The 92,057-nt window shown below is 44.1% G+C and carries 74 protein-coding genes and 1 pseudogene; 29 read left to right on the top strand and 46 right to left on the bottom strand.

Annotated elements, in window-relative coordinates; translation table 11 throughout:
• Positions 1-510: 510 nt before the first annotated feature.
• The 9 genes from RIB93_RS28970 to RIB93_RS28930 all read right to left on the bottom strand — a co-directional run bounded on the left by RIB93_RS28970 (position 511) and on the right by RIB93_RS28930 (position 17,144).
• Complete coding sequence (locus RIB93_RS28970; RefSeq protein WP_446378196.1) at positions 511-5,982, bottom strand: ATP-binding sensor histidine kinase; 5,472 nt, start codon at positions 5,980-5,982, stop codon at positions 511-513.
• Positions 5,983-6,118: 136 nt separating this feature from the next.
• Positions 6,119-6,679 carry a hypothetical protein gene (locus RIB93_RS28965; RefSeq protein WP_446378194.1) on the bottom strand — a complete coding sequence of 187 codons (561 nt, stop codon included), beginning with the start codon at positions 6,677-6,679 and terminating at the stop codon, positions 6,119-6,121.
• A 251-nt stretch (positions 6,680-6,930) separates the two neighbouring features.
• Entirely contained in the window at positions 6,931-8,028 is a 1,098-nt protein-coding gene (locus RIB93_RS28960) for an amidohydrolase family protein (RefSeq protein ID WP_446378192.1), read from the bottom strand.
• Between the two features lie 56 nt (positions 8,029-8,084).
• The gene (locus tag RIB93_RS28955; RefSeq protein ID WP_446378190.1) at positions 8,085-10,373 is read right to left on the bottom strand and encodes a TOMM precursor leader peptide-binding protein; all 2,289 of its coding nucleotides are present in this window, start codon (positions 10,371-10,373) and stop codon (positions 8,085-8,087) included.
• Positions 10,374-10,776: 403 nt separating this feature from the next.
• The gene (locus RIB93_RS28950; protein WP_446378189.1) at positions 10,777-11,916 is read right to left on the bottom strand and encodes a sensor histidine kinase; all 1,140 of its coding nucleotides are present in this window, start codon (positions 11,914-11,916) and stop codon (positions 10,777-10,779) included.
• Positions 11,917-12,254: 338 nt separating this feature from the next.
• On the bottom strand, positions 12,255-12,965 hold the full coding sequence (locus RIB93_RS28945; RefSeq protein WP_446378187.1) for a response regulator: 711 nt from the start codon (positions 12,963-12,965) through the stop codon (positions 12,255-12,257).
• A 432-nt stretch (positions 12,966-13,397) separates the two neighbouring features.
• Positions 13,398-14,303, bottom strand: a complete 906-nt coding sequence (locus RIB93_RS28940; RefSeq protein WP_446378185.1) for a CoB--CoM heterodisulfide reductase iron-sulfur subunit B family protein — start codon at positions 14,301-14,303, stop codon at positions 13,398-13,400.
• Between the two features lie 792 nt (positions 14,304-15,095).
• Positions 15,096-16,094 (bottom strand): MraY family glycosyltransferase, encoded by a 999-nt coding sequence (locus RIB93_RS28935; RefSeq protein WP_446378183.1) that lies wholly within the window; start codon positions 16,092-16,094, stop codon positions 15,096-15,098.
• Positions 16,095-16,175: 81 nt separating this feature from the next.
• Positions 16,176-17,144, bottom strand: coding sequence for a UDP-glucose 4-epimerase family protein (locus tag RIB93_RS28930; RefSeq protein ID WP_446378181.1), 969 nt, complete (start codon positions 17,142-17,144; stop codon positions 16,176-16,178).
• A gap of 294 nt (positions 17,145-17,438) precedes the next feature.
• Here RIB93_RS28930 and RIB93_RS28925 point away from each other — a divergent pair, with 294 nt between their 5' ends.
• Entirely contained in the window at positions 17,439-18,755 is a 1,317-nt protein-coding gene (locus RIB93_RS28925) for a protoporphyrinogen/coproporphyrinogen oxidase (RefSeq protein WP_446378179.1), read from the top strand.
• Positions 18,756-18,778: 23 nt separating this feature from the next.
• On the top strand, positions 18,779-19,960 hold the full coding sequence (locus tag RIB93_RS28920) for a glycosyltransferase (RefSeq protein ID WP_446378177.1): 1,182 nt from the start codon (positions 18,779-18,781) through the stop codon (positions 19,958-19,960).
• 412 nt (positions 19,961-20,372) lie between these two features.
• Here the strand turns inward: RIB93_RS28920 and RIB93_RS28915 are convergent.
• The 9 genes and pseudogenes from RIB93_RS28915 to RIB93_RS28875 form a co-directional block, all read right to left on the bottom strand.
• Positions 20,373-20,840, bottom strand: a pseudogene (locus RIB93_RS28915) (asparagine synthetase B family protein); the annotation flags it as partial.
• A gap of 88 nt (positions 20,841-20,928) precedes the next feature.
• A complete protein-coding gene (locus RIB93_RS28910) occupies positions 20,929-21,900 on the bottom strand; it encodes a class I SAM-dependent methyltransferase (RefSeq protein ID WP_446378175.1) in 972 nt (323 codons plus the stop codon).
• 237 nt (positions 21,901-22,137) lie between these two features.
• Positions 22,138-23,325 carry a glycosyltransferase gene (locus RIB93_RS28905; RefSeq protein WP_446378173.1) on the bottom strand — a complete coding sequence of 396 codons (1,188 nt, stop codon included), beginning with the start codon at positions 23,323-23,325 and terminating at the stop codon, positions 22,138-22,140.
• A complete protein-coding gene (locus tag RIB93_RS28900) occupies positions 23,318-24,580 on the bottom strand; it encodes an O-antigen ligase family protein (protein WP_446378171.1) in 1,263 nt (420 codons plus the stop codon). Before RIB93_RS28900 ends, RIB93_RS28905 begins: the two co-directional genes overlap by 8 nt.
• Complete coding sequence (locus RIB93_RS28895; RefSeq protein WP_446378169.1) at positions 24,577-25,398, bottom strand: glycosyltransferase family 2 protein; 822 nt, start codon at positions 25,396-25,398, stop codon at positions 24,577-24,579. The genes RIB93_RS28900 and RIB93_RS28895 overlap by 4 nt, the downstream gene beginning before the upstream one ends.
• Positions 25,399-25,411: 13 nt before the next feature.
• On the bottom strand, positions 25,412-26,296 hold the full coding sequence (locus RIB93_RS28890) for a class I SAM-dependent methyltransferase (protein WP_446378167.1): 885 nt from the start codon (positions 26,294-26,296) through the stop codon (positions 25,412-25,414).
• 52 nt (positions 26,297-26,348) lie between these two features.
• On the bottom strand, positions 26,349-27,092 hold the full coding sequence (locus tag RIB93_RS28885; RefSeq protein ID WP_446378165.1) for an FkbM family methyltransferase: 744 nt from the start codon (positions 27,090-27,092) through the stop codon (positions 26,349-26,351).
• Positions 27,093-27,097: 5 nt separating this feature from the next.
• Positions 27,098-27,946, bottom strand: coding sequence for an FkbM family methyltransferase (locus tag RIB93_RS28880; protein WP_446378163.1), 849 nt, complete (start codon positions 27,944-27,946; stop codon positions 27,098-27,100).
• The gene (locus RIB93_RS28875) at positions 27,940-29,409 is read right to left on the bottom strand and encodes an oligosaccharide flippase family protein (RefSeq protein WP_446378161.1); all 1,470 of its coding nucleotides are present in this window, start codon (positions 29,407-29,409) and stop codon (positions 27,940-27,942) included. The genes RIB93_RS28880 and RIB93_RS28875 overlap by 7 nt, the downstream gene beginning before the upstream one ends.
• A 342-nt stretch (positions 29,410-29,751) precedes the next feature.
• Between RIB93_RS28875 and RIB93_RS28870 the strand changes: the two genes are divergently transcribed.
• Positions 29,752-30,132, top strand: coding sequence for a hypothetical protein (locus tag RIB93_RS28870; protein ID WP_446378159.1), 381 nt, complete (start codon positions 29,752-29,754; stop codon positions 30,130-30,132).
• A gap of 110 nt (positions 30,133-30,242) precedes the next feature.
• Here RIB93_RS28870 and RIB93_RS28865 read toward each other — a convergent pair whose 3' ends face one another.
• The 8 genes from RIB93_RS28865 to RIB93_RS28830 form a co-directional block, all read right to left on the bottom strand.
• Positions 30,243-30,515: a UPF0175 family protein gene (locus RIB93_RS28865; protein ID WP_446378157.1), complete on the bottom strand. Its 273-nt coding sequence runs from the start codon at positions 30,513-30,515 to the stop codon at positions 30,243-30,245.
• 678 nt (positions 30,516-31,193) lie between these two features.
• Positions 31,194-31,634, bottom strand: a complete 441-nt coding sequence (locus RIB93_RS28860) for a DUF29 family protein (protein WP_446378155.1) — start codon at positions 31,632-31,634, stop codon at positions 31,194-31,196.
• A gap of 8 nt (positions 31,635-31,642) precedes the next feature.
• Complete coding sequence (locus RIB93_RS28855) at positions 31,643-32,335, bottom strand: Uma2 family endonuclease (protein ID WP_446378153.1); 693 nt, start codon at positions 32,333-32,335, stop codon at positions 31,643-31,645.
• A gap of 48 nt (positions 32,336-32,383) precedes the next feature.
• Positions 32,384-32,761 carry a DUF3368 domain-containing protein gene (locus tag RIB93_RS28850; protein ID WP_446378151.1) on the bottom strand — a complete coding sequence of 126 codons (378 nt, stop codon included), beginning with the start codon at positions 32,759-32,761 and terminating at the stop codon, positions 32,384-32,386.
• A gap of 119 nt (positions 32,762-32,880) precedes the next feature.
• Positions 32,881-33,156 carry a UPF0175 family protein gene (locus tag RIB93_RS28845; protein WP_446355435.1) on the bottom strand — a complete coding sequence of 92 codons (276 nt, stop codon included), beginning with the start codon at positions 33,154-33,156 and terminating at the stop codon, positions 32,881-32,883.
• 101 nt (positions 33,157-33,257) lie between these two features.
• Positions 33,258-33,701, bottom strand: a complete 444-nt coding sequence (locus RIB93_RS28840; protein WP_446378149.1) for a DUF29 domain-containing protein — start codon at positions 33,699-33,701, stop codon at positions 33,258-33,260.
• Positions 33,702-33,986: 285 nt separating this feature from the next.
• Positions 33,987-34,778, bottom strand: coding sequence for a DUF4058 family protein (locus RIB93_RS28835; RefSeq protein ID WP_446378147.1), 792 nt, complete (start codon positions 34,776-34,778; stop codon positions 33,987-33,989).
• Positions 34,779-34,971: 193 nt separating this feature from the next.
• Positions 34,972-35,604 carry a hypothetical protein gene (locus RIB93_RS28830; RefSeq protein WP_446378145.1) on the bottom strand — a complete coding sequence of 211 codons (633 nt, stop codon included), beginning with the start codon at positions 35,602-35,604 and terminating at the stop codon, positions 34,972-34,974.
• 545 nt (positions 35,605-36,149) lie between these two features.
• Here RIB93_RS28830 and RIB93_RS28825 point away from each other — a divergent pair.
• From RIB93_RS28825 to RIB93_RS28740, 18 genes are all read left to right on the top strand, one after another.
• Positions 36,150-37,004 carry a hypothetical protein gene (locus RIB93_RS28825; RefSeq protein WP_446378143.1) on the top strand — a complete coding sequence of 285 codons (855 nt, stop codon included), beginning with the start codon at positions 36,150-36,152 and terminating at the stop codon, positions 37,002-37,004.
• A 39-nt stretch (positions 37,005-37,043) separates the two neighbouring features.
• Positions 37,044-39,086 carry a polysaccharide biosynthesis protein gene (locus tag RIB93_RS28820; protein WP_446378141.1) on the top strand — a complete coding sequence of 681 codons (2,043 nt, stop codon included), beginning with the start codon at positions 37,044-37,046 and terminating at the stop codon, positions 39,084-39,086.
• A gap of 26 nt (positions 39,087-39,112) precedes the next feature.
• Positions 39,113-41,098: an O-antigen ligase family protein gene (locus tag RIB93_RS28815; protein ID WP_446378139.1), complete on the top strand. Its 1,986-nt coding sequence runs from the start codon at positions 39,113-39,115 to the stop codon at positions 41,096-41,098.
• A 552-nt stretch (positions 41,099-41,650) separates the two neighbouring features.
• Positions 41,651-42,940 carry an ABC transporter ATP-binding protein gene (locus RIB93_RS28810; RefSeq protein ID WP_446378137.1) on the top strand — a complete coding sequence of 430 codons (1,290 nt, stop codon included), beginning with the start codon at positions 41,651-41,653 and terminating at the stop codon, positions 42,938-42,940.
• Between the two features lie 167 nt (positions 42,941-43,107).
• The gene (locus tag RIB93_RS28805) at positions 43,108-44,376 is read left to right on the top strand and encodes a class I SAM-dependent methyltransferase (RefSeq protein WP_446378135.1); all 1,269 of its coding nucleotides are present in this window, start codon (positions 43,108-43,110) and stop codon (positions 44,374-44,376) included.
• Entirely contained in the window at positions 44,373-45,413 is a 1,041-nt protein-coding gene (locus RIB93_RS28800) for a glycosyltransferase family 4 protein (RefSeq protein WP_446378133.1), read from the top strand. Before RIB93_RS28805 ends, RIB93_RS28800 begins: the two co-directional genes overlap by 4 nt.
• Before the next feature lie 17 nt (positions 45,414-45,430).
• On the top strand, positions 45,431-46,345 hold the full coding sequence (locus tag RIB93_RS28795) for a class I SAM-dependent methyltransferase (protein ID WP_446378131.1): 915 nt from the start codon (positions 45,431-45,433) through the stop codon (positions 46,343-46,345).
• 3 nt (positions 46,346-46,348) lie between these two features.
• The gene (locus RIB93_RS28790; protein ID WP_446378129.1) at positions 46,349-48,739 is read left to right on the top strand and encodes a glycosyltransferase family 4 protein; all 2,391 of its coding nucleotides are present in this window, start codon (positions 46,349-46,351) and stop codon (positions 48,737-48,739) included.
• 8 nt (positions 48,740-48,747) lie between these two features.
• Positions 48,748-51,648, top strand: a complete 2,901-nt coding sequence (locus RIB93_RS28785; RefSeq protein WP_446378127.1) for a YfhO family protein — start codon at positions 48,748-48,750, stop codon at positions 51,646-51,648.
• A 19-nt stretch (positions 51,649-51,667) separates the two neighbouring features.
• Positions 51,668-54,496, top strand: a complete 2,829-nt coding sequence (locus RIB93_RS28780) for a YfhO family protein (RefSeq protein ID WP_446378125.1) — start codon at positions 51,668-51,670, stop codon at positions 54,494-54,496.
• A 244-nt stretch (positions 54,497-54,740) separates the two neighbouring features.
• Positions 54,741-55,730, top strand: a complete 990-nt coding sequence (locus RIB93_RS28775; protein WP_446378123.1) for a GDP-mannose 4,6-dehydratase — start codon at positions 54,741-54,743, stop codon at positions 55,728-55,730.
• Positions 55,727-56,458, top strand: coding sequence for a sugar phosphate nucleotidyltransferase (locus RIB93_RS28770; RefSeq protein WP_446378121.1), 732 nt, complete (start codon positions 55,727-55,729; stop codon positions 56,456-56,458). The genes RIB93_RS28775 and RIB93_RS28770 overlap by 4 nt, the downstream gene beginning before the upstream one ends.
• Entirely contained in the window at positions 56,455-57,372 is a 918-nt protein-coding gene (locus RIB93_RS28765; RefSeq protein WP_446378119.1) for an NAD-dependent epimerase/dehydratase family protein, read from the top strand. The genes RIB93_RS28770 and RIB93_RS28765 overlap by 4 nt, the downstream gene beginning before the upstream one ends.
• 17 nt (positions 57,373-57,389) lie before the next feature.
• A complete protein-coding gene (locus RIB93_RS28760; protein ID WP_446378117.1) occupies positions 57,390-58,337 on the top strand; it encodes a glycosyltransferase family 2 protein in 948 nt (315 codons plus the stop codon).
• Positions 58,330-59,172, top strand: a complete 843-nt coding sequence (locus RIB93_RS28755) for a class I SAM-dependent methyltransferase (RefSeq protein ID WP_446378115.1) — start codon at positions 58,330-58,332, stop codon at positions 59,170-59,172. The genes RIB93_RS28760 and RIB93_RS28755 overlap by 8 nt, the downstream gene beginning before the upstream one ends.
• Positions 59,173-59,226: 54 nt before the next feature.
• A complete protein-coding gene (locus tag RIB93_RS28750) occupies positions 59,227-59,634 on the top strand; it encodes a GtrA family protein (RefSeq protein ID WP_446378113.1) in 408 nt (135 codons plus the stop codon).
• A 15-nt stretch (positions 59,635-59,649) separates the two neighbouring features.
• Entirely contained in the window at positions 59,650-60,816 is a 1,167-nt protein-coding gene (locus tag RIB93_RS28745; protein ID WP_446378110.1) for a glycosyltransferase family 4 protein, read from the top strand.
• Between the two features lie 26 nt (positions 60,817-60,842).
• Positions 60,843-62,000, top strand: coding sequence for a glycosyltransferase family 4 protein (locus RIB93_RS28740; RefSeq protein ID WP_446378108.1), 1,158 nt, complete (start codon positions 60,843-60,845; stop codon positions 61,998-62,000).
• 73 nt (positions 62,001-62,073) lie between these two features.
• Here the strand turns inward: RIB93_RS28740 and RIB93_RS28735 are convergent, their stop codons facing one another.
• From RIB93_RS28735 to RIB93_RS28715, 5 genes are all read right to left on the bottom strand, one after another.
• Positions 62,074-63,045 (bottom strand): 30S ribosomal protein S1, encoded by a 972-nt coding sequence (locus RIB93_RS28735; RefSeq protein ID WP_446378106.1) that lies wholly within the window; start codon positions 63,043-63,045, stop codon positions 62,074-62,076.
• Positions 63,046-63,304: 259 nt separating this feature from the next.
• Positions 63,305-63,877, bottom strand: a complete 573-nt coding sequence (gene nrdR, locus RIB93_RS28730; RefSeq protein WP_446378104.1) for a transcriptional regulator NrdR — start codon at positions 63,875-63,877, stop codon at positions 63,305-63,307.
• 212 nt (positions 63,878-64,089) lie between these two features.
• Entirely contained in the window at positions 64,090-64,185 is a 96-nt protein-coding gene (locus RIB93_RS28725; protein WP_063712032.1) for a photosystem II reaction center protein T, read from the bottom strand.
• Positions 64,186-64,341: 156 nt separating this feature from the next.
• Positions 64,342-65,871 (bottom strand): photosystem II chlorophyll-binding protein CP47, encoded by a 1,530-nt coding sequence (psbB, locus tag RIB93_RS28720; protein ID WP_446378102.1) that lies wholly within the window; start codon positions 65,869-65,871, stop codon positions 64,342-64,344.
• A gap of 248 nt (positions 65,872-66,119) precedes the next feature.
• Positions 66,120-66,455 carry a hypothetical protein gene (locus tag RIB93_RS28715; protein ID WP_446378100.1) on the bottom strand — a complete coding sequence of 112 codons (336 nt, stop codon included), beginning with the start codon at positions 66,453-66,455 and terminating at the stop codon, positions 66,120-66,122.
• Positions 66,456-66,821: 366 nt separating this feature from the next.
• Here RIB93_RS28715 and RIB93_RS28710 point away from each other — a divergent pair, with 366 nt between their 5' ends.
• Together RIB93_RS28710 and RIB93_RS28705 are read left to right on the top strand one after the other, a co-directional pair.
• The gene (locus RIB93_RS28710) at positions 66,822-67,982 is read left to right on the top strand and encodes an AI-2E family transporter (RefSeq protein WP_446378098.1); all 1,161 of its coding nucleotides are present in this window, start codon (positions 66,822-66,824) and stop codon (positions 67,980-67,982) included.
• A 54-nt stretch (positions 67,983-68,036) separates the two neighbouring features.
• Positions 68,037-69,236, top strand: coding sequence for a homocysteine biosynthesis protein (locus RIB93_RS28705; protein WP_446378096.1), 1,200 nt, complete (start codon positions 68,037-68,039; stop codon positions 69,234-69,236).
• Positions 69,237-69,463: 227 nt separating this feature from the next.
• On the opposite strand, the gene RIB93_RS28700 is transcribed toward RIB93_RS28705, so the two are convergent.
• Positions 69,464-70,450, bottom strand: a complete 987-nt coding sequence (locus RIB93_RS28700; RefSeq protein ID WP_446378094.1) for a hypothetical protein — start codon at positions 70,448-70,450, stop codon at positions 69,464-69,466.
• 325 nt (positions 70,451-70,775) lie between these two features.
• Between RIB93_RS28700 and RIB93_RS28695 the strand changes: the two genes are divergently transcribed.
• From RIB93_RS28695 to sigC, 6 genes are all read left to right on the top strand, one after another.
• Positions 70,776-71,246 carry a tetratricopeptide repeat protein gene (locus RIB93_RS28695; RefSeq protein WP_446378092.1) on the top strand — a complete coding sequence of 157 codons (471 nt, stop codon included), beginning with the start codon at positions 70,776-70,778 and terminating at the stop codon, positions 71,244-71,246.
• Positions 71,247-71,707: 461 nt separating this feature from the next.
• Entirely contained in the window at positions 71,708-72,751 is a 1,044-nt protein-coding gene (locus RIB93_RS28690) for a S66 peptidase family protein (RefSeq protein ID WP_446378202.1), read from the top strand.
• Between the two features lie 65 nt (positions 72,752-72,816).
• Entirely contained in the window at positions 72,817-73,878 is a 1,062-nt protein-coding gene (gene hemE, locus RIB93_RS28685; protein ID WP_446378090.1) for a uroporphyrinogen decarboxylase, read from the top strand.
• 336 nt (positions 73,879-74,214) lie between these two features.
• Positions 74,215-75,192, top strand: a complete 978-nt coding sequence (locus RIB93_RS28680) for an NAD-dependent epimerase/dehydratase family protein (RefSeq protein WP_446378088.1) — start codon at positions 74,215-74,217, stop codon at positions 75,190-75,192.
• A 194-nt stretch (positions 75,193-75,386) separates the two neighbouring features.
• Positions 75,387-75,608, top strand: a complete 222-nt coding sequence (locus RIB93_RS28675; RefSeq protein ID WP_446378086.1) for a hypothetical protein — start codon at positions 75,387-75,389, stop codon at positions 75,606-75,608.
• 575 nt (positions 75,609-76,183) lie between these two features.
• Positions 76,184-77,434, top strand: coding sequence for an RNA polymerase sigma factor SigC (sigC, locus tag RIB93_RS28670; RefSeq protein ID WP_446378084.1), 1,251 nt, complete (start codon positions 76,184-76,186; stop codon positions 77,432-77,434).
• Between the two features lie 162 nt (positions 77,435-77,596).
• On the opposite strand, the gene RIB93_RS28665 is transcribed toward sigC, so the two are convergent.
• The 14 genes from RIB93_RS28665 to RIB93_RS28600 all read right to left on the bottom strand — a co-directional run bounded on the left by RIB93_RS28665 (position 77,597) and on the right by RIB93_RS28600 (position 91,573).
• The gene (locus RIB93_RS28665; RefSeq protein WP_446378082.1) at positions 77,597-77,872 is read right to left on the bottom strand and encodes a ribbon-helix-helix domain-containing protein; all 276 of its coding nucleotides are present in this window, start codon (positions 77,870-77,872) and stop codon (positions 77,597-77,599) included.
• Positions 77,873-78,079: 207 nt separating this feature from the next.
• On the bottom strand, positions 78,080-79,303 hold the full coding sequence (locus tag RIB93_RS28660; protein WP_446378080.1) for a glycosyltransferase family 2 protein: 1,224 nt from the start codon (positions 79,301-79,303) through the stop codon (positions 78,080-78,082).
• Between the two features lie 54 nt (positions 79,304-79,357).
• Positions 79,358-79,918 (bottom strand): serine O-acetyltransferase, encoded by a 561-nt coding sequence (locus RIB93_RS28655; RefSeq protein WP_446378078.1) that lies wholly within the window; start codon positions 79,916-79,918, stop codon positions 79,358-79,360.
• A 4-nt stretch (positions 79,919-79,922) separates the two neighbouring features.
• Positions 79,923-80,492, bottom strand: a complete 570-nt coding sequence (locus RIB93_RS28650) for a serine O-acetyltransferase (protein WP_446378076.1) — start codon at positions 80,490-80,492, stop codon at positions 79,923-79,925.
• 175 nt (positions 80,493-80,667) lie between these two features.
• Positions 80,668-81,660, bottom strand: coding sequence for a glycosyltransferase family 2 protein (locus RIB93_RS28645; RefSeq protein ID WP_446378074.1), 993 nt, complete (start codon positions 81,658-81,660; stop codon positions 80,668-80,670).
• A gap of 56 nt (positions 81,661-81,716) precedes the next feature.
• Positions 81,717-82,685 (bottom strand): sulfotransferase, encoded by a 969-nt coding sequence (locus RIB93_RS28640; RefSeq protein ID WP_446378072.1) that lies wholly within the window; start codon positions 82,683-82,685, stop codon positions 81,717-81,719.
• A 32-nt stretch (positions 82,686-82,717) separates the two neighbouring features.
• Positions 82,718-83,629 (bottom strand): sulfotransferase domain-containing protein, encoded by a 912-nt coding sequence (locus RIB93_RS28635; RefSeq protein WP_446378070.1) that lies wholly within the window; start codon positions 83,627-83,629, stop codon positions 82,718-82,720.
• 48 nt (positions 83,630-83,677) lie between these two features.
• Entirely contained in the window at positions 83,678-84,910 is a 1,233-nt protein-coding gene (locus RIB93_RS28630) for a glycosyltransferase family 4 protein (protein ID WP_446378068.1), read from the bottom strand.
• A gap of 292 nt (positions 84,911-85,202) precedes the next feature.
• Positions 85,203-86,024 (bottom strand): sulfotransferase domain-containing protein, encoded by an 822-nt coding sequence (locus RIB93_RS28625; protein WP_446378066.1) that lies wholly within the window; start codon positions 86,022-86,024, stop codon positions 85,203-85,205.
• Positions 86,025-86,372: 348 nt separating this feature from the next.
• Positions 86,373-87,197, bottom strand: coding sequence for a sulfotransferase domain-containing protein (locus tag RIB93_RS28620; RefSeq protein WP_446378200.1), 825 nt, complete (start codon positions 87,195-87,197; stop codon positions 86,373-86,375).
• A 383-nt stretch (positions 87,198-87,580) separates the two neighbouring features.
• Positions 87,581-87,790: a hypothetical protein gene (locus tag RIB93_RS28615; RefSeq protein ID WP_446378065.1), complete on the bottom strand. Its 210-nt coding sequence runs from the start codon at positions 87,788-87,790 to the stop codon at positions 87,581-87,583.
• 87 nt (positions 87,791-87,877) lie between these two features.
• Positions 87,878-88,699 carry a PEP-CTERM sorting domain-containing protein gene (locus RIB93_RS28610; RefSeq protein ID WP_446378063.1) on the bottom strand — a complete coding sequence of 274 codons (822 nt, stop codon included), beginning with the start codon at positions 88,697-88,699 and terminating at the stop codon, positions 87,878-87,880.
• A gap of 305 nt (positions 88,700-89,004) precedes the next feature.
• Positions 89,005-89,691 (bottom strand): class I SAM-dependent methyltransferase, encoded by a 687-nt coding sequence (locus RIB93_RS28605; RefSeq protein WP_446378061.1) that lies wholly within the window; start codon positions 89,689-89,691, stop codon positions 89,005-89,007.
• Between the two features lie 193 nt (positions 89,692-89,884).
• The gene (locus tag RIB93_RS28600; RefSeq protein ID WP_446378059.1) at positions 89,885-91,573 is read right to left on the bottom strand and encodes an alkaline phosphatase family protein; all 1,689 of its coding nucleotides are present in this window, start codon (positions 91,571-91,573) and stop codon (positions 89,885-89,887) included.
• Positions 91,574-92,057 lie beyond the last annotated feature (484 nt).

Raw genomic sequence — 92,057 nt, 5'->3', positions numbered from 1 at the left:
TTGTAGAGTGCTTCATTTGTTGAAAAGTCAATGTGAATTTCAATCTTGGCTTGTCTAATCTTTTTTCTAAATCGATGTCGCAACAACAACAAAAACTCTTTTTCATGATCGACTACCATTACTTTCATCATTTTTTTCTATCAATTCATCTGGAATGACATAAACTGTTCTGAATTTTCCCCCTCATCCCTTTGGAGATTCCCCTCCCGTCCCCCTTAGAAAGGGGGCAGCCAGTGGATGCTTCGCTTTTTTGGCACGGGGAAGCCAGCGGATGCTTCGCTTTTTGTTCCATGGGGGAAGCCAGCGGATGCTTCGCTTTTTTGGCACGGGAGAAGGGGAACCGGACTCTCTTGCTCCCCTCTTGCTCCCCTCTCCCAAGCTTGGGAGAGGGGCTGGGGGTGAGGGCTGGCGTGGGTGAGGGGTTGAGCTTAAGTTGACACTAATGTACAGCGGGTCGCCCCTACAGTACACTGTTCAAGACGCGCCATGATAGACGCGCCCTGGCTACTATTATCGCGGCAAAATAAGCTTAAACTCGGTATATGTCCCAATTTCGGTTGCTACCTGAATCTCCCCTTGATGCTCTCCCACAATGATATCGTGACTAATGGATAATCCCAAACCTGTTCCTTGACCTGTGGGTTTGGTGGTAAAGAATGGGTTGAATATTTTATCTCGAATGTCCGCCGGGATGCCATTGCCATTATCTCGAATCCGAATTTCAAGGGTATCGCCTAGATTTTTAGTCGTCACGGAGAGTGTGGGAGTAAAGTCTGCACCAATGGCTTTTTTCTTGTCATGGGCTGCATAACAGGCATTATTGATCACATTGAGAAAGACGCGACTGATATTCTGCGGCACAATATTAATTTGACCAATCGTGGGGTCATAGTGGGTTTCAATGGTAATGTTAAATGAGGAGTCTTTGGCACGCATCCCGTGATATGCCAGATTAACATATTCTCCTAGAAGTGTGTTGATATCAGTGAGTTGGCGTTCGTTCCCTTGACCCCGTGAATGCATCAGCATCCCGCGCACAATATTGTCGGCACGTTTGCCATGTTCGTTGATTTTTTTCACGTTTTGCCCTAAGTCACTGAGAATTTCTTCGATGTATTCGGTGCTTTCCGGGTCTAATCGTTCTTTTTGACTATCGAGTTCTTCTAAGAGTTCTTCAGTTAACTCAGCCGACAGTTCGGCGAAGTTATTCACAAAGTTTAAGGGATTTTTAATTTCATGGGCAATCCCGGCGGTTAATGCACCGAGGGAGGCAAGTTTCTGTTGGGCGATAATTTGGTCTTGGGTGGCTTTGAGTTTTTTCAGGGTGACGGAGAGTTCCTGATTTTTGTCTTGGAGTTCCTGGGTTCTTTCATCAACTTTAATTTCTAGATTGCGGCTGTAGGCTTCGAGTTGTTGGTAAAGGCGGGAATTTTCGATAGAGATAGCGGCTTGGGCGGATAGAATTTTTAAGGTTTCGACTCGTTCGGGTGTAAAGGCGTCGGTGGCGAGGTTATTTTCTAAGTAAATAATACCTGTCAGTTTGCCTTGATTGAGGAGGGGGGTGCAGAGGATGGATTTGGGGTGAGTGGTGACGATATAGGAATCGCGGGTAAATTGTCCTTCATGGGTGGCGTCATTGAGGACAATATTCTCCTTGGTGTGGATGACGTAGTTGATGATAGCGGTTGACAGCAGGGGCAATTGGGTGTCAGGATCGACCGTATCTACAGGACGCGATCGCAAAATATTAACGGCTTCTGAATCCACGATACCTTCGGCTTCAATTACCCATTTCCCTGGCTCAGTCTCTGGCTCAATTTGGGATTGTAAAATTAGAAAGCCTTTTTGTGCGCCTGCATTCTCTATGGCAATATTCATCAGTTTCGCCAGTACCTTATCCAGCAGAATTTCACTGGTGAGGGTTTGCGAAGCTTTCATCACCGTTGACAAATCCAAAGCTTGAGCATTACCCCCCGATGTAGAGATTCGGGTGCTAATCCCTTTACCCTCAGTTCGATGGGTTCCACCAACTAAAATTTGCGGATATTCTGCTTCCAAGGCTTTGACTTTAGCTTTAGCACCCCAGCGCGTGTAGCAATGGTGGGCGTTTTTCAGGTAGAGTTGACCGATTTCGTCTCTACTTAGGGAGAAATAGAACTCCGCCGCCCGTTCATAAGCGATGGCTTCTTCATGGATGAATCCTTGTTCCCTAGCCCCACGAATCGCGGAATCATAATGTTCCATGGCTGGGATTTGTTGACCCAAAACCCGCGCTCGTTCAGCTTCAACAAGTTCATATTTATTTTGATAATTGCTTGGCGCGTAGTGCGCCCATTTTTTCATCCGTTTCTGATTTGATGCTACTTTTTTCGAGAAGTTAGACTTATCCTGTTTTGTGGCTTGAGGATACAGAGCCATCAGTGAGAGAGAACCATAAAAGTTTTGCTGAGTCACAAACATAAATGCCGCCGCTGATTTCTCATACTTTTTCCCTAGACGGTAATTAGCCAAAGCTTCACCATAGTCTTTAAGTAAGTAGCAAACAAAGGATTGAGCAAAATAGAAAAATAATAATGTACAATCGTTTTTAGTTTGAATTAAAACAGGCAAACTTTCTTTTTGATTAAATGCATCGCCTGATACTATAAGTGGATTGGCGGATTGATTGATTAAATTTAATATTATTTGTCTACATATATTTATATAGTAGGCAGAGTAATATTGTTTATATTTGATTGCTGTATCAGCATAAACGGCTGATTCTTTATTTGTGAATTTTAAGTTATGTCCAGCGAAAAACAGATGAATGCAATAATTTATAGAAGCATAACAGCCATATTCTAAGTCTCCATTTTCAATTCCGTCATTAAATCCTTCCCGCAACGGCTCTATTGTGTTTTTTACGTCATCTTTCCAATGTCTAATCATCGAATTAAAATTATGAAAAACAAGGGCTTTTAATTGACGAGCATCAAACTTATTTAACAGGCTTAAAGACAATTGACCAAATTGATATCCAGAATCAATGTCTTCTACAACGCTGCATAAATATACACCATAGAGTACATAGCCTCCAGCCGATAGACCTGAATTTCCATGTTGGAGACAGAGATTGATTAAACTCAATACAACCAAAATAAACAGTTGAGGATTAGTAATATAAGTAGGAGAGGCAATATTGAGTAATATTCGTATCGCTGAGAGTTGATAGGGATCGGTCATTTCTGGTAAATTTGTTAAATCTTGAATTGATTTATCGCTCAAAAATAATTTTATAGATTTTTGTTCTTGTTCAATCCTACGTTGACTTGGTGTGTGAGGAAGGTTAATTCCTAGCATCTCCAGAACAGACAATGCCGTCTCGATTGCTGACTGTAGCTCAAGTTTTGATCGATCAGATTGAATCTTCAACTCATACACTTTAATTTTATCAAGGAGAGTTTTAGCCTGTTGGAGGACAACGGCAAAAAGCCTTTCTGCTTCTTCAAAGTTAGCGCTTAAATAGTGAGATTCGACAAGTTCTACATGGATAGATAGAGTCAAATTATATTGCTCTTGCCAGCTATCTATCGCCAATAATTCAATCGCCCTGGTTAAATACTTAACAGCTACTTCATAAGCTGTTGCTATTTTTGCTTTTTTGCCAGTCCTTAAATTTAATTGAGCTAATTCATATTTTTCTGTCTGTTCACTAATTAACTCAGCACCGATATTTAACTGATTAACAATATCAAAAATAGTTTCTTCCAGTTCATCTGACTTGGTATTCTTCCAGAGCAAGCGACCGATTTTTATGTGAATTTCTTTTTTTATCTCTCCGGGAATTAACGCATAAGCAGCTTGCTGTACTCGGTCATGTAAAAATTTGTACCTGATCGCGTATGACTCATTTTGAATAAAAGATTGCCATATATCTGAGTTAATCTTTGATTCCACCTCGGAGTGCCAAAGCAGGGGAGTTTTGTAATCGCCACTTAGAGGCACAATCAATCCGGCTTCTAGGGCTGACCATAGCTGAGTGGCTGTTTCTGATAAAGATGTGGCATTGACAACCGAGAGAACGTCCAAGTTAAATCGGTTTCCAATACAAGCAGCTAACTTTAATATAGTTTGCGTCTGACTGTCTAATTTTTCTAGCTTACCAACCATTAAGTCAACTACATTGTCCGTTATTTCGACTAATCGAATTTGCTCAAGATCCCACTGCCAACGGCTCACATTGACGTTAAATGACAATAATTTTTCTGTGTATAGTGACTGAAATAATTGAGTTATAAAGAAAGGATTCCCGTTGGTTTTGTTGAAGAGCAAGTCAGCTAATAGCCTTGAATCTTCTCTTGAATAGTTGAGCGTATCGGAAACTAATTGATTGACGTGGTTAATATCCAAGGGCTGAAGATTAATCGTACTCACCTGATCCCCAGTGTCCTGTATCTGCTCTAGGGTTTGAATTAAAGGATGGGTTGCATTAACCTCGTTATCTCGATAGGCTCCTATCATTAACAGATAATGGCTATCGCTATTATTCATTAGTAACTTAATCAACTTTAATGAAGCCGTATCCGCCCACTGAAGATCATCTAGGAAGATAACCAGGGGATGTTCCTGAGTGGTAAAAACACTAATAAATTTTTGAAACACTAAGTTAAATCGATTTTGAGACTCCACTGAACCCAACTGAGGAACTGGAGGCTGTATGCCAATAATCCGCTCGACTTCAGGAATAACATCAATAATAATTTGACCATTACTGCCAAGGGCAGCTAACAGCTTCTGTTTCCAATTTTGCAGTTTTGCTTCAGGTTCGGTCAAAAGCTGCTGAATTAACTCCTGAAAAGCTTGAGTTAGGGAAGCATAAGGAATATTGCGTTTAAATTGGTCAAATTTACCGGAAATAAAATAACCTCGCTGTCGGACAATCGGCTTTTGCACTTCATTCACTAACACTGACTTACCGATACCTGAATAACCCGCCACCAGAATGATTTCATTCGCGCCTTGACTCACACGCTCAAAGGTATCTAAAAGTTGGGCAACCTCTTCCTCTCTTCCATAAAGTTTTTGCGGAATTTGAAATTGATCTGAAACATCTTGCTGACCTAGAGGAAATTTACAAATATGACCGCTCGTTCGTAATTGATGCAAGCAAGTTTCTAAATCGGCTTTGAGTCCCCAAGCACTTTGATAGCGGTCTTCTGCTGTTTTTGCCATGAGTTTCATGACAATATCTGAAACTGGCTTCGGCACATAAGTGTTATGGCTCGTCTCTACATTATCTTCTGATTTCCCTCTCAAGAGATGAGGTGGAATCGGTTGTTTGGCAAGATGACAATGCACCAACTCCATTGCATCAGTGGTTGCAAAAGGAAGTTGGTGAGTGAGAAGTTCATAGAACGTAACCCCCAGAGAATAAAAATCAGTTCGATAATCAATCACTCGATTCATTCTACCTGTTTGCTCTGGGGAAATATAGGCTAACGTTCCTTCTAGGTGATCGGGATTCCGAATGGTTGGATTTTCCCGCGATAAAAGAGACGAAATCCCAAAATCGATGAGTTTCAGTTGTCCAGTTTTTGGGTTATAGACAATATTCGATGGGTTAATGTCCTTATGAATAATATTAGCAGTATGAATAGCACCTAAGCTATCCGTAATTTTCATAAAAATTGTCAGTAATTCTTCTAGGTTAAATTGCCCTTTTAATAGATTTAAGGATTTTCCGCCAAAGTCTTCAAATAAAATAACCAAGCTATTCTGATATCTTTGCAGGTCATACGCCTTAATCACACCCTCTACATTTAAGGCTTGAGTGATTTCATATTCCTGCTTATATTTGGTTATTTCGGTCAGACTAGGATAGTCGTTTTTCAGAATTTTTAGAATAATAGGTTGATGATTGTGTCGAAAAATAGCCTGATAGACTAAAGAATGAAGGCTTTCGTCAATTTTGGCGAGAAGCTGATAGTTAGCAACAGAAGTCATGGTTTAATTTTCCTAAATCAGTAACAATCCATAAGAAAAAACAACAGGGTTCATTTCTACCTGATCTAGAATGAACCCTGAACATTAAAAGTTGCAATACAAATGCAATTTGGACTGAACGACAATGCTGATTAAATTATGAACTTGTTGTCGGTATATAAGGATAGGGGGGAAAGGGGTTTTCAATTAAACCATTTCCATCCTCTTGTATGGGGGCGTTTACCCAACTTTGGATCTGATCAAGAGTTACGGTGAATTCACTCAATGCTGGTCGTGGTGGGAACGGCAAAACTATCGTGAAATAAGGAGGCTTTTGGTCTAAAACAGCTTGGTGATTATCGATTACCTTGCCATCAAATGTCTCCCAACTGACTTCAAAGCGATAGATTTGAATTTCATCAGGATCAAAAATGCATGTATCCCACAGATTGGGCTTTTGTCCTGTCAACAATGCTCTCAACTCAGAATCGTCGTGTCCTGTGGAGAAACTTGTGAATATTTCTCGAATCTGCGTCGCTTTCTCTCCCTCTAACCAGGCGCTAGCAATAAGCTGAGAAAGGAGTTTAGATTGCTTTAACCACTGATGGACAAATGACTCGTAGTTCTGGACATGTTTTTTTGATTGTTGAACTTTTTTATCACAGCTTGTTTTATGATTATGCCACCCTCTTAGCTGTTGTGCTGTCCATTCTGCCATTCGTTATTTCCTCCACGTCTATTTATTATTGCCTATTTTTGACTGGAATTCAATCATTTGTGCCAAGGAACACTTATAAATTTGAGTAATCCCCTGGCATGAGCATTCCAGACCAACTGAAAATTAGTTTGAGATAAAACATTATTTACTATAGCCGCAGCTATTGCAATATTTCGATACATTACTTCAAACTTATAGTCATATTCCCAAGTATTCCCAGAAACCGGGTTTCTTGACCGATGCCCTAGCAATTACCCATCAGTTGCACCAACCAGTCCATAGAAACGCACCGGATTTTCCCAGAGAATCTTTCGCACTGTTTCCTCACCCAATTGAGCCTCCAGCCCCACCGCTCTTTCTACAATATCCGGCTTGTGATCAATATGGGGATAGTCAGAGCCAAAAATCAAGGACTGACAACCGATAAATTTGATAATTTCACCTAGATACGGTTCAGACGGCTCTATCTCAATAAAGCACTGGCGACGGAAATACTCCGAAGGCTTGATTTTAACTGTCTCTTTCACCTCCCACCCTAACTCCTCATACTCTTGATCCAGTCGCCATAACCAATAGGGTAACCAACCACAACCCGACTCCAGAAACCCCACCCTCAGCCGAGGATGGCGTTCTAACACCCCTCCTTCAATCAGCGCCAACAGCGCCATCATCTGTTCCATCGGATGAGAACAGGCGTGCAGGGCAAAACGGGTATAAAATCGATCTGATCCAGTCGTGGGTAAGCGTCCGTGAGTGGCTTCATGAATGCCTACTGCGATCCCCAATTCCTCACACATTGTCCAAAACGGCTCATAATCGGGATCACTTAACAGCCGCCCTTTAATCGGGTTAGGGCGCAAATAAACCGCCCTCCAGCCAAATGCGGCAATCCGCTGCAATTCTGACACCATGTCTTGGGGATCATGGAGATTAATCGCTCCCACGCCTCTGAGCCGTTGGGGGTCATAACTGCAAAAGTCTCGTAACCAATTATTATAAGCACGGGTAAATGCCCCAGCCAATGGCGGCTCCATCTTATCTATGGCTAATAGCCACAATCCGTAAGTGGGATAGATAAACGCCACATCAATCCCCATTTGCACCATAGCTTGAACATGAGACTCCGGATCAAAATCACTCAATAACGATTGGGGATGAGCCTGCATCACTTGCTGATTTCCCACCTGGCGCACCTGATCCGAGAGTTTCTCGACAATCTCTTCCCCCTGAATTTTCATCTCCGGTGAGGGCGCAAAGCGTTTAAATGCAGGTTCAAGGTAGTTTTGCCACATTGAACTGGGTTCGTAAATGTGGGAGTCTGCATCAATGATTGGATAGCCGTTGAGCATGGGTTATTCGTTATTGGTCATTTGTCATTGGTCATTTGTCAGGGTTTGAGGCGTATTTACATCCACATCGGGAATGGATTCAGTTGATTTTCCGGAAGCGGCGCTGTCAGCCACCCTAATTCTACGGGAACCTGATATAACCGCCCCGAACCCAGCCGTTTCCAGAAGTGGCGCATTCCGGGAACGATCGCCTTGACAACCTTGAGTCCAATATCGGGACGAGTCTGATCCAGCACCAGCAGTTCCATCCCCCGGTTCTCGACAAGTTGCTGACAGCGAATCACATCATCTTTGAGGTCATCACTCCACACTTGCGGATAATCTGACTGTACCTTTACCGCCATAGTCTCATCCGCAACTAAATAGGGCTGATTCGCCACCGTTGCCATTTTCCACCAGTCCAGCGCCATCGGATCAGCCCCAGGATTATACAATGTACTGCCATCAGCATTTGCCCTTAACACCGAAGGGAGAATCTGATTCACCTCCGTCAACGCCCGTTGGATAGCAATTTTCGGGTCAAAATGAGCGCCGTACCCCAAAACGATATCTTCCACCGCGCGATCGCACCGCCGACTAATCGCCGCAAATACAGGAATATTCAAATCACTGGTAATATCCAGCACCCAGAGTTCCCGATGCAGGCTTTGGTAATACTCGTTTAACTGATAAAAATAGGGGTCATCAAAACTCTCTAAATCCACCTTGGGGCGTTGAATCCGGTTATACCACCATAACGCCACACTATCCCGTTCCACCAATTCCATAAACCCTTGCAGAATAGCTTCTTCCAGCGTATTTCCCGCCGCACACCCATTAGAATCTGCCCAACAATCTGCTTTTTTGGCTTGGGGATAGCCATAATAACAATAAGCTGTCGGCAGATACTTAAACGTTTGCTCCGTTAACGACCAAACTGGCGTCCATTCTCGCTCTCGTTCCTCATCAAAGGGTTCGGGAACCTTTTGAAACCACCCCGTACAGTTATCATTCCACTCCTGACGAGTTTCATATTGACTAGGGCTAAAATTCATACAGGTATTCGGATGAATCGCGCGATCGCCTAGGGTTTGATAACTCCCTGTTTCTCGAATTTCGTCCCCCTGAAACACCCCAGAATAGCGTTCAATCGCCTCACAAAACCCACTGGCTTTCGCTTGAGCATCGGTGCGACCTTTTCCCGCACTACGACCCCCAAGATTTTGGCGTAAGGTGTTGAGATCATCAAACAGTGTGGCAAAATGATGCTTGGCGAGATAAGTATGAGTTAAATGATTGACCCCTGTCTCTAACCGAGTCAATTCTCGCACAACACCTGTAATCGGACTCAGGTGATGGTGATAAGTTTTCAGGGTTTCTTCCGGTGAACAATAACGATGTCCGCCATCGGTGGTAAAACGCTTCTTCCGGTGTCCCAGAATAATCGGTAAAGGGTTTCGGTTTAACCTCTGATTCAATCCACAATGGGGACATTGCGGACGCTTCACTAAACGATGATTTCGGGTGTCTAAAGATAAGGTATCGTGAGTAACCAGAACCCCGGTTAACCGTTGATTTTCGCCCTGAACAATCCATTTAAAGAGTTCCGTTGCAGCCATTCCCCAAGCCGTTTGGACGCTAGCTGGAAAAGAGGTTAAAGGAATCGGTATCGGTGTAGAACAGTTCTGCTGGTTTTGGATAAAGCGTTCTATCGGTCTGTTATCCCGCAAGCGTTGCGCTAAACAGTGCCAGCAACCCGTTTTTCCTGGCTCAATAATCGGTCCGAGCCAAATCACTGTTCCCACGGGTTTAACTAGCATCCAGGGACGTTGAGATTGTAAGGCATTTTGATTGAATGCGTCTAAATCGACATGCAAGTAATCATCGGTTAAGACAACATCAATATCTCCCTGATCCGCTACTTGAATCTGTAGCGATGCCAGAGTCGATAGGAACTCATCAGTAGACAGAGAACCAAAACGTTTTACGGCTACTTTTATCGTTTGTAATCGCTGGTAAGCCTGCTGAATATCGACATTTAGCATCTCACAGAAGACGGCTAAATTATCGGGCAATAGAGACTCATTTTCAATAATATACCCCTTCTGTTCCATCTGCATCAAGGCATGTCGCGCCATGACGCTAGTATTGAGCATCTCTTGAAACGAAATAGTTTCCGCCGATAGATGCTGGAGAATTTTATCAATAATTTCCTCAACCGTATGATGCCCATCGATTAACGGGACTAATTGTTGATAGAGATGACGATTGAGTTGAATCGAACCTCGCTCTGATAACAAAAATACTGTTTCTGGTTCGACCATTTCCACCTGAAAGCACTGTTTAAATCTGGGCTTATTCAGCATATTTATTAAAGATAACTGTGACTCGTCCGTACTTGGATAGGAACCTACAAATCCGCACCATGAACGCTCATGATTCGACATGTTTACCCATTAACTGCGTTAATTATTAGATGGCGAAATAAATTTTGTCAAGAAATACCTTCTGACACAGGACGTTGAGGAGAGGGCGACCCGAGTAAATTAAGTGAATTAGAGTTGTTAATTAGTGCAAGCGGGTCGCCCCTACAGGGAGACCACAGGTATTTTTTTGATCATCTCCGGGGAAATTTATTAACCGATTTTCCGTTTTATAGCAATCGCCATAGCGGTTAGGACGTATCATTTTGTAGAGACGTTGCATGCAACGTCTCTACAACTTAAATGTAGCGAAGGAACTGAATCTCTGTTTACCTTGACACAAAAGTCACGCCAATGGCAGATAAAACCGAAACGTACTGCCTACCCCTAACTGACTTTCAACCTCAATCTCACCTCCTTGCAATTCCACCAATCGCTTTGATATCGCTAACCCGATCCCCGTTCCGCCAGTGTGCGGATTGCGCGACTTTTCCGCCCGCCAGAACCGTTCAAACACATGAGGAAGATCCTCTGGGGCAATCCCCATCCCTGTATCCGTTACCGCAATCCATAACCGAGAAATAATACCTTTTCTTCCATCCCGTTCTACCCACACCCGCACCGTAATCGCACCTGTTTGAGTATGGCGAATGGCATTGCCTAAAAGATTCACCAGTACCTGTTCTAATCGGTCACTATCCGCCAATACTTGCGGCAATTTTTCGGGACAATCTAGCTGCAATACGGGACCTTCTTCCAACACCTGATCCGCAAACTTTTGCACCAGTGATTCTAACAAGGGACGCACATTTACGGGTTCAACTTTGATCGGCAGATAACCCGCTTCGGCTTTCGAGAGTTCCTGTAAATCATTAATTAACCGTTCCAATCGGCGCGTTTCTTTTGCCAACTGCTGATACATCGCAGGCGTTGCGTCCATCCGTTGTGTAGCCAGTTCTTCTAAATAACCTCTTAGTACCGTCAAAGGCGTTCGCAGTTCATGAGTCAAATCACTGACTAAATCTCGCCGCCGCTGTTCCACATCTTCTAAACTCACTGCCATTTGATTAAAACTGCTGGCGAGTTGATTAATTTCAGGAATTTCACTGGGCGGAAGTCGTTTATCCAGCTTACCTGCGGCAAATTGTTGGGTAATGTCTTCAATTTGAGTCAGGGGTTTGACGATGCGACGAGATAACCAATAACTGAGTCCCCCCGCCGCCGTCGTGCCAACAATAACCGACCAAAATGTGCCGCGATTCCAGGCAGTTTGAAATCCTTTTAATAGAGAGGTACGGGCAACCCTGAAGATGACGCCTTTGCCTTCTAATTGTTGCAAATGCAAAATAAAAAAGCGCGGCGAAGACACTTTACTAATAATTAACAGGGAACCCACGCCGACAATCATTACCAACAGGTGGGAGAGAAACAGGCGTGAGACTAAGGGTAAGGATTTGCGACGGCGGCGTAAACCTGTTTTACTCATGGGGTTCGATAAAATTTTGGCTTTGTGAGCTTGGCTTAAGGCTTAAGTGAAGCCCTGAACTCAAGTTCGGGCTAAAAGCTAAAACCCGTTAAAACGGGTTGAAAGACCCTAGCCTAGTAGGTAATTCTTCATGAAGAGTCCCCTACAGACGGTCGGATTGCCCGCTTTGGTGTTTCTTTACAGGCAGGGGTTCTAAACTGTTGCGGGTTTGCATTGTAGAAAATTGTAGATATATAGTAAAGTATAAGGAAGCTTCTTGGGATATTGTCGGGGGCGACGCCGTGCAGCCGATACGGGTTAACCCAGTATGAAAGACTAAACTACAAGTTTCTATAAGTTTAGTCTACACGGTTATCTTCAAATTTATAACCAACACCAATAACGGTCTTAACAAAGGTCGGATTACTGGGGTCTGGTTCGATTTTTTTCCGTAACCGGGCGACATGGGTATCAACTACCCGTTCATCGCCAAAAAAGTCATTCCCCCACAGTTTATCAATTAGTTGAGTACGATTCCAAACTCGACCGGGTTGACTGGTAAAGGTTGCCAACAGATTAAATTCTAATGTGGTTAAATCTAGGGGTTCTGATTCCTCAGAATCGAGTTGGCGACTGGCAGTATGTTGATCTACATCCACGGTAAAATGTTGGGTACGGTAGACGAGGGACTGTCCACCGTGACGCAAACTACGCCGCAATAGCGCCCGGACTCTAGCCACCAGTTCGGTAGGGCTAAAGGGTTTGACCAGGTAATCATCCGCACCCGTTGATAGCCCAATTACGCGGTCAATTTCCTCTCCCTTCGCCGTCAGCATTAGAATATAGGGGTCTTTGGGTCCCGGTTTTTGGCGAATTCGGGCGCACACTTCCAGTCCATCCAATCCAGGTAGCATTAAGTCGAGAATAATTACATCCGGTTGCTGGGTTTGGAAGGCTTGCATGGCGGCTAGTCCATCGCGACAGGAGTAGCTGGTGAATCCTTCCTGTTCTAGGGTAAGTTGGATGAGCTTGGCGATTTCTGCTTCATCTTCAACGATTAAGATATCCATATAAGTAGGTGGGAACAATTACAGTGAAAGGTTTGGATCGTCATTCGTCATTCGTTATTCGTTTATGTAAGGGTTTGAGTATTATTTACAGGACTGGTGGAGTGTTGGGTTGATAGGGAGCCAGAGCGGTTGAGTAAAGGGCGACCCGACCCCATTGAATGGACTGGTGTTGTGAATTAGGTCAAGCGGGTCGCCCCTACAGGGGAATTATAAATGTTTCGTTCATCCGTTGCGGATGCGATCGCTAATTTAGATCGAATGGCACTCAAAAGCGGGCATTATGAGATCGCCAAAAGCTTTGATATACCGTAGGGTGGGTTTCGGCTTCGCTCAACCCGCTCGGCTTCGCTCAACCCACCAGCATACCAGGAGCGTGACATTCAATTTAGATCCCCAACCTTCAAGAAGTCGGGGATCGGGTAGGGGAATGGATTATAAGCCCAATTTCTCTAAAACAGATCGTGTGGACACAATATGCTTACTCAAGCCTAACTCCTTGGGTGGAATCCCTAGCGCCAAAGCCACCAATTGCGGTAAATGTAATACAGGTAATCCCAGCTTACGCTCAATTACCTTTTCCACTTCCGGTTGACGAGAGTCAAGATTAAGGTGGCACAATGGGCAAGGCGTTACCATACAATCTGCCCCAGCGTCAATGGCTTCTTGGATATTTTTCCCTGCCATTTGGAAGGATTGCTCAGTCGCATAACTGGCAATGGGCCAACCACAACATTGGGTTCGTCCGCGATAATAAACCGGAGTTGCGCCAACGGATCGGAATACATTTTCCATCGATTCGGGGTGAAACGGGTTGTCATAAGGGATTGTGGTTTGTCCTCGCAGCAAATAACAGCCATAGAAGGCGGCACATTTTAACCCGCTTAGCTTTCGCGTCACCCGTTCTTGTAAGGCGTCTAGTCCATAATCGGTGACTAACGCCCACAGCAAGTGCTTGACCTCACTGTTCCCTTTATAAGGAGAACACCCCTCTTTTTTCAGTAAGCCATTAACTTGATCAATATAGCCCGGATCACTCTGTTGAAAGTCCTTCAGGCGTTCATCAACATGACCAATAACCCCCTGACAGGTGCTGCAATGGGTTAACAGGGGGAGATTGAGTTCCTCCGCCAAGGCAATATTACGGGCATTTACGGTATCTTCCAGCAATCGGGAATCTTCCTTAAATGTGCCAGAACCGCAACAGGAAGCTTTTTTCAGTTCAATCAGTTCAATGCCCAAGGCTTGAGTCAGGGCGGCGGTGGATTGGTACAATTCTCGGCAAGCGCCTTGGGCGACACAACCGGGAAAGTAAGCGTATTTTAAGGTTTGAGATGGCATAGCAGTTAATCTGGATTCTCAGGATCAATTATCCCATCGCTAATCCTAATGGGTAGCGTTGGCAATGTTGGAATTTTTGGTTGAGTAAAGGGCGACCCGATCCCATTGAGTGGATACAGGCGTTGATTGGTGCCGTGCGGGTCGCCCCTACACGAACTGTTGGGGATCGCCTCCACCCTTGATATACCGCCTTACTTTTCACGGGATCTAGAAAACCTCTCTCCAAACCTCTCTCCGAACCTCTCCCTTCTGTGCAAAAAAAAAGTGAAAAGTCAGGATATACCGTAGTGGCTTGGCAAGCTTAAAATTGTAGGTAAAGATGATGAAGTTTCATCCGAGCATCTTCGGTTGTGAATTGCCATTTAACTTTCGTATTTTCCTGATTTCGTTCTTCTTGCCAGTGCGCCAATTCGGTTTTTAAAATATCCGCTGTAGCTATCCGCCTATCTAGACATTGCTGGGGAGCAACGTTTCGCGATCGCGAGATAGACCGTAGTGGCGTGACACAGCTAAAATTGTGGAATAGATTTGACGTTTAAACCGGGCGCACGCCATGCGCCCCTACAATTCTAATCCACCAAATAAGGTGTGCCACGCCAGTAGGGTGGGCATTGCCCACCAGCCTTAATCAGTATGCCATTCGACTGAGAACAATGATTTTGCCGACATTATACTGGGAAGCAACGTTTCGCGATCGCGAGATGATGGATTGAGCCTAGAATCACCCGTCTGATTATGTGAGTTAGATCCCCGACTTCTTGAAGAAGTCGGGGATCGGGTAGGGGCGACATTTTAAACGATCGCCCTTTTCGCCTGGAGATACATTTCCGCGATCGCGATCGCCATGAGTACCCCGACTAAACTGAACCAACTCCCCAAAGTACCAAGAGTGGTAATTAACAGGATAATTATACTCGTGGCAATGAGGTAGGTGAGGGCAACTTGGCGATGAGTCCAACCAGATTGCTGAAGCCGCTGGTAAAGGTGGCTACGATGTCCTTTAAAGATGTTTTCTTGGCGAATAAAGCGACGGATTAGAGTATAAATGGCATCAGCGGTGAGGGGGAGGGTTACAGCCAAAGCAGACCAGGCTTGCACGGGATTATGGCTGTTAAGTAGGGCGATGGCGACACTCGCTCCCAAGACAGTGCTACCCGCATCGCCCATAAAGATTTTCGCGGGAGACCAATTCCACCAGAGAAAACCCAGGAGGGCGGCGGTAAGCAGCCAGAATAGGGGTTGGTTGAGGTATAGTGCTAGGAATGCCATCTGGAGGGCGGTGACGCTGGCAACTAGACCATCTAAACCATCCATGAAATTGTAGAAGTTAATTAGGGCGGTGATGCCAATTAGGGTGAGTGCGATCGCGATTATTTGACCCACTATACCGAAGTTAGGGAGCGAAGGTAGGGGGAAGGAACCGAAACACGCGATCGCGAGGCTGGCGACGGACAGATGTACGAGGTAGCGTATTCTGGCGGGAAGCCCTTGGCGGTCATCAATGATACCAATGATGGCTAGGGGGGTGAGGATGAGCCACAGGAAGGTTGGATTTGGGTTAATTAAGGGGTGGGGTAGAAGTTGAGGGAAATAACGGGCGAATAGAGAGGCAATTAATCCCGTTATGGCAAACGCTAGGATGAAACCCAAGCCACCACCACGGGGAGTGGGTTGGGTATGGGAACTGCGATCGTTGGGGATGTCCAGTAAGTGGTTGCTGAAGCGTCGTTTAATGATATGGGTCAGGAGGATACTCGCCAGAACACTGGCAGCCGCAAGAACAGTTAACATGCTTGTCTATTACACTTCTCACACACACTTGTTCTACTATATGACCTATTGGTTTGTGGTGAGTTCCGTGACAGAGGTGTATCAGCGCAAGGTTTTTGAGAGTCCTTCGTCAACGGTGTAGGGAGGTTCCCAGTTGAGGGTGTTTCGGATGTGGCTGCTGTCAACGACGAGGGAACCTAGCAGGCGGTCAATGGTTGAACGATTGAGTGGTAGGGGGCGTTGAGTGAATTGCTCGATGGTATCTCCTAGATGACCTGCTAGTTTGAGCAGGCTGGGTGGTACTGGGAGGAGGTGACAAGGGCGTTCTAGGTGGTAGGCTATCTTGCTGATTAGTTCAGGTGTGGAGAGGTCTTGACCATCGCTAACCAGGAACGTTTGGTTTTTAGCGTTAGGGTGAGTTAGACAAGTCGCGATCGCATCAACGAGATTACCGACATAGAGAAGGCTACGGCGGTTGTTGACTAGACCGAAGGGTAAGGGTAAGCCTCGATTGATGAGTTTAATTAGGCGTTCCATGTTGCCAGGGTTGCCAGAACCGTAGACCAAGGTAGGGCGTAGAATAGTCCAGGTCATGTTGCTTTGGCTGGCAAGTTCGATTAGGGCTTGTTCGGCTTGGAGTTTGCTGCGTCCGTAAGGAGTATCGGGTTGGCAAGGGGAGGTTTCCGTGAGGGGATGGTCGCTTAGGGTTGCCATAGCACCGATGGAGCTGATGAAAATAAAGTGCTTTACACCTGCAGCAATTGATTGTTTGACAAGGTTAGCTGTACCCTGTACATTAATCTTCAAAAATTCTGCTTCCGGGTTATGGGTATTATCGTGCAGGATATGAGTACGGGCTGCTAGGTGGATTACAGTATCCATATCTGTCAGGGTTGGCTCCCATTGGGTAAGACCATCAATATTACCTAAATTTGCGGTAGATACTTCAGAGGGAAGCTTATTGGTAGGATTGCGAATAGCAGATCTAACCTTCCACCCTTGCTGGATGAGCAGTGGGATGAGATGGCTAGCAATAAATCCTGTAGAACCAGTTACTAAAGCAGATTTCATCTAGTGTATGTTCTAAGAAGGTCTTAAAAAATTTTCCAGTAGTGGCGTGGCAAACCCAATTTGATGGATTAAGATGGTAGGGTTGCACCGACGTGTACCCAGACAATCCTGAAAATCTCTTCCATCATTTTAGCTGTGCCACGCCATTCGGGTAGGTTAGGGGAACTAAACCAAAACTAGCCCCAGCAACTACAGTTGTTTACGCCGTAACCCACCAAAGGGATAACCTAAACTTTATGAGGAACCAGGTATAATTGTCTAGCGTCTGTCCGGTAGATAATCTGAGAGAACAAGATGGAAAAGAAAATTGCAATTCTAGGTGGAGGAGTTACTGGAGTTGTTTTAGCTGGTGAGCTGTCTGCCAGTCCGCTGTTTGAAGTGGATTTGATAGAAAAAGCTCCAGTCTTGGGAGGGCTTCACCGCAATTTCACTATAGACAATCTGAACTATGATATTGGAGCCTTTGTATTTCCTGTAGATCATAGTCTGTTCACAACTTTTCCTCGCATCAAAGATTTGTGCTTACAAATTAAAAACCAGATGGGTTCTTTAACGCCACGAGGAACTATAGACAAATATCCTTGTACCCTCAACGGCTATATCCGAGACCATGGTTTAGTTAACTTTAGCTATGCCTGTTTGGACTTGGTTTACTGTAAGTTCCGATACTGGCAACGAGATAATATACCCGCATTTGTAAAATATTACATTGGTAAAAATGTTTATGAAAGAAGCGGACTTAAAAGTTATATAGAAATTCTGTATGGGATTAGGGATGAAGAGATAGATATTGAATTTGCCACTAAACGGCTAGGAGAAATCGAGAAAGCGGCTTCCCTAAAAGCAATTATTTCTAAGCTATTGCAGTCTCGAAATACTGCTTTAGTCGATCCGCCAACTCTGAAGGAAGTTGTGGTAAGACCAACAGAAGGTTTTCATAAAATGTATGAGGTAGCTAACGATATTTTATTGTCTCAGGGAGTAAATATTTTCACTAACTGCGAAATGAAAGCAATAACTCGTAGAGGTGAAAGATTTGAAATAGAGTTTTTAGATAGCAAAAAATACTATGACCGAGTGATATCGACGATTCCAATAGCAACAATATCCCAGCTAATTGGTAAACCCCTCGAAAAAGACCTAGAGTATAGGAAGCTATTGTCTCTGTTCTATCGTTTTAATGGTGATTTGGGATATAGTGACAATATTCTTCACAACTTTACGACTCAAGGCTCATGGAAAAGAATTACAACTTTCTCTAAATACTATGGAACCTATGAAGGAGATGACTATTTTGTCGTCGAGATCACCTTAGAGAAGGATACCCAACCGGATATTTACAAACAACAGCAGGATTTTGAAAACCACGTTCAAAGTCGGGGTTTGTTTAAAGGGGAACTGAAGTATCAAGGGAGTTTAGTTATACCCAATGCCTATCCAGTTTATCGACGCGATCGCCTCCATGAGGTGATAAAAGCCAAACAAGGTTTAAGAGAATGGGGATTAGATTTGGCAGGTCGTCAAGGCGAGTTTGACTACATTAGTTCCTATGATGCCGCCGCTAATGCTAGGAGCCTTGCGGAAAAAATTAAGGCAGATTATTGCAGCTAGATAGTTGGAAATCAAAGTATCTTATGAGCGCCATTGTTCATATAATCACTGCTTTAGAAAGAGGTGGGGCACAACGCAATACCCTGGAAACTGTAGCACAACTACATCGCCCTGAGAGACCCCAATGGCTAGTTACTGGTAGCTTTGGCGATGCTGCTTTGATAGAGGAAGCTAGAGAGCGCCTGGGTAATAGATTGATTATTGTTCCAGCTTTAGATCGTCCCATTAAACCTTGGCAAGATGGACGCGCTTTCCTGGAATTGTACCGCTGTTTACGCCAATTACGTAGGTCTTTAGGAGCGCCTCTAGTGGTACACACCCACAGCAGTAAAGCAGGCGTTTTGGGGAGATTGGCAGCTCGTGTTATGGGTAATTGCCATATTGTCCATACTGTTCATGGTTTCGGCTTTGGAGTAGCTGTTTCTAGGTCTCAATGGTTACTAGAAACAGCAGAACGTATGGCTGGAGCGGTAACAGATGTGCTTATTTTTGTTAGCGAGGCTGATCGGAAGCTAGCCCATCAACTCAAATTAGCCCCACAAGCTGCTGAGCAGATAATTCGTTCTGGTATAGATCCAACTCCTTTTGCGGCTATCAGGGGGAATTTAGCAATGCGTGCTGAGGCTCGTCGTCAGTGGAATATTCCTGAAGATGTCCCTCTAGTCGTAACTGTTGCCAACTGTAAGCCACAAAAAGATCCTTTGTTTCATGTTGAAATATTTAGGGAGTTTTTGAAGCTTGAGCCAGAGGCTTGGTTCCTTTTTGTGGGGGATGGGGTTTTAAAACCTGCCTTAGTCAGTCGTATCGCAGAATTTGGGTTAACTCAAAGAATTGTTTTACCTGGATTTATTCCTGACTCTCGGTTAGCCTTGGCTGCGGGTGATGTGTTTTTACTAGCTAGCCGCTGGGAAGGGCTGCCTCGTTCGGTTTTGGAAGCCGTTGCTAGTGGTTTACCTGTTGTGGTTAGAGATTCTACTGGTTGGGCTGAAGAATTGAACTGGGCTAAACAGTTTTTGAGTCTGGAAAAAGATGCGCTACCGAGTGCCTTTCCTCAAGCCATTCAGAAAGCTATGGCAATTAGCAACAGTAATACCTTTGACCATCAGGATGAGACAACTTATTCTTGTTCCTTGCCAGAGAGATTCACTTTAAATGGGATGCTAGCAAGATTGGATAGTCTTTATAAGGCACTTTTATTGTCTTAGTCATCTGAATAGTATGATCTATACCAATCAACAAAATGTTTTACACCTACTTCAATTGGCGTACTAGGTCTAAACTGAAGTTCCCCCAGCCAAAAAATCAAAACTACCTCACCGTGCGGCTTTCCGCGATTTTTTAGCCGCCCTACATGGGTACAATCGCTGAAACCTTGATGTAGCGTGGGTTTCAACCGATCTCTTGTTATATTGCAAAAATACCGCGATCGCGGTATTTTTGCAAGTGCTACATGGGTACGATTTTCTAGAGGTTTGAGCGTTCAAACCATTACGGTATAAGGCTTTAGCCTGGGTGCAGTACATCTGTATGGGGGTAACTTCAGTCTAAAACCTACCGTCCTAACTAAATCATCTATGTCTGCATAGTTTATGCTGAGATTCTTCCAGTGCAAATGTACTATAACCATGCCTGGAACATTAATAAATCCCACAGATAGGCTTGCCAGTTGCGATCGCCTGCAAGATGCTCATCCCATTTCTGGCGAATTGGCTGAGGGTTGAAAAATCCTTCTTGACGCAACCGATGCTCGTTGAGTAAATCTTCTGCCCAGCCTCGTAGAGAACCCCGCAACCAATAGTCTATCGGAACTCCGAATCCCATTTTAGGACGATCAATCAAGCTTTGCGGCACATATTTATCCAAAACTTGGCGCAGTAGCCATTTACCTTGACCCTGGCGAATTTTCATAGATAACGGCAGTGTCCAAGCAAACTCTACCACTCGATGATCTAAGAACGGTACACGAGCTTCCAAGCTCACACCCATCGTTGCTCTGTCTACCTTAGTAAGAATGTCATTAGGTAGATAGGTTATCATATCCAGGTACATCATTTGCTGGGTAAAATCTGGTAAATCTGCCTGCACTCTAGGATCAGTTATACCTGTAGTTGGTTATGATGAACTTATGTTTATTTTTTTAATCTAAGGAGTGATAGAGTTAACTGTACCTATACTATCTAACTATTTTACTTGCTCCTTTATAATAGCCTACTATATCTCTAGGGCAAAGTTCTTTATCAGCTTTCCTGCCTAAAAAATAAATAGAACATGCATTATCTATTGTATAGCCTTGAGGAATTATTTTATCTATATACTGTAACCAAAATAGTAAGATTTTAACAATTTTACCAACATAAACGCTCTGAAAAACTCCTCTAACTACATGCTCAATTGTCCACATCAACTGAGTTCCAGCTCCCATGACTACACCTGAATCAATAAGTTCAAACTTCTTAAACAGCCAGCGATGTCCACTCTCTGTAAAGCGGGTAAAGTCATAAGGACCTTCATGTACCTGCTGCATAAATGGTGTTTCAGAATAAACAATACCACCTTTTTTCAAGACTCGATAAATTTCAGAAACAACCTGTTTAGGTTCAAGTACATGTTCCAAAACATATTGAATCCAGACAGCATCTATACTCTGATCGACAAGTGGAATTTGATGTGCATCAGCAATAAATTGGGTTAAAGGTGTTCCATAGAGATCAAAGCTAATCAGTTGAAGAGATTGACTGTCGTACAAAAGTTGAGTTCCTCTACCTTTTGAAGCTCCCCCAATAATCAAAACAACAGGATTAGAAGAAGCAGTTTCAAGCAATGATTTGAAGTAAATAGCATTATGCTGCGAAATGTTAGAGGTGGCATTTGTGAACAAAAGCTTTTTCAACCTTTTTTTTAAAGGATTAGTATTTCGCAAAATTACACTTGCGCCTGGATTACTAATTATTTCTTTCTTGTTTAATATGCTCTGTTCAAAATCTACAATTACTGGATAATTGTCCACTATTGTAAAGTTATTTGTTTGGTAATAATTACAATTTTCATTGGTACAGTAATAGCTGTCATCTGTTCGATTCAATCTTTGTTGACATTTAGGACATGCTAATATTGAATTTAATTCCTCAATCGACAATAAACCCACTATCGTTTACTCACTATAGAATGGACTTTTTATTTTCATCTAACCAACTTTGGAACATCAGTATATTCCATAAATAATAATGCCAGTTGCGTTCACCCCATAAATGCTCTACCCACTTCTGTCGTATTGGCTGGGAGTTGAATGGCAGTGCGCTCTCGCATAGTTACAGTACAAGTGATCTAAAAGCCTCCTGATAAAGCCTCCATTTCTAATGTGTAAATACACCAGCGCTCAGCGCTAAAAACTCCTTCTTGACGCAACCGATGCTCGTTTATTCCATAAATTTTCATATATATGTGAGTATTTTTCATGCATTTTGGTTAAAGAAAAATTATCTTCAATAATTTTTCTATTTGCTTCACCCAACTGTTCAAGAGTACTTTTCGACTCTCGGCTTAACTTTTTAATTAGTGTCGTCCATACAGTAATGCTGAGATCAAGCACTTTAACACTACCTTTACCCTTTTCAGCGATCTCTTTATATGGATCAATATTAGATAAAACCACAGGTTTCCTTAAAGCCATCGCTTCTAGTACTGCATTGCCAAGACCTTCCCATATAGAACTTGACACGTAAAGATCAGCCTGAAGAACTTCTCTGTATACGGCTTCGCGAGAGAGACGACCCCTAAAAAAAACACGATCATCAATTTTTAAGTCTTTGGCTTGCTGCTTGAGATTTGGTAGTAAAATACCATCTCCAACTATAGTCAATGTAATGAAGGGTTGCAAGTCTCGCAAAACTTTAAATAAAAAAGATATATTCTTGGCTTTTACACATCTACTTACAGAAATTAACCTAAATTGCTGAGCGACATCGTTGGCAGACAGAGATAGATTAGCTTTGCAACTTGCAGCAGTAGCATCAATAGCTGTAATATCTATGCCATTATAAATTACATTCAACTCACACTGTCTTATATCCCTAACTATCGACGGAAGAGCCAAGTAACTAGAGTAGCTATTACAACTCACCCGCTCACAGAGTAAAGTACTGACAAAAGTCCCGAGCTTATTTAACGCACTATATCTATCATATACGTTATGAACTGTATATAATTTTGGTATTTTAAAGCTGTTTAGAAATATTAAACCTTCTATTATTAACATTAAAGCAGTTTTTGAAAAATGTAAATGGCATAATGCTTGTTTTCTGTGCTTATACAATGCCTTAACAAGGAAGTACATACTTGTAAAAAACTTGCTTAAATTTCCATTACATTCAATTGTTTCTACACTATAACTAGCTAATTTATCATGGTAAATAGCCTTAGTTTCTTCATCTACAGGGAGGAATACCACTAAAAAATGCTTTTCATCAGGATAATGTTTTGCTCTATACAAAACAAACTCATTTAGAGGCATACTCGTAGAAGTGATGTCATTGACCACAGTTACAATTAACTTGATTGGCTGCTCATTCATAAATTTTTTGTTGTTCATTACAGGTTGAAAAAATAATCAGTAATATCCATAAAAAAGGATGATAAAACGTCGAAATAACCAATAAGTGCATGGCTCCAGCTAAAAATCCGGTCATAAACCAGAGCTTCCCTTGTACATTCGACACAGTTATTCTCAAAAGTGAGATGCAAAGAAATAAAGCAATTGGAAAGAACGAAATTAGACCCCCTTCTAGCATTAAAAATAAGTACCAGTTAAGTGAGCTATTCAAGCCAGCATCGGACTGATATCCCACACCTCTACCAAATACAGGAGATTTGGGTATATTGTCAAGGCTATTTATCCAAGCCGTAACTCTCCTAGATGCTTGTCCATCAGATTGTAAAGTAATTTTATTCCGGAGAGGATCTGTATATTCGTTGATAATCTCTCGAGATTGAAAAATATTCAAATAAACAATAGAAAGCAGAAGAGTCACTATTACTATGCTCAGTACAACTAAAAATATAAGTCTAGGGGATATAGTTCGTGAAAAATTGTGTCGCTTCTTCAAGCAGTTTGCCAGAATTATACTGCAAGGAAGAAAAACAAATCCGGCGGCAGAAAATGTACTGAGCCATGCAAATATTGCGATCAGAGTGAGAGGAATTTTCAACCAATATCTATGAAAAACTCTGCCAATACTATTCCAATACCATAATTTCCATAAACCAATAAGACCCAGAGTATTAAAGTAGAAAGCCAAGATAGTTGGCTCATGTGCAAAACCATAGGCTCTGGGAAATCGAAGAAGATAAGTTGCTCTTGCTGGATTTTCTCTAGGTATAAATGTTTGGATATCAAAGCCAGTCAAAAATTCTATCAAGAACTCAAATATTGTAAATAATGCTACAAAAATAAGAGCAATTGTGTTTATTTTAAGCAAAGTTTGCCAGTTAATATTTTGAGCAACTATCCCTTTTAAAAGTAAATAACCTATTATGAAGACAGCAAAATAGGCAATAACATAGTTCACTGTCTTTCCATTCGGATTTAAAAGCCCTGATAAGCACACTCCAATAAAGCATAGGATCACAAGAAAGTCTTCAGGTTTATAGGCTCTAGACAGATTTTTTTTACCATTGAGAAACGCTATTATAAAAACAACTACAATAGCACCTAAAATGACAATGTGTAAAGGCAATTTTTCGGACAAAGAAAACGAATCTGTCCAGCTAGCAAAAAAAATATAGGCACAAATTAAATTTCTTAGTAGTAAATTACTTTTGGATTTCATACTTTTTCATGGAGGTGACTCCAGCGACGCCTGAATTTAATTACTACCTCTAATTTCATTGACACTAAAGCAATTTTTATTATATCTCTGGTTAGTCTGTATACAATGCCAATTATTATATAGGAAAATCTGTATTTGTTTTTCCTAAGCAGCCTAAAAATTTGGACTATAGGCGAAATACGCATTGAAGACGTAACGCCAGTTTTTCTAAAATTTGTTACTACCTCATCAAGGTAAACAGTTTTAATAGTTTCTGAACCGTAAACCCGTAACATAAAATCATAATCGGATGCCGTTCTAAATTGCACATCGAAAATACCAATACTATCATATACTGTTTTTCTAACGAAACAGGTTGGATGACTAAAAGGTGTCTGTTCAGCAAAAGAGAAACGGCTCAGCCTTTTTCCATAAACACTATCTAGTTTATCTTGATTATTATAGTTGGCGAGTCTACCATGTACTAAACCTATATTTGTATCACTCAGAAAAAGAGCGACAACCTTCTCGACAGCAATGGCGCTGTACCAGTCATCACTATTAAGGATTCCAATAATTTCACCTTTTGCCAGCTTTATTCCTTTATTCATAGCATCATAGATACCTTGATCGGGTTCAGATATCCAGCGCATTCTACCTTTAAACTTCGGTTCATATTCTTGGATAACAGCTATAGTTTCATCGGTTGAGTTTCCGTCTACTATAATATATTCAATATAAGGATAGCCTTGATTTAAAACTGACTCTATTGCATATCTAATATAAGTTTGACTATTGCGACATACTGTAATAATAGAAACGAGTGGCTTACTCTCCATGTTGTAATAGTCCTCACTTTACTCTTGTTATCCAAAAGCATCCGGGCCAGCCATTTTCTTCGTCACCCAAGCCTACTAATGATTCTCTCATTATCTTGGGATACTTATTGTACATATAATTTCCAGCAAATACAATTTTAAAACTATCATTAAAGCTTAAAAACATTTGAAGTAAATATTGTTCATTCCAAAATTTTTTTGCCTTAATGACCCACTCCCTTGGGTATTCATAAGGAAAACGAATATCATGTATATGTACGATCGTTCCGATTGGAATTTTGGGTAGTAAATTTAAGTAGATAAAATGTACATCATTGCCACATTTAACAACATGTGAGGAATCAATAAATAGTACATCTCCGGCGCTCAGGGATTCAAAAATGAGATTTCCGACTTTTTCGACCTTTTCTTGAATTAGGGTAATATCATTACTTTGATCGACCAAATTTAGCAAAACGGTTGAGGGATACGGTTCAATTGAGACTATTTCTCCAGAATAACTTTTTGATTGGTTTTGTTGTAAAGCAAACCATGAAACTCTCGTAGAAAATCCTGAGCCGATTTCTATAATCCGCCTTGGTTTATATTTCCTAATCATACCATAAAGTATAGCTCCGTCACCATTTGACTCATAAGCAGATCCTGTATATATACTAGCATACTCTTCTCTATAGTTAGAAATTTTACTCAATAAATCTAGCATTGCTTGATCATTGAAATCAATTCCCTCCGTGGTAAAAGCTTGACTAAAGTCATAGTTCATTAGCTCTGACGTATCGGGTATAGGCCAGTAAAAGTGATTGGGAGAAAGGTGAATTCCCAGTTTTTCCCATAAACTCCACGTTCTTATACAAAATTTTCTAATTCCTTTTTCTTTGAGAGCGCTTAAATTTAACATTTTCCAAAATCCTTTATTTTAGTTTAAGTAAAGCAGTACAAATTTCTGATTATTATTTTTTCATAAAAATACTATCTTCTTGCAAAACCTGTCCACTTTTACGGCTACGCAACTGGTCAATAGAACCAAAATACTTGAAACCAAATCTTATCAGATGATTATATATATTGTCAAATAAGGGCTGACCTTCATACAGTTTTTGAAAAGAGGTTTCTATAATAATTAGTTTGGCTCGTTGAATTGTCTTCTCACCACCCTGAATAACTTTTTCTTCGTAGCCTTGAACATCAACTTTAATCCAGAGAGGGTCGATAATTGTAAGTTGTTCAGCTATGGTGTCTAGTCTTTCTACCTTAACTCTCAGAGGTTGGCTATGACGGGTATAAGGAAATTCTGTTTTATGCAAATCGGTCATTTTAAGAAATGAAGATGATGGTGTAAAGCTATTACAATCCAGAGGCAAAGTACTTGAACAATCTCCAAGTGCAATATTAAATCCCTTAAAGTTTTTCACACCTGCCATTCTCATTTGCAATTTTTGAAAACAAATTGGCAAAGGTTCAAACGAGTAAATTTGTGCTTTTGGGAAAACTGAGTGAATCGTAACAGCGGATATACCAGCATGTGCGCCAATATCGAGAACTGTTTTTATATTTAATTCATGTAGCCAGGGTTGATCTAAGGAGATAAACTTATTGATTGAACCCCCTTGCAAAATAAGTGCCAATAGATTTGGGTTTTCAATTATATGGGCTAAAATTTGGATGCGGCGAGCAATTTTTGGTAGTAGAGTCATAAACGTTAGTGTTCTAATTTAAATGGTTTATTAGTGACGATAAAATTATAAATTTTTTTGCCAAATCTAGAATCGTATTTGTAAATTCTTGTCAAATAATTCAACTTATTTAAGTAATACAAATACATTCCTGAATTTATTAGATTTTCTATAAATTCCTGAACAGAATATCCAAAACTGTTAACATTAAGTTCATAAGCCTCAAACATAACAATTATTTCCTGATCAGAAGACAAGATACGATTAGCTCCTTCAAAAACAAGCTTTTCAGCTCCTTCTACATCAATTTTGATAAAATCAACTTTTTTGATTCCATATTCTTGTATGAAATTATCTAAGCTAATAATTTTTACAGATTGCCACCGTTCGATACATTGCCAGGGATGATTAGTTTTAGCTAAAGAATTCATCGCTCCATCACAAGAAATGGCAAGTTGTGCTGTACCAGTTGTATTTCCAACTGCACATTCGACGATAGTAACATTGTTGAGATTATTTATGGAAATGTTATGACGCAAAAGTTCTAACTCAGACTGTCCAGGTTCAAAAGCATACACATGTCCCTTTAATCCTACTTGTTTGGCAGCAATAACAGTATAAAAACCACCATTTGCACCAATATCGAAAAATATACTTCCAGGTTTCAATGTTTGCTGTAAAAATTCAGTTTCTTGATTTTCAAATCCGCCACAAAATAATGAACCCCCAATAGCAGTTTTTAGATGATAATCAAAGCGAGAACCATCATTTAACAAAAATGTAGTCAATGGTTTAGATGGAAAAATACATCTAATTTTCCATATATATAACAAAAAGCGGCGATAAATTTTTGAAAAAAAACGAACGTTTAACATTTTTTTTGGGTTAGCTGCCGAATCAAAGTTAGGAAATTAATGTTTTGTGTTGATTTAAACCAATTTAAAATGACAATGACTTCTAACGCAAATATAAATATTTTATAATTTAAGTTTATTTGATAAGCTGTATTTATAAATATCACTGATAAGAACCATGCTAAAGGAAACTTCAGCCAATCCAGCCATAATCGCAACGGTATATTCAAGTTTTTCATCCCTAAAAAGGTTAATACAAAAACTCCCAGATAGCCCACATTTCCTGCGATTGCTCCCAGTAAACCAAAACTGTGTAAACCAATAGTTATAAGAGCAAGTGATATTATCCCACTGACAAGTTGAATCACCATAAATTTATTCACATCCTTGACAGCTAGGAGTACGTAGTAACCAACAGCATTCACCGAATAGAGTGAATAAATTATTGTTGCCGTATTAAATTCTGATAAGTAACTCCTAGGAGATTGCCCAGGGATCACTACTTGGATTATTTGCGGTGCAAGTGCTAGAAGTCCAGCACCTAATCCTAGAGCAATTATACTATTGATATCAAGTGCCTGTTTGACTTGTCGTTGTAGTGTTAATAGGTCGAACTCTTTTCTGGCAATGTGGTTACTTATCGCCGGAAGTACAGGTTGAATAGCCACAGCAGAAAATGAATTAATTTGTACTGTAACGTTAGTAATTGCTGCATAAACTCCCAATAAACCAGTACCTAATGACGCTCCGACTAATATTCTATCAACTTTATTAAAGAGAGCGCTGCCCAATGATGCCAACCAGGTCATTAAGCTGTATTTGGCAATATCCATTCCTTTAGTGTTACTCCAAGCTATATGTATTTGAAAATGTCTGAGTAGTAACCATCCTACCCAACCATGAATAATTAAAACGCCTACACTGACAACAGCTTGCCATTGCATCAGTTCAGTTGTCCGTCCACCTAACCATGCCACTATTAACATACCTAGATGACTAAGAGTGATCTGGAGTGTATTGAGAACATTCATTACTCCATATTGCTGATGTGCTTGTTCCACTCCAACCAGAACTCTTTGAAGCAATTGCGCCCAAATTACGAGTCCGCCGACTTGTAATGCTTGCACGGCTGCTAGATATTGCCTTTGCTCCAGTAAGGGAAATAAACCAATAAGTCTTGGAGCGCCTACCCATAAGACAATTGCAGCTATCGTGGCTAGTAGAATCATTGTTCCTACTATTACTGTTAGTGTCTGAGAGGCACTATCGGCATCATCATTAGCTAAATCCTTCGACAAGAAAACAGTGGTAGATACAGAAAGACCTCCCTCAGCTAGGCTGACAATCCCAACTGTAGAGGAAGTAAGCGTCCACAGACCATATTCCTCAACCCCAATGAGACGTATGAGTAAAGGAATGGTTAGTACAGTTAATCCCATGCGAATAACAGCACCTACAACATTGTAAAGTCCGTTTTTGATCACTTACACTTACACTTACACTTGCAATTACTTGTACGACATGACGAAACTGAGGTCAAACCCAACTATAACACCCAAACCCAGCAAATTGACATCACCGTGCGATCGCACGATACCCGTTTTATCGCTTAAGCCGCCTCCCAAGTCTCTACCCTCCTCCAGCAGGAGTTTCCCGCCCCATTAGGTCACGCGATCGCTAATAGTCTATGCCCCATCGAGCTAGAAATCAACCAGCCGCAACAGGTTCTCCAACAGTTAGACCAACCCATTGCTCAAGTTCGCGACTCCAACAGCATTGATCCCCAACAGATTAGAACTGCTCCCTAGTACAAATAATAGTACTGGATGCGATCGCCAGTTTTTCTCCGGGATGGGCGGGCGACCCAACCGTCTGTAGGGGCGGGTTTTACCGATACCATTCTCTTCAAAACTGGTAACTTATGTAAACCCGCCCTGTTTCTGGAGTTGTTCATGAGTGCAAGGGGGTCGCCCCTACCTGACCCTAGGTGTTTTGGCTCATCCCTAACGGGTGCGATCGCGTCCGGGGGAGACTCCTATCTGACCAAATTTCATCCTGGTTCGTTTCCCCTTGCCAATACTACGGGCAAATCCATTAATTTTCTTGAGGAACCCGAATCTTTTGTTAACCCGGATTCAATGGTAACTTGGTGGGTTACGGCGGATTTATTATTGAATGGTTTATTTCCTCAATTTAATACCGCCTAACCCACCCTACGGGTCTGGGGAAATATGTATCTTTTTGTCAACAGAACACAACAGTTGCAATTGCCCAATTTTGGCTAAAGCGATTAGGGGACTAGCATTAGAAACCACAATCATTGTTCAGTTGTATTTAATAGGGTTTCTAGGAGATTTACCTCAGCCACTAAATCCTCTGGAGTTTGAGTAAAATAAGGAACCTTATATCGGCTCAAAAGCTGAATAAAATCCCATTTAGACACCCCTGATAATTCTCCACCTTTACCTGAAGAAATCCTCCCTTTTTGAAATAAATCAATGGCAATCAATTCTCGGATACGCTTTTCTAAGTCAGTTTCCGAGACATCAAGTAGCCCAAGTAAATCACGAGGTAAATTCAAACGAACCATTAATTCGTCCATGTTTAAATCTTGATTATTTGCGCTCAAATTTTAATCGACGCTGGCAACATAAATCTACACTACCAGTTTCTCCACCTAATCGCCACAGATTGTAACAGCTGACGCTCTAGACAATTGTGCCACAAATGCCTGATGCTCTGGAGAACCCAATCTCTCCTGTAGCACAGTCAGAACTCGCGACATCTCTCCCTGCAACAGTGCCTGTACATCCAAATTCCGCTTTTTTAAGATCAGGCATGACCCCATTAAAATGATAACTTGGTGGGTTACGGCGGATTTATTATTGAACGGTTCATTGCCTAAATTTAATGCCGCCTAACCCACCCTACGGGTCACGGTTGATCGGGGTCTATAGGACGGCACATTTTTCCATGATATAGAACAATGGCTCTCATTCTTGTAGTGCGAGCATCTTGCTCGCTACCCAATCTTGCTCGCTACCCAATCTTGCTCGCTACCCAATCTTGCTCGCTACCCAATCTTGCTCGCTACCCAATCTTGCTCGCTACCCAATCTTGCTCGCTACCCATTCCCAATTTAAATGTGCGATCGCGTGGGGGAGGCTCCAATCAAATAAATCCGGCTGGTTCTCAAGCCGTTATTGAATTGTAATGCCTAAGTCGGGTTGAAGATTTTCAAGGGTCAATTAACTGTAGGGCATACAACCTAATTTGATGTACCTGAGTTAGGTAAAATGAGGGTCATGGCGCTATCAATAATCCTGTTGCGGTCAATCATGTTCCCTAAGGTTTCTGGAGCATAAAGTCCTTCAGCGACTTCAAGAGATGCGCCATTGAGGGCTTGTTCATAGGCTTCTTCTAGGGCGAGGCGCAATTCCTCCGGTTTAAGATAATAACCGCCTGCTTTGCGTCGTTTATTTTTGCTCTGTATCTCTAGGGCTGAATTCCGAATAGAGACATCCCAAGAGCGGGTGGTGCGGTTTTCAGCTTTTTGTTTGATTAAATGGAGAAGTAGAATTTTGGCGTAGCTGCGAATATTATTGATTTTGTCGTCTCTGCTCATTTCCTCCAATTCTTCAACAATGACCAATGCCCCAGAAATATCACCTTTGAGGAGTAAACCTTTCAACTCTAGTAGTTCTTCCATTGGCTTGCCTAATCTAGATTTGATGGATTAACCTTACGCTTGGAAACCTTAGGGACGCAAAGGATGGTGTCCGATTTAATACTTAGAACTCGCGACATCTCTCCCCGCAACAGCGCCTGCACATCCAACCGTAACCCTGGCAAAAAGGGACTACTCAACATCCCCAACGAATCCGCTTGCTGCTGTCGATACTCCCCCTGCTCCAGAATATACCAGCGAAACACTCTATCCTGCACCAACCACACCAGATACTCCCGTACCCCATTGCGCCGATAAGCCCGTAACTTATCATGAAGATCGTAAGACGCACTACTGGCGGCAATTTCAACAATTAGCTCTGGCGCTCCTTCAACATAGTCATCCTCACTAATTCGCGATCGCCCCCCACTCTCTTGATCTAGCCGCAGCAGCGCATCCGGCTGCGGTTCATTGTCTAAATCAAGGCGTACCGTCGCATTATCAGCTACCTCAACCCCTGGTGTCGAAGCTGCATACACTTCCAGCCAAGCAATAATTTTGCCATGGGGTTTGCCATGTCGGTTGTAGCGTAGAGGCGATGGCACGTAAACGACTCCTTCAATTAACTCCGCTTTTTTAAGATCACTCATCAGATCATAACGCCGCTCAAACTCAGCACGACTCAAGCGATCGCCATTCTCTAAAGTAGGAATTAATTGTTGGTCAAGACTAGCCGGATTCATTTTCCCTCCCGTAAGCGTCACACCTTCAGGATATCTTGGTCGCACCAATCAATCCTCTTCTCCAGCCAGTCGTTTAGCCACTTCTATGACTTGATCCGAAAGCCAATATCCCCGCTCTCTCATATCTGTCAAAAGCACTCCCACGTTCTCAATTGCTCCTTTTTCTTTCAGGCGTAGTAAAACTCCTATCGATCCTGTCGTGGTCAAACCCAGTTGTTGTGCTACCCGTCTGCCCGCACGATCATCTAACACTAACACAATGTCTTCTGTAAACGTTGCCGCCAGAGCGATCGCTAGTTTCTCCCCTTCATCCAAACCAGCAATGGCTATTTCGACAGCTCGGTCAATCTCCCTTACCTCTGTTACCCGAATAAAATCAGTAAGAGCTTGCTCAATCTGCTCCGATTCGGCTCCAAATTTCGCCAATAATTCTCGGTAAACGGTAGGAGGAATAAATACTTCTGGAGCCAGCTCTTTGAGTCAAACCAATTTTCCAATTTTGGCTAAGGCAATAATCGGACCTGTATTGACAACAAGTTTCATAGTTAGCTGGCGTTCCTAAGCCGTTCTAAATCCTGTTCCAGTTCTAATTCAAGCTCTTCTGGTGGATAATTAAAAACACTGACTCGATATCGGCTGCAAGTCTCAAAAAAATCGAGTCTTGACATTCCCGCTAACTCAGCCGCTTTTCCCGCCGAAACCTTTCCCAGTTCAAACATTTTCAGGGCAGCCATTAAACGGATATGCTGCTCCATCTCATCCTTAGTCATTTGCACAGCATTTTCAAATCCGGCTGGGTATTTGATTTTTAGCTCTTCCATTTTCGTGTTCGTTCCCCTCTTTCCTCGACTATCTATTTGGATTTCCACAATCAGCGGGCGACTCCTATTTCTCCTCCCCATTATCACAGTAGTTACGAAAACTAACGACAATCCGGCAGAAACTCTTGAGCCAAAATCTCTTCTATCTCAAAAGGACAGGATAAGGGAAATGTCGTCTCAGGAAGACCCGTTTCTCTACAGGCATCTCGCACAGCTTTCGGATACACCCTTGCCAATCCCTGCTCCAACTCGCTTCTTAAACTAGGACTATCTAGCAATAGGGTTTCAATTTCATCACGCTGATGATCAATCGTCACTAGCCAACTTTTGCTTTGTTTGTCGGGTTGATATTGCCACTTGAGCAGGTGCATGACTAAAACCTGTAAGCGGCTGCGAAGTTGACGGAGGTCACGCTTGCCCATACTTTCTAACTCTTCAGCAATATGCTCCACATCAATTTCGGACAAACAGCCTCGCCGCAGTAATTCTACATTTTTACAAATCCAAGCATAGAAGTCCAGATCGTATTCAGCCTCTAGATTCATCGTTCTCATGCTCCAATCAATATAAATCTATTTTCTAGCCGTCGTATAATCGGCACAATTCAAATTATCGATCAGGCTGTATAAAATACTATTTTAGCTGCTATAAATCCGGCTGGGTATTTGATTTCCCTCTGGAATCAATGATAACTTGGTGGGTTACGGCGGATTTATTATTGAACGGTTCATTTCCTAAATTTAATACCGCCTAACCCACCCTACGGGTCACGGTTGACTGGAGTTGTTCATTGGTGCAAGCGGGTCGCCCCTACCCGCCCCTACCTGACATTATCGCCATCCACTCTCTTCCAACAGGGTAGCCGCCCAAGCTGCATCATCTGCTTTGAGAGGGGGTACGGGTTCACTCCCATAATCCACGGCTAAGTCAAAGCTGGCTCTGTCATAGACTTGGGTGAATAACTCCTGTAAATCCACGATAGGTTCCACATCGGTTGACTTTAAGGGCAGCGGAAAAACCGGAATTTTATCACGAACCCCAAACCTATACAACTGAGCTAGGGGTCGTTGGTCGCTACGACTGATTAGGATATTATAATCACCAGGCGGTCTTTCTCCCAAAATCAGCATCGGCTTTCCCCCCCTAAGCAAATCAATTTCGACTAAATGAGTAAAACTGCCTAAAACCTCCAGGCGCTTGCGAGAATAAGCTTGACGTCCAACACCCGCACGCTTATTTTTCGGGGACAGGATTTCTATAGCTGTGACCACCGCCCCCGTTCCAATTTCTCGAATTTCTAAATAACTCTCCCTGACTTCTTCCGGCATCGGTATTCTAACCGTTACAGGTTCATTTTGAGTTAACACGGTCGCCGTTGATGAAGTCGTTGATGAGTTCTGATTTGGGGTTGAACGTCTAGACACAACAGCCACATCGGGAAGCCCGACTAACGCGGCGTCTGACAAATCAGAGTAGGTTCGTTTTTCAACAGCGACTCGGTATTTAGGGCGCAGTTGCGGACCCAAAAAATCGGCTAGGTTCACGATTAACCGACTGTGAACCTCCGCCCATAATTCCGAATGTTCTAAATAAGGGTCCATACCCGGAAAGGGAGAAGGCATCTGAATTACCTCAACTAAAATTATCGCTCAGGCTGTATGAAATACTATCTTAGCTGGAATAAATTCGGCTGCGTATTTGATTTTATATAGAAGCAATGATAACTTTGTGGGTTAAGGCGGATATATCATTGAACGGTTCATTGCCTAAATTTAATACCGCCTAACCCACCCTACGGTTATGGTTGATTGGGGTCTATAGGACGGCACTCGTTTTGTCTGCACAATAAATCCCCTCAAAAAAGCTAGCTAAAATGCCAATTATTTTGCCGATATTATTCAAAAAATACTCATCTAAATCCACCTCAACTCTATTATCATTTAACCGCATAAACTGCCACAGGCTTCCGGTTGTAACACTCCCATAAATAGTCTTTATTAATTTTCCTCTTGATTGATTAAATGTCTGAGCAGCAATCATTTCTGCCATACATTGACCTAGCCCAGAGTGGAGATTATCATTTTTAGCTTCAACTAGAATTGTAACTGGAGCTTCAATAGTCAGTTGGGAGGGAGAATGACTGATCAAGAAATCGCAGAATCCAGTCAAACCTCTTTCTGGGTCAACATTAAATTCTTTGCCAGAAAAAACACTAATTTTATTTTTTAGCTGCTTTTTGAGTTCAATTAATATAGGCAAAATAATTGCTTCTGATTTTATTTTTTCAGTAGCGATCGCCAGAGCAAGCGGTATATTATAGTTTAAAGTTTCTGCGAGAAAATCACTGTAGGTAATTTCTGGCGTTTCGGCAAAAATTCCCACCCGTTCTTGAATCGTAATGCCCAAATCTTGTTGGATATTTTCGAGAGTAAATTGACTGTAGGGCATAAATTATTGCCGATTTAGAAATGTTTAATTAACATGGAGAATACCACATAAATCTACACGACCAGTTTTAAGCCTATTTAAATCCTGCTCAAGTTCTAAACTAATCCGCGATCGCCATTCTCTAAAGCAAGAATCAATTGTTTGTCAAGACTAGCCGGATTCATTATCGCACCTCCAGTAACTTATCATGGAGATCGTAAGACGCACTACTGGCTTGGCGCACCTAATTTGGTGGATTAGAATTGTAGGGGCGCACCGACGTGCGCCCGATTGACGTGCGCCCAATTGACGTGCGCCCGATTTAATCGTAAAATCTATGCCACCATTTTAGCTGTGTCAGTCCACTAGGGGTCACGCTTGATTAGGTTCTATAGTACGGCACATTTTTCCATTATATAAAATTACCTGAAAATCCATAAAAAGTCAAGCAATGTTGGCAGTGTAGGGGCGAGTTTGACTACCATCCTTTCCAATGAACCAGATGTAACCAAACCCGCCCAAACTGTATGCTAGTTGTAATCATGCTCGCTCGGTGTAGGAGAACTATGGAATTGACGCAAAATACAGAACTGAGAACGATTGAGGATGAAGATGAAATTTCCTTACTCGATATTATTCAGTTTTTCCGCCGCAACTGGCGGTTTATGGCATGGGGAACCCTGGGACTCTCAGCCGTCGCGATCGCTCTCTCCCTACTAATGCCCAAACAGTACCAGAAACAGCTCACCCTCTCAGTCACCCCGGTTCCCATTTCCGTGTCTGGTATCCCTGGCGTCGATATCCAGCAAGCCAGTAACAAAACGGTGAAACTGTTGGAGAATCACTACGACAAAATCGACGAAACTGAAGTCAGATCCACCTATAACAGCGAAACTCAGCAAATCGACATCACCGTGCGATCGCCTGATACTGGTTTTGTCGCTGAAGCGGGTTCTCAAGTCTCAACCCTGCTCCATCAGGAGTTTCAAGGCATATTTGGTCAAGCGATCGCCAATAGTCTCTTCAGCACCGAGCTAGAAATCACCAAACAGCAACAAGTTCTCGAACAGCTCGAACAACAAATTGCTCAAGTTCGTGACTCCAATAGCATCGATCCCGAACGGATTAGAACGACTCTCAGGCTGGAGGCGCTAGAGACACAACGAGCAGCTGTCCTGGCTCAAATTGCCAGCCTAGAATTTGACAAACAGTATCTCGAACCGGCTCAGGAAAATCTAGCTGAGTTTACCTCTCAAATCATCTCCATCCAACTCTTAAGCGAATCCAAAGTTGAACCGACACGCTCCCTAGTACAAATTGCTGTACTGGCTGCGATCGCTAGTTTCATGGTTGCTATCCTCGCTGCGATTATCCGCGACCAAGCCAGACGCCTCAAGGATGAGTTATCCCAGAAAAAGTAGCTACGCTTAGGGAACTAAAGTTCCCACTACGAACCTTTTGTGCAACTGATAGGCTTGTCTGTGGGGAACAAAACTGATCCTAGCCAGGACGTTAAAGCCAATGTATCATACCTTGTTGCAGCCAGTATCGCCTTAGAGGTGCCGTTCATGCCCCAAAAAAGGCTCTTTCCTTCCGCATATCGATTGGGACAACTCGGACTCGATGGATTTGTAGCTTGGTCAGCTTGCAGCCTTGCTTTTTGGTTCCGCTTTGATGGTCATATTCCCGCTTCTCACCAAACCCTGGCTGGGATGCTTCCCCTCTTGGCGATTCCTGGGCGTTTGTTGTTCCACGCTACCTTTGGGTTGTACAGGCAAGTCTGGCGTCTGTTTGGACTTAAAGATGCTACCACTCTTTGCCAGTCGATCACCCTCTATTCCTTATTCCTTCTAGTCATCACTCGCTTACTGATTCCCCGTTTTACCTCCTTTTCGGGAATTCCCTTGGGTGTGGCGGTGATTGACTGGAGTTTTTGTGTAATGGGGATGATCGCCCTGCGCTACGCCCGTCGTCGATTGGTTCGGTATCACCCACGCGATCGCACGGCTTCAGCCAGAGATTCCCAGCGGGTACTGTTAGTCGGTGCGGGGCGGGCGGGATCACAAATTGTCCAGGAAGTCAACCAAAATCGCCAGCTTAACCTGGAAATTCTCGGCTTTCTGGATGATGATCCAACGAAGATAGGACGTAAGGTGGAGGGTATTCCGGTTCTGGGTGCGACATCGCAGCTTGTACCCATTGCCAAACGCCTCAACGCCGATGAAGTGCTAATTTCTATGCCCTCAGCTAAGGCATCCCAAATCCGCAAATTAGTGCATCTTGCCCAGGGTAGCGCTCTGAAGCTAAAAGTGTTACCGGGACAAGCCGAACTGTTGTGCGATCGCTCTCTGACTCCTCAAGCTAGACCCATCCAAATCCAGGATATCCTGGGACGCCCAGAGATTAAACTCGACTTTGCCGATGAATTTAATCAGCAATTCCCCTCCGCGCGATCGCAAGTCTATCAGCGCACGGTTCTAGTTACAGGTGCAGGGGGTACAATTGGCTCAGAAATCTGTCGCCAGCTTGCCCGTCTCGAACCCCAACACCTCCTATTATTGGGACGCGGGGAAAATAGTATTTTCAATATTGAACAGGAATTGCGCCGCGACTTTCCCCACCTGAAAGCAACATCAATTATTGCCGATATCCGCCATCAGCGTCGTATCCAGACCATTTTCCAAACCTGGCACCCAGAAATTGTTTTCCATGCAGCGGCTCACAAACATGTCCCCTTAATGCAGCATAACCCGACTGAAGCCCTAGAAAACAATGCTTTAGCGTCGGCTCATCTGGCACAACTAGCAGAACAACAGGGTGTCGATACCTTTGTCCTCATTTCTACTGACAAAGCCGTTGATCCCTGTAACTTTATGGGCTTAAGCAAGCGCTTAGCCGAACTCCTGGTTAAAGCGTGCGCCGCCAAAAGCCAAACCCGTTTTCTGGTGGTGCGCTTTGGCAATGTTTTAGGGAGTCGCGGTAGTGTGATCCCGATTTTCCAGGCACAAATTGCCAGAGGCGGTCCTGTCACTGTCACTGATGCCAATATGACCCGTTATTTTATGACCACGCCTGAAGCCTCTCAGCTTGTGATTCAAAGCCTTGCTGTGGGACAATCCGGTCAAACCCTAATTTTGGATATGGGTCAACCTGTGAAAATTTTAGACCTGGCACAACAAATGATCCACCTAGCGGGTTTCATCCCAGACCTGGATATCCCAATTAAGATTACCGGATTGCGTCCCGGTGAGAAACTGCATGAATCCTTAGTCTGTGCGAAAGAACAAGTCATACCCACCGCTCACCCCAAAATTTTAGCAGTCTCCAGTCAACCGCCAGCACCCTTATCTCGGGAAAAAGCGATCGCTACTCTCTTAGAGGCGACTACGGCTAGCTTACCTCCTGACTGTCTCTGGAAAACCGCTCAGCATTGTATTACGGTTCTGGAAGATTACCCTGTCTGTAAACAGTCAGCAATGGAACAGGGAATCGGTAACAGATAATACTTAAATTCAATGTATATTCGCTGATGACTAAGGTAATAAAATTTCACTTTTTTGCTTCAACGATTTTTCTGATTACTTGCTTCATTATCCAAGTTTTTTTCAACGCTTATAACGTATTTCCTTGGGTTAATGTAGTCCTATTTTTAGGGATATTGATATCAACGGTGGTTTATCCTCTTTATGGTATCGGTATTTTAGTATTTTTACTTCCCTTCACAGCAGGTATTTTTCCTCAAACTAAAGCCCTATTTAATATCGCCATTCCCATGGCTGATATTTTAAGCCTAGATTGTGTGATTGGGGTTTTATTCGGGCTATTTCTTCTATATGTTTTTACCAAGCGATTAAAAATTGAGCGCAATACAGACTGGGATCAAGCTAGGATACTTGAATCCCTGCTAATTGCTTTTCACCTTGTTATTATTATAACCGTCGCGATCGCTATATCTCGCAATCTTTATCAGTCTGTATCTCCCTACTCTGTTAAAGGATTTTTCTATAATCTCGCTAATATCCGCTACCTCAGCTTTCATGATGACTATTTTCCGCTCAGAGATCTGGTTATTTTTACCGCTGCGATTACCCTCAGCATCAGGTTACTCAACCTAATCCGCACTCCGTCACAGTTAAAACAAAGCCTATTAATACCTCTAGCTATAGCTACAACCATTATTTTAGGTTATGCACTGTGGTCAAAACTAACAGGATTGGGTTACAACAGAGACGGTGTCACGCTGGGTGTCAACAGTTTTCTCCCCGATATTCACCCTTTTGGTGGATATGCTTTAGCCGCTGTTATGGGGGGACTCTATTATTTAAGCAGCACTAATGTCCTGATTAAATGGATAGCCGGGGCTTTTTCATTCCTGGCGGTTGCTGGAGTCGTTGTTAGTGCTTCTCGCTTTGCGATTGTCATGTTAGGTATTGTCGTTATTAGTTATTTGTTTTTTGTTTTTCTGACTAAAAAGCAAGGTAAGGCAACAACAGTTTTATTGGGGTTTATTCTAGTTTTAGGAACAGCTTATTTAAGTGTTCACTGGGATAACAGAGGTTTATTCAGCCGACTTGATTCAGTGTTACAATCTCAATCGTTTGAAGACTTTAACACTGCCCTAAGTCAGCGACCTGACATATTTCGTTCCAATCTATTAATGTATAGCCACTATCCCATTCTGGGTTTAGGTAAGGGCATTTTTTATCGCCAAAGTTCAATTGCTGAGTTTAGCCAGTCTAATTTCTTTGCGACACATAATGGAGAAAATGCTCATAACTATTTTCTGCAAATTCTCGTGGAAACGGGTCTGGTTGGGTTGGTTATTTTTTGTTCTTTATTTCTTTACCAAGGTCTGTACCTAAGAAATCGATCCACGGAAATTATCACTGTACTGATCGTGGGACTATTTTCGGGAAATCTCTATGGTCATTCCCTGTTGATACCTAACCTGCTTTTCTTACTGTTTATCTTGCTAGGAGCATCCAATGTAGATGAACAAGCAGAAAAATCAATTTCCCCGACAATCCGGCTTATACTGTTGCCTAAAGCTTGGCGTTATGTCCTGATAGCCATGACAACAGCCCTAGTCGTCGGAGCGATTTATGAAGTAAAAACTAGCTATGGTAAACTGCCGTTTCAACCCAAGTTTTTCTGTTACAAACCTGCTGAATACAGCGATCGCCAGACTAGCGGTCTGTTTGAAGAAGCCTATACAGTAACTGGGAATTATCTCAACCTCAATTATATTGTTCATCATGCTGATGTTCAAAGGCGTCCTCTGACCATTGACTTCAACTTAGAACAACAAGGACAAAGGATTGCTCACGACCAACGTCTGATTGACTCTCCAGGTGAGTATCAGGAAAGATTGGATATCTCTCAATTACAAACAGGTTCTAATATTTCACTGCAAATTAAAACATCAAGGTGCTTCACACCGATAAATTTGGGAGTTAGTTTAGATAAAAGACCTTTAGGTATTCAGTTAAACAAGGTTTTGCAGGATAGCAGATAACTTCAAGAGAGATAATTGGCTCAATTTTTTTTTTAAATGCAATGAATTTAACAACAATTTGCTACCTCTGGGTAGAGACGTTGCATGCAACGTCTCTACAATGGTGTGGAAAGTCCTAATCGATGTGTCTACTGCTAGACAAACTACACCCGACACCTGACTTACCCAAAGTAGAAGGGTACTGACTGGTATGCTAGTGGGCAATGCCCACCCTACGGTATATCAAGGGTGGAAACACTGCCCAAATGCTTATCGAGGATACCAATAACCCTAAGTAGAATCTATGTGTAAGTCCTAAAGATGTTGGAACTGCACAGGGAAAGCATCGGTCAGTACTGGCAAGACCCAAGGAGCATATTACCTTTGTCGGCTGGGTAACGTTTACGCCCCACCCAACCTCCAAGAACATTTTCTGTTCTGACATGCTCCCAAGACCTAGCGAGGTGCGCTAGGCAAGTTTATTTGATACTGTTTTAGTGTGGTGTGTGAATTGAACAGCGACGCGATTAGCGTGAGCTGATGTCCTCTAGAGGTTACTAAAACCCAAATGGTGTGATGAGTGAGATAGCGATTTCGTTGACAAATGTCTCCAAGTGCTATAAGCGCTATAACCGTCCCCTAGATAGACTCAAAGAAATAGTACTGCCAGGAAAGAGCCGCGCCCAAGAGTTTTGGGCATTGCGTGATATCAACCTGGACGTCGCCCCTGGGGAGACTCTGGGTATTGTGGGTCAGAATGGTTCAGGGAAAAGTACCCTGCTACAGATCATAGCCGGAACCCTGACACCCACCACCGGTGAGGTGTGGGTTAATGGTCGAGTTTCTGCTTTGCTGGAACTTGGAAGTGGGTTCAACCCAGAATTTACCGGACGACAAAATGTTTTTTTTAATGGTCAAATTCTGGGGTTAAGTCGGGAAGAAATAGCAGCAAAGTTTGATAGCATTGCGGCTTTTGCTGATATCGGTGATTTTCTCGATCAACCGGTCAAAACCTATTCTAGTGGCATGGTTGTTCGCCTAGCCTTTGCTGTGGTGGCGAATATCGATCCCACAATATTAATCGTAGACGAAGCCTTGGCTGTTGGTGATACCCGATTCCAAGCGCGTTGTATGAAACGAATTCGCCAGCTTAAAGAGCAAGGAGTGACCATTCTTTTTGTCTCCCACGATTCAGCTAGCGTTAAGATGCTCTGTAATCGGGCGGCGCTGATGAATTGTGGTTCAATCATTGAGGTGGGTACTCCTAAAACAGTCGTTGACCATTATATTGCTCTATTGAGTTCAGAGAATACACGAAATAATCAAGAGATTCTTTCACCCAGAAAAAGGCTTGAGTTGAATCAGGAAAAACAATCCTATACAAAAATAGATTGTTTACAGAAACATAGACATGGAAACCAACTCGCTGTCATCAAGGATGTGAATATTTTAGATGCCAATAACCGCCAGGTTAAAACTATCGAAACAGGGTCGTCATTTCAGGTTTTGCTTCGCTTACAGAGCCAAGCCAAATTATCTGATCTGGTCATAGGTATTTCCATTAGAAATCTGATGGGGTTAGTGATGTATGGAACAAATACCAAATTAATGAACTGCCAATTACCTAAATCAGACATTGGACAGAAGGTGAGTGTTCGATTTCAACTCCCTTGTTATCTGCATAAAGGAGTTTACACAGTAACCGTAGGTATCCACTCTGAAGAAGGATTTAGTTATGATTGGATTGATGATTTAGTTGTTTTTGAAGTGGTTAATGGCAATCACTGTGAAGGGATTGTCGATCTAAATCCGAGTATAAAAGTTGATGTAGAGACTAATGACGTTCTTTGTCTAATGTCTTAAAAATTTAGGGTGGTAAGTACCTAGACATAACTTCGGTGTGCTGTACTAAGCAATGTGAAAAAGCCGATCAATTCTTACTGTTGCCTTTTGCCTTTTGCCTTTTGCCTTTTGCCTGTTGCCTAATCTCAACCGTTAACTTTAATGACAGTCCGACGACTTATCCGGTTATGATTGAATCCAATAATTCAGAAATTAATGTTGATCAATTGATCAAAAAAATTAGAGAAGAGGTGGCTCGCCGTCAGCCTATTTTGGAGAGAAATTTAGAGACAATAAAAGTTCCCTCAGTCAATCATACTCTAACGATAAACCATATCGAGAATTTACTGCATAACGCTCAGTTAAAGTCTCAAGTTCGCACCGAATTCCCTCAAAAACTGAACCGTTTCCCGTTTTCTCTAAGCCAACCGTTACAGAAATTGGCGCTACAGCTGTACTCGTTTCTATTTAAAGAGCAACGAGCAATTAATTTTTCTTTAATTGAAGCTATCAGAGAGTCCCTGACACTAAACCGAAAACTCATTGATCAAGTGATGGATCTTCAAGGGCAAGTGAAGGAAATAAGCGCTTATCTTACTGCAACAGAAAAGCATCTCAATGAACAGTTGCAAGCGATGGATGAACGTTATATCAAAAACGATAGCTATCTCAAGAATGACTTAACGCAACAGAAGCGGCTAATTACCTTATTTTTAGAAGCAGCGCGACCGCGATTACCAGAACCTTTCAGTGCAGAACAACTGCAAACGTTGAGAAATGAAGAGCCGCACCAACTCGATGCACTTTATGTGGCTTTTGAAGACCAATTTCGTGGAAGTCGCGAGGAGGTTCGGAATACGTTAAATGTCTACCTACCCTTGATTGAAGATGCCAAAGTTGGTACACCTGAATCCCCCATTTTAGATGTGGGGTGCGGCAGGGGTGAATGGCTAGAATTGCTGCGAAAATCGGGATATTCAGCGCGGGGGATAGATATAAATAAAGTGATGCTAGAACAATGCCATACAATAGGTTTTGAGGTTATAGAAGCAGAGGCGATCGCGTATTTACAAGATTTGCCTGATAGTAGTTTGGGGGCAGTCACTGGCTTTCATATAATTGAACACTTACCGTTTGCCGTTCTTATGAAACTATTCGATGAGACGATGCGAGTTTTGCAGCCCGGTGGGTTGATCATTTTTGAAACACCAAACCCCCGCAATCTTTTCGTCGGATCAGGAGATTTTTACCGCGATCCGACTCATGTCAATCCCATCCATCCTGATACAATTGCTTACATCGCTAGTTTAAAAGGTTTCATTAATGCCGAGTCTTATTTTTTTGCCGAACAAGACAATCGGTCACAACTTTTAGCCTCATCAAACGTGAAATTTGATACCTTAGAGAGTTATCTCAGCATTTCTCGTGACTTTGCTTTAATTGGGTACAAGCCATGAGAATTGCTATTGCTACTGTTCAAGTTCCTTTTATTCGTGGCGGTGCGGATAATCACACGACAGGTTTAGCCAACTTCTTATGCGAATTAGGTCACGAAGTTGAAATAATTTCCATGCCCTTTCGCTTTAGCCCAGTGAGTGAAGTGCTACGGAGCATGAAGATTTGGGAAAGTGAGAATTTTGGAAATATGAATGGCTACAGTATTGATTTAGTCATCTGTCTCCAATTCCCAAGTTTCTATCTAAAGCATGATCACAAAATTGCTTGGATTATTCATCAGTATAGACCTGTGTATGAACTATGGAATACGTCTTTTAGTAAAACATTATCTCATAATAATGAAGGCGAAATACTTAGAGAAGAAATTATTAAGAGTGACAATATATCCTTAAAACAATGCAAAAAAATACTAGCCAATTCAAAAACAGTTGCTGCTCGTCTTTGGCGTTTTAATAATATCCGATCAATCCCTCTCTATCATCCACCTAAGTTGACGACTCATTTCTACAATGAACCGGCTCAACCTTATATTTTTTATCCTAGTCGTTTAGAAAGTCTGAAACGACAAGAATTGTTGATCAAAGCGATGAGTTTTGTTGAGTCTCCAATTACAGCTATTTTAGCAGGTGATGGGGGCAGAAGAAAAGATTTACAATCGCTTATTGAACAGCTTTATCTTAATCAACGAGTTCGTCTAATTGGACGAATTACAGATGCAGAGTTGTTGGGATTTTATGCTCACTGCCTGGGTATTTTTTTTGGAGCTTATGATGAAGACTATGGATATATAACGTTAGAGGCAATGCTGGCGGCAAAGCCAGTGATTATTTGCACTGACTCAGGAGAACCGCTAGAGTTTGTTGTAACTGGGCAAACTGGGTTAGTCGTTGAACCGGAACCTGAGGCGATCGCGCAGGCTATTGATCAGTTATACTTCAATCAAAAAGCAGCGGCTGAAATGGGAAAAGCTGGATTAGAACGGTATCAGTCCCTGAATATATCCTGGGAGAATGTGGTGCAGAAGCTTTTATATTAAAAGTTGAGGTTCATTTAATGAATGCTTTATTCAGAATACTCTCCAAACTCAATCCAATTAAACCAGATAACTCGAACTATATCTATCGCCCCGACGTGATTCCTCTGAGTTTTGCCGCAGGTATGGCATCCCTACAAAAATCTGGATGGAACGTTGTCCCCACAGCAATTGACAATACTTCCCCTGCAAAAGTCCGTAACATTCTCAGACTGGCTCACAAGGCGGGGATGAAGTTTTGTGAGTATGAGATTAATTGGGGTAATTATCAAAAATACTTTAATAATGCCGAATACAAAACCCGGTATCCTGACTACTATCGGGGTAATCAAGTTGAAAAATCTCTTGAGCATTATCTTACCCTTACTCTATTAAACGTGAGCGCGGAAGACATATTTATAGATATCGCCAGTGAACAATCTCCCATCCCAGAAATTTATCGCCGACTAACGGGTGCGACGACCTATAGCCAAGACATTATGTACCCACCGGGGATCAAGGGTAATCAAATTGGCGGAGATGCTTGTTCCATGCCTGTACCCAATAATTTTGCCTCCAAGGCGGCTTTAACTTGCTCTTTAGAACATTTTGAAGCTGATGCATATACTCGCTTATTTGATGAATTATCTCGCGTTCTCAAGCCCGGTGGGAAAGTGTGTGTGGTTCCTTTTTACCTGTATGAACAAGCGGCGACTCAAACAGATCCCACAGTCAGCGCGACGGCGGGTGTAGTCTTTGATCCAGACACAACCCTATACTGCGCTCAAGGATGGGGAAACCGACATGGGAGATTTTATAGTCCCGATTCTTTTTACCAACGAATTATCAAGCCAGTCCAAGATCGGTTCAAATTTGAGTTTTACTATCTGAAAAATGCTGCCGATGTCGATCCGTTAGTATATGCCCGCTTTGCCTTCACGGCAACCCGTCTATAGCCTATGAAAATTGCGATTATTGCTCCGAGTCCAGTTCCGTTTACAATTGGGGGTGCAGAAAATCTCTGGTGGGGACTCTTAAATTCGATTAACCAGGACACTCCCCATCAGGCTGAGTTGGTGAAAATACCCAGTCCAGAACGAAATTTCTGGGAGTTACTCGATAGCTACAGGCATTTCTCAAACCTTGACCTGACTCATTTCGATCTGATCATTTCAGGAAAGTATCCGGCTTGGATGGTGCAACATGGCAACCACGTTTGCTATATGTTACATCGGTTGCGCGGATTATATGATACTTATCACTTGACGGGTTGCCCAGAAAACTATGTGACCCCGCATAAAGAGATTAGGGGTCTACAGGAATTCATGGGGCATAATCAAGGGTTAAGAACAGCACTGAACGAATTCTTTGATCGGTTAGAACAGCTACGGTGCTGCCCAGATTTACCCCTAGATACCTTCAAATTCCCCGGTTCACTCGCACGAGAGATTGTGCATTTTTTGGATGGTATTGCCTTGAAACCGGACGCAATTGCCAAGTATGCTGCCATCTCTCATACTGTAGCCAATCGCGCCAATTACTTTCCAGTTGATAGTTCTATTCATGTCATCTATCCTCCCTCAAATCTGAAGTTTTTTCACTCAGGTAATAGCGATTACCTCTTCACCGTCAGCCGACTCGATGGACCCAAACGGGTTCGCTTATTAGTGGAGGCGATGCAGTATGTTAAATCCAATATCAACCTGAAAATTGCTGGAACTGGTCCTGATGCGGATAGTCTCAAGCAACTCGCAGGCGATGATCAACGAATTGTTTTTCTGGGGTTTGTTAATGATCAGCAACTCACGGCGCTGTATGCTGATGCTTTAGTTGTACCCTATGTTCCCGACAACGAAGATTATGGGCTAGTGACCATAGAAGCGATGATGAGTGGTAAGCCTGTACTCACCACCACCGATGCCGGAGGTCCGAATGAGTTTGTTCGGAATGGGGAAACAGGCTATTGTGTTCCACCTGACCCTCAGGCGATCGCCCAACGGATTGATTATCTGTGTGAACATGTACAGGAAGCGCAACAGATGGGGCTTATCGGTCGTAAGTTGGTGCAAGATATTACCTGGGACAATACGGTTGCCAAACTGCTAGGTGACGCCAAGCCATACATCACGACTACAGCCCGAAACGAGCGCAAAAAAATTACAGTTGCCCTCACGTTTCCTGTTTTCCCGCCTCGGGGAGGCGGACAAATTCGGGTGTTTCATCTATACCGTTATCTCGCCCGTTGGTTCGATATCGAATTTGTCACGTTTACTCACGCTCATGAAGTCCCGTTTAGGGGTGAAATTGCCCCAGGCGTGTGGGAAATACGAATTCCCAAGTCAGATCAGCATCAACGGGAAGAGTTAGGGATTGAGCAACAGGTTGGAGTGCCAATTACCGATATCGTGATGCCACAACTTTATCAGTTGACGCCGGCTTATGTTGAGGCGTTAAGAGCGTCTACGGCAACGTCCGATTTTATTGTGGCTTGTCACCCTTATCTATTGCCAGCGATTCAAGCGGTTAGTAATCAGCCCTTATGGTATGAAGCCCAAGATGTAGAAGTGGTGCTAAAACAAAGAGTTCTGCCTGATAATCCTACGGGGCAGAAATTACTTGACGCGACTCGCCAGGTTGAGCAGGAATGCTGTCAGGCTAGTACTTTAATTTTGGTGTGTTGTCAAGAGGATGCTCAACGTTTAAACCAAATTTATGGTGTAGATTCCAGCAAAATCTTGGAAGTGCCGAATGGTGTGGATAGAGAAACGGTGAATTATGTTTCTCTAGAAGAGCGCCATTGCCAAAAATCTAAGTTAGGCTTAAATGCTAGTAGTTTTACGGCATTGTTTATGGGAAGCTGGCACAGTCCAAATCTGGCAGCCGTGGGTTCTATTTTTCAGATAGCTGAGCAACTCCCTCAAGTGAATTTTCTAATTATTGGCAGTGTAGGTTTGGCGTTTAAGCATGAAAAAAGACCTGCCAATGTCGGTTTTATGGATGTCGTTGATGACGAAACTAAAGCGGTTATCCTAGGTTTGGCTGATGTGGCACTCAACCCTGTCACTTTTGGCTCTGGCACTAATCTGAAAATGCTAGAATACTTTGCCTCTGGGATTCCGGTGATCTCGACACCCATTGGTGTCAGGGGTTTGGGGGTAGAAGGGGGAAAACACTGTGTCGTGGTTGATATCGAGGACTTTGCTGAGGCGATCGCGGATCTAACAGCCGAAAACTTGACAAATAAAGATATTCGTGTTAAAAATGCCCGACAGTATGTTCAAGAGAAATTTGATTGGCAGGTGATATCCCAGCGATTGTTTAACCGTTTAACTCAGTTGAATTTGGTGTGAGGTGAGGGGTGAAATTGATTAGCTTCAGCACAAAAAAATTATTTCAGTCTGGCATCCTTCATCCGCTCTCAGTCGTCCTATTTTTTACACTCCTTTATACCCTTTTCTTTGCGCCAGTCATCTTCTCAGGGCGATTGCTTGCCCCAGGAGATGGAATTGTTTTTTATGTTCCCGCGTTCTACTCGATTCGCACCTTATGGACGGATTTGATTCTGTCGGGATTCCCGGTAGCGGCTGATCCCCAGACTCAGACGTGGTATCCGATTTCTCTATTCTTTTCGCTTATTCCTAACTCTTGGAATGCCTTTGTTCTCTGTGCCTATGTATTAGCGAGTTGCTTTACTTATGGCTATGTTTACAGCCTCACCCAGTTGCGATTGGCAGCCTTAGTCAGTGGTATCATCTACGGGATGAGTGGCTTTATGATCGCTCATTTGGGTCATACGGTGATTATTCATGGGGCGGCGTGGATGCCCCTGCTAATTTGGACAGCAGACAGGCTGCGCGATCGCATCCGTCCCCTGTGGTTTGTTATCGGTGCTTTGGCTGTGAGTTGTAGTGTTTTGGCAGGACATCCCCAAATTTCCTTTTATAGCTTGGGTCTGAGTACAATCTATGTTCTTTGTCTCGGTGGGAAAGCAGCCGTGGGTCGCTGGAGGTACTATAGAACCTATTTGGCGGTTATCGCCCTAGGTATAAGTCTGACGGCGATTCAACTGATCCCGACAGCCGAGTTGTCAGGATTGGGATTGCGATCGCGGATGACATTCGATCAGTTTGTCAGCTTTTCCCTGCCTGTCGAACAAATTATTCAGTTTCTGTTTCCCTATCTGTTTGGTGGCGGTGGACCCTTCAATTCCTTTTACGATCCCCCTTATTTTGGTGGCTGGAATCTCACCGAAATGGCGGGTTATATGGGATTACTGCCTCTACTCTTGGCGATAGTTGGATTTATCGTACATCGGGATCGACCCATTGCCCGGTTTTGGTTAACTGCGGGTGCGATCGCCCTCTTACTCGCCTTGGGGAAACCGTTGGCTTATTTGACCTACCATCTACCTGTCTACAACAAGTTTCGCGCCCCAGCGCGGCACCTGATGGAAGTGGGTTGGGCGGTGAGTGTGTTAGCCGGGTTGGGGGTTGCGGCGATTCAAACCCAAGCGGTTTCCAAACTGTTGAGCTTTAAGATCATTAAGATTAGTGCTGGCATTTTCCTGATTGCCTTAACCAGTATTTTCATTTTTTCCGGTGCGCTAGAGTCAGAAGCCATAGCAGCAGGTTCTCAACCCCTGAGTTTTCTGCCTTGGACGAATCCTGCGGTAGGAGTTCCCCTAGTCATTTTTTTGCTGGCGATAACCGTGGTTCTCTATTCAATCAACGCCAAACCCTCTCAATGGGGTGTTCTGGTATTGGTGTTGCTAGTGATTGATATCGGCAGTTTCGGCTGGTTTTATGAGTGGCGGTATGGTGCACCGAGTCAAGATGCCTTAACCCCGACGACTGTTATTGCCCAATACCGAGATAAATTGACTCAACGTCAGCAGCGGATCTTAACGCCGAGAGGAGCAACCGGAAATTTCCATGAAATGCCGCCCAATCTCTCCCGGATTTGGGGAGTTCCCAGCGCTAGCGGTTACGGACCGTTGATGTTATCCAGATATAGTGAGTTATTTCCCATGGGAGCAGCCGGAGATGTCTGGGGGCAATGGGCGTCTGCCTCTAACCGGACTTTGGATCTGATGGCTGTGCGCTATATTTTCATCCCTACTTGGGGATTAACCCCTGTAACCAACAGCCAAGGCATCGGTTGGCATAGCGAGGATATGAACCTCAGTCTGGGGCAAGATTGTCTGACTAATCCGTCGAACTCGGTTAAATTTTATGTACCTTCTCAGCCTCAAGTAACCGCGATTGGAATTGTCAGTTCAATGGCTTGCTCCCAAGGGTTGTCTAATGATGCAGAAGTCTTGCGAATTTCAGTACAGGATGTCACCGGAGAGACTGTAACTCAGACGCTGCGTGCTGGCACAGATACGGCGGAATGGGCTTATGACTGTAGCGATGTACGACCTCAAATGCAGCATAAACGAGCGCCCATCTTTAGCAGTGTTCCCCATAAACGACCCTCTTTTCCCGATTGTGAGCGCCACAATTACCTCAGCGTGCTACCCCTCAACCTGATGAATCCGGTTCAAGACATCCAGTTGGAATGGATTGGCGCATCGGGTGCAATTACCCTTCATAAGATGAGTCTGATTAATCAGTCAACCGGGCAATCCTACCCGATTACAGAAGTTTCCAGCGCTATAGGTAACCCAAATCGGTGGCGGCGGATGCCGGATATTCCAGCTTCTGGGGAAAAACCCTCCAATGGTGGAGGCTACTGGGGCGCTCATGTTTATGAGAATCGGCAAGCTATGTCTAGAGCCTGGTTAGTTCCAGAGGTTGTCAGTGCTGAGCCTAAGCAGGTACTTGAGGCGATTCAATCCTCTCGATTACCGGATGGGCGCCCTTACGAACCGACTCAGGTGGCTTTGGTAGAAGCACCCCTCAACTTTAACGCCAAAAATCCCGACGTGGCAGCGACTGCCCAAGTTCTGAGTCTATCGAATACCCACGTTGAGGTGCAAACGGATTCCACTTCTGCGGCTTTCCTGGTGTTAAGTGATGTGTATTACCCCGGTTGGAGAGCCACAATTGATGGTAAACCAACACCTATCTTTCAAACCAACTATGTCCTGCGAGGTGTTCAAGTTCCCGCCGGAAACCATCGGGTTACCTTTGAGTTCAATCCGGTCAGTTTTCATATTGGCTTGGGCGTGAGTAGTGCGTCTCTGGTTTTGTTGGGTTATTTAGCATGGAAACTTTCGCGAAGCCAGAACAAGATAGATAACCCAAGCATGACTTAACAAATGGAACATAAATTCTATGCCGTTCAACCTATATTTTAAACCAGGGAGCCAATTCAGTTCTGTCCTGTTGCCGATTTTATTTTTTCCAGCGTTCTACACATTATTCTTTTCCCCTGTCATATTTTCCGAAAGATTACTGGCGCCTTCAGATGGATTAATTTACTATGTCCCGGCATTTTATTCACCCAGAGTACTGTGGACAAACTTGATCCTGTCTGGGTTTCCCGTTGCGGCAGATCCGCAAGTTGAAACCTGGTATCCTCTCTCTCTCTTTTTTTCCCTGATTCCCAATTCTTGGAACGTTTTTTTTAGTTCTGCCTATATCTTAGCGAGTTGTTTTGCTTATGGTTATGTTTATACCCTGACGGGTTCAACGTTAGCTGCTCTTGTCAGTGGTCTTGTCTACGGCATGAGTGGCTTCATGATGTCACATTTGACGCACACGGCAATGATTCATAGCGCTCTATGGATACCACTGCTGATCTGGACGTGGGAAAAATTGCGGGATAACCTAACAGCTCACTGGCTAATCATTGGCGTCTGTGGGGTCGCCTGTAATTTTCTGGCTGGACATCCACAAATGTTTGTTTATGTAATTGGGTTAAGTATCTTTTATATTGGAGTTCGAGGGAATTCGGCTCCAGTTGGTCGCTGGAACTATTACAAATGGTGTGTATTAGTATTAAGTTTGGGTATCGCCTTAGCCGCAATTCAAATTATTCCGACTCTGGAATTCAGTCATCTGACAGTACGAGCTAAGCTGACCTTTTCTGAGTTTGCCGGTATTGCTTTACCCGTTAATCAAATTATTCAACTCCTTTTCCCCTATCTATTTGGTTACTACTTCCCAGACTCATTTTACAATGTTCCTAACTACTTTGGTGAAGCCAATCTCTCTGAGTTAACGGGCTACATTGGACTCCTGCCAATTCTGCTAGCTGTTATCGGATTTTTCTCAACTACGAGCAAGCCACTTAAATGGTTTTGGATTGGTGTAAGTGTGTTTGCCCTATTGCTCAGTCTTGGTGATGCCACTCCCCTGGCTCGGATTATGTATTATGTCCCAGCTTACAACAAATTTCGCGCACCAACACGTCATTTTATGGAGATGAGTTTAGGGGTCAGCGTGTTAGCCGGGTTAGGGGTTGTCGGTATCCAAAAGCAACTTGTATCGAATCGTCTTATCCTGAAAATAGTGTCAGTCAGCACGGGCGTAATGCTGATTAGTTTAATCGGAATTTTCAGTTTTGCCAATCAGCTTAAAGCCCAAGCGAGTGAGGCTGGTTTTCGGCAACTCACATTGCTGCCTTGGTCTAATCGAGCCTTGGCAGTGCCTCTAGTCATTTTCGCGATCGCTGTAGCGATTTTGCTCATCTGGGGCAAGTGGAGAACATTGAAGTTAATTGAACCGCTGCTGGTTTTAGTTTTAATCATTGACTTGGGTAGTTTTGGCTGGTTTTATATATGGCAAGAATCATCCCCACACCAAAACGCTCTTCAACCAACTGTAGTTGCCCAAACGTACAAGGAGCGTCTCAATCAAAATCACCAACGTATCTTACCTATTCAAGGAGGGTATGCTGGTCGTGACGCATTAGCTCCTAATTTATCACGGCTATGGGGGATTCCTAATTCCAGTGGCTATGGACCTCTCATTCTGTCTAGAATTAGCCAAGTCCTGGGGATGAACCCCGCTGGACAGGTGCAGGGAAACTGGGGATTTCAGTCTAATCACAGTTTAGATATTCTATCAATACGGTATGTATTTATCCCTAAAGTATCAACCCTTTCTGATGCCAACGGCGTCTCTTGGTCTCAGGATAATTTAAGCCTATCCTTGGGTTCAGGTTGTGGAGTTGTCAAACCTAGTTCTGTGGATTTTCAGGTTCCTGATTCTATTCCGGCAACCGCTATTGGTATTGTGAGTTCATTGGGGTGTGCTGCACAAATAGCGGATAATACTGAAGTATTGCGTATTGAAGTTCGTGATACCAATGGCAAGAGTATGACTCAAAGCCTGCGGGCTGGGAGAGATACGTCGGAATGGGCTTATGATTGTACCGATGTACGTCCTCAAATGAAACATCGGAAAGCGCCAATCTTTGAAAGTTTTCCGGTAGTGCGAGAGTCTTTTCCCAGCTGTCAGGGTCATCAGTATGTAAGTCTTCTTCCTCTGAACTCGTTAAACAATGTGAAACGTCTATCGCTTAAGTGGATAAGTCCCGTTGGCTCTATTAGCCTCCAAAAAATCAGTGTTATTGACAAAACCACGAATCAATCTTATCCAATCACCGAATTATCAAACACCGCACGTTGGCATCATGTTGAGGATATTAACCAAACCATGGTTTATGAAAATTTACAGGCAATGCCTCGAGCCTGGTTAGTCCCAGAAGTTATCAGTGCAAAGCCTAATCAAGTCCTCGAAGCGATTCAATCCTCTCGATTACCGGATGGGCGCACTTACAAACCTGAGCAAGTGGCTTTGGTTGAAGCACCGCTAAGGTTTAAAGCCCAGAATCCAGACGTGGCAGCGACTGCCGAAATTATCAGTCTATCAAATAGTCAAATCGAAATTCAGACGGATTCAACCTCTCCAGCTTTCCTGGTATTAAGTGATGTTTATTACCCCGGTTGGAGAGCCACAATTGATGGTAAAACGACACCTATCTTTCAAACCAACTATGTCCTGCGAGGTGTTCAAGTTCCCGCCGGAAAGCATCGGGTTACCTTTGAGTTCAATCCGGTCAGTTTTCATATTGGCTTGGGCGTAAGTAGTGCGTCTCTGGTTTTATTAGCCTATTTAGGCTGGAAACTGTCGCGTAGCCAGGAACGACTTAATTGATTTAGACTCAATGGCACTGAAAAGCGTGCATTTGCGGATCAGCAAAACGCTTAATATAGCGTAGGATGGGTACTGCCCACCAGCCTTAATCAGCGTGCCATTCGATTTAGACTTCCTTGATCCAGTCATCATGGTATGATACCGACAATGTACATCCAGAAGACTACTATGTACTCTGTATTGCAGCCCATTGAGGGATGGCGCGATCGCAAGTCTTCTCCATCAGTTAGGTAAGGAGTGAGGAATGAGGTGGACTGGCAAAAACGTTGTCGTGACTGGCGCAGGTGGCTTCATTGGTAGTCATCTATGTGAAGCGTTGCTCGAAGCAGGCGCTCAAGTTACAGCGATAATCCACTACAACTCGCAAAACAATTGGGGTAATCTGGAATTATTGTCGCCCCAACATCGAGCCGCCCTGAATGCCGTCGCTGGCAATATTGAGGATAGTGATTTCGTCAATCGCCAGGTCAAAAACCAGCACGTTGTTTTTCATCTGGCGGCGCTAATCGGGATACCTTATTCCTATATTGCTCCCCGCAGCTATATTCGCACCAATATCGAAGGCACGATGAATGTCCTAGAAGCAGGACGAAACTTCGACCTCGAACGGATTGTTCATACCTCAACCTCAGAAACTTACGGTACGGCTATCTATACCCCCATTGACGAAAACCATCCCTTGCAGGGTCAATCCCCCTACTCGGCGTCTAAAATTGGTGCTGATAAAATGGCTGAAAGCTATTATCTATCCTTTGGTTTACCCGTTTCCACAATTCGACCCTTTAATACCTATGGTCCACGTCAGTCAGCCCGCGCCGTGATTCCCAGCATCATCAGTCAAGCCTTAACCCAAAATCAGATCCGTTTAGGATCACTAGACCCAGTACGCGATTTGACTTATGTTAAGGACACAGTGAGGGGATTTATCAACGTGGCAGAATCGGAACAGACGATTGGCAAGGTGACTAATGTCGGTTTTGGCAAAGGGATTACGATTGGAGAGTTAGCCAAAACAATTCTTTCCTTGATGGAGAGTGACAAACCCCTTGTTCTCGATAGCCGTCGAGTGCGTCCGAGTAAAAGCGAAGTGTTCAAGCTCATCTGTGACAATACACAAGCCAGGGAAAGAACTGGCTGGCAACCCCAGTATTCACTGGAGGCTGGGTTGAAAGAAGTAATTACCTTTGTCTCAAATAACCCAACTCTTTTTAAATCAGAGCAGTATGCTGTGTGAGGTCTAAATCAATGCAGGCTTTAATTCTCGCCGGTGGTCGAGGAACTCGGCTACATCCTTACACCACTGTGCTTCCTAAGCCACTAATGCCCGTGGGTGACTATCCGATTTTGGAGATTATCTTACGGCAACTCAAAGGTGCAGGAATCACGGATGTCATCCTCGCTGTGGGATATTTAAGCCAATTGCTTCAGGCTTTTTTTCAAAAGGGTGAACGTCTGGGCTTGAATATTAGCTATTCATTCGAGGAACGGGCTTTGGGAACCGCCGGTCCAATTGCTCTGGCGATGGAGCAATTAGAGGATGATTTTCTGGTTATGAATGGTGATTTAATGACGACGTTAAAGTACCAGAATCTAATTGCTTTTCATAAAGATAAGGGTGCAGCAGCCACCATTGGTATCTATCAACGGGACGTGAAGGTCGATTTTGGCGTCCTGGAAACGGATGATCAAGGAAAGCTAGTGCGTTACGTGGAAAAACCTACCTATCATTTTGATGTCAGTATGGGCGTGAATGTTCTTAATAAAAATGCCATACAGCCTTATTTAAAGGTTGGTGACTATCTAGATATTCCTGACCTGATGCTGAAATTATGCCAAGATGGTCATCCAGTTCATTGTTATCGCGAATCCTGTTACTGGCTTGATATTGGCAGAATGGACGACTATCGAACAGCCACTGAAATATTTGAATCAAGACAAGCTGAATTTCTGCCCAATCTATGAAAAGAGCCCTAATCACAGGTGGGGGTGGGTTTTGCGGACGGCATCTGATTCCTTATCTAGAACGTCAGGGAATAGAAATTCATACCCTTGGCACTCAACCTGCTTCTGAACATCATTACTATTTAACGGATACGGCTGAGGTTTCAGCTTTGGCAAACACCATTAAAGCTGTCCAGCCAAACTATGTGTTTCACTTAGCTGGTGTCGCCCGTTCTACTAACCCCACGTTGTTATACCAGGTTAATACCGTCTATGCCGCGACACTCTTGCATGCCTTAGAGATTACAGGCTATGAGAATTGTCCTGTCCTGTTAGTGGGGACATCGGCTGAATATGGTTTAGTGAGTCCTGAACAAGTTCCCATTCATGAACAGACGCCAACCTGTCCCTATAGTCACTACGGGATTAGTAAACTTTCCCAAACGTTAATGGGACTTGCCTTATCCAGACAAGGGAGACCCTTAGTTATGGTCAGACCGTTTAATATAATTGGTGCTGGTATGCCCGAGTATCTGTCTATCCAAAGCTTTGTCAAACAGATTACGGCAATCGCCCAAGGTCAACACCCTTCAATCATCAACGTCGGCAATTTAAGCAGTTCCAGAGATTTTATTGATATCCAAGAAGTGATTAAAATTTACTGGCAATTAATCCGGACACCAACAGCGTATGGACAGGTGATTAATGTTTGTTCGGGACAAGGTATACTCATGAGTGATCTACTGCACAAGCTGATCGAGATAGCTAATATCGATGTAGACATTCAAACCGATCCCGCACGATTCAAACCTGTTGATGTTCCCGTTCATTATGGTAGCATTGAAAAATTGCAAACGCTGCTGGGTTATACTCCTAAAACCAACCTTGAGACAGTGATACATTCAATCTTTTCGGAGAGCAATGCCCACCATTAGAACCGCTCAAATCGACGATGAAAACCTTGACGATTATTAGCCCGGTTTACAACGAAGAAGAGGTAATCAACGATTTCTACACGGAACTTACAGGGGTGCTAGCTGGATTATCACCGCGTTATCAGTCCAAAATTTTATTTGTGGTTGACCGCAGCACCGATGCGAGTTTTGAAATATTAAAATCAATCGCTGAACAGGATAAAGCTGTACAGATTCTATTGATGTCGTCTCGGTTTGGTCATCAAATGTCACTACTAGCCGGAATCGATCATAGTGATTCTGATGTTTTGATTATGCTAGATAGCGATTTGCAGCATCCCCCTTCATTGATTCCCAAAATGTTGATGAAGTATGAACAAGGCTATGATATTGTTTATACAATTCGCCAAGATTCCAAGGATATTAGTATTTTTAAACGTTTGACATCTAAACTATTCTACAAAATCATCAACAAACTCTCAGACGTCCCCATTAATGAAAGTGCTGCCGATTTTAGATTAATATCTAACCGTGTAGCCAAAACCTTTAAACATAAAATTCGAGAAAGAAACCAATTTCTGCGAGGTCTTTTTAGTTGGGTGGGATTTAGAAGCACAAGTATTTACTTTCAAGTCAGAAAACGGAAAGCCGGTCGGAGTAAATATTCCCTCAACCGGATGGTTCAGTTTGGATTAGAGGGGGTTGTTTCCTTTAGTAAAAAACCGCTAAAAGCCGCCATTATTACAGGATTTATTTTTGCCCTATTTGGCTTAATCTATGCCCTTATATCCGTCGTTCAATATTTTATTTATGCCTCCCTGCCTTCGGGGTGGACAACTCTAGTCTTTTTAGTGTCAATATTTAGTGGAGTACAACTCATTTTTTTAGGTATAATTGGAGAGTATATTGGCGCAATTTTTGATGAAGTTAAAGGTAGACCCCACTACATTATTGAAGACAAGGTAAATTTTCATCGCGATGAATGAGTGTATTGTTTGTGGAACGACGCAGCATGAATCGGTCTATAAAGGTCTGCTAAAATGCCAGCGGTGTGGTCATACGGTTGCTGATTTAAACCTGACTGATGCCGAACTATTTAAACTTTATAGCCGAAATTATTTCTTCGGAGAAGAGTATAGCGATTATGTCGCGGATAAAAAAGTTATGCAGAATAATTTCAAGTTACGACTGAAAACACTGCAGAGATTTCTCAACCCCACGTTTCACCGGAATTTACTGGAAATTGGCTGTGCTTACGGATTTTTCCTGGAGTTTGCCCAGGATTACTTTGATCACGTTCAGGGAATCGATATTACCGAAGAAGGCGTTCGATATGCCCGTGAAACCTTGCACCTCGATGCGATTCAGTCAGATTTGCTGAAGCATGACTTTGGTGAGCAGAGGTTTGATGTTGTCTGTATGTGGGATACAATTGAACATATAGGTCAACCTCACTTCTATATTGAAAAGATCAGCAAACAGATGAATAACGGTGGGCTTCTGGCTATCACAACCGGTGACATTAGCAGTCTGAATGCACGAATCAGAAGAAGCAATTGGCGATTAATTCATCCTCCGACTCATGTCCATTACTTTTCTAGAAAAACACTGGAAAAAATGCTAAACAATTATGGATTTGATGTTGTCTACAATCGGTATTGTGGTTTTTATCGCAGTGTGGACAATATTGCTTATAATATTTTTGTGCTGCGGCAAAATAACCCCAAAATGTATCATTGGCTGAAGCGACTCCGATTGACGGATTGGTATTTCTATCTGAACTTGTATGACATTATGTATGTCATTGCTAGTAAACGCTGAACTCAATATGATCGAATACAGGTATCTGGTCATGATTAATCGTTGGTTAAACCCATGAGATTTAAAAAATACAGAAAAGCCAAGCTTACCCATAAATTTATTCGATATGCAGTGGTTGGAGGGATAGGTACGGGGATCTATGTATTTCTTTTAACTTTATTCATAGAACTTTTGCGCTATGACCCCGTAATTAGTTCAGCTTTAGCATTTATCATTATTGTGATTATTTCTTATATCCTGAACTATAAGTGGACATTTAGAGCGAAGAATAGACATCGCGTTTCTTTCCCACGTTACCTGACTGTCTCTTTGATGGGCTTATTATTAAATACGATAATTATGTTTCTAGCGGTGAATGTTTTTTCGATCTGGTATGGAATTGCCCAATTACTTGCCCTAGTTTTAATTCCTATTAGCAATTTTATCCTAAACTTTTATTGGTCATTTAAAATCAAAAATTAGCGGATTTTTTAATTCATGCTAAAAATTGTCATTGATGCCACTCCTGTTCAACCCAATCCTAGTGGAGTGGGTCTTTACGTATTAAATTTAATCGAATCCCTACTCAAGCTACAAGTCCAGGAAAATTTTCAACTAGGCATTGCTTACCAACCGGGCTTCAAAAATTTGCTGCGTGGTTGTTTCTCTCTTCCATACTCTCTACAACAAGTTTCTCCTCTTTACTTAATTCCTATACCCGTTAGAGTCTCAAATCTTATATTATCTCTTCCATTTAACGTTGCGGTTTCCCAGTATTTTGAGAATTGCTTGGGTTCACCTGATATAGTACAGGGAACCAATTATTCAGTATATCCCTGTAAAAACAGCCGGAGACTTATTAATATTTATGATTTAAGCTTTATTAAATATCCTGAGTATATTGATGCCACGGTTGCCACCTATAAAAAAAGAATTAAGAGATACTTACAGTGGACTGACTTAATTCTCACGATTTCCGAAAGCTCTAAACGCGATATTGTCAACTATTTAGGAGTCAATCATCAACAGATTTATGTAACTCCCCTGGCGAGCCGCTATTCATCAGGTTACTTGAAAAACAATCTTAGGGATCAGGTAATGGAATCCATTGACTATGACTTTTCACCACCTTACCTTCTGTTTGTGAGTACCATAGAACCCCGAAAAAATATCCAAACCTTAATTAATGCATTTAACTTACTCAAACAAAACCTTAAACTAGAGCATCACTTAGTCTTAATTGGTAGAAAAGGGTGGCATTATCAACCGATATTTGCCGCCATTGAGAACTCTCCCTGGAATCACCATATCCATCATCTTGACTACCTCTGTGATGAACATGTTGCCTTGTTCTACTCTAACGCTGATGTTTTTGTCTATCCCTCCCACTACGAAGGATTTGGTCTTCCGGTTCTCGAAGCCATGACTCTAGGCGCCCCTGTGGTTACCTCCAATACCTCCTCTCTACCTGAAGTCGCTGGAGATGCGGCTATTCTCATTGATCCCAACGACCCCATGGAGTTAGCTGAGGCTATCTTAAAAATCATCAGTGACTCTCAACTCCGCCAGGACTTAATTCAAAAAGGCAAAGCAAGAGCTAAACTATTTTCTTGGGAAAGAACGGCGAAGGAAACCCTCAACGCCTATAAATCTCTACTCAGTTAATCAATTCTTCAATCAATTATTTAACCTTGTCTTCTCCCCTGTTAGTCAACCTCTCTATTCTATTTTCTCAACCCACTGGCATCGCCACCTATGCTGCCAACCTATTCCCCTACTTAAAACCCCTGAATCCTACCCTACTGATTTCACCCCTCGCGTCAAACCACTTTCCCCTCACCTCTGACTTTATCGACTACCCTGTTCCCGCCAATCTCAGCCCCGCCCACGGAACAAAAGGTCACTTCCGTCGCCTGTTATGGACTCAACTCCAACTTCCCCGCCTCTACTACAGCTTAAACTCTCCCCTCCTCTTTTCTCCTATCCCCGAAGCCCCCCTTAATACCCATTGTCGCTACGTGGTAATGGTTCATGACCTAATCCCACTCCGCTTTCCCAAACCTAACTCTCCCCTCACCCCCTACTTCCGTTACTATATTCCCCAAGTCCTCACCCAAGCCCAACACATCCTCTGTAACTCCACCGCCACCGCCAGAGACATTACCGACTTTTACCACATCCCCGCCACCAAAATCACACCCATTCCTCTAGCTTACGACGCTAACCACTTTCACCCCCTCTGCGCCCCTCTGCGCCAACCTCTGCGTCCCTCTGCGTTTCAAAACAAGCCCAATCAAGCACCTTCAGCTAACTATAACCCCTATTTCCTCTACATCGGACGCCATGACCCCTATAAAAACCTACACCGACTGATCAACGCCTTTGCTAATTTGCCTAACTGCGGCGACTATGAACTGTGGATCGCCGGGTCAAGTGATCGACGCTACACCCCTAAGCTGCAAGCCCAAGCCAACCACCTCGGCTTAAGCCATCAAGTGAAATTCCTCAACTATGTTCCCTACAACCAACTACCCATACTTCTCAACAACGCGATCGCACTTATCTTCCCCAGTCTCTGGGAAGGCTTTGGACTCCCGGTGCTAGAAGCCATGGCGTGTGGGACTCCGGTAATCACCTCCAACCTCTCCGCCCTCCCGGAAGTATCTGGTGATGCAGCTATCCTAGTGAACCCTTACAACACCCTGGAACTCTCAGCAGCCATGCATTCTATCGCCACCGACAGCCAACTGCGATCGCGCCTTAGCACCCTCGGACTTCAACGCGCCCGTCAATTCAGCTGGGCAAAAACTGGACAGAAAACGCTTGAAGTCCTGCAAAACTATCTTTAAAAAAAAAGAGGGATTTACCCTCTGTTCAAACCCCAAAAATTATTGGATAGATAAACCTGCCCTGACGCCAGAATTACTCTTCCGTCGCTGACACAAACTCTTCTTCTTCAATCCCCTCTTCTGAAGATTCAGGATTAACGCCTTCCTGTTGTGCCCGCATCTTCTCCCGATATTTCTGAGCCATTTCTTCTGCCTTATCGTAGACTTGATCCCGATTGTTGATCATATCTCCCGGTTCAGGTTCCAACTGTTTCGTTGACAGCGAAATCCGACCGCGTTCGGCATCCAAGTCAATGATCATCACTTTCAATTCATCATTGACATTAAACACACTATGAGGCGTGTCAATATGATCATGAGAAATTTCTGAAATGTGTAGCAATCCGCTCACACCACCAATATCAATGAACGCACCGTAAGGCTTAATACCCCGTACCGAACCAACGACCACTTCACCGACTTCTAAGCGGTTCATCTTGCGCTCAACCAAAGCGCGACGGTGAGAGAGAACCAGACGGTTTCGGTCTTCGTCTACCTCTAAAAATTTTAGTGGCAGTTCTTCGCCGACTAAATCTTCTTTCGGTTTGCGAGTGCTAATGTGGGAACCGGGAATAAAACCCCGTAGCCCTTCAATGCGAACCAACGCCCCACCTCGGTTTGTGGCAAAAACCAAAGAACGAACGGTCGCATCTTCAGTTTGAAGCTGGCGCACCCGCTCCCAAGCCCGCATATACTCAATACGCCGAATGGAAAGGGTGAGTTGTCCATCTTCATTCTCGTCAGTCAAGATGAAAAATTCTCGCGTTTCATTTGACTGCAATACTTCTTCGGGAGCGTCAACCCGATTAATTGACATCTCCTGTATGGGAATATAAGCGGCGGTTTTAGCACCAATGTCAATCAGAGCGCCTCTTGGCTCCAGACTGAATACTGTACCTGCGACAATATCACCAGGGCTAAAGTGATAATCATACTTGTCGAGGAGGGCGGCAAAATCGTCGTGAGTGAAGCCAATATCTATTGTATTTGTGTTCTGACTGAGCATGTGCGTTGTGTTTCCTTGTTTAATCTCCGTAATGACTATGCCTCCTGTCGATGTACTCGCACGTCGGTATTGTGCCACCTACACCTACATTGCTTTGTCTCAACCTTATTTTAAAATATTTAATAAAGTCCAGACAGGTAATTATAACTCAATCTGGATCGCCCTGTTGAGATCGAGAAGTATACAAAATTTCATAAAAATCAGCTATACTGAATCATGGTAATGATAAAACCGTTACCTGATCAGGGTTTAGCCCCTCTTATCGTAAAAGCTGTTGTTCCTCTGACGCAGGAGTGACTAAGTTAGCTGATGTCTCTGAATCATCCGACTCACTTGGAATAGCGGGTGGTATAGGCGATATTTCTGGGTTATCTCGTTCAGCATTATTTCTGAGATGCTCTAGGGTTTCGATAAAATCGCGAATGCCCTGAAACTTTCGATAAACTGAGGCAAACCGGACATACGCTACTTCACTCTCGTGTCGTAGGTAGCGCAAGACTAACTCACCCACTTCATCACTGGTGACATCCCGCCCATAGTGCTGCTGAACTTCAGCTTCAATCTCATCGACTATCGCTTCTAGGCGTCGTTGGGAAACTTCTGTTTTCTCACAAGCCCGCACCATTCCCCGTAATAACTTAGAACGGTCAAAGGATTCTCGCTTACCATCCCGCTTCAGGACAGTAATCGGCACAAATTCAATCCGTTCATAAGTCGTGAAGCGATGTTTACAAAGCAAACACTCCCGACGACGCCGAACACTTTGTCCTGCTTCTGTTGAACGAGACTCCAAAACGCGGCTGTCGGTGTGCTGACAATAGGGGCATCGCATAATAGCAAGTCTTTTCCGACTGGTTAAATACAGAAAATTGAGCCGATACGAGTCTATCTAATGTCCTCCTGCTCGAATCCCTGTCGGCAAAAGTAATCAGATAGACTCCTGTAGGCTCAGGGTATCCTAGAGAGCTGATCAAATTCACGATCAATCATAATCATCAGGGAGACGATGGCGCTCTCCAGGAGAGAAGACAGCGCCACAGGGATCTACTTTTCAATCCGAGGTGGTTCCCGGAACGCGATCGCAAAAAACAGAACGCCTAGAGCGCCAATCAAAACAAAGATATAAATGAGGCTTTCCATGTCACAACTTACCCAATTATCTGCTGTACTACCAGTTTACCTTGCTCAGTCAACCACAATAGCGAAACAGGCAAAAGAAAAATTAATTTTTCTTTTGCCCTTTTGCCCTCCATGATTATGGTAGAGACGCGCCATGGCACGTCTCTAGTGCAATATTTAGACCGCTTCTTTTTTCCGAGTGGTTTTATCACCCACTTTCTGGAACAGACCGAATTCGACTTGTTCCTCTAGGTCAGCATCAACCCCAGCAAATACATCTCGGAACAGAGTCCGGGAACCATGCCAGATATGACCAAAGAAGAACAACAGAGCAAATACCGCATGACCGAAGGTGAACCAACCCCGTGGACTGGTACGGAATACCCCGTCGGAGTTTAAGGTTTCCCGATCAAATTCAAACGGTTCACCCAGTTGAGCTTTACGGGCATACTGCTTAACAACAGCGGGTTCTTCAATGGTTTGACCATCCAAAAGACCACCGTAGAATGTCGCTGTAACACCAGTTTGCTCAAAGCTATATTTCGATTCAGCCCGTCGGAAAGGGATGTCCGCCCGAACGACACCATTGGCATCAGTCAAGACAACCGGGAAGGTTTCAAAGAAGTTCGGCATACGGCGCACCGTCAATTCCCGACCTTCGCCATCAGTAAATACTGGATGACCTAACCAAGCTTCAGCAATACCATCACCCTTGTCCATAGAACCGGTGCGGAACAAACCGCCCTTAGCCGGAGAGTTGCCGATATAGTCGTAGAACGCCAGCTTCTCCGGAATCTGATTCCACGCCTCTGAGGGGCTAGCTCCGTCTGCCATTGCCATTTCCACACGGCGATCAATTTCTTCATGGAAATAGCCTTGATCCCATTGGTACCGGGTTGGACCAAACAGTTCAATCGGCGTAGCCGCAGAACCATACCACATTGTACCCGCCACGACGAACGCCGCAAAGAATACAGCGGCAATACTGCTAGAGAGTACTGTTTCGATATTCCCCATCCGCAGCGCTTTAAACAGCCGCTCTGGGGGTCGAACCGTCAAGTGAAATAACCCAGCAATAATTCCGACAATACCCGCCGCGATATGATGAGCAACGATACCGCCTGGGTTAAAGGGGTTAAATCCTTCTGGTCCCCAGGCTGGGGCTACAGGTTGAACACTACCTGTTAGACCATAGGGATCAGACACCCACATTCCCGGACCAAACAGCCCAGTCTGGTGAAACGCACCAAAGCCAAAGCAGAGAAGACCCGACAAGAACAGGTGAATGCCAAACATTTTTGGCAAATCCAGCGCCGGTTCACCCGTGCGAGGATCTCTAAACAGTTCTAAATCCCAGTAAACCCAATGCCAGCAGGCGGCTAAGAACAACAGACCTGCCAGAACAATGTGAGCAGCGGCGACGCCTTCAAATGACCAAAAGCCGACATCTGTCGCTGTTTCTCCACTAATACTCCAACCCCGCCAGGATTCTGTTACCCCTAAACGCGCCATGAACGGCATCACGAACATCCCTTGACGCCACATGGGGTTGAGGACTGGATCACTCGGATCAAATGTGGCTAGTTCGTATAGAGCCATCGAACCAGCCCAGCCTGCCACAAGGGCAGTGTGCATCAAATGCACAGAAATAAGACGCCCTGGATCATTCAGGACGACTGTATGTACTCGATACCACGGTAGTCCCATCGACTACGCTCCTCCTAGAGATAGAGTTTCTACTTTGACGCTTCTTTTGAATCAAGATATTAGAAATTGATCTTACCCGCCTAGAAGTCTGAACGGATGACCTTTTCCGGTTATCCTCTATGTTCCAAACAGCTAGACAGGTCAGTCTAACTTTAAAGAAGTGTAACTTTTGTTAGAAACGATTGCAAGCACAGGGGACGTTTTGAGACGGTAGAGACGCGCCATGGCACGTCTCTAAACCTCCCTCATCATCCATCGCCCGTTTCCGAGGAGAGATTCAAAACACTCGGCGCTGTGGTCAATCGCTCAACCACTTGTTCTGCACTCATCAAGCGTTTGAGGACAACTTGACCAATAGTTTTTGCGGATTGGGGTGAGGCATTCGGTGTCGGTTTAACTTCTACCATCAGTACCGCATCCTCAACCCGATATAGCCATAACTTTTCCCCCTGTTCCAAGATGCAAAGGTTGAGGCGGATGATTTCGGGTTCCCGTCGCCAAGCATTGACATTCCAAAGCCCTCCAAACTCCCACACTCGTCCCACAGTCCAGCCGTCGGATAGAAAAAAGTACTTTACAGACATTTGTATTACATTACACTATAGAAGTTGTGTTCTAGTGCATCATGGCAAAAGTTGTTTTTTGTTTCAGTCTGTATTGATGATAAGGGAGAAGCGGTAGATCAGGTAGATTAGTTCGATCAGGGAAAATGGGGCAGATAAGGGCGGGTTTGACATAAATTAATAGCCAATAGGGAGTCGGACACAATTAAAGTTAAGCGTGAGGACAAGGAAACAGGTAACAGGAAAAGGGGAACAGGTAACAGGAACAAGAGACTGGTGAATTTTTACAATTCTTAACTCAGATAAGAAAATTTAAAATTTGTGTCCAGGTACTTGGCTTTCCCATTTTCAAGCATGATTAAATTAGAGTAGCTTGGAGGCTGGGCAGTGAGTCTGGGTAAATGGATTGGCATAATTGTCTTTATTATTTCACTCTTTATTTTGTGGCAAATTCGGCAGATCCTCATGCTTATATTTGCCGCAATTGTGATATTCAATGCCTTGAATATTCTGGTAGAACGATTCCAGCGTTCTGGAATGCAGCGATTTGTTTCGGTTCTGCTGTCGCTTTTTCTGCTACTATGTGTTTTGGTTGGATTTTACTTCATAATTGTACCTCCTTTTGCCGAGCAATTCTTACAACTGGTTGAGTTGGTTTCCCTGGGTATTGAACAGTTAATCGAGTGGGTAGAAGCATTAGAAGCAGATATTTCATCGGAATTGCTCGATCAGTACATCCCAGATATTAATCAGTTACTGCAACAGCTTCCTCCCTTGATCAATCGGTTATTAGGGGGCGGATTCACGTTTTTCAATAATGCTTTGGGTGTCCTCCTGAATAGTTTGCTTGTTCTAGTATTAACACTGATGCTCCTTGCCGATCCTCACCCTTACCGAAAAAGCTTTGTTCGCCTTTTTCCGTCATTCTATCGGCGTCGAGTTGATGAAATTTTGCAGCGGTGTAATGAATCGTTACGAGGATGGCTAGCCGGTATTCTATTTAATATGGCAGTCATTTCGTTGTTAAGTTTTTTCGGCTTACTGCTGTTGGGAATTCCCCTGGCGCTGGCACAAGCCACGTTAGCGGGGATTTTAACATTTATTCCCAATCTTGGACCCGTCGTAAGTGTGATCCCACCCATTGCGATCGCGCTGCTAGATTCGCCTTGGAAAGCCATTGCTGTATTAATTCTATATATTGTGATTCAGCAGGTTGAAAGTAATTTACTCACACCTTTAGTCATGGCGCAACAGGTATCCCTGCTACCCGCTATAACATTGCTCGCCCAGTTATTTTTCGTCACCTTCTTTGGATTTTTAGGGTTATTGTTAGCCCTTCCCCTAACAGTAGTGGCTCACGTTTGGCTCAAGGAGGTTCTCGTCCACGATATTCTTGACGAATGGCGTCATCCGAGTCACAAAGATACTCAACCTGTAGCAACAACGTTTGCTGTCTCTCCCACTGCTGATATGGTAAGGGATGAGGAACATGGGGGAGCTGGGGGAGCTGGGGAAGCTGGGGAAGCTAGGGAAGCGGATTACCAATGAACCATGAACAATCAACAATGAACCATGACCAATGACGAATAACAACTTTTTATCGTGCGAACCCTAGCTGACATCAATGACAAAATTTACCATCGGCGTGCAGTCGTCTGGACGGTCGAGGAATTAAAAGCGCGAGTCGCCGATATCGGTGTTACGCAGGCGGCTAAGAACGTCGATGTGATTACCACAGGTACATTTGAACCCATGGAGTCCTCGGGCGCGATTATTAATTTAGGTCACACCGACCCCCCGATTAAGATTCGTAAATGTTGGTTAGATGGTGTACCTGCTTATGCTGGCTTTGGTGCGGTGGATTTGTATTTAGGCGCGACTCAAGTGGTGGACTCTACGGATATGGGGGATCTACCGGAGATTGAGGAATCGAGAGAACGAGGTGGTTCTCATGTGATTGAAGACTTGATTGCCGGTAAACCCGTGCAGTTACGAGCGATTGGACAGATGACTGACTGTTATCCTAGAGCCTCTTGTGATACGACAATTACTCGCGAAACGATTAACCAGTTCTATCTCTACAATCCGCGCAATCTTTATCAGAATTTTATCGTCGGCGTCAATGGGGGCGATCGCCTCTTGTACACTTATCTTGGTCCGCTCCAGCCCAGATTAGGGAATGCAGTCTACTCCAATCCGGGAGCAATTTCCCCGCTACTCAATGATCCCGAACTCAAGCTGATTGGGATTGGTACGCAAATTTTCTTGGGTGGGGGTATTGGTTATATCGCTTGGGAAGGGACTCAACATTTTCCCCTCCAGAAACGCCTACCCAATCACACCCCCATTGGTCCAGCCGCTACATTGGCGTTAATTGGAGATGCCAAGCAGATGAATCCCAAGTGGGTACGGGGTTGCTACTTTAAAAATTATGGTCCGTCTCTGATGTTGGGCGTTGGTGTGCCTTTACCTGTCTTGAGTGAAGAGGTGGTTCAGCATTGTGCTGTGTCGGATCAGGATATTGTCGCCCCAGTGGTTGATTTCTCGATTCCCCGTCGCGTTCGTCCCACCTTCGGATTAGTCAGTTACGCCCAGCTAAAACAGGGGCGCATTACTATTGACGGCAACTCTGTGCGGACAGCACCTTTGGCAAGTGTATTTCGTTCACGGCAAGTTGCTTTGGAATTAAAGCAATGGATTGAACGGGGAGAGTTTACTCTCACCGAACCCGTGGCATCAATTCCCATGGATCGTTCCTTTCTGCCTCAGGATCGCTGGGGTTCTCAACTGAGTATAGAGTAAACTAATCCCACAACTTGAGGTCGTGGGATTAGCAGTCATCTGTCATCTGTCATTTGTCCTTTGTTATATTAACACTTTATTGTTAACGTGACCGCGAAACAAATAAGAGCAAAGCAAGTTGGGGTACTTCACTTCCTCATAGCCGCCCCTAACTACTGCTTCTACCTCATCGGTGAAGCGCAGGATGGGCGGCGGAATCTAGCTCACGTCCTCATCAGGAATCCCGCTTAGGAATTATCTTTACCTGGCTTGTCCTTACGTTGAACTGGTTTGGATAAGGGTTCTGAACGCTTGGGTGAGGTTCTTTTTCCTGTTGTCGAACGATCTTCGCCCGAACCACGACGGGGAAAACTCTTTTTCGGTCTTGACCCTTTGCGTGGACGAAACTTATTTGATTGCCTTTTGGGTGCATGAACAATACCAATATCATTTCCCTCCTCAATCATCAAGGTATTGGTATGCAGTTTGACGTGCAAATCCCAAAAGTGATTAATCACCTTTTCCCCAAGCAATCCCTTGAGCTGAAGCTTGAAAAATTTGGTTTTCTCTGATTCTCTGCGGGGAGACTGCTTGATTTTGACAATAACGTCTTCATTCTCCCGCGACTGGTAAATGACTTGACCCCGAATTGAAAAATAACCTTCTGGTAATTGCTCGGTTGGTTCAGGTTGAGGATGATCTGGAGACGTTTGTGGCTCAGAGGTTGACTCTTCCGGTGGCGAGTCGGTTGACTCTGAAGCCGTCGTTTGATCTTGATTGAGTGTTTCTGGTTCCCACACACCGACAATTTGGACGTGCAAATTTCCGTCTTGTTGTCTGGTGCGAGGATAAACGACCCAAAGATGGGATAGAGCTAAATCGAGATGGTTTTTCACCAAACTCATGACCCGACCTAGTAAGACGGCATCAATTAAGGTACCGTCATCTGCCAGTAGAGTACCCCTTGTCAATTGCTCTTGAGAGGGCATATATTTTCCCCGAATCAGCCCGATTGCTCGGTACTGCATGGGTTCACTGGGCGGAGGAATGGGTTGTTGTCGTTGGACATCTGATGGCATTGTCCCGGTTGAATCCGTTGTAGTAGATGAGTTAGTCACGTTTTGAGAATTGCCATTGGGTGGGGCTGAGTGTGGCGGTTGCACACTGGATGCTTCTGGTAGATTTTCACCAGAAGACTGGGGTGAGTCGGTAGACCGATTCACAGAAGGACTCATATAACCTCCTAGCGGCGGAGACACATTCCCTTGTGGGAGATTTGGACTGACTGCTTGAATTTTAGTTTGTTCAACATCCTTACTGGAGTGGTGCAATAGCTAGAATGACTCTCCTAGCTATGTTTCCACCGAAAATTAACAACGTAAGGAAACTCAGTATCAGTCTGCCCATTTTACAAAATGCAGTCATAAGACTGGTACATCCGCAAAGTTTATGGAATCTTTACTCGCAGCAATCTGCACTCTATTCAAATTTTGGCGGGAAAATAGGGGAGTGGCGATAAATCTGAGTAATCCGTTACACAATAGTTAAAGAGGACAAGAGATGAGTGAATCATCCATCAATTCCTTACTGGAGAACCTAAAAAACCCTGACGAAAACGTCCGCAAGCAGGCAACCGAAGAACTATGGCGTATCTGGTTCTATCAAAAGGGCATCTCCGGTATGGAACGGCTGGGGCAGACACAGATGTTATTAGAAGGCGGGGAAACAGCACAAGCTGAAGCGCTGCTGACCCAGATTATTAGAGAGCAACCTGATTTTGCCGAAGCGTGGAATCGGCGAGCCGTTCTTTACTACCTACTTAAACAGTATCAAAAGTCAAGAGACGATTGTCAGCAGGTTATCCAACTTAATCCCATTCATTTTGGGGCACTGCATGGTTTGGGATTGTGTCATGCGGCGTTGGGGGACTATCAAGCGGCAATTACAGCCTTTCGCAGGGCGTTGGACATTCAACCCTATTCTTTAATTAATCAAAAGTTGATTCTGGAATGCACAGCGCGGTTGAGTTAAGGGGAAGATGAGGAAGATGGGGGAGATGAGGAAGATGGGGGAGATGGGGGAGATGGGGAACCAAGGGAACTAGGGAAGGGTATGTAGGGGCGGGTTTTACAGATAACTTATGGCAAAAACTGATAACTTAACTAAACCCGCCCTTCTCCGGTGGCTAAAAATTAGAATGGGCAAGGGTTATGGCTTAAGTTGACACTAATGCACGTTGGTGCGCCCCTACTGGACTGACACAGCTAAAATTGTGGAATAAGATTTGACGTTTAAACTGGGCGCAAGGATGGTGCCCCTACAATTCTAATCAACCAAATAAGGTGTGCCACGCCACTACAGTGGGATAGATTGTAGGTTGGGTTTCGCCTTCGCTCAACCCAACGGAATCTAGGGCTAAGGTTCCTTTACAAAAGCCGGAAATCCATCGAATAAGGTGTCCTACACCACAACAATCAGGTGAGGTCAATTTGCTGAACATCAATCAACCTAGTCCCTTACAACCAGGCAATTTGCTCCGGGTAATTGCTCCGAGTGGGGCGTTACGAGAGGTTGATGCCTTCTATCAGGGAGTGGACATTTGGCGTCGTCGAGGTTATCGGGTTGAATTGCCAGCCAATTGGGATGCTAGAGAGGGTTACCTGGCGGGTACAGATGACCAACGACGTCAACAGTTAACCGCCGCTTGGTATGACCCAGACTGTCGGGGGATTCTTTGTATCCGAGGCGGCTATGGTAGCGCCCGTCTTCTGGAAGACTGGACGTGGATGTCTCCGATACCACCCCAGGTTGTAGGGGCGGGTTTGACCGATAACGCTACACCAGAAACCGATAACTTGACTAAACCCGCCCTGCTTGGGGAACAGGGGCGCAGCGGTGCACAGGTCAATCAAATTGATCAAAGGAGTCTTGAGCCAAAATCCCATAGTCCCAAATGGCTAATTGGTTTTTCCGATATTACCTGTCTCCTGTGGAGTCTAGCTGGAGTGGGAATTGGCAGTGTTCATGCTCCAGTCTTAACCACGTTAGCTAGTGAACCGGAATGGTCGCTGAATCGCTTATTTGACTGTGTAGAAGGACGCCCTCTGTCACCTTTAACCGGGAAGGGTTGGGGCGGGGGTAAGGTTAATGGGTGGCTTTTGCCAGGGAATCTGACGGTGGCAACTCATGTACTGGGTACGCCGATTCTACCCCCGCTAGATGGGGCAATTCTGGCGTTAGAGGATGTGACGGAAGCGCCTTATCGAATTGACCGCCTGTTGACCCAGTGGCGGATGAGTGGCATGTTACAAAAGGTTAAAGGTATTGCCTTGGGACGGTTTAGCCGCTGCCATCCCCCCCAGAATGTGCCAAGTTGGACGGTTGAAGAGGTGTTACGCGATCGCTTAATTGATCTCGATATCCCGATTGTATCCGAGTTGCCCTTTGGTCACGATGGGGTCAACGCCGCTTTGCCTGTGGGAGGCGAGGTTGAACTGGATGGGGATCAGGGAACATTATGTTGGAAAACTTCATAAATAATTGTCAGCCCGCAATGGTAAGCTAACAGAGCGCTGAAAACTTTGTATAGGGTAGGTCTAGTATGGCTGGGTTAACCCAGGTTCCTTATTTATTACGAGCCGCTCGTGGTGAAAAATTAGAACGTCCGCCTGTGTGGATGATGCGACAGGCGGGTCGATATATGAAAGCCTATCGGGATTTACGCGATAAGTATCCCAGTTTCCGGGAACGCTCCGAAATTCCCGAAATTGCTATTGAAATTTCTCTCCAACCCTGGAAGGCGTTTCGTCCCGATGGGGTGATTCTATTTTCTGATATCCTCACGCCTCTACCCGGAGTCGGCATTCCTTTTGATATTGTTGAAAGCAAAGGTCCGATTATTGATCCGCCGATTCGCTCTCAAGCACAAATTGACGGGCTTCATCCCTTAGAGTTAGAAAAATTAACATTTGTCGGGGAGATATTACAAGCGCTGCGCCGGGAAGTCGGGAACGAAGCTGCTGTCTTAGGCTTTGTCGGTGCGCCTTGGACGTTAGCCGCTTATGCGATTGAGGGGAAAAGTTCCAAGAATTACTCGATTATTAAAGGGATGGCATTTTCCCAACCCGCCATGCTGCATGAGTTTTTGGGGAAAATCGCTGATGCGATCGCGGTTTATGTACGCTATCAAATTGATAATGGTGCCCAAGTCGTGCAACTGTTCGATTCCTGGGCGGGTCAACTAAGTCCCCAAGACTACGATACCTTTGCCTTACCCTATCAGCAGCGCGTGGTTGAGCAAGTGAAAGCCACCCATCCTGATACGCCTCTGATTTTATACATCAGTGGGAGTGCGGGTATCTTAGAGCGTATGGGTAAATCTGGTGTGGATATTATCAGCGTAGACTGGACGATGGATATGGCAGAAGCGCGACAGCGGTTAGGCTATAAAATGAACGTTCAGGGGAATATGGACCCAGGGGTGTTATTTGGGTCACAGGATTTTATCCGCGATCGCATTTTGGATACAATTCGTAAAGCTGGGAACCGAGGTCATATCTTTAATTTGGGTCATGGTGTATTACCGGGAACTCCAGAAGATAATGTCAGGTTCTTCTTTGAAACAGCGAAACAGGTTGATCAATTGCTGACTGTTCATGCGTAAGAGATTGGGGAACAGGGGATTGGGCGAAGCATTCGTGTTGGTATGTTGACCGAAAACCGAGACATCGGGACACGAATGCGATAACCCCTACATCTGTTGGACATTGCGCGTCTGTAGGGGCGGGTTTATGGGTTTTCGTGTCGCTATTGATGATAACGTTTATTCAAAACCCGCCCTTTCCAAAGGTAGAGGTAGGATTTCAGTATTGTCGTTTCGTCCATCACCCAGATGTGACTCAACGGAATCTAGGGACCAATGTCCTTACTACAAGCCTAATATTTACATAATGTAATATCAGTTGAGTTAGGATCGGATTATCAAGAAATCTCAAATCAAATGACTCCCAAGCGAATCTTTATGACCGGTGCTAGTGGTTGCATCGGTCAATATGTCGCCGAAACCTTAATTCAACAAACAGATCACGAGTTGTATTTGTTGGTTAGAAATCCCGATAAATTAGGATTTGACTACCATGCTCGTCCGGGTATTACGATTTGTCAAGCTGATTTACGGCAGATTGATCAATTTAGCGATTTGCTTAAAACTGTAGATGTAGCAATTTTGGCTGCAACGGCTTGGGGAGGAGTCCAGGAAGTTTTTGATATTAATGTGGTCAAAACCCTGCGATTGCTGGACTTGCTGGACACTCAACGTTGTCAACAAGTTATTTATTTTTCCACTGCTAGCATTCTCAATCAGCAGAACCAATTACTCAAACAAGCCGGTCAACTGGGAACCGATTATATCCGTTCCAAATACGACTGTTTACAGCAACTCTCAAAACTCGCGATCGCGCCTAAAATTACTACAGTGTTTCCCACGTTGGTATTGGGGGGAGATGAGCGCAAACCTTACTCCCATATTTCATCAGGGATTAAGGATGTAGTCAAATGGATGGACTTGATTCGTTGGTTCAAAGCCGATGGAAGTTTCCACTTTATGCACGCCCAGGATATTGCTCAAGTAATATGTTATCTGGTTGATCATCCTCCGAGTCAGGAGTTGACCACTAAAACGGGTGAAATATTATCGACAAATCGTTTAGTCTTAGGAAATCCGCGCCTCACTGTTAACCAGGCGGTAGAAGAAGTCTGTGCGTATTTAGGGAAAAAAACTTATGTTCGCGTCCCCTTATCGATTGGACTAGCGAATCTATTAATTATCTTATTTCGGATTCAGATGGCGGCGTGGGATCGATTTTGCCTCAATTATCGCCATTTTAGTTATCAAAACCCAGTGAATCCCGATACATTCGGTTTACCGACGTACTGTGCCACCCTGAGTGACGTGTTGAAAATCAGTGGTCTTCCGTAGGGGCGCACCGACGTGCATTGGTGTCAACTTAAGCGCTAAAAGCAGGGGAAGCAGGGGAAGCAGGGGAAGCAGGGGAAGCGGGGGAAGCGGGGGAAGCAGGGGAAGCCAGAGAATGCTCTTGCGGATTGCTCTTTCTCCTGTAGAATAGCAACCGCCATGGCTGTTAGGACACATCATTTATGTAGAGACGTTGCATGCAACGTCTCTACAATGGTGCCGAACGTCCTAATCGATGTGTCTATTGCTATGGCTTAGGGAGAAGCAACACGATTAGTTTATGTCGAACGGCTCGAAACCCTAATTGGCAAGGGTTATGGCTTAAATTGGCACGGATGACTGACGTGCGATCTTTACCGACATGCATCTTTATCAACTTAAACTCAAAAAAGCGATACCTTGATCTAACCCCTCCCTAACCCTCCCCTTGCCAAGGGGAGGGAATTTCAAGGACTTTGGTTTCTCCCCACACCCAACACCCGACACCCGACAAACTGTTCAAAATGTAAATTGTTACCTACTACCTATTCATTCTTCTATACAATGGAATAGAAAGAGATGGAATTAGCAGTATGAACCCCTGCTCTCCATCCAGGTTTCGCAGGCGATACCCCCGTCAACAAACGGTTTCCTAAACAAATCTCAATAATCTTTCAGGAATCCGTCCGGTGGGTGATGTAGATTAATACAGCCTTTGACAAAGGTCACTCATTCCCCAAGAGGGTATCGCGTATACTATCTGCTAGAGGAGAAGCCCAGTTATCTAACCTGAGACAGAATTTAAGCCCAAAATGCGGAGAATTCTGTAAAAACGGAAACTGGGGCGATGCGTTAGCAGTAAATCTCAGTAAGGGTTTCCTGGAAAAACAGGTAACCCTTCGCGGTGAGAAAAACGAAAACGCTGTTATCCGGTCATCAAGGGTGGGAATTCTAATAATAAGTGATGACACACTTCGATCAAGTGTCGTTATCGGTCGTAATCTAAGAGATCACTATGCCAGCCACTCCTTTTGCCGACACTGAATTCGACCACGACCAGCCTACCTACAGCTTGGATTTGCAGGATACCCACAGCGATAGCGACAATTCTGTGGATGAATTCGTTGATCCAGATATAGAAGAGGATATCGACACGACTAGCTTTGCTAAAAGTGCCAACCGCCGCACCACAGATTTGGTGCGGCTATATCTTCAGGAAATCGGTCGGGTTCGTTTATTGAGACGAGATGAAGAAGTCTCAGAAGCCCAAAAAGTTCAGCGCTATATGCGATTATTGGACTTACGAGCGAAGTTCGCCACACCAGAGGAACCCGTTATTGAGCATTTCGTTCATTTAATCGAAACCCATGACCGTTTAGCCTCGCAGTTAGGTCATCGTCCCTCTTTAGAACGCTGGGCGACAACCGCTGGGGTGGAGGTGGCTACCCTGAAGCCAAGTTTAGTAAAAGGGAAACAGCGCTGGGCGGAGTTAGCCGAACTGACGGTTAAGGAACTCGAACAAGTTCAAGCCCAAGGGTTGCAGGCGAAGGAACACATGATTAAAGCCAACCTACGCCTGGTGGTGTCGGTGGCGAAGAAGTATCAAAATCGCGGGTTAGAACTGCTGGATTTGATTCAAGAAGGGACTCTGGGATTAGAACGGGCAGTTGAGAAGTTTGATCCGACGAAGGGGTATCGGTTTAGTACCTATGCCTATTGGTGGATTCGTCAGGGAATTACTCGCGCGATCGCCACTCAAAGCCGGACAATTCGCTTACCGGTTCATATTACCGAAAAGCTGAACAAGATTAAGAAAGCCCAGCGGAAGATTTCTCAGGAACAAGGGCGCACCGCCACGATTGAGGATATTGCCAAAGAGTTGGAAATGGATGCGCCCCAGGTACGGGAAGTGCTGATGCGAGTTCCGCGATCGGTTTCCTTAGAGATTAAAGTTGGGAAGGAGAAGGATACGGAACTGGGTGATTTACTGGAAACCGAGGAAACATCTCCAGAAGACGTATTGATGCGCGAGGCGTTACAGCGGGATTTACAGCAACTCCTAGCTGATTTAACCAGTCGCGAACGGGATGTGATTTGTATGCGGTTTGGTTTGGGGGATGGACATCCCTACTCCTTAGCTGAGATTGGGCGGGCGCTGGAACTGTCTCGCGAACGGGTACGGCAAATTGAGGCGAAGGCGTTGCAGAAATTGCGCCAACCCAAGCGGCGGAATCGGGTGCGGGATTATCTGGAAGCGTTGAGTTAGGGGATTTCCCCACACATTGTAGAGACGTTGCATGCAACGTCTCTACATGTACGACAGTACACCAATAAATGGTGTCAGGTTTTTCTGCTGCTAGGCGTGTCGTAACCGCTGGACTTGTATTATTTAACAAGCGAATACAAACATTCGTATCAAGCAGGTAGGTCAAAATAGCGTCTCCCTTGTCTCATACTCTCCCTGCGGTTCGCGGACTAAAGGTTCTCCTACCCAACCTCCAATCACTTCTTCAAAAAAACCAGGCATCCATTCCGTTTTGGGTTTTGTTGGTTGTAAGACTTTAACGCTTTCTTGATAGAAACGTTCTATAATAGCTAATAACTGGATACCTTTAATAATTACTTCCTCTGGTGAATTGTATTTTCCCGTATTAACCTGACGTTGAATAAACTGTTCTAGTTCGGGAGTTAAAGATACATTCATTGACTTTTGTCCTATATCTTGATATTTTTTACTAAGGAATAGGTAGCGAGCAAGATGCAAAGCCTGCGGCATGGCTTCGCTAAACGCACTACGAGGATTTCGCCATTATTGACATTATTTAAATGCCGAACAGCTTACTCCTGAGGAAGACATCCGGAGGTAGAGACGTTGCATGCAACGTCTCTACAATAGTAGATTGAGAAACCATCAAGATTCTGGAACATCCACTGCATCTCGTTCTGTTCTAATCCACTTATTCTCCGGTTTGACTAGAAACGCGAAATATAGGGGAATCTTCCACAAAATATAAAAGGGTACAGTTAAAAGTGTTTGTACAGGTATATCCTCACGGCAAAACTTAGCCCATGCCCCAATAATTGATAGTAGAATTAATAGTCCTTCTAGTCCTACAAAAGTCGCTGGTATCCAGGACACTCCCACAACGGCTGCTAGTAACGTTCCTCCCATAGCTGCTACCCAAATCATGACTAACAGGGAAAGGGGTGGTACAACTAAATCAAGGGCGATCGCGAACAAATCAACCCGTCGCTGAATCACAGACTGGCTAAGAAGTCTAGGAACTTGGGTGAGTAAGGTTTGTAAATGTCCATGTTCCCATCGGGTGCGTTGAGTTTTCGCGGCTTCCTGCTGCTGGGGGAGACATCCGGTGACTCTAGCGTCTAAACAGAATAGGGGAGAATGTCCGGCTATGGCTAAATCAATGCCAAGCTGCATATCCTCGACTATATTATTACTTGCTAGGGGCGCTTGACTGATAACTGACCAAGGAAACGCCATCCCTGTCCCCATCAATAAACAGGGAAATCCTAGGCGATTTAATCCACGGGGACGAACTAAGTTTTTCACCCGCACCGATAGGGCGGAAATGGTATCTTTGGGTGTAGGGTTGGGGGGTTGTTCTAACAGGTAAATGGCTTGGGTGGGTCTTTTGGATGTGTTGGCGCGTTGAGCAAGTTTCGCGATCGCGCTTTCATGTACGATACAGTCAGCATCCACGAGTACCACGATATCCGGTGGGTCGGTAGAAAGGTACTTTATCCCGTAGTCTAGGGCGTATCCTTTCCCTTGGCGTTCTGTATCCTGGCGTTCGATTACCGTTGCGCCTAGTTGACGTGCGATCTCGGCGGTTTCATCGGTACAATTATCGGCAATAACCACCAATCGGTCTCGGTCGGTTAGCTGGGGTACTATTGTTTTTAGGGTCGTGCTAATTCCAGAGGCTTCATTGTGGGCGGGAATTAACACGGTGATGCGGGGATGGGAGGCTGGGGCTGCTTCTGGTTGTTGACGCGGTGGGAAGAGGGCGGCGAAACACTCGATAAACAGCATCCCGATGGGGACAAGAAGGGAGAGTGCGATCGCGAATAGGACTATTTCCACGATAATAAGCCATGGCTGATTGGTAAACATGACCCGGAAACCTCGCTGTGTCTGGAACTCTGGGGATTAGGGAGAGTGCGATCGCTAGGAAGTGGTTTGGGAAATCGGGGTGTCCCAGTCAGAATTTTGCTGAGTTTCCGACTGAGAATGGGTAATAATTCTGGCAGGTACGCCAACGGCTGTTGCGCCTGCGGGTACGTCACAAAGTACGACGGCGTTAGCCCCTATTTTGGCATGGTTACCGACCTTAGCCTCGTAAAAGATTCTCGCGCCCGCACCGATATCAACATGACCGCCGATTTTGATATCCTTACTTATTGTGACCTGTTGCATAATTAGGCAATTGGGTCCAATCGAAGCCTTGGGATGAATGACAACTCCATTGGGATGAGGCAGGAGTAGTCCCCCTTCAATTTGGCAGTTTAGTGGGATATCAGCGCCCGTGACAACACTCCAAAAGCGGTGCTGGAGGACGTTAATCCGGCGCAGTAATCCTCCAATAAGTCCTCCCTTTGCATACCACTTTTGATACGCACGGATAGATTTGAGGAGTTGGCGGCTTGGGTCCCACCATTGGCGCAGTTGTTCGCGACTCCAATCGGGTTCTGTTGCAGAAATGTTGGGGACAGTGACGGATTTAACCATTGTCCTAAGGCTTTCGGGATTTTACAATCTTAGCAGGTACGCCCACGGCTGTTGCGCCTGCTGGCACGTCACAAAGCACGACGGCGTTAGCGCCAATATTAGCATCATCGCCGATAGTTAGGTTACCAAAGATTTTCGCACCTGCACCAACGTTAACGCGATTCCCTAGTTTTGGGGCATCGAATGGATGATCCACGTAGCGATTGCCTAGGGTAACGCCTTGCCGGATAATACAATCATCGCCAATTGTACAATCTCCGTGAATCACAATCCCATGTTGATGTTCGATGATTACACGGCGACCCAGTTGAACGCTATAGGGTAATTCTATGCCGTAGGTATTGCGGATTTTGCGATACAATGCTCGGTAGAGAATGCTAAATGGCGCTCGTAGGAGTTTGGGTTGAATTTGCATTCGCCAGACGCCAAAGCGCTGAATCGCAACGGCGCGGAATCCTGGTCGAGTCCAGTCGCGATCGTGGGCAATCCAGTCTTCTTTGATTTGTTGCCAGAGTCCGAAATTTTCAGGGACTGATTCCTCTATATTAGATTGTATCTCTGGTTGCGTGACCATAGTTTTTCTTGTTAACTGAGCGGTTTAAACCGCAGCTACACAAACTAAACCCGCCTGCGCGGGTTTCCACACCTCTAGTTTTTCGTTATTAGTCCGCGTAGGCGGACTTTGTTTGTCTAGTCGCGATTTCCAATCGCCATCGCTGAAGTTGACTTAAACACGACAAGTTTTATCGCTATGATACACCGCCTTTGAGGAACACGCTATTGCGAAGGAAATCTCCCAGGAGTTGGGGTGGATCGTTATCGGGTTTACGTTGAATCACCCGGCGCAAGCGCCACAGGGTAAAACCTGAAGCCCAGAAGATATCAGCGCAGGAGGCGTACAGCCAACCGTAATTTTTGATAAAATACCGTCGCCGGGAATCAAACCAGTATTGGGGGCGGCGCTTGGGTGGGCGTTTTGTATCCGTGACGCCCGAACTTTGCCCAACCAGGTGGACAACCCGACTCTCAGGCACATACCAGCAACTCCACCCTGCTTTTTTTGCCTGTAGGCAAAAGTCCATTTCTTCGTAGTACATAAAGTAGTCTTCGTCGAGTAAGCCCACCTGTTCAAAGACTTCGCGACGCACAATCATGCTGGCACCGGCTACCCAATCAGTTTGACAGGCGGCTTCGGGAACCGGAGGGGCAACCACCCATTGTTCGAGGAGTTTCGATACCACACCCAGACGCAAGCCATTGTCGAGTTCACTAAAGGCTGTATGGAAGCGAAAGGCTGAACGCTGGGGAGTACCATCGGGATCTTCTAAGCGACTTCCGGCGATTCCCACGTCGGGATGTTCATTCATGAAGTTGACTAAGGTTTTGATGGCATGGGGGCGTGCGATCGTGTCGGGGTTTAGGAGTAGGATGTAGGGAGGGGGATTAGTGGACTCTAGGGCTGGACGAATGGCGGCATTGTTGCCGAAAGCGTAACCGCCGTTGTGGTCTAATGGCATAACGGATGCCCAATCACTCCAGTCTTCGGTTTCTATGGCGGTGATGATTTGCTCGACTGAACCGTCGCCAGAGGCGTTGTCAGTAACGACAACACGAGTACCAGCTAAGGATGGGACTTCATCGACTAGGGAACGGAGGCAGTCGATGGTCATACCGGGGGTGCGGTAGTTGAGGATAACTATAAGTAGAGGATAGGGGGGGTTGGGTTGAGTTGTATTAGGCATAAGGATAGTTCCTAATTATTATAGTCTCCTCCAATTCCTTTGGTAACAATGTATTATCAACAAGGATAGCCAAAATCCGCTAAATCCATACCAATCAAGTGGCTCGTTCGTTGATTGCTGTCTTTAAACCTATCCCCAACGTATTCAGCAATAAATTGTTCCCAATCATCTTCTACTCGTTGATGAATACCTTGAGGCAAAAGTCGCTCAACCACTACCGACAACTTAGCCGTCGTGTGATCAGCCAGTGATGATTTTCCTTGCCTCCTAGCATAGGTAGGCTTATCAAGAAAGAAGTTAAGTCGCCGTCGAACAGCAACTGCTCCTCCCTTATACCCAATATTTTTTGGTCGAGAAAAAATATCAGGAATATCCCCAGCGTTGATATCTATGCCAGCGAAATTGATAATTTTTTGAACAAAACTTTTTTTGTCTCTGCTTAATAATTCCAATGGTAGGACTAGAATATTAGCTGCCCCAAAAAGGTTTTGATAATAGGTAATGGGTAAGTCATATTCCAGATAATCTAACCGACAAGTAGGTTTGAATGCAGGTTTGTTTATGTCCGCACCAATATATTGTTGAATTGTTTCGATTCCTCCCTGTTTAATATATTGCCGATACGATGACAGTATCATTGATTGCTGTTCACGGATGATGATGAGAATTCTACTGTCAGGAAAGACAGCATGAATTCTATCAGCAACTTCTTTGCCCTGATACGTGCCACTTACAAAATTATCGCTTAATGCCTCATGTGACAAAACTGGCACCAGACCACGCTTTTGGGCTTCCTGAAAGCCTACCTCGAACGTTTTTTTGGCTGACTCAGGAGAAAAACGGTAGGCATTGGGAACCAGAAATTGAATGACCGCCTGACTAGACTGAGATCCCCATGGCGTCAAAAAGCCTGCTTTTTCGTCCTTGAATAAGACTTGCTGGAGCCATGTTGAGCCAGTCTTGTGATAGCCGATGTGGATAAGCAGTTTAGGAATTTGTCCCATAGCCTTTTCCCATTGTTGCAAAATATTCCCAACTTTACTTGATTCTGCCCTTCTTAGCAATCATAGCCAAAATCAGCCAAATTCATGCCAATTAACTGGCTCGTGCGCTGATTGCTTAAGCGAAAATAATCTCCAACGTACTCAGCAATGAACTGCTTCCAGTTTTGTTCAATACGTTCATGAATGCCCTCAAGGAGAGGTAGACTATCAACTACTTCGGCTATCTTGAGAACTAGCCTCCAACTTGGCGAACGTCCTGAACCCGCAAAATCGTTATCAACAAATCGGTTTAGACGGCGTTTAATCGCCAGTGTTGCTCCCTTGAAGCGGACATTTCTGGCGGCATTAAGATTGTCACAGTTTCCCTTAGCTTCAGCGAAGTTGATAATCTTCAAACAAACATCTTGTGGATTTTTTTTGAATAATTCAAAGGGCAAAACGAGTATGTTATTTGAATCAAAAAGCTTTTGATAATATGAAATCAATAAATCATATTCTAAATGATCCAATCGGCAGATCGGTGCAAATCCTGGGTTTTTTATGTCGGCACCAATAAATCTTTGGATAGTTGGAGTTCCCCCTGATTTCACACGTTGTGCATAGGATGAAAAGATCATTGATTTTTGTTCTCGGATGAAGATGAGGATTCGAGCTTCTGGAAATACGGAATGAATTCGTTCAGCAACTTCTTTGCCATGATAGTTACCTCCTAGTTGAGAACCAGCTAAGTGTTCGTGTGACAAGACGGGGACAAGGTCGCGCCTGACAGCTTCCTGCAAACTTGGTTCAAATGCTTTGCGTGCTGACTCAGCAGAAAAACGGAAAGTGTTGGGAATGACAAATTGAGCGATTGCTCCACCAACAGACAGAAAGCCTGACGTCTCATCTTTGAATATGACATTCTGTAGCCACGTTGAACCAGTTTTTGGATAGCCGATATGAATTAGCGGTTTCGGGTTTTGCATCCTGCAATCTCCAAACTAAACAATTCCTAACTGAAAACCCCTGTACTTCTAATAGCTTCCTTTAACGTCTAACATTTCTTCAGCCTCTTGATTTTCCTGGATTGCCATGAGAATTGATTTGAGTTTAGCTCCCCAGCCTTGTGAACTATCATAGAATTGCTCTTGCAACGCCAGACAACCCCGTCGCTTTTGTTCATAAAACTCACGGTCATCACACAATCTTAGCAAGGCGTCACCGTACCCTTTAATATCATCGGGGGGGACTTCCACAACCCCGTCCTGCACATAAGACAACGCTGGGCAAACCGCTGAGGTGACGACAGGACGACCCGCTAAGATGCCTTCAACCACAACCTGGTTGAAACCTTCCACGAAATCAGTCTTTGTCGGTACGATAATAACATGTGCCTGGTTGAACATCTGGCGCATTAGGGATTTGTTGCAGTGACCATGACAGACAAAAGAAGAATCAATACCAGCTTCCTTGGCAGCCAGACGCAACGACTCTAGCGCTGACCCTTTGCCACATATATTCCAAATAATATCCTCTCTGCCTTCAGCAACAAAACGCTTAGCAATCTCCAGCAGGTCAAAAACCCCTTTATTGCGCTCGATTCGACCCGCAAACATTACCCGAAACGGCGAGTGGCTTTCATCCGGCTGATCGATTTGAGCAAAGTCCTGGCGACGGTAGGTTGGTAAAAATTCTACTACTGGCTGATGCTGACCAGCGGTAATTTGTTTTACCTGTTCAGTAATATCATCCGATGCTACCAGGATAGCGGTACAGTCCTTAGCAAAGAAATTACGGCTCAGTCTTGACTTTAACCGCTCTGCTCTGCCTAGGGAAGTATACTTACGCCAAAAAAGGCAATGGAGTGATGGTATTACCCGTATTCCTAACCAAGGGAATAGGGATAAAACAAACCAGTTTGTTCCTCCATAGCCCACGACTATAACATTGGCTCTGAAGCGGAGGGCGGACGTGATTAAGCCAAACTCGTATCCCAACTGACCTAAGTGATACACTATACCTGATGCTCCACGCTGGGGAATCGGACGCCCTTCAAGCGTGAATTGACTATCATGGAAGAATTTCTTGTCCTGAGTCGGAGTAATGACGTAAGCCTGTGCATCTAAAGTCCGACACACTTCATAGAATTGACTGGAATAGGTAATTGATACCTGTGAGGGATCATCCTCTCCCTTAACCCAGTGGTGATAGGTGCTAATTACATCTCCAGGACCGGGTGCGTATAGGAGTCGAAGTGGTTTTGACATGGGTTGAGTTTGGTTTTATAGGCGTTTTAATTCCTGAATGGCTGATAACTCACATCTTGCACTTGTCTCACCAACCGCCTTGGGTTTAAACCCAAAGAACCAAAAGCTATAAGTCAGCTAGTCAGCTAAAGCTAACTGGATATGGATTTTAGTCCATTTTAGTGGACTTGAGCTTTTAGCCAAGAACTTGAGTTCTTGGCGGATGCCAGAGCTTACTGAAAATGGTGTAAGATATCAGTTATTCCCTATTTTCCAGCGTTGAAGTACCTCCTCATTCAAGTTTACCTCATCCTCACCAAGTGTAACGATTACCTAGTCGCTGATAGAGTTTTTCGTTAAAAGGCACAAAATACTCCTGCAGTCGTGCGAGGACGTTCTGATCACCGGGATTTCTCTCATACTTCGCCGCCGCGTATTTCTGATTCTGGAACTGTTGAATCATTGACTGGGGAAAATGTTCTATATTTAAAAAGTCGCATATAGATGCCAAACTTAAGCCTATATCTTGGCAAGATTGCTCAAAATTTAAGACCAGAATATTGTTTGGGGCAAAATAGTTATAATAGTTTTCGAGTTGTTGAATATATTTACCTCGGTCGATATAATTATAAGGATAGTTGGCTGTATTCGCTTCTGGATTAAATTCTTGGTCAATCGCCTCTACAAACGTTCTTGTATCTGCTCTGTCTCGCAAATGCTTGAGTGGTAGACTAGAGTAGCTGTGATACATCTGCCACGCTGAGTAGGCTCGATCGACAGGATTTCTCAGGATGGCTATCATTTTAATGTTGCCTAAGTCCTGTTTGATTAGCTGAGGGATATGTTCATAGTAGAGATAACTGGGTGAGTCTTCAAAGGTCAGTTTATTTCCCTTGCGGAGTTTAGATGGGAAATGCCCTAGATACCAGCCGAAGCCCTTACTGTAATTTTCGGGATTGTCAAAGTAGTAGGTTTCTCTCCATTTGTGAGTGACGACGATTTGAGGATGTTGAGTTAAGTAGTGATAGAGAGAGGTGGTAGCTGCTCTTTGTACTCCAATGACTAAAAAGTCGGGTTTAGAGTTAATAACTGGATAGAGGGGATAGATTATTTTCTTGATCGATTGTTTGAGCATTGAATCACTCTGGGTCATGAGGAACTTTAATTTAATCGGCTGCGGCAATATGGTATACTGTTTTCCCAAGAATTTGCAATAGATAGGGTTCTTACTTTTCACAGGATCTGGAAAACTTCTCTCCCATGGAACAAAAAGCGAAGCAACATCTGGTCTCCCCCGTGCAACGAAATGCGAATCATCATAAGGCTTCCCCCGTTTGAAGGGAAGAGGGGGATCTCAAAGGGAAGGGACTGGGGAATTAGGTTTGATCTCCATTTTTCTAGATGGCGTGAAAACTCAGATAGGGTCTGGCTTCCGCTGCGTCAGTCCTGAGCGTTGAGTGCCAACCTGATAGACACCTAAGCTTTACCAATTATAATTTTCGCCTAAAAGTTTATACAGCTTCTCATTAAAAGGAACGAAATAACTCTTTAAGAACTCTATTTTTTCCTGATCAGCAGGACTTTTTTCAAATTGATATTTTCCTTTATTATACTTTTCTTGTTTTAGATTATCAAGTATTGCCGGGGGGAAGGGGTCTATATCTAAAAAATCACAGACCCGATTCAATACAGCGTCTAAATTAGTACGGAACTGATTCATGTTTAGAACTAAAATATTATCTTTGTTAAAATAATTATAGTAATTTTCTAGATGATGTACATATTTACCTCTGCCGACATAATCATAGCGAAAAGGGTATTTAGCATGGTCAAAATCTGGACTAAATTCTTCCTCAACCGCCTCAGCAAAACTTCTTTTGTCATAAAATCGTCTCAAATGGTCATTATCAATGTCGGCAAAACTATGAAACATCTGCCAGGCTGAATAAGCACGAGAAACAGGTTCTCTCAATACGGCAATCATCTTGATAGTCCCTAAATCTTTTTTGATCCGTTCAGGAACAAATTCGTAGGATAAGTAGTTAGGAGAGGCATCACAGGTGAGTTGATCACCTTTGCGAAGTTTAGACGGGAAATGACTCAAATACCAGCCAAAGCCCTGATTGTAATGTTCAGGGCGATCGAAGTAGCGAACCTCTTTCCAACCAATATTGCCAAAGATTTGCGGATGTTGGGTGAGATAGTTATATAGAGAGGTAGTTCCCGCTTTCTGTTCTCCAATAATTAGGAAGTCGGGTCGAGACTTAATAATTGGATAGGCTACATCCTTAATCAATCGCTTAATCATCTGCCGTCCTCTCCCTGAAGATAAGGTTATAACGTTGTTTTCGCTTTGTTTTGTAATGTAGTGGCGTGGCACAGCTTATTTGATCAACTAAGCATTAGCCCGGAAACCTCAGGGTAGCACCGACGTGCGCCCGATTCAATGGTAAAGTCTATTCCACCATTTTAGCTGGGTCACAGCCAGTAGTGATGTGGCACACTCAAGCAAGATGAATTATAACAAGTCGCTCTGGTGTATTTACAACTCCCTTCTCTGAAGCTGAGTCCAGATGGGATGTTCGTACAAACAAAGTGTAACTAGACCAGCGCGAAGCGCTATAACCCCACGCCCGGAAAACCTATAAAATCAGGGGCTAAAGCCCCTACTACGAACCCAACCTATTCCACCTAACTGGTTTTAGGAATAGCCAAAGAGAAGCCATCTAAAATCGATTGCCCATCACTCTGGGGAAGTGGCACTTCAAGTAGAGAGGCGATCGTCGGCGCGAAGTCTATAATCGATGTTGGCTGATCAAATTGCTTGGGTTCGATAGAAGATCCTAAAACCAAGAAAACTCCACCCGGTTTGTGATCACCAGTCCGGCTATCCCAATACACCTTATCAATCTTCCCTACCTTGGGTGAGTAAACCGAAGCAATGGGTGCATTCCGATTCCACTCGACAATGATTTCTTTTTACTTCATTTATTTTTTCTTGTTATTTTTATGCTTTTTCGCATAAGTTCGTTTGAGCAAGGGGATAAATCCTAAAGCTGTACCTGTACCGAGGAGGGTAAGAGGTTCAGGAACTGATTTTACTTGGCTTCCATGGGTAATGACTCGTAAGGGGTCTAATGTTCTTGCCGCTGCTGATATCGTAAATGATAAGACATTGCCATCAAAACTCACGATATCATTCAGTTCAGGATATTTGCCACTTGTATCTAATCCTCTGCCACTACTGAGGTTATAGCTAGTAGTCTCTAAACCAAATAAGCGGGTACTAACGGCATCGTTTGTGTATGCTCCTCTACTCGCGATTACACCAATAATTTCCTGATCAAAAGTAACTTCCCCCGACCAAATGTGGCGTTGTTGACCTGGTTTGTCTACAAATAAGAAGTGGCTACTAACCAGAGTCCCTGTGGGAATAAGAACTGTGCTATTTGAGCGGTTTGGTTCGTTGAACCCATCAGTCACAAAAAAATCTTGATCAAGAATAAAGTTTTGCTTTTCATCAAAACCCTGAATAGTCTGGCTTTCAGTTTCAGTGTTGTTAGCCTCTAAAACCGAGGGAGCTGGATCGAGCTTCTTGAAATCGAAAGTCCCGACAAAGCTACCGCCTCTGGTCGTTACTGTAGATGTCCCGCCAATAATTGCCCCGTAGGAAGGACTAGCAGCGAGTATAATAGCGCTAACAGCAGCTAGTTGTAAACCTTTTACTAGGGTATTCATTGTTTTTACCTGTGTCATCTTCGAGTCCTTTGACGTGATTCTTCTGCTAAAATGCCCCAGTAAATCGGGCAATGGATATTCCCCAGTGGGGTCATTCCTGACTCTGGTTGTTATAACTCCCTGCTGACAGGTTGTTGCAACAGCCAAAGTGTTACTCTATTTCTACAATGGTTTTACAGTGATTTCCTCCAACTAGGGGAAGAGCTTATGTTCAACGTTAGCAAATCCAGCAGGGTGGAAATATAAAGCTTGTGTAAAAGATGTATGAAGATTGTGTAAAGTTGCTTGGTGATTAGGTTGAGCTTTAGAGTCAGGAATGACGAAGGGGAATTTTTTCGCTGAATCTAGTCATGATTTACTTCATAAGATAAAAAAAGCTATTTTTTTGTCCCCTCTAACAGATATAGAGTCATACCCCTTAGGTTACACAGATGAGCATCTACCCTAAATGAATTGAAATACTTAGCATATCTTTCTGCAACCTCATTCGTATTATTGAAAACTCTTACATGTGCTGGAGCAGGATAATTAGGAACCGTGCCATAGAAATGTGTGCCAGAACGAATTCTTTCTATTACTTCCAGATCACCCTCAATATGTTCTAGAAATTCAGTGCAAAGCACAGCATCATAATTATGGCTATGAAATAAGTCGGTCTTAAAAGCATCAGCCACTACAAAATCAAACTCCGGGCAGATGAGTTCTCTATGTTTTTCCTTGGCAGACTTAACTGCTTCACGGTTAAAGTCAAATCCTCGATAGTTTGGCAGTCCCTTATCGTGAAGCAAGAGTGCTAACTGTCCAGTCCCACAAGCAATCTCTAGGATGGAATTGACTTGGGCAAGCATTATGCGATCAGCAATGACTGTCCATAAAGGATAGTATCCTGATTCCGTGTAGTGCTTATGCCACCTTTGCTCCTCAATCACCTGTTGCTCGTAAAATTCTGGGGGCTGTTCCTGACCTTTCAGCGGCATGCGCTCAGGTCGAAAAGTCTTAATCAGCCGTAGTGCTATTGGTGGCAATATTTTTTTCACAGAGGACTTAACTTTTACGAGTGTCATGGTAACCGTTTATATTTTGGGAGCATCCCAATTTGGCGCGTTGACTCTTTGAATGGGGCTAAAACCCTTGCAGTTGCCTTACTTGAGGTCATGCTTTGTCCAAAACGGGATGCTCCCTATATTTTCCGCATGAAAGCTTATGCATTTATGGCGAAGACAGCGAACTACAAACCTAGCGTTAGTCAATGCCTGGTTAAGTTCTTACCCCATCAATGACAGCCTCACTCCTTCCCAACAGCAACGGTTTCCCCTGCAACCGTTCCGGAATCGGCGCTCCCATCAACTCCAGAATCGTTGGTCCGAGATCCATAACATGACCTTCTGATAAACTTGACCCAGCCTCAATACCCGAACCCAACGCCATAATAAACCCTTCTGGACGATGACTCCCTCCCCGATAAGGCGGTAGAGGACCAAACCGCCCATACTCAGGACTATCCATCACATCCGTAGGATACTCTTCCTGCCATACCACAATTAAATCAGCATCCGGCAACTTCGGATCGCGCTCATTGGGATCATTTCGTGTCCGCACAATACGCTTAACCATGGGTATCCCCTTACGGGCATCTTTGAGCGCATAAAGCTTCTCACACAACTCATCGCACAGAGCATGATACTCCGACGGCGGCACAATCCCTTGCGGTTCTCGCCCCTGAAGGTTAATCCGCACATACCCCTCAGCAAAACTGGGTAGGGCAAATGCCTTCATCGAGGACCACAGGGGTTTATACCATTGAGCTGGATTCCAGGGTACCACTCGCTCCCCTTCCCGTTTGAGTTGGAAGGGTGAAACTAAATCGGTTCCCTGACTCGAGTCAAGCCAAGGTTCAATCAGCTTAAACAGTCGAGACGGCGTTTTCCGCCGCAGAAAACCGCGAATGGGATTAGTATCATACTTCGTTCCCCACACATGACGCTCCCACCAATTCCATTTCATCTGAGTGATCAGTGGAGGCACGGGTTCTGATACCTTACCATACCCAATGCCGAATTTTCCGGGAAAGTTAAAGCGGTAAAGAAACTCAGGCAGATAGGCAAAACTAGGTAAATCAATCGTAGCCGCTCCTGTACCGTGGGCAGAAAAGATCAAAATATAGGCATCATCAGGAGCCTTCGCCAAAATCTCTGCGATCGCACGATCCATTTCCTGATAAACTGCCAGCAAGGGGTCATGGGAGACACGGGATCTTAGAGATTCATACAACGGATGATCCGGTTGACTCAAGTGCCAAAACAAATGACCCCCAGAATGCGGGTCATTGAATACCGTCAAAAATAAATCCCAGTTTTCCCGTTCTAGCAAATCTTGACAAATTGCCGATCGCCGTTCAATGCCAACCTTTAACCGTTCCTCAACCTGAAAGGTTTTCGGCAAATCCAGACACACCGAGTAGTCGTTGTGCAATGCTGGACTCGCGCCATGCTGATCAACCAACTCTTGATACAGGGTTTCCGGTAACGAACCCGTCTCCACTTGTGGCGAATGCGCTCCCCAACCCGCCACCTGTACCCCCTTAATTTGATCCGTCAACCGCACCTGGGGAACGTCAAATGCCGCAACTCGATACTCCTCACCCAAGGCGTAAAAGGCGGGATATTCTTGAAAATCATACGCCGCGCGGGTTTCAAAGTTGTATGTTCCTTCCCGCAATCCCATGTGCGCCCAAAACCCCGTCTTTTGAGGTGGATTCCCGGTAGCAAAGGTAGTCCAGGCAGTTTCCACATTCGAGTCTCGGAAATTATCCAGACGCCCATAGATTCCCTGCTGCCGCAGACGGCTAAGATTTTTTAGGTATCCTTGCGCCATCCATTTTTCTAGTAGAGATGGTTCAGCGGCATCTAGCCCGATGGCGATAACCGGATGCTTGCCCTTGACCATGAAGTTAGCCTCGGTTGAGTGCAGTATTCTGTGCCTACAATTTAGCAGAAGATTGGAGATTGAGTAAATACTATAGTTTTGTGGCGGGCAACAGTGCTGTAACCACTGTGGAATAGGTTGTAGTGGCGTGGCATACCTTATTTGGTGGATTAGAATTGTAGGGGCGCACCGACGTGCATCCGTGTCAACTTAAGGTAGAAAACAAATGCTGGCAAGGTTTTCAGCTATGTCTATCTACTGCTCAAAATTTCCCCCTCATCCCCTAACCCCTTCTCCCACCCCCCTCGTTCCCCCCTGCGAGGAGGGATGACAGAGGATGCTTCGCTTTTGTTGCATGGGAGAAGGGGGATCGGATGCTCTTGCTCCCCTCTCCCAAGGTTGTTGGGAGAGGGGCTGGGGGTGAGGGCTGGCGTGGGAGAGGGGCTGGGGGTGAGGGGTTGAGCTTAAGTTGACACCAATGACCGACGTGCGCCCAATTTCACCG

The sequence above is a fragment of the Coleofasciculus sp. D1-CHI-01 genome (assembly GCF_040218875.1).
Lineage (GTDB): Bacteria > Cyanobacteriota > Cyanobacteriia > Cyanobacteriales > Coleofasciculaceae > Coleofasciculus.
The sequence above is the reverse complement of the archived record's forward strand: the minus strand, read 5'-3'. Positions and strand labels throughout refer to the sequence as shown.

Excerpts from the sequence above, each read along its gene's own strand:
- RIB93_RS28970 (WP_446378196.1), bottom strand. The coding sequence starts at position 5,982 with ATGACTTCTGTTGCTAACTATCAGCTTCTCGCCAAAATTGACGAAAGC.
- RIB93_RS28965 (WP_446378194.1), bottom strand. The coding sequence starts at position 6,679 with ATGGCAGAATGGACAGCACAACAGCTAAGAGGGTGGCATAATCATAAA.
- RIB93_RS28960 (WP_446378192.1), bottom strand. The coding sequence starts at position 8,028 with ATGCTCAACGGCTATCCAATCATTGATGCAGACTCCCACATTTACGAA.
- RIB93_RS28955 (WP_446378190.1), bottom strand. The coding sequence starts at position 10,373 with ATGCTGAATAAGCCCAGATTTAAACAGTGCTTTCAGGTGGAAATGGTC.
- RIB93_RS28950 (WP_446378189.1), bottom strand. The coding sequence starts at position 11,916 with ATGAGTAAAACAGGTTTACGCCGCCGTCGCAAATCCTTACCCTTAGTC.
- RIB93_RS28945 (WP_446378187.1), bottom strand. The coding sequence starts at position 12,965 with ATGGATATCTTAATCGTTGAAGATGAAGCAGAAATCGCCAAGCTCATC.
- RIB93_RS28940 (WP_446378185.1), bottom strand. The coding sequence starts at position 14,303 with ATGCCATCTCAAACCTTAAAATACGCTTACTTTCCCGGTTGTGTCGCC.
- RIB93_RS28935 (WP_446378183.1), bottom strand. The coding sequence starts at position 16,094 with ATGTTAACTGTTCTTGCGGCTGCCAGTGTTCTGGCGAGTATCCTCCTG.
- RIB93_RS28930 (WP_446378181.1), bottom strand. The coding sequence starts at position 17,144 with ATGAAATCTGCTTTAGTAACTGGTTCTACAGGATTTATTGCTAGCCAT.
- RIB93_RS28925 (WP_446378179.1), top strand. The coding sequence starts at position 17,439 with ATGGAAAAGAAAATTGCAATTCTAGGTGGAGGAGTTACTGGAGTTGTT.
- RIB93_RS28920 (WP_446378177.1), top strand. The coding sequence starts at position 18,779 with ATGAGCGCCATTGTTCATATAATCACTGCTTTAGAAAGAGGTGGGGCA.
- RIB93_RS28905 (WP_446378173.1), bottom strand. The coding sequence starts at position 23,325 with ATGAATGAGCAGCCAATCAAGTTAATTGTAACTGTGGTCAATGACATC.
- RIB93_RS28900 (WP_446378171.1), bottom strand. The coding sequence starts at position 24,580 with ATGAAATCCAAAAGTAATTTACTACTAAGAAATTTAATTTGTGCCTAT.
- RIB93_RS28895 (WP_446378169.1), bottom strand. The coding sequence starts at position 25,398 with ATGGAGAGTAAGCCACTCGTTTCTATTATTACAGTATGTCGCAATAGT.
- RIB93_RS28890 (WP_446378167.1), bottom strand. The coding sequence starts at position 26,296 with ATGTTAAATTTAAGCGCTCTCAAAGAAAAAGGAATTAGAAAATTTTGT.
- RIB93_RS28885 (WP_446378165.1), bottom strand. The coding sequence starts at position 27,092 with ATGACTCTACTACCAAAAATTGCTCGCCGCATCCAAATTTTAGCCCAT.
- RIB93_RS28880 (WP_446378163.1), bottom strand. The coding sequence starts at position 27,946 with ATGTTAAACGTTCGTTTTTTTTCAAAAATTTATCGCCGCTTTTTGTTA.
- RIB93_RS28870 (WP_446378159.1), top strand. The coding sequence starts at position 29,752 with ATGCGATCGCCAGTTTTTCTCCGGGATGGGCGGGCGACCCAACCGTCT.
- RIB93_RS28865 (WP_446378157.1), bottom strand. The coding sequence starts at position 30,515 with ATGGTTCGTTTGAATTTACCTCGTGATTTACTTGGGCTACTTGATGTC.
- RIB93_RS28860 (WP_446378155.1), bottom strand. The coding sequence starts at position 31,634 with ATGGAAGAACTACTAGAGTTGAAAGGTTTACTCCTCAAAGGTGATATT.
- RIB93_RS28855 (WP_446378153.1), bottom strand. The coding sequence starts at position 32,335 with ATGAATCCGGCTAGTCTTGACCAACAATTAATTCCTACTTTAGAGAAT.
- RIB93_RS28845 (WP_446355435.1), bottom strand. The coding sequence starts at position 33,156 with ATGGAAGAGCTAAAAATCAAATACCCAGCCGGATTTGAAAATGCTGTG.
- RIB93_RS28840 (WP_446378149.1), bottom strand. The coding sequence starts at position 33,701 with ATGAATCTAGAGGCTGAATACGATCTGGACTTCTATGCTTGGATTTGT.
- RIB93_RS28835 (WP_446378147.1), bottom strand. The coding sequence starts at position 34,778 with ATGCCTTCTCCCTTTCCGGGTATGGACCCTTATTTAGAACATTCGGAA.
- RIB93_RS28830 (WP_446378145.1), bottom strand. The coding sequence starts at position 35,604 with ATGCCCTACAGTCAATTTACTCTCGAAAATATCCAACAAGATTTGGGC.
- RIB93_RS28825 (WP_446378143.1), top strand. The coding sequence starts at position 36,150 with ATGGAATTGACGCAAAATACAGAACTGAGAACGATTGAGGATGAAGAT.
- RIB93_RS28815 (WP_446378139.1), top strand. The coding sequence starts at position 39,113 with ATGACTAAGGTAATAAAATTTCACTTTTTTGCTTCAACGATTTTTCTG.
- RIB93_RS28805 (WP_446378135.1), top strand. The coding sequence starts at position 43,108 with ATGATTGAATCCAATAATTCAGAAATTAATGTTGATCAATTGATCAAA.
- RIB93_RS28800 (WP_446378133.1), top strand. The coding sequence starts at position 44,373 with ATGAGAATTGCTATTGCTACTGTTCAAGTTCCTTTTATTCGTGGCGGT.
- RIB93_RS28795 (WP_446378131.1), top strand. The coding sequence starts at position 45,431 with ATGAATGCTTTATTCAGAATACTCTCCAAACTCAATCCAATTAAACCA.
- RIB93_RS28790 (WP_446378129.1), top strand. The coding sequence starts at position 46,349 with ATGAAAATTGCGATTATTGCTCCGAGTCCAGTTCCGTTTACAATTGGG.
- RIB93_RS28780 (WP_446378125.1), top strand. The coding sequence starts at position 51,668 with ATGCCGTTCAACCTATATTTTAAACCAGGGAGCCAATTCAGTTCTGTC.
- RIB93_RS28775 (WP_446378123.1), top strand. The coding sequence starts at position 54,741 with ATGAGGTGGACTGGCAAAAACGTTGTCGTGACTGGCGCAGGTGGCTTC.
- RIB93_RS28765 (WP_446378119.1), top strand. The coding sequence starts at position 56,455 with ATGAAAAGAGCCCTAATCACAGGTGGGGGTGGGTTTTGCGGACGGCAT.
- RIB93_RS28760 (WP_446378117.1), top strand. The coding sequence starts at position 57,390 with ATGAAAACCTTGACGATTATTAGCCCGGTTTACAACGAAGAAGAGGTA.
- RIB93_RS28755 (WP_446378115.1), top strand. The coding sequence starts at position 58,330 with ATGAATGAGTGTATTGTTTGTGGAACGACGCAGCATGAATCGGTCTAT.
- RIB93_RS28750 (WP_446378113.1), top strand. The coding sequence starts at position 59,227 with ATGAGATTTAAAAAATACAGAAAAGCCAAGCTTACCCATAAATTTATT.
- RIB93_RS28745 (WP_446378110.1), top strand. The coding sequence starts at position 59,650 with ATGCTAAAAATTGTCATTGATGCCACTCCTGTTCAACCCAATCCTAGT.
- RIB93_RS28735 (WP_446378106.1), bottom strand. The coding sequence starts at position 63,045 with ATGCTCAGTCAGAACACAAATACAATAGATATTGGCTTCACTCACGAC.
- nrdR (WP_446378104.1), bottom strand. The coding sequence starts at position 63,877 with ATGCGATGCCCCTATTGTCAGCACACCGACAGCCGCGTTTTGGAGTCT.
- RIB93_RS28725 (WP_063712032.1), bottom strand. The coding sequence starts at position 64,185 with ATGGAAAGCCTCATTTATATCTTTGTTTTGATTGGCGCTCTAGGCGTT.
- psbB (WP_446378102.1), bottom strand. The coding sequence starts at position 65,871 with ATGGGACTACCGTGGTATCGAGTACATACAGTCGTCCTGAATGATCCA.
- RIB93_RS28715 (WP_446378100.1), bottom strand. The coding sequence starts at position 66,455 with ATGTCTGTAAAGTACTTTTTTCTATCCGACGGCTGGACTGTGGGACGA.
- RIB93_RS28700 (WP_446378094.1), bottom strand. The coding sequence starts at position 70,450 with ATGAGTCCTTCTGTGAATCGGTCTACCGACTCACCCCAGTCTTCTGGT.
- RIB93_RS28695 (WP_446378092.1), top strand. The coding sequence starts at position 70,776 with ATGAGTGAATCATCCATCAATTCCTTACTGGAGAACCTAAAAAACCCT.
- hemE (WP_446378090.1), top strand. The coding sequence starts at position 72,817 with ATGGCTGGGTTAACCCAGGTTCCTTATTTATTACGAGCCGCTCGTGGT.
- RIB93_RS28680 (WP_446378088.1), top strand. The coding sequence starts at position 74,215 with ATGACTCCCAAGCGAATCTTTATGACCGGTGCTAGTGGTTGCATCGGT.
- RIB93_RS28675 (WP_446378086.1), top strand. The coding sequence starts at position 75,387 with ATGCAACGTCTCTACAATGGTGCCGAACGTCCTAATCGATGTGTCTAT.
- sigC (WP_446378084.1), top strand. The coding sequence starts at position 76,184 with ATGCCAGCCACTCCTTTTGCCGACACTGAATTCGACCACGACCAGCCT.
- RIB93_RS28665 (WP_446378082.1), bottom strand. The coding sequence starts at position 77,872 with ATGAATGTATCTTTAACTCCCGAACTAGAACAGTTTATTCAACGTCAG.
- RIB93_RS28660 (WP_446378080.1), bottom strand. The coding sequence starts at position 79,303 with ATGTTTACCAATCAGCCATGGCTTATTATCGTGGAAATAGTCCTATTC.
- RIB93_RS28655 (WP_446378078.1), bottom strand. The coding sequence starts at position 79,918 with ATGGTTAAATCCGTCACTGTCCCCAACATTTCTGCAACAGAACCCGAT.
- RIB93_RS28650 (WP_446378076.1), bottom strand. The coding sequence starts at position 80,492 with ATGGTCACGCAACCAGAGATACAATCTAATATAGAGGAATCAGTCCCT.
- RIB93_RS28645 (WP_446378074.1), bottom strand. The coding sequence starts at position 81,660 with ATGCCTAATACAACTCAACCCAACCCCCCCTATCCTCTACTTATAGTT.
- RIB93_RS28635 (WP_446378070.1), bottom strand. The coding sequence starts at position 83,629 with ATGCAAAACCCGAAACCGCTAATTCATATCGGCTATCCAAAAACTGGT.
- RIB93_RS28630 (WP_446378068.1), bottom strand. The coding sequence starts at position 84,910 with ATGTCAAAACCACTTCGACTCCTATACGCACCCGGTCCTGGAGATGTA.
- RIB93_RS28625 (WP_446378066.1), bottom strand. The coding sequence starts at position 86,024 with ATGCTCAAACAATCGATCAAGAAAATAATCTATCCCCTCTATCCAGTT.
- RIB93_RS28620 (WP_446378200.1), bottom strand. The coding sequence starts at position 87,197 with ATGATTAAGCGATTGATTAAGGATGTAGCCTATCCAATTATTAAGTCT.
- RIB93_RS28605 (WP_446378061.1), bottom strand. The coding sequence starts at position 89,691 with ATGACACTCGTAAAAGTTAAGTCCTCTGTGAAAAAAATATTGCCACCA.
- RIB93_RS28600 (WP_446378059.1), bottom strand. The coding sequence starts at position 91,573 with ATGGTCAAGGGCAAGCATCCGGTTATCGCCATCGGGCTAGATGCCGCT.